Annotated in this window: 109 protein-coding genes, 1 tRNA gene, 1 other RNA gene and 1 pseudogene (2 of these 112 cut by a window edge); 64 read left to right on the top strand and 48 right to left on the bottom strand. The window is 72.1% G+C overall.

The annotated features are described in order from the left end of the window. Positions 1 to 149: the beginning of a flotillin family protein gene (locus FDO65_RS12555; RefSeq protein WP_137450060.1), read on the bottom strand. The gene continues 1444 nt to the left of window position 1, outside the view; 149 of the gene's 1593 nt are visible here — the first part of the coding sequence; it begins with the start codon at positions 147 to 149; its stop codon lies beyond the left edge, outside the window. 230 nt (positions 150 to 379) lie between these two features. Next, positions 380 to 907, bottom strand: coding sequence for a hypothetical protein (locus FDO65_RS12550; RefSeq protein ID WP_137450059.1), 528 nt, complete (start codon positions 905 to 907; stop codon positions 380 to 382). 178 nt (positions 908 to 1085) lie between these two features. Between FDO65_RS12550 and FDO65_RS12545 the strand changes: the two genes are divergently transcribed. The 6 genes from FDO65_RS12545 (at position 1086) to FDO65_RS12520 (ending at position 7711) form a co-directional block, all read left to right on the top strand. Then, the gene (locus FDO65_RS12545) at positions 1086 to 1325 is read left to right on the top strand and encodes an RNA-binding S4 domain-containing protein (protein WP_137450058.1); all 240 of its coding nucleotides are present in this window, start codon (positions 1086 to 1088) and stop codon (positions 1323 to 1325) included. Between the two features lie 43 nt (positions 1326 to 1368). Continuing rightward, positions 1369 to 3033: an ABC-F family ATP-binding cassette domain-containing protein gene (locus FDO65_RS12540; RefSeq protein WP_137450057.1), complete on the top strand. Its 1665-nt coding sequence runs from the start codon at positions 1369 to 1371 to the stop codon at positions 3031 to 3033. A 203-nt stretch (positions 3034 to 3236) separates the two neighbouring features. Then, positions 3237 to 5057 (top strand): 2-isopropylmalate synthase, encoded by a 1821-nt coding sequence (gene leuA, locus FDO65_RS12535; protein ID WP_137450056.1) that lies wholly within the window; start codon positions 3237 to 3239, stop codon positions 5055 to 5057. A 64-nt stretch (positions 5058 to 5121) separates the two neighbouring features. Beyond that, positions 5122 to 6285, top strand: coding sequence for a VanZ family protein (locus FDO65_RS22820; protein WP_240757584.1), 1164 nt, complete (start codon positions 5122 to 5124; stop codon positions 6283 to 6285). After that, complete coding sequence (locus FDO65_RS12525) at positions 6282 to 7196, top strand: alpha/beta hydrolase (RefSeq protein ID WP_240757583.1); 915 nt, start codon at positions 6282 to 6284, stop codon at positions 7194 to 7196. Before FDO65_RS22820 ends, FDO65_RS12525 begins: the two co-directional genes overlap by 4 nt. Beyond that, positions 7193 to 7711 (top strand): hypothetical protein, encoded by a 519-nt coding sequence (locus FDO65_RS12520; protein WP_137450053.1) that lies wholly within the window; start codon positions 7193 to 7195, stop codon positions 7709 to 7711. The genes FDO65_RS12525 and FDO65_RS12520 overlap by 4 nt, the downstream gene beginning before the upstream one ends. 63 nt (positions 7712 to 7774) lie before the next feature. On the opposite strand, the gene FDO65_RS12515 is transcribed toward FDO65_RS12520, so the two are convergent. Genes FDO65_RS12515 through FDO65_RS12510 form a run of 3 tightly spaced genes read right to left on the bottom strand, consistent with a single transcriptional unit; the run spans position 7775 to position 10081 of the window. Then, the gene (locus FDO65_RS12515) at positions 7775 to 8608 is read right to left on the bottom strand and encodes an oxygenase MpaB family protein (protein WP_137450052.1); all 834 of its coding nucleotides are present in this window, start codon (positions 8606 to 8608) and stop codon (positions 7775 to 7777) included. Between the two features lie 44 nt (positions 8609 to 8652). Then, entirely contained in the window at positions 8653 to 8805 is a 153-nt protein-coding gene (locus tag FDO65_RS22185) for a hypothetical protein (RefSeq protein ID WP_166442169.1), read from the bottom strand. A 19-nt stretch (positions 8806 to 8824) separates the two neighbouring features. Continuing rightward, entirely contained in the window at positions 8825 to 10081 is a 1257-nt protein-coding gene (locus tag FDO65_RS12510) for an MFS transporter (RefSeq protein WP_137450051.1), read from the bottom strand. Between the two features lie 95 nt (positions 10082 to 10176). On the opposite strand from FDO65_RS12510, the gene FDO65_RS23085 reads away from it, so the two are divergent. From FDO65_RS23085 to FDO65_RS12480, 6 genes are all read left to right on the top strand, one after another. Further along, entirely contained in the window at positions 10177 to 10716 is a 540-nt protein-coding gene (locus FDO65_RS23085) for a TetR/AcrR family transcriptional regulator (RefSeq protein ID WP_137450050.1), read from the top strand. Next, entirely contained in the window at positions 10713 to 12173 is a 1461-nt protein-coding gene (locus FDO65_RS12500; RefSeq protein WP_137450049.1) for a cobyric acid synthase, read from the top strand. The genes FDO65_RS23085 and FDO65_RS12500 overlap by 4 nt, the downstream gene beginning before the upstream one ends. Then, positions 12170 to 12958 carry a precorrin-6A synthase (deacetylating) gene (gene cobF, locus FDO65_RS12495; protein ID WP_137450048.1) on the top strand — a complete coding sequence of 263 codons (789 nt, stop codon included), beginning with the start codon at positions 12170 to 12172 and terminating at the stop codon, positions 12956 to 12958. The genes FDO65_RS12500 and cobF overlap by 4 nt, the downstream gene beginning before the upstream one ends. A 133-nt stretch (positions 12959 to 13091) precedes the next feature. Beyond that, on the top strand, positions 13092 to 13343 hold the full coding sequence (locus FDO65_RS12490; protein ID WP_137450047.1) for a hypothetical protein: 252 nt from the start codon (positions 13092 to 13094) through the stop codon (positions 13341 to 13343). Between the two features lie 7 nt (positions 13344 to 13350). Then, positions 13351 to 14373: an LLM class flavin-dependent oxidoreductase gene (locus FDO65_RS12485; protein WP_137450046.1), complete on the top strand. Its 1023-nt coding sequence runs from the start codon at positions 13351 to 13353 to the stop codon at positions 14371 to 14373. A gap of 71 nt (positions 14374 to 14444) precedes the next feature. Next, positions 14445 to 15209 carry a Type 1 glutamine amidotransferase-like domain-containing protein gene (locus tag FDO65_RS12480; RefSeq protein WP_137450045.1) on the top strand — a complete coding sequence of 255 codons (765 nt, stop codon included), beginning with the start codon at positions 14445 to 14447 and terminating at the stop codon, positions 15207 to 15209. A 20-nt stretch (positions 15210 to 15229) separates the two neighbouring features. On the opposite strand, the gene FDO65_RS12475 is transcribed toward FDO65_RS12480, so the two are convergent. Both FDO65_RS12475 and FDO65_RS12470 read right to left on the bottom strand, forming a co-directional pair. Continuing rightward, complete coding sequence (locus tag FDO65_RS12475; RefSeq protein WP_137450044.1) at positions 15230 to 15820, bottom strand: hypothetical protein; 591 nt, start codon at positions 15818 to 15820, stop codon at positions 15230 to 15232. A 271-nt stretch (positions 15821 to 16091) separates the two neighbouring features. Continuing rightward, the gene (locus FDO65_RS12470; RefSeq protein ID WP_137450043.1) at positions 16092 to 16283 is read right to left on the bottom strand and encodes a hypothetical protein; all 192 of its coding nucleotides are present in this window, start codon (positions 16281 to 16283) and stop codon (positions 16092 to 16094) included. Positions 16284 to 16344: 61 nt separating this feature from the next. Between FDO65_RS12470 and FDO65_RS12465 the strand changes: the two genes are divergently transcribed. Continuing rightward, on the top strand, positions 16345 to 16689 hold the full coding sequence (locus FDO65_RS12465) for a hypothetical protein (protein ID WP_137450042.1): 345 nt from the start codon (positions 16345 to 16347) through the stop codon (positions 16687 to 16689). Positions 16690 to 16756: 67 nt separating this feature from the next. Here the strand turns inward: FDO65_RS12465 and FDO65_RS12460 are convergent, their stop codons facing one another. The 3 genes from FDO65_RS12460 to cobN form a co-directional block, all read right to left on the bottom strand. Then, positions 16757 to 17272, bottom strand: a complete 516-nt coding sequence (locus tag FDO65_RS12460; protein ID WP_137450041.1) for a hypothetical protein — start codon at positions 17270 to 17272, stop codon at positions 16757 to 16759. Between the two features lie 34 nt (positions 17273 to 17306). After that, positions 17307 to 17558: a hypothetical protein gene (locus FDO65_RS12455; protein ID WP_137450040.1), complete on the bottom strand. Its 252-nt coding sequence runs from the start codon at positions 17556 to 17558 to the stop codon at positions 17307 to 17309. 364 nt (positions 17559 to 17922) lie between these two features. After that, positions 17923 to 21669 carry a cobaltochelatase subunit CobN gene (gene cobN / locus FDO65_RS12450; RefSeq protein WP_137450039.1) on the bottom strand — a complete coding sequence of 1249 codons (3747 nt, stop codon included), beginning with the start codon at positions 21667 to 21669 and terminating at the stop codon, positions 17923 to 17925. Between the two features lie 347 nt (positions 21670 to 22016). On the opposite strand from cobN, the gene FDO65_RS12445 reads away from it, so the two are divergent. The 5 genes from FDO65_RS12445 to FDO65_RS12425 all read left to right on the top strand — a co-directional run bounded on the left by FDO65_RS12445 (position 22017) and on the right by FDO65_RS12425 (position 26795). Continuing rightward, complete coding sequence (locus FDO65_RS12445; protein WP_205850008.1) at positions 22017 to 23213, top strand: precorrin-3B synthase; 1197 nt, start codon at positions 22017 to 22019, stop codon at positions 23211 to 23213. Further along, on the top strand, positions 23210 to 23899 hold the full coding sequence (locus tag FDO65_RS12440; protein WP_137450038.1) for a precorrin-8X methylmutase: 690 nt from the start codon (positions 23210 to 23212) through the stop codon (positions 23897 to 23899). Before FDO65_RS12445 ends, FDO65_RS12440 begins: the two co-directional genes overlap by 4 nt. Next, on the top strand, positions 23896 to 25440 hold the full coding sequence (locus FDO65_RS12435) for a precorrin-2 C(20)-methyltransferase (protein WP_137450037.1): 1545 nt from the start codon (positions 23896 to 23898) through the stop codon (positions 25438 to 25440). Before FDO65_RS12440 ends, FDO65_RS12435 begins: the two co-directional genes overlap by 4 nt. Positions 25441 to 25469: 29 nt before the next feature. After that, a complete protein-coding gene (locus FDO65_RS12430; RefSeq protein WP_137450036.1) occupies positions 25470 to 26321 on the top strand; it encodes an alpha/beta fold hydrolase in 852 nt (283 codons plus the stop codon). A 63-nt stretch (positions 26322 to 26384) separates the two neighbouring features. Then, complete coding sequence (locus tag FDO65_RS12425; protein ID WP_137450035.1) at positions 26385 to 26795, top strand: helix-turn-helix domain-containing protein; 411 nt, start codon at positions 26385 to 26387, stop codon at positions 26793 to 26795. Positions 26796 to 26821: 26 nt separating this feature from the next. Here the strand turns inward: FDO65_RS12425 and FDO65_RS12420 are convergent, their stop codons facing one another. Both FDO65_RS12420 and FDO65_RS12415 read right to left on the bottom strand, forming a co-directional pair. After that, complete coding sequence (locus FDO65_RS12420; protein ID WP_137450034.1) at positions 26822 to 27421, bottom strand: ClpP family protease; 600 nt, start codon at positions 27419 to 27421, stop codon at positions 26822 to 26824. Next, positions 27418 to 28047: a ClpP family protease gene (locus tag FDO65_RS12415; RefSeq protein ID WP_137450033.1), complete on the bottom strand. Its 630-nt coding sequence runs from the start codon at positions 28045 to 28047 to the stop codon at positions 27418 to 27420. The genes FDO65_RS12420 and FDO65_RS12415 overlap by 4 nt, the downstream gene beginning before the upstream one ends. 339 nt (positions 28048 to 28386) lie before the next feature. Between FDO65_RS12415 and FDO65_RS12410 the strand changes: the two genes are divergently transcribed. Beyond that, positions 28387 to 30366: a hypothetical protein gene (locus tag FDO65_RS12410; protein WP_137450032.1), complete on the top strand. Its 1980-nt coding sequence runs from the start codon at positions 28387 to 28389 to the stop codon at positions 30364 to 30366. A 247-nt stretch (positions 30367 to 30613) separates the two neighbouring features. Beyond that, on the top strand, positions 30614 to 31405 hold the full coding sequence (locus FDO65_RS12405) for a hypothetical protein (protein WP_166442168.1): 792 nt from the start codon (positions 30614 to 30616) through the stop codon (positions 31403 to 31405). A 43-nt stretch (positions 31406 to 31448) separates the two neighbouring features. Here FDO65_RS12405 and FDO65_RS12400 read toward each other — a convergent pair whose 3' ends face one another. The 4 genes from FDO65_RS12400 to cbiE all read right to left on the bottom strand — a co-directional run bounded on the left by FDO65_RS12400 (position 31449) and on the right by cbiE (position 36080). Continuing rightward, on the bottom strand, positions 31449 to 33002 hold the full coding sequence (locus FDO65_RS12400; RefSeq protein ID WP_137450030.1) for an Hsp70 family protein: 1554 nt from the start codon (positions 33000 to 33002) through the stop codon (positions 31449 to 31451). Beyond that, entirely contained in the window at positions 32999 to 33790 is a 792-nt protein-coding gene (gene grpE / locus FDO65_RS12395) for a nucleotide exchange factor GrpE (protein ID WP_166442167.1), read from the bottom strand. The genes FDO65_RS12400 and grpE overlap by 4 nt, the downstream gene beginning before the upstream one ends. A gap of 188 nt (positions 33791 to 33978) precedes the next feature. After that, positions 33979 to 34779 (bottom strand): precorrin-4 C(11)-methyltransferase, encoded by an 801-nt coding sequence (gene cobM, locus FDO65_RS12390; RefSeq protein ID WP_137450028.1) that lies wholly within the window; start codon positions 34777 to 34779, stop codon positions 33979 to 33981. Then, positions 34776 to 36080 carry a precorrin-6y C5,15-methyltransferase (decarboxylating) subunit CbiE gene (gene cbiE / locus FDO65_RS12385; RefSeq protein ID WP_240757582.1) on the bottom strand — a complete coding sequence of 435 codons (1305 nt, stop codon included), beginning with the start codon at positions 36078 to 36080 and terminating at the stop codon, positions 34776 to 34778. The genes cobM and cbiE overlap by 4 nt, the downstream gene beginning before the upstream one ends. A 51-nt stretch (positions 36081 to 36131) precedes the next feature. On the opposite strand from cbiE, the gene FDO65_RS12380 reads away from it, so the two are divergent. Then, a complete protein-coding gene (locus tag FDO65_RS12380; RefSeq protein WP_205850007.1) occupies positions 36132 to 36677 on the top strand; it encodes a GNAT family N-acetyltransferase in 546 nt (181 codons plus the stop codon). Here FDO65_RS12380 and FDO65_RS12375 read toward each other — a convergent pair. After that, positions 36664 to 36858 carry a hypothetical protein gene (locus FDO65_RS12375; protein ID WP_137450026.1) on the bottom strand — a complete coding sequence of 65 codons (195 nt, stop codon included), beginning with the start codon at positions 36856 to 36858 and terminating at the stop codon, positions 36664 to 36666. The two genes, FDO65_RS12380 and FDO65_RS12375, sit on opposite strands and share 14 nt — an antisense overlap. A 491-nt stretch (positions 36859 to 37349) precedes the next feature. Here FDO65_RS12375 and FDO65_RS12370 point away from each other — a divergent pair, with 491 nt between their 5' ends. Genes FDO65_RS12370 through FDO65_RS12360 form a run of 3 tightly spaced genes read left to right on the top strand, consistent with a single transcriptional unit; the run spans position 37350 to position 42565 of the window. Then, positions 37350 to 39389: a VWA domain-containing protein gene (locus tag FDO65_RS12370; protein WP_137450629.1), complete on the top strand. Its 2040-nt coding sequence runs from the start codon at positions 37350 to 37352 to the stop codon at positions 39387 to 39389. Beyond that, positions 39389 to 40003 carry a cob(I)yrinic acid a,c-diamide adenosyltransferase gene (cobO, locus tag FDO65_RS12365; protein WP_137450025.1) on the top strand — a complete coding sequence of 205 codons (615 nt, stop codon included), beginning with the start codon at positions 39389 to 39391 and terminating at the stop codon, positions 40001 to 40003. Before FDO65_RS12370 ends, cobO begins: the two co-directional genes overlap by 1 nt. 51 nt (positions 40004 to 40054) lie before the next feature. After that, on the top strand, positions 40055 to 42565 hold the full coding sequence (locus FDO65_RS12360) for a bifunctional hydrogenobyrinic acid a,c-diamide synthase/histidinol phosphate aminotransferase CobBC (protein ID WP_205850006.1): 2511 nt from the start codon (positions 40055 to 40057) through the stop codon (positions 42563 to 42565). On the opposite strand, the gene FDO65_RS12355 is transcribed toward FDO65_RS12360, so the two are convergent. Beyond that, on the bottom strand, positions 42549 to 43454 hold the full coding sequence (locus FDO65_RS12355; RefSeq protein ID WP_205850005.1) for an ABC transporter substrate-binding protein: 906 nt from the start codon (positions 43452 to 43454) through the stop codon (positions 42549 to 42551). The genes FDO65_RS12360 and FDO65_RS12355 overlap by 17 nt on opposite strands. Here FDO65_RS12355 and FDO65_RS22530 point away from each other — a divergent pair. Continuing rightward, a complete protein-coding gene (locus tag FDO65_RS22530; protein WP_205850004.1) occupies positions 43453 to 43686 on the top strand; it encodes a hypothetical protein in 234 nt (77 codons plus the stop codon). The two genes, FDO65_RS12355 and FDO65_RS22530, sit on opposite strands and share 2 nt — an antisense overlap. A 118-nt stretch (positions 43687 to 43804) precedes the next feature. Beyond that, the gene (locus FDO65_RS12350) at positions 43805 to 46177 is read left to right on the top strand and encodes a peptidase M16 family protein (protein WP_137450023.1); all 2373 of its coding nucleotides are present in this window, start codon (positions 43805 to 43807) and stop codon (positions 46175 to 46177) included. A gap of 27 nt (positions 46178 to 46204) precedes the next feature. Here FDO65_RS12350 and FDO65_RS12345 read toward each other — a convergent pair whose 3' ends face one another. Continuing rightward, positions 46205 to 47056: a hypothetical protein gene (locus FDO65_RS12345; protein ID WP_137450022.1), complete on the bottom strand. Its 852-nt coding sequence runs from the start codon at positions 47054 to 47056 to the stop codon at positions 46205 to 46207. Beyond that, positions 47049 to 47627: a histidine phosphatase family protein gene (locus FDO65_RS12340; protein WP_166442165.1), complete on the bottom strand. Its 579-nt coding sequence runs from the start codon at positions 47625 to 47627 to the stop codon at positions 47049 to 47051. Before FDO65_RS12340 ends, FDO65_RS12345 begins: the two co-directional genes overlap by 8 nt. Positions 47628 to 47851: 224 nt before the next feature. On the opposite strand from FDO65_RS12340, the gene FDO65_RS12335 reads away from it, so the two are divergent. The 4 genes from FDO65_RS12335 to FDO65_RS12320 are packed head-to-tail and all read left to right on the top strand — an operon-like array spanning position 47852 to position 50761. Then, positions 47852 to 48073 carry a CbtB domain-containing protein gene (locus FDO65_RS12335; protein ID WP_137450020.1) on the top strand — a complete coding sequence of 74 codons (222 nt, stop codon included), beginning with the start codon at positions 47852 to 47854 and terminating at the stop codon, positions 48071 to 48073. Between the two features lie 22 nt (positions 48074 to 48095). Then, positions 48096 to 48890 carry a CbtA family protein gene (locus FDO65_RS12330; protein ID WP_137450019.1) on the top strand — a complete coding sequence of 265 codons (795 nt, stop codon included), beginning with the start codon at positions 48096 to 48098 and terminating at the stop codon, positions 48888 to 48890. 32 nt (positions 48891 to 48922) lie between these two features. Then, positions 48923 to 49975 carry a nicotinate-nucleotide--dimethylbenzimidazole phosphoribosyltransferase gene (gene cobT, locus FDO65_RS12325; RefSeq protein ID WP_240757580.1) on the top strand — a complete coding sequence of 351 codons (1053 nt, stop codon included), beginning with the start codon at positions 48923 to 48925 and terminating at the stop codon, positions 49973 to 49975. 12 nt (positions 49976 to 49987) lie between these two features. Then, positions 49988 to 50761: an adenosylcobinamide-GDP ribazoletransferase gene (locus tag FDO65_RS12320; protein WP_240757579.1), complete on the top strand. Its 774-nt coding sequence runs from the start codon at positions 49988 to 49990 to the stop codon at positions 50759 to 50761. A gap of 29 nt (positions 50762 to 50790) precedes the next feature. Here the strand turns inward: FDO65_RS12320 and cobU are convergent, their stop codons facing one another. Next, a complete protein-coding gene (gene cobU, locus FDO65_RS12315; protein WP_137450017.1) occupies positions 50791 to 51345 on the bottom strand; it encodes a bifunctional adenosylcobinamide kinase/adenosylcobinamide-phosphate guanylyltransferase in 555 nt (184 codons plus the stop codon). A gap of 47 nt (positions 51346 to 51392) precedes the next feature. On the opposite strand from cobU, the gene FDO65_RS12310 reads away from it, so the two are divergent. The 5 genes from FDO65_RS12310 (at position 51393) to FDO65_RS12290 (ending at position 57683) form a co-directional block, all read left to right on the top strand. After that, positions 51393 to 52406: a cobalamin biosynthesis protein gene (locus tag FDO65_RS12310; protein ID WP_137450016.1), complete on the top strand. Its 1014-nt coding sequence runs from the start codon at positions 51393 to 51395 to the stop codon at positions 52404 to 52406. Continuing rightward, on the top strand, positions 52375 to 53397 hold the full coding sequence (locus FDO65_RS12305) for an NADPH:quinone reductase (protein WP_137450015.1): 1023 nt from the start codon (positions 52375 to 52377) through the stop codon (positions 53395 to 53397). Before FDO65_RS12310 ends, FDO65_RS12305 begins: the two co-directional genes overlap by 32 nt. A 107-nt stretch (positions 53398 to 53504) precedes the next feature. Further along, positions 53505 to 54218: a thermonuclease family protein gene (locus FDO65_RS12300; RefSeq protein WP_137450014.1), complete on the top strand. Its 714-nt coding sequence runs from the start codon at positions 53505 to 53507 to the stop codon at positions 54216 to 54218. A 184-nt stretch (positions 54219 to 54402) separates the two neighbouring features. Then, positions 54403 to 56043: a hypothetical protein gene (locus tag FDO65_RS12295; RefSeq protein ID WP_137450013.1), complete on the top strand. Its 1641-nt coding sequence runs from the start codon at positions 54403 to 54405 to the stop codon at positions 56041 to 56043. A gap of 299 nt (positions 56044 to 56342) precedes the next feature. After that, complete coding sequence (locus FDO65_RS12290; RefSeq protein ID WP_166442164.1) at positions 56343 to 57683, top strand: sunset domain-containing protein; 1341 nt, start codon at positions 56343 to 56345, stop codon at positions 57681 to 57683. A gap of 57 nt (positions 57684 to 57740) precedes the next feature. Here the strand turns inward: FDO65_RS12290 and FDO65_RS12285 are convergent, their stop codons facing one another. After that, complete coding sequence (locus FDO65_RS12285) at positions 57741 to 58484, bottom strand: GntR family transcriptional regulator (protein ID WP_137450011.1); 744 nt, start codon at positions 58482 to 58484, stop codon at positions 57741 to 57743. 241 nt (positions 58485 to 58725) lie between these two features. Here FDO65_RS12285 and FDO65_RS12280 point away from each other — a divergent pair. From FDO65_RS12280 to nagA, 4 genes and pseudogenes are all read left to right on the top strand, one after another. Continuing rightward, a pseudogene (locus tag FDO65_RS12280) lies at positions 58726 to 60270 on the top strand (PTS transporter subunit EIIC); the annotation flags it as partial. 84 nt (positions 60271 to 60354) lie between these two features. Continuing rightward, a complete protein-coding gene (locus tag FDO65_RS23320; RefSeq protein WP_420847540.1) occupies positions 60355 to 60807 on the top strand; it encodes a PTS sugar transporter subunit IIA in 453 nt (150 codons plus the stop codon). 86 nt (positions 60808 to 60893) lie between these two features. After that, positions 60894 to 61679: a glucosamine-6-phosphate deaminase gene (gene nagB / locus FDO65_RS12275; RefSeq protein ID WP_137450009.1), complete on the top strand. Its 786-nt coding sequence runs from the start codon at positions 60894 to 60896 to the stop codon at positions 61677 to 61679. A gap of 4 nt (positions 61680 to 61683) precedes the next feature. Further along, positions 61684 to 62898: an N-acetylglucosamine-6-phosphate deacetylase gene (gene nagA / locus FDO65_RS12270; protein ID WP_137450008.1), complete on the top strand. Its 1215-nt coding sequence runs from the start codon at positions 61684 to 61686 to the stop codon at positions 62896 to 62898. Here nagA and FDO65_RS12265 read toward each other — a convergent pair. Together FDO65_RS12265 and FDO65_RS12260 are read right to left on the bottom strand one after the other, a co-directional pair. Continuing rightward, entirely contained in the window at positions 62851 to 63630 is a 780-nt protein-coding gene (locus FDO65_RS12265; RefSeq protein WP_166442163.1) for a cobalt-precorrin-6A reductase, read from the bottom strand. The two genes, nagA and FDO65_RS12265, sit on opposite strands and share 48 nt — an antisense overlap. 251 nt (positions 63631 to 63881) lie before the next feature. Next, positions 63882 to 64511, bottom strand: a complete 630-nt coding sequence (locus FDO65_RS12260) for an eCIS core domain-containing protein (RefSeq protein ID WP_137450007.1) — start codon at positions 64509 to 64511, stop codon at positions 63882 to 63884. 190 nt (positions 64512 to 64701) lie between these two features. Between FDO65_RS12260 and FDO65_RS12255 the strand changes: the two genes are divergently transcribed. After that, positions 64702 to 66282: a hypothetical protein gene (locus FDO65_RS12255; RefSeq protein ID WP_137450006.1), complete on the top strand. Its 1581-nt coding sequence runs from the start codon at positions 64702 to 64704 to the stop codon at positions 66280 to 66282. Between the two features lie 30 nt (positions 66283 to 66312). On the opposite strand, the gene FDO65_RS12250 is transcribed toward FDO65_RS12255, so the two are convergent. Beyond that, the gene (locus tag FDO65_RS12250; protein ID WP_137450005.1) at positions 66313 to 66843 is read right to left on the bottom strand and encodes a mycothiol transferase; all 531 of its coding nucleotides are present in this window, start codon (positions 66841 to 66843) and stop codon (positions 66313 to 66315) included. A gap of 90 nt (positions 66844 to 66933) precedes the next feature. Further along, positions 66934 to 67536, bottom strand: a complete 603-nt coding sequence (locus FDO65_RS12245; protein ID WP_137450004.1) for a TetR/AcrR family transcriptional regulator — start codon at positions 67534 to 67536, stop codon at positions 66934 to 66936. Between the two features lie 118 nt (positions 67537 to 67654). Between FDO65_RS12245 and FDO65_RS12240 the strand changes: the two genes are divergently transcribed. Genes FDO65_RS12240 through FDO65_RS12230 form a run of 3 tightly spaced genes read left to right on the top strand, consistent with a single transcriptional unit; the run spans position 67655 to position 70307 of the window. Further along, positions 67655 to 68368: an SDR family oxidoreductase gene (locus FDO65_RS12240; protein WP_137450003.1), complete on the top strand. Its 714-nt coding sequence runs from the start codon at positions 67655 to 67657 to the stop codon at positions 68366 to 68368. 49 nt (positions 68369 to 68417) lie between these two features. Beyond that, the gene (locus tag FDO65_RS12235) at positions 68418 to 69413 is read left to right on the top strand and encodes an NADP-dependent oxidoreductase (protein ID WP_137450002.1); all 996 of its coding nucleotides are present in this window, start codon (positions 68418 to 68420) and stop codon (positions 69411 to 69413) included. A gap of 45 nt (positions 69414 to 69458) precedes the next feature. Then, positions 69459 to 70307, top strand: coding sequence for an alpha/beta fold hydrolase (locus tag FDO65_RS12230; protein ID WP_137450001.1), 849 nt, complete (start codon positions 69459 to 69461; stop codon positions 70305 to 70307). A gap of 24 nt (positions 70308 to 70331) precedes the next feature. Here FDO65_RS12230 and FDO65_RS12225 read toward each other — a convergent pair whose 3' ends face one another. Next, positions 70332 to 71072: a YoaK family protein gene (locus tag FDO65_RS12225; RefSeq protein ID WP_166442162.1), complete on the bottom strand. Its 741-nt coding sequence runs from the start codon at positions 71070 to 71072 to the stop codon at positions 70332 to 70334. A 67-nt stretch (positions 71073 to 71139) separates the two neighbouring features. Continuing rightward, positions 71140 to 71844: a FadR/GntR family transcriptional regulator gene (locus tag FDO65_RS12220; protein WP_137449999.1), complete on the bottom strand. Its 705-nt coding sequence runs from the start codon at positions 71842 to 71844 to the stop codon at positions 71140 to 71142. 357 nt (positions 71845 to 72201) lie between these two features. On the opposite strand from FDO65_RS12220, the gene FDO65_RS12215 reads away from it, so the two are divergent. From FDO65_RS12215 to FDO65_RS12200, 4 genes are all read left to right on the top strand, one after another. Beyond that, positions 72202 to 73167 (top strand): ABC transporter substrate-binding protein, encoded by a 966-nt coding sequence (locus tag FDO65_RS12215; protein ID WP_137449998.1) that lies wholly within the window; start codon positions 72202 to 72204, stop codon positions 73165 to 73167. Positions 73168 to 73247: 80 nt separating this feature from the next. Then, on the top strand, positions 73248 to 74864 hold the full coding sequence (locus tag FDO65_RS23080; protein WP_137449997.1) for an amino acid ABC transporter permease/ATP-binding protein: 1617 nt from the start codon (positions 73248 to 73250) through the stop codon (positions 74862 to 74864). Beyond that, positions 74861 to 75361 carry a RidA family protein gene (locus FDO65_RS12205; RefSeq protein WP_137449996.1) on the top strand — a complete coding sequence of 167 codons (501 nt, stop codon included), beginning with the start codon at positions 74861 to 74863 and terminating at the stop codon, positions 75359 to 75361. Before FDO65_RS23080 ends, FDO65_RS12205 begins: the two co-directional genes overlap by 4 nt. Then, a complete protein-coding gene (locus FDO65_RS12200) occupies positions 75358 to 76485 on the top strand; it encodes an acetamidase/formamidase family protein (protein ID WP_137449995.1) in 1128 nt (375 codons plus the stop codon). Before FDO65_RS12205 ends, FDO65_RS12200 begins: the two co-directional genes overlap by 4 nt. 76 nt (positions 76486 to 76561) lie before the next feature. Here FDO65_RS12200 and FDO65_RS12195 read toward each other — a convergent pair whose 3' ends face one another. Genes FDO65_RS12195 through FDO65_RS22525 form a run of 4 tightly spaced genes read right to left on the bottom strand, consistent with a single transcriptional unit; the run spans position 76562 to position 79649 of the window. Beyond that, positions 76562 to 77875 (bottom strand): threonine/serine exporter family protein, encoded by a 1314-nt coding sequence (locus FDO65_RS12195; protein ID WP_137449994.1) that lies wholly within the window; start codon positions 77873 to 77875, stop codon positions 76562 to 76564. 57 nt (positions 77876 to 77932) lie between these two features. Continuing rightward, on the bottom strand, positions 77933 to 78514 hold the full coding sequence (locus FDO65_RS12190) for a uridine kinase family protein (protein WP_205850003.1): 582 nt from the start codon (positions 78512 to 78514) through the stop codon (positions 77933 to 77935). After that, positions 78507 to 79109 carry a recombination mediator RecR gene (recR, locus tag FDO65_RS12185; protein WP_137449993.1) on the bottom strand — a complete coding sequence of 201 codons (603 nt, stop codon included), beginning with the start codon at positions 79107 to 79109 and terminating at the stop codon, positions 78507 to 78509. Before recR ends, FDO65_RS12190 begins: the two co-directional genes overlap by 8 nt. Before the next feature lie 3 nt (positions 79110 to 79112). Further along, positions 79113 to 79649 (bottom strand): YbaB/EbfC family nucleoid-associated protein, encoded by a 537-nt coding sequence (locus FDO65_RS22525; protein ID WP_240757577.1) that lies wholly within the window; start codon positions 79647 to 79649, stop codon positions 79113 to 79115. Between the two features lie 185 nt (positions 79650 to 79834). Between FDO65_RS22525 and FDO65_RS12170 the strand changes: the two genes are divergently transcribed. Beyond that, entirely contained in the window at positions 79835 to 80869 is a 1035-nt protein-coding gene (locus tag FDO65_RS12170) for an N-acetylmuramoyl-L-alanine amidase (RefSeq protein ID WP_137449991.1), read from the top strand. A gap of 149 nt (positions 80870 to 81018) precedes the next feature. After that, positions 81019 to 83454, top strand: a complete 2436-nt coding sequence (locus tag FDO65_RS12165) for a glycoside hydrolase family 31 protein (protein WP_240757576.1) — start codon at positions 81019 to 81021, stop codon at positions 83452 to 83454. A 6-nt stretch (positions 83455 to 83460) separates the two neighbouring features. On the opposite strand, the gene FDO65_RS12160 is transcribed toward FDO65_RS12165, so the two are convergent. After that, on the bottom strand, positions 83461 to 84126 hold the full coding sequence (locus tag FDO65_RS12160) for a biliverdin-producing heme oxygenase (RefSeq protein WP_137449990.1): 666 nt from the start codon (positions 84124 to 84126) through the stop codon (positions 83461 to 83463). A gap of 266 nt (positions 84127 to 84392) precedes the next feature. Here FDO65_RS12160 and FDO65_RS12155 point away from each other — a divergent pair, with 266 nt between their 5' ends. From FDO65_RS12155 to FDO65_RS12135, 5 genes are all read left to right on the top strand, one after another. Continuing rightward, positions 84393 to 85673: a RuBisCO large subunit C-terminal-like domain-containing protein gene (locus FDO65_RS12155; RefSeq protein WP_240757575.1), complete on the top strand. Its 1281-nt coding sequence runs from the start codon at positions 84393 to 84395 to the stop codon at positions 85671 to 85673. Positions 85674 to 85826: 153 nt separating this feature from the next. Further along, positions 85827 to 86312: a ribose-5-phosphate isomerase gene (locus FDO65_RS12150; protein WP_137449989.1), complete on the top strand. Its 486-nt coding sequence runs from the start codon at positions 85827 to 85829 to the stop codon at positions 86310 to 86312. Positions 86313 to 86350: 38 nt separating this feature from the next. Then, positions 86351 to 87160, top strand: coding sequence for a triose-phosphate isomerase family protein (locus FDO65_RS12145; protein ID WP_137449988.1), 810 nt, complete (start codon positions 86351 to 86353; stop codon positions 87158 to 87160). Between the two features lie 65 nt (positions 87161 to 87225). Then, positions 87226 to 88731 carry an FGGY-family carbohydrate kinase gene (locus tag FDO65_RS12140; protein ID WP_137449987.1) on the top strand — a complete coding sequence of 502 codons (1506 nt, stop codon included), beginning with the start codon at positions 87226 to 87228 and terminating at the stop codon, positions 88729 to 88731. Then, on the top strand, positions 88728 to 90374 hold the full coding sequence (locus FDO65_RS12135; protein ID WP_137449986.1) for a glycerol-3-phosphate dehydrogenase/oxidase: 1647 nt from the start codon (positions 88728 to 88730) through the stop codon (positions 90372 to 90374). Before FDO65_RS12140 ends, FDO65_RS12135 begins: the two co-directional genes overlap by 4 nt. Positions 90375 to 90448: 74 nt before the next feature. On the opposite strand, the gene FDO65_RS12130 is transcribed toward FDO65_RS12135, so the two are convergent. The 8 genes from FDO65_RS12130 to FDO65_RS12095 form a co-directional block, all read right to left on the bottom strand. Beyond that, the gene (locus tag FDO65_RS12130) at positions 90449 to 91318 is read right to left on the bottom strand and encodes an HAD hydrolase family protein (protein WP_137449985.1); all 870 of its coding nucleotides are present in this window, start codon (positions 91316 to 91318) and stop codon (positions 90449 to 90451) included. A gap of 74 nt (positions 91319 to 91392) precedes the next feature. Beyond that, positions 91393 to 92349, bottom strand: a complete 957-nt coding sequence (locus tag FDO65_RS12125; RefSeq protein WP_166442161.1) for an endonuclease domain-containing protein — start codon at positions 92347 to 92349, stop codon at positions 91393 to 91395. A gap of 143 nt (positions 92350 to 92492) precedes the next feature. Further along, positions 92493 to 93908: an MFS transporter gene (locus tag FDO65_RS12120; protein WP_205850001.1), complete on the bottom strand. Its 1416-nt coding sequence runs from the start codon at positions 93906 to 93908 to the stop codon at positions 92493 to 92495. Positions 93909 to 94058: 150 nt separating this feature from the next. Next, positions 94059 to 95105: an ABC transporter ATP-binding protein gene (locus tag FDO65_RS12115; protein WP_166442216.1), complete on the bottom strand. Its 1047-nt coding sequence runs from the start codon at positions 95103 to 95105 to the stop codon at positions 94059 to 94061. Positions 95106 to 95254: 149 nt separating this feature from the next. Beyond that, positions 95255 to 96277, bottom strand: a complete 1023-nt coding sequence (locus tag FDO65_RS12110; protein ID WP_137449983.1) for an ABC transporter ATP-binding protein — start codon at positions 96275 to 96277, stop codon at positions 95255 to 95257. A gap of 7 nt (positions 96278 to 96284) precedes the next feature. Further along, a complete protein-coding gene (locus FDO65_RS12105) occupies positions 96285 to 97220 on the bottom strand; it encodes an ABC transporter permease (protein WP_137449982.1) in 936 nt (311 codons plus the stop codon). Then, positions 97220 to 98230: an ABC transporter permease gene (locus FDO65_RS12100; RefSeq protein WP_137449981.1), complete on the bottom strand. Its 1011-nt coding sequence runs from the start codon at positions 98228 to 98230 to the stop codon at positions 97220 to 97222. The genes FDO65_RS12105 and FDO65_RS12100 overlap by 1 nt, the downstream gene beginning before the upstream one ends. Positions 98231 to 98321: 91 nt before the next feature. Further along, entirely contained in the window at positions 98322 to 100097 is a 1776-nt protein-coding gene (locus FDO65_RS12095) for an ABC transporter substrate-binding protein (RefSeq protein WP_240757574.1), read from the bottom strand. 333 nt (positions 100098 to 100430) lie between these two features. Here FDO65_RS12095 and glyA point away from each other — a divergent pair, with 333 nt between their 5' ends. After that, positions 100431 to 101777: a serine hydroxymethyltransferase gene (gene glyA / locus FDO65_RS12090; RefSeq protein ID WP_137449980.1), complete on the top strand. Its 1347-nt coding sequence runs from the start codon at positions 100431 to 100433 to the stop codon at positions 101775 to 101777. 87 nt (positions 101778 to 101864) lie between these two features. Then, positions 101865 to 102083 (top strand): heavy-metal-associated domain-containing protein, encoded by a 219-nt coding sequence (locus FDO65_RS12085; protein ID WP_137449979.1) that lies wholly within the window; start codon positions 101865 to 101867, stop codon positions 102081 to 102083. A 136-nt stretch (positions 102084 to 102219) separates the two neighbouring features. Here FDO65_RS12085 and FDO65_RS12080 read toward each other — a convergent pair whose 3' ends face one another. Continuing rightward, positions 102220 to 103812, bottom strand: coding sequence for a phytoene desaturase family protein (locus tag FDO65_RS12080; protein WP_137449978.1), 1593 nt, complete (start codon positions 103810 to 103812; stop codon positions 102220 to 102222). A 71-nt stretch (positions 103813 to 103883) separates the two neighbouring features. Between FDO65_RS12080 and FDO65_RS12075 the strand changes: the two genes are divergently transcribed. Continuing rightward, on the top strand, positions 103884 to 104351 hold the full coding sequence (locus FDO65_RS12075) for an SRPBCC family protein (RefSeq protein ID WP_137449977.1): 468 nt from the start codon (positions 103884 to 103886) through the stop codon (positions 104349 to 104351). A gap of 10 nt (positions 104352 to 104361) precedes the next feature. Then, on the top strand, positions 104362 to 105171 hold the full coding sequence (locus FDO65_RS12070; RefSeq protein WP_137449976.1) for an alpha/beta fold hydrolase: 810 nt from the start codon (positions 104362 to 104364) through the stop codon (positions 105169 to 105171). A gap of 76 nt (positions 105172 to 105247) precedes the next feature. On the opposite strand, the gene FDO65_RS12065 is transcribed toward FDO65_RS12070, so the two are convergent. The 4 genes from FDO65_RS12065 to FDO65_RS12050 all read right to left on the bottom strand — a co-directional run bounded on the left by FDO65_RS12065 (position 105248) and on the right by FDO65_RS12050 (position 110485). Continuing rightward, entirely contained in the window at positions 105248 to 105976 is a 729-nt protein-coding gene (locus FDO65_RS12065; RefSeq protein WP_137449975.1) for a TenA family protein, read from the bottom strand. A 183-nt stretch (positions 105977 to 106159) separates the two neighbouring features. Beyond that, a complete protein-coding gene (locus FDO65_RS12060; protein ID WP_137449974.1) occupies positions 106160 to 106564 on the bottom strand; it encodes a VOC family protein in 405 nt (134 codons plus the stop codon). A gap of 67 nt (positions 106565 to 106631) precedes the next feature. Beyond that, positions 106632 to 109019, bottom strand: coding sequence for a DNA polymerase III subunit gamma and tau (locus FDO65_RS12055; protein ID WP_137449973.1), 2388 nt, complete (start codon positions 109017 to 109019; stop codon positions 106632 to 106634). Between the two features lie 56 nt (positions 109020 to 109075). Further along, a complete protein-coding gene (locus FDO65_RS12050; protein WP_240757573.1) occupies positions 109076 to 110485 on the bottom strand; it encodes an aminotransferase-like domain-containing protein in 1410 nt (469 codons plus the stop codon). 75 nt (positions 110486 to 110560) lie between these two features. Between FDO65_RS12050 and FDO65_RS12045 the strand changes: the two genes are divergently transcribed. From FDO65_RS12045 to FDO65_RS12035, 3 genes are read left to right on the top strand one after another with little or no spacing between them, the layout of a single operon-like run. Next, positions 110561 to 111241 carry a pyridoxamine 5'-phosphate oxidase family protein gene (locus FDO65_RS12045; RefSeq protein WP_137449972.1) on the top strand — a complete coding sequence of 227 codons (681 nt, stop codon included), beginning with the start codon at positions 110561 to 110563 and terminating at the stop codon, positions 111239 to 111241. A 45-nt stretch (positions 111242 to 111286) separates the two neighbouring features. Continuing rightward, positions 111287 to 111517, top strand: a complete 231-nt coding sequence (locus FDO65_RS12040; protein WP_137449971.1) for a ribbon-helix-helix domain-containing protein — start codon at positions 111287 to 111289, stop codon at positions 111515 to 111517. Further along, positions 111504 to 111851 carry a type II toxin-antitoxin system PemK/MazF family toxin gene (locus tag FDO65_RS12035; protein WP_137449970.1) on the top strand — a complete coding sequence of 116 codons (348 nt, stop codon included), beginning with the start codon at positions 111504 to 111506 and terminating at the stop codon, positions 111849 to 111851. Before FDO65_RS12040 ends, FDO65_RS12035 begins: the two co-directional genes overlap by 14 nt. Before the next feature lie 25 nt (positions 111852 to 111876). Here the strand turns inward: FDO65_RS12035 and ffs are convergent. Continuing rightward, positions 111877 to 111969: signal recognition particle sRNA small type (gene ffs / locus FDO65_RS12030), an RNA gene on the bottom strand. Positions 111970 to 112125: 156 nt separating this feature from the next. Between ffs and FDO65_RS12025 the strand changes: the two genes are divergently transcribed. Both FDO65_RS12025 and FDO65_RS12020 read left to right on the top strand, forming a co-directional pair. Further along, a complete protein-coding gene (locus tag FDO65_RS12025; protein WP_240757571.1) occupies positions 112126 to 112650 on the top strand; it encodes a DedA family protein in 525 nt (174 codons plus the stop codon). 38 nt (positions 112651 to 112688) lie between these two features. Beyond that, positions 112689 to 112773 (top strand) — tRNA-Ser (locus tag FDO65_RS12020). A 77-nt stretch (positions 112774 to 112850) separates the two neighbouring features. Here the strand turns inward: FDO65_RS12020 and FDO65_RS12015 are convergent. After that, a complete protein-coding gene (locus FDO65_RS12015) occupies positions 112851 to 113318 on the bottom strand; it encodes a hypothetical protein (protein ID WP_137449969.1) in 468 nt (155 codons plus the stop codon). Positions 113319 to 113503: 185 nt separating this feature from the next. Between FDO65_RS12015 and FDO65_RS12010 the strand changes: the two genes are divergently transcribed. After that, positions 113504 to 113687, top strand: the beginning of a protein-coding gene (locus FDO65_RS12010) for a DMT family protein (RefSeq protein WP_137449968.1). Its footprint extends 764 nt past the window's final position; 184 of the gene's 948 nt are visible here — the first part of the coding sequence; the start codon lies at positions 113504 to 113506; its stop codon lies off the right edge, out of view.

Below are 113687 nucleotides of genomic sequence, written 5' to 3'. Positions count from 1 at the left end.
TCCCCGGTCGTGGACGTCACCGACCGGCCACGGCGACCGGTCACCAGGAACGCCTGGTTGGGGCCGGCGACCTTGATCCGGGACAGGATCAGCATCACCAGGAGCAGGACGAGGACGACCACTCCTCCGATGGCGATGAGTACTTCCATGACGGCACCTCCGAGGTGTCGTGGGGTCGGCGGGCCGCCCCGGACGGGCACTGCAGGCTCTACTGCGCGCGGTTCCCCGTCCCGTCGCCGGCACGCCAGGAGCGGGCCGCACGGACGGGTCGACTTCACGCGGGTCGGTCGTTGTCATGACACCCGTTGGTGAGCAACGGATGTCGCTATGTCGAGCAGGTCAAAGGGGACGATCGGACGGCCACCCGCCCGGGTGAGCGTCAACCCACCTCGGCGGTGGACACCACTTCGACCGCGGTGGCGCTCAGCGCTTCGGTGACGAAGATCGGGGTGCCGACCGGTATGGGTTCGGCACTGCGGGCGTAGTACTTCAGGGCCTGTCCGCCCACCGACACACTGACCTCGCCGAGCCCGCCGACGGGGATGGCGCTGATCACCCGGCCCAACCGGCCGACCACGTCCTGGTCGGTCAGCGTGCGGTCGGTCGGCATCCGGTTCAGCCCGGCGGTCAGCCGCACCGCCCCCCAGGCCAGCGGCAGCGCTCCGGCCAGGCCGACGGCCGCCGAGATCAGGACCCGCGACGTGGTGGCCAGATCACCCAGCAGGGTCGCCGGAATGGCGCCGATGAACCCGCCGCCACCCACCAGCGCCGCCAGCGCCGGGAACGAGAACGGGCCGTCCACGTCGTGGAACGCCAGATGCAGCAGATCGCCCACGACGAGGGAGATCAGGAGCAGGACGACCCCGAGCAGACCGACGCCCAGGAACACGAGCGTGATGGGATCCATGGGCCTCCTGTCCGGCGCTGTCAGCATGTGGTGCGCTGCTGTCGGGCTGGGGGTCGTCTGTCTGTTCCATCACAATACCGCAGGTCAGGAGGTATTTACCAGGGGTAAGGGACGGATTGTTCGAGAATGTCCGCCCTTGTGCGCCCGCCCGTCGACCGGTCACTGGGACACTGGACGGATGAGTCGCTCCGACCGTTCCGCTCCCTCCGACGTCACCGGCATCACCATCGGTACCGACATGATCCGGTTGGGCCAGTTCCTCAAGCTCGGCGGCGCGGTCGACTCGGGAGCCGACGTCAAGGAACTGCTCGCCGACGGCGACGTCACCGTCAACGGCGAGCCCGAAACCCGCCGCGGCCGGCAGTTGCACCGGGGTGACCTCGTCACCTTCCACGGGGTGACCGTCCGGGTCGACTGACCTCTCGGGTGGATCGACCTTTCCGACTGACAGGATCACGGGCGTGAGCGCAACCCTGGTGGCCGCCGGCCTGTCCGCCGGTTTCGGCGACGTCCCCCTGTTCGACGACCTCTCCCTGGTGATCGCCCCCGGGGACGTCATCGGCCTGGTCGGGGTGAACGGCGCGGGCAAGTCGACCCTGCTGCGCCTGTTGGCCGGGCAGGACGCCCCGATGTCCGGCCGGGTGTCGGTCAGCCCGCCGGAGGCGACCGTCGGTCATCTGCCGCAGGAGATCGAGCGTCGCCCGGACGAGTCGATCGTGGAACACCTGCACCGACGCACCGGGGTGGCCGATGCCCAGCGCGAGATGGACGCTGCCGCTGCCGATCTCGAGTCCCCCGACGCCGACCCGGACCGCTACGGCACCGCGCTGGAACGGTGGCTCGCCCTGGGCGGAGCCGATCTGGACGAACGCATCCCCCAGGTGCTGGCCAACCTGGGTCTGCACGTCGACCCGTCCACCGCGATGGTGGCGCTGTCCGGCGGGCAGGCGGCCCGGGTGAACCTGGCCGCCCTGCTGCTGGCCCGCTTCGACGTCCTGCTGCTGGACGAGCCGACCAACGATCTCGACCTCGATGGCCTCGACCGGTTGGAGGCGTTCGTCGTCGACGCCGCCCGCCGCGGCGTCGCCCTGGTGATCGTCTCGCACGACCGGGAGTTCCTGTCCCGCAGCGTCAATCGCGTCGTCGAGCTGGATCTCGCGCAACACCAGGTCGGCATCTTCGGCGGCGGCTACGAGTCCTACCTGGCCGAGCGGGAGGTCAAACGGCAGCACGCCCGCGACGCCTACGACGAATACGCGGACAAGAAGTCGTCGTTGCAGGAACGGGCCCGGACCCAGCGGGCCTGGGCCGACAAGGGCATCCGGGCAGCGAGGTCGAAGACCGGCAAGTCTGATAATGACAAGGTCTCACGGGGTTTCCGCATCGAGGCCACCGAGAAGCAGGCCGCCAAGGCCCGGCAGACCGACCGGCTCATCGAGCGCATGACCGAGGTGGCCGAGCCGCGCAAGGAATGGGTGCTGCAGTACTCCATCGCCACGGCGCCCGGCTCGTCCGCGGTGGTGCTGACCGCCCGCGGGGCCACGGCCCGGCGCGGTGACTTCGTCCTGGGGCCGGTCGACCTGCACGTGTCCGCCGGCGACCGGATCGCCGTCACCGGACCCAACGGCAGCGGCAAGACGACCCTGTTGTCGTTGCTGCTCGGCGACCTGCCGCCGCAGGACGGGACCGTCAGCCGGGGCGCGTCCGTGGCGATCGGCCGGGTCGACCAGGCCCGCAGCCTGCTGGACACGGCCGCCGGTGCGGGGGCCGGCACGGTGCTGGACGTCTTCGAGCGGGAACTGCCGGACCAGCCGCCGGCCGAGATCCGCACTCTGCTGGCCAAGTTCGGGCTCTACGCCGACCACGTGCGGCGGGCCGGACGCGACCTGTCCCCGGGCGAGCGCACCCGGGCCGCCCTGGCGCTGTTGCAGGCCCGGGGAGTGAATCTGCTGGTGCTCGACGAGCCGACCAACCATCTCGACCTGCCGGCGATCGTCCAGCTCGAACAGGCCCTGGCGAGCTACGCGGGCACGTTGCTGCTGGTCACGCACGATCGACGGATGCTCCAGGCGGTCCACGTCGACCGGCACTGGGAGGTCCGGGACGGTCGGGTGACCCAACGGTGATCCGCGGGTCCGGCTTTCGAGCGGCGGCCATCGGGGGTAGGGTCCCTGCCGTGGTGTGCCGCGCGTCCCTGCTTCTCGGTCGCCGCGACGGAGCCTGATCCCAGGCTGGCTCTCCGTCGCGGGTCGTTGTGCTGCCGGTCTGTTCCCCTCAGCTCACCGCCTCGGGGACACTCCCGAAGACCTCCCGAAGGACCTCCACCACCATGGGCACTCCCATCCCCTCCCGCGTCCGTCGCCCCGCCGGTGACATCCCCGCCGGCCAGCCCGCCTGGAACCGGCAGCGGCCCAGCGCGATGCCGGTCAACCGGTACACCCCGTTCACCCCGATCGACCTGCCCGACCGCACCTGGCCGAACAAGGTCATCACGACGGCTCCGCAGTGGTGCGCGGTCGACCTGCGGGACGGCAACCAGGCGCTGATCGACCCGATGACCCCGGCGCGCAAGCGCAAGATGTTCGACCTGCTGGTGCAGATGGGCTTCAAGGAGATCGAGGTCGGGTTCCCGGCGGCCAGCCAGACCGACTTCGACTTCGTCCGCGAGATCATCGAGCAGGACGCCATTCCCGAGGACGTCCGCATCCAGGTGCTGACCCAGGCCCGGCCCGAGCTGATCGCCCGGACGTTCGAGGCCCTGGAGGGCGCGCCGCAGGGACTGGTCCATCTGTACAACTCGACGTCGACCCTGCAGCGCCGGGTCGTCTTCGGCCAGGACCGCGCCGGCATCATGCGCATCGCCACGGACGGCGCCGAAGAGGTGGCCCGCTGGGCCGAGAAGTACCCGGACACCGACTGGCGCTTCGAGTACTCCCCCGAGTCCTACACCGGCACCGAGCTGGAGTACGCGGTCGAGGTCTGCAACGCGGTCTCCGCCATCTGGCAGCCGACCGAGCAGAACCCGATGGTCGTCAACCTGCCGGCCACCGTCGAGATGGCCACCCCCAACGTCTACGCCGACTCGATCGAGTGGATGCACCGGAACTTAGAACGACGCAGTGCGATCGCTCTTTCTTTGCACCCGCACAACGACCGCGGCACCGCGGTCGCCGCCGCCGAGCTGGGCTACCTGGCCGGGGCCGACCGCATCGAAGGCTGCCTGTTCGGCAACGGCGAGCGCACCGGCAACGTCTGCCTGGTCACCCTGGGCCTGAACCTGTTCAGCCAGGGCGTCGACCCGCAGATCGACTTCTCCGACATCGACGAGATCCGTCGCACCGTGGAGTACTGCAACCAGCTGGCCGTCCCCGAGCGGCACCCCTACGGCGGCGACCTGGTCTACACCGCCTTCTCCGGCTCCCACCAGGACGCCATCAAGAAGGGCTTCGACCACCTGAACCGGGACGCGGCCGCGGCCGGCGTACCGGTCGAGCAGTTCACCTGGCAGGTTCCGTACCTGCCGATCGACCCCAAGGACGTCGGCCGCAGCTACGAGGCCGTCATCCGGGTCAACTCGCAGTCCGGCAAGGGCGGCGTCGCCTACATCATGAAGACCGAGCACGGCCTGGACCTGCCGCGCCGGCTGCAGATCGAATTCTCCCGGGCCGTGCAGCAGCACACCGATGCCGAAGGCGGCGAAGTCGACGCCCCGACCATGTGGCGGTACTTCTCCGCGGAGTACCTGGAGGCGACGACGCCGTTGCAGCTGATCCGATCCCGGGTGGAGTCCCCGGAGGATTCGCTGCACAGCCCGGACGATCGCCCGGTCACCGACGAGGTCGCCGCCCGCGTCGTCTCGCGGGGCGAGGAGAGCGTCATCCGTGGGCGGGGCAACGGCCCGGTGGCGGCGTTCTGCTCGGCGCTGTCCGAGCAGCTGGGCTACGACGTCCGCGTGCTGGACTACGTCGAGCACGCCCTGTCCGCCGGTGGGGACGCCCGCGCCGCGGCCTACCTGGAATGCGCGATCGGCAACCAGGTCGTCTGGGGCGTCGGCATCGATTCGTCCATCACCACCGCTTCGCTCAAGGCCGTGGTCTGCGCCGTGAACCGGGCCGACCGCACCGCCCAGGAGCAGGTGGACAACAGCTGACCCTTTCGGGCGCACTCCGGCGTCACCGCCTCCGGGCGGCAGCGCCGGAGTGCACGATCCCGGCGTGGGCGGATGGACATGGCAGGCCGGGTTCGGCCTGCTGGGCGGGGCGCTGGTCTTCCTGGCCGTGCTGGTCCCGGCGGTCGTCGTGCAGTACCGCCGGTACGGACGGATCAGTGGCGCCCGGCTACTGGGTCTGCTCGCGGTCAGCGTCTATGTCGTCGCCCTGGTCGCCTACGTCTTCCTCCCGCTGCCTGATCCGGACACGGTGTGCAACCGTCGCGGCGGGCCCGGGCTGGCCGCGTTCCAGTGGTCACCGTTCTCGTTCGTCGACGACATCCGGTCGACGGCCGCGCGTCGTGGCTGGCGGGCCGCGCTGACCGGCTGGTCGCTCTGGCAGGTCCTCTTCAACGTCGCCCTCTTCATCCCCCTCGGTGTGGTGGTCCGCCGATACCTGGGCCGCGGGGTCGTGGCCGCGACGGGTATCGGGCTGGCGGTGTCGGCGGTCATCGAGCTCACGCAGTGGTCGGCGATCTACGGCCTCTACCCCTGCAGCTACCGCGTCGGCGACGTCGACGACCTGATCGCCAACACCACCGGCGCCTTGGTCGGGGCGGTGATCGCTCCGGCCCTGCTGTTCTGGATGCCGCAGGCCCGGGATCTCCGGATGACCCGGACCGAGCCCCGCCCGGTGACGGTCGGCCGGCGCTGGGTGGGGATGCTGCTCGACGGCGCGGCGTTCCTGCTGGTGGCGGTCGCCCTGGTGGCCGGGACCGTGGCGGTCCGGTCGGCCCTGGCCGGTCGGTTCCTCGACGCCCCGGTGTGGGCGTCCCCGGCCGCAGCCCTGATCGCCGGGCTGGGCGTCTTCTACCTGCCCGCGCTTCGCGGGTCGGGAGCGTCGATCGGTCAGGCCCTCGTCTGGCTGTCGCCGCGGTGGCCCGAGCCCTCGTCCGACCGACGGTTGCTGCGGGCGTCGGTCACCGGCGGCGTTTTCACGGTCGGCCAGGTGGCCGGGGCGGTGTCCGGGTCCGGGGCGGCCGGATGGGTGCAGGTCACCTGCTGGGCCTGGACCGTCCTCTGCCTGATCGCGGTGCCCTTCACCACAGCGGTTCGGGGTCGCCCGGGACTGTCCGGCCTGATCAGCGGGGCCGCCATGGTCGACGTCCGTGCTCCGGTGGTGGCCAGAGCCGACGACCGGCCGGACGACGCTGCCAGACTGGTCGGGTGACTGCTTCGGCCACCGTCTCCAGCAACGGCCTGTCCCTGGCCTACGAGTCGTTCGGCGACCCGGCCGACCCCACTGTGCTGCTGGTGATGGGTCTGGCGACGCAGATGCTGGCGTGGGAGGACGGGTTCTGCGCGGAACTCGTCGCGCGGGGGCATCACGTCGTCCGCTTCGACAACCGGGACGTCGGGTTGTCGACGCATCTGTCCGACCTGCCGGCCGGCCGGCCGGTGTCGGCGTTCCTCGGGCGGCAGCAGCCGCCCTACCTGACCGCGGACATGGCCGACGACACCGCCGGGCTCATCACCGGGTTGGGCCTGGGGCCCGTGCACGTGGTGGGGATCAGCATGGGCGGCTGCATCGCCCAGTCGCTGGCCATCCGTCATCCGGATCTGGTCGCCAGCCTGACGTCGATCGCGTCGAGCACCGGGTCCCGGCGAGTGGGTCATCCGAAGCTGGCCACCGCCTACCGCCTGCTGACCCGGCCGACCGTCACCTCCCGGGAGGAGGCGATCGCGTTGAAGCTCACCGTGTACCGGCAGCAGGCGTCCCCGGCCTACCCGCTGCGGCTGGACGCGATGCGGGAGATCGCCGGCGCGTCCTGGGACCGGGCCTACGACCCGGACGGCTCGGCCCGCCAGTTCGCGGCCATCCTCGGCTCCCCCGACCGCACCGCCGAACTACGCCGCCTCGACCTGCCCAGCCTCGTCGTCCATGGTCTGTCCGACCCGTTGATCAACGCCTCCGGCGGCCGCGCCACCGCCGCCGCCATCCCCGGCGCCAAGCTCGTCACCTACGCCGGGATGGGTCACGAGATCCCCCAACCGCTCTGGGAACCGATCGCCGACGGGATCGCCGAAGTGGCCCGGGCGGGACAGGAGCGACGGGCCGAGTGGCCTGGAGGCGGCGCATGACCCTGCGCATGTTCGACGACCCGGAGGAGGAGGCGCTCTACCATCTCCTCCAACCGTTGGCGACGACCATGAACGAGTGGGGAGCCCAGCACGATCCGCAGCACTTCGCCGTCCGTCGTGCGCACCACCACCGGCTGATCACCGTCCACCGGCGGCGGCAGAATGAACTCTTCGACGCAGACCTCGAACGCGGCTACCAAGCGCTGGTACCTGCGGACATCGAGGTGCGATTCGAGTTCACGCCGCTGACCCGAATTCAGAAGATCGCTGTTCAGAAGGTGCTCCGCGCCGCATTTCAGAGGTTCTGCGCGCTCGACGTCCATCTGCTCTGGTGGGGCGTGATGGAACCGTCCGATCCCTTCGAGATCCACGTCGACGAGACCGGACGCATCCCTGATCTGTCCGAAGTGAGGCGGGTCAGCGGCTTGAGCGAGGAACTCATCGCCGATGACCTCATTCGCATCAAGCCGTCTCGACGGGTGTCACTGGTCGGCATGATTCCGACGGCCGACTGATCGACAGGACGCCTGTGCCGCTCTGGAAGGCCTTCAGAGCGGCACAAGCGTCCTGTCGATGGCTCAGGCCGCGCCCTCGGCCGCAGCGATGAGCGCGCGGGCCCGCCGGGCCTCGGGTGGGCCGCTGATGCGGTCGGGCAGGGCGAGGGCGGCGACCCGCAGCGCCTTCAGTCCGGCGGTGGCGGCGAGGTCGGTGGTCGGCAGGCCGGGGAGCCGGTACATCTTGCGGGCCCACCGCGGCAGGGTGGCCAGGGCCGCCCCGGCGAGGACGGTCCAGGCCGGCCGGGCCGGGGTGAGCAGCTGCACCCACGCCTTCATCGGCGGGATGGTCAGCGTGCGGATGCCGTCCCGTGCGGTGTCGGTGAGCCGCAGCCGGGGTCGGACGTCGTGGAAGTAGGCGTCCAACTCGGCGACGCTGGCCGGTACCTGCGACGCCGGTAGACCGATCAGTTCGGCGCTGACGACCTGCTCGGCGACGTACCGATCGGCGTCGGCATCCGACAGCGGGTTGCCGGCCCGGCGCACGGTCGTCAGGAACGACTCGATCTCGCAGCAGTGCACCCAGAGCAGCAGATCGGGCCGGTCGAGCGGGAACTCGCGACCGGTGTCGGGGTCGACGGCGCTCAGCCGACGGTGGATCCCGCGGATCCGGGCGGCCAGCTTGCGGGCCTCGCCGGCCGGGCCGTAGGTCAGCGTCGAGACGTACAAGCCGGTGCGTTCCAGCCGCCCCCAGAAGTCGTCCCGGAACCCGGTGTGCTGGGCGACCCCGGCCACCGCCGTGGGGTGCAGGGCCTGCAGGATGAGCGCCCGCACCCCGGCGACCGGGAACACCGGGTCGGCGTGCACGCGCCAGCTGACCGATGACGGGCCGAACAACGTTCCGGAACCAGACTCCATGTCAGGAGTACTGCCGGCACGGCCCGGACGGTTGCTGTCCGGGGTCACCCGCCGTCCGCCTGCTCCTCGCGGGCTTCCTGCTCGCGGGTGGCCATCCCGCCGGACCCGCCCTCGTCCCGGGGCCCGGGCTGCAGATTGACGTCACCACCGTCGGGGCTGGCGGTGCCGTCCTGAGTGCGATCGTCGGGCTGCGTCATAGCTGACCAGTACCCGCTGTCAGGCCTTTTCCACCGTGAGCGACTGTGGTTGCCCGCCGGTCAGGACCTTTTCCGTGGGTTCGGCGCCCAGGTCGGCGCGGCGCAGGGACCGGTAGACCACCGCGGCGACGGCGAAGGCGAGCACCCCGCAGCCGGCGGTCACCCAGTACGCGACCGCCGCACCGTGCCGGTCGATGACCACCCCGGCCAGCGGCGACGCGACGGCGATGCCGACGGCCAGGCCGCTGGCGTTCCACGTCATGGCCTCGGTCAACCGGTTGGACGGCACGATGTGCTCGAGCAGCGCCGTGCCGGCGATCAGCACCGGTGAGCAGGCGATACCGGCGACGAACAGGCCGGCGGCGACCAGCCACAGCTGCCCGAGCAGGGGCAGGGGGAACGTCACGACGGCGAGCACGCCGGTCGCCGCCAGAAACTGCTTCGACAACGGGGCCCGCAGGGTGAGGGCTCCGTAGACGACGCCGGCGGCGAGCGACCCGACCGCGTACAGGGCCAGGATCAGACCGGCCACCGCCGGGGCGCCCTGCTCCTTGGCGAAGGCGACCGTGGCCACCTCGTACGAGCCGAAGATGCCGCCGAGCAGCACGAAGATCGCCGTGATCCCGGCGACGCCGGGCAGCAGGATGGCCGGGCGACCGGACGTCGCGTTGGACCGACCGGCGGCCGGCGGCTCGGTCGACCGCTGGGTGATCAGTAGGACGGTGCCGGTGACCAGCGCGATGGTCGCGATGATCAGCGCCGCGCTGGGCGTGATCTGCAGGGCCAGGATGGTCGCCAGCGGCGGGCCGACGATGAAGACGAATTCGTCGATCAGCGCCTCCCAGGCGAACGCGGTCCGCAGCTGGGGCGAGCCGCGCAACAGGTTGGACCAGCGGGCCCGGACCAGGGCGCCGACCGCGGGGGTCGACGAACCGGCGAACAGCGCCAGCACGAAGACCGGCCAGTTGAGATCGGTGAACACCGCGAACGACACCAACCCGGCGACGGCGGGCAGGTGGACGGCGAGCTGGAGGGGGACGATGCGGCGCTGGCCGAAGGAGTCGATGAGCCGGGAGACCTGCGGACCGACCAGGGCGGCCGAGACCGCGTACAGGGCGGCCACCGTGCCGGCGACGGCGTAGGAGCCGCGGCTGGCCGACAGCAGCATGACGGCGCCCAGCCCGGCCATCGACAGCTGCATGCGCGCGAGCAGGCCGGAGAGGGTGAACCGCAGGGCGCCGGGGAGGCGCAGGACTTCCAGGTACGTACCGAACATGAGCTTCGAACCCAACTGCCGGTCAGCGACCGGATCGTGCTGGTGGCCGGCGACCAGTCTCTCTCGCTTTACCGTCCGGCCGGTACAGTTTACCGGTGGCCTCCGATGCGCGCGAGCGGATTCTCGCCGCCCTCCGGCACCTGCTGAGCACGGGCGGTCTGCCGGCCGTCACCCTGGAGGCGGTGGCCGCGCAAGCCGGGGTCTCCAAAGGCGGCCTGCTGTATCACTTTCCGTCGAAGTCCCATCTGCTGCTCGGTCTGCTCGAGCAGGTGAAGGACAAAGTCATCGCCGACATGGACCAGCAGAGCGCGGCGGTGGGCGGCGCCCAGGCGTATCTGCAGTACTCGATCCCGACGGAGGACGAGGGGTTCTTCACCTCGCTCATCGCGGCCGTCCGCACCGGTACCGGCCCGGATGCCGGGGCGGATCCGGAGACCGAGGACCGGGCGGCCCGGCTGCTGGTCGAGATCTTCACCGCCTGGGAGGCCCCGATGCGGGCCGAGATCGACGACCCGGTGCAGGCCGAGTTGATCAAGCTGGTGGGCAACGGCATCTACCTGTCGGCGATCGCCGGGCTGCCGTTGCCCGATTCTGGTCTGCTGGCCGCGGTGTTCGACCGGGTGCTGGCCCGGTGACCGCCCGGGGTCTGCTGATCGCCGGGACCTCGTCGGACGCGGGCAAGTCGTCGGTGACCACGGGGCTGTGCCGCGTGCTGCATCGGCGAGGGATCCGGGTCGCGCCGTTCAAGGCGCAGAACATGTCGAACAACTCGATGGTCTGCCCGGACGGCACCGAGATCGGCCGGGCCCAGTACCTGCAGGCCCAGGCGGCCCGGGCCACGCCGGAGTCGGCGATGAACCCGGTGCTGCTCAAGCCCGGCTCGGACCGTCGCTCACACATCGTGGTCCGCGGTCGGCCGGCCGGCGAGCTGGCGTCCGGTGAGTTCGCGACCGGACGGCGCCATCTGGCCCAGGCGGCGTTCGCGGCCTACGAGGAACTGGCGGAGAAGTACGACGTCGTCGTCAGCGAGGGCGCCGGTTCCCCGGCCGAGATCAACCTGCGGTCCGGCGACTACGTCAACCTGGGCCTGGCCCGCCGCTTCGACCTGCCGGTGATGGTGGTCGGTGATATCGACCGCGGCGGCGTCCTCGCCTCGCTGTACGGCACGGTCGCCCTGCTGGACGACGCCGACCGGGCCCTGGTGAGGGCGTTCCTGATCAACAAGTTCCGCGGTGACGTCGACCTGCTGCGGCCCGGCCTGGATGAGATCACCCGGCGGACCGGGGTGCCGTTCCTCGGGGTCCTGCCCTGGTTGGACGGGGTGTGGCTGGACGGCGAGGACACCCTGGCCGTCGGCCGCTGGGCGTCCAGATCGGCGGTCGATGCTCCGGATCCAGTGCTGCGGGTGGCCGTGGTGCGGATGCCCCGGCTGTCGAACGCGACGGACGTGGACGCCCTGGCCGCCGAACCCGGGGTGGCGGTCAGCGTGGTCGACGACCCGGTGGCGCTGCGGTCGGCCGACGTCATCGTGCTCCCCGGGTCCCGGTCCACGGTCGGTGATCTGGCGTGGCTGCGGCGTACCGGACTGGCCGACGAGGTGCTCCGCGCCGTCGCCGCGGGGACCACGGTGGTCGGCATCTGCGGCGGTTATCAGATGCTCGGACGCACGATCCGCGACGGCGTCGAGTCGTCGGTCGCCGAGGTCGACGGGTTGGGTCTGCTGCCGACCGACGTGCGCTTCGCGGCCGAGAAATCCCTGGGCACCCCGAGCGGGTCGTGGCACGACGAAACCGTCGACGGCTACGAGATCCATCATGGTGTCGCCACTGTCGACGACGGGGCCGAACCCTTCCTGGACGGCTGCCGGGTCGGTCCGGTGTGGGGGACCATGTGGCACGGCATCTTCGAGAACGACGGGTTCCGCCGCCGCTGGCTGGCCCAGGTGGCTGCGGAACGGGGCCGGGCAACCCTCCCGGCCGCCGGGATCGGTTACCGCGCGCTGCGCGAGTCGATGATCGACGCCCTGGCCGACGCCGTGGAGGCACACGTCGATGTCGACGCCGTCATCGAGCTGATCGGAGCACGTGGGTGAGGCAGCTGCAGCTGATCGGAGTGGGCGCCGGGGATCCGGAACAGCTGACCTTGCAGGCGATCTCGGCGCTGCGATCGATCGACGTGGTGTTCGTGGTCGACAAGTCCGACCCCGGCGAGAGTGCGGACCACCTGGCGCGTTGGCGGGAGGAGCTGCTGCGGCGGCACCGCCCGGACGGCGACTGCCAGGTGGTGACGATCATCGACCCTCGCCGCAACCGGGCCCCGCACGGCCAGGCCGGGTACGAGCACGCCGTCCGCGACTGGCACGCCGCCCGCGCCGGCGCGTACGAGGACGCGTTCGCCGCCGTCGCGCCCGACGCGACCGGGGCTTTTCTGGTCTGGGGGGACCCGTCGCTCTACGACAGCACCATCCGGATCGTGCAGGACGTGCTGGCCCGCGGTCGGGTGTCGTTCGACTGGACGGTCATCCCCGGCGTCAGCAGCCTGCACGCCCTGACCGCCGCCCATCGGATCGTGCTGCACGGCATCGGCCGCCCGGTCGCCCTGACCACCGGCCGGCGGCTGGCCGATGACGGCTGGCCCGGTCGACCCGGCGAGTTCGACGACGTCGTCGTGCTGCTGAACTCCGACCTGTCCGCCCTGGAGCAACTGGACCCGGCCGGCCTGACGATCCACTGGGCCGCCAACCTCGGGACGCCCGGCCAGGCCCTGGCCGCCGGGCCTTTGAGCGAGACCCTTCCCCGGATCGAAGCCTTGCGCGAGCAGGTCAAGCGCGAGCAGGGTTGGGTGCTGGACCTCTACCTGCTCCGACGCCGCCCCTGACCCACCGCGGCACCCCACCCCCCCACCGCGACTTGGTAAAGAGGGCCGGGAAAAGACCGCGGAGACGGCGTGTCGCGCCCAGTCGCGGCAGGTACTGGATCGGAACCACTCCGAACGGGCTGAGGATGGTCGCATGCGCGTGATCGATCGGATCCGGCAGTGGGCAACAGCCCTGTATGCCCAGCTTGGAGTGGCGTACTTCCGGATCGTCGCGATGGGCGGTTCGGCGGCCATCGTGTTCCTGGCCATCTGGCCGGTGACCACGGTCGTCCTCGTCATCCTGGTGGCCACACTGGCTCCACTAGTCGCGCGGTGGCGGCGTCGCGGCTCGCCCCCGCCCCGAACCGAGGCCGCCCGGGAACAACCAGAAGTAGTTGAGAGTTGAAGGAAACATGAAGAAGATCGGGTTCCTGTCCTTCGGGCACTGGTCCAACGGCCCGTACTCGCAAGCGCGCAGCGCGTCGGACGTCCTGCTGCAGTCCATCGACCTGGCCGTGGCCGCCGAGGAACTCGGCGTCGACGGCGCGTACTACCGGGTGCACCACTTCGCCCGGCAGCTCGCCTCCCCGTTCCCGCTGCTGGCCGCGGTCGGCGCGCGGACCAGCCGCATCGAGATCGGCACCGGGGTCATCGACATGCGCTACGAGAACCCGCTGTACATGGCGGAGGATTCGGGCGCGGCCGACCTCATCTCCGGCGGCCGACTGCAGCTCGGTATCAGCCGGGGATCGCCCGAGCAGGTCATCGACGGCTACCGCTACTTCGGCTACGGCGCGCCGGAGGGCGAGACCATGGCCGACGTCGCCCGGCACAACACCGAGGTCTACCTCAAGGTGATCGACGGCGCCCGGTTCGCCGAGCCCAATCCGCGGCCGATGTTCCCGAACCCGCACCCGGGTCCGCTGCCGATCGAGCCGCAGTCCCCGGGCCTGCGTGACCGCATCTGGTGGGGGTCGGCGTCCAACGCGACCGGTGAGTGGGCCGCGAATCTCGGGATGAACCTGATGAGCTCGACCCTCAAGGAGGACGAGAGCGGCAAGCCGTTCCACGTCCAGCAGGCCGAGCAGATCGAGAAGTACCGCGCCGCCTGGGCAGCCGCCGGGCATGAGCGGCAGCCGCGGGTCTCGGTCAGCCGGTCGATCTTCGCGCTGGTCAACGACCAGGATCAGGCCTACTTCGGCCACGACGACGAGGGCAGCGACTCGGTCGGCCACATCGACAACATGCGCGCGGTCTTCGGCCGCTCCTACGCCGCCGAGCCGGACAAGCTGATCGAGCAGCTGTCGAAGGACGAGGGCATCGCGGCTGCCGACACCGTGCTGCTGACGGTGCCGAACCAGCTGGGTGCGGACTACAACGCCCACATCCTGGAGTCGATCATGACCCACGTGGCGCCCGGCCTCGGCTGGCGCTGACCCGCTGCTCAGCCTGACGACCCGCCGACCCCCGGTCGGCGGGTCGTCTGCTCTCCGGCCAGACTGTGGGCATGGATGCTGGGATCTTCCTCATCGGCGGCGGCTGGTCGGCCGAGCACCGGGACGCGGTGTGGGGGCCGTTCCTGCAGCGGGCGGCGGAACGGGCGGCCGGCGGACCGCCCAGTGTCGCCTGTGTGGTCGTCGACGAGGGTGACGGCCCGGATCAGGTGCAACGGTGGGCCGGGGTGCTCGGCCAGACCGCGGTGTGCACGCCGGTCCCGGTGCTCATCCCCGAGGGGGCGACGGCGACGGACGACCAGGTGGCGGCGTTGAGCGCGGCGCACGGGCTGCTCGTGTGCGGCGGCCTGACCCCGGCGTACGCGCAGTCCCTCGCCCCGGTCGCCGACCTCGTGCGCTCACGGGTCGCCGACGGGGTGCCCTACGCGGGTTTCTCGGCCGGGGCCGCGGTGGCCGCGACCCGGGCGGTGGTCGGCGGCTGGCGTGATCACGGGGTGCCCGTGTGCCCGGCGGACGCCGGCGAGGACCTCGAGGAGATCACCGTCGTCGACGGCCTTGGTCTTGTCCCGTTCGCCGTGGACGTGCACGCCGCCCAGTGGGGCACCTTGCCCCGCCTGGTCGCCGCGGTGGCCGGTGGCCTGGTCGTGAGCGGTCTCGCCGTCGACGAGGACACGGTCCTGCAGATCGACGCCGACGGGAACGTCACCGCCGCCGGCGCGGGCCGGGTTCATCTGGTCCGGCGCCCCGGGCACGGCGCCGACGGCGTGCGAGTGACGTCGTTCCCGGCCGGCGCGGCCGTGCCGACTGGCCCCGCCTGATCCGCCGGCCGGTCGTCGAGTCAGTGGGCGAAGATCTCCAGCACCAGGATCCCGGCGCCCAGCAGTGAACCGGTCAACGTCTCGCGCACGAGATCCCACCCCCGGGCGCCGCAACGCCGACCGAAGACGTAGCCCCCCACGGTGAGCACCACGCCGGTGATGAGGATGACCACCATCACGGCGGTGTCGGGACGGACCCCGGCGAGCACCGCGGCCCCCACCAGGGCCAACGCCGGCAGACCGCCCAGCACCAGCGGGAAGTCATGACCGGCGGTGTGGACCATGTGCGACATCAACGAGCCACTGGCGTTGTCGGGCCGGGTCCCCAGGACCTGCGTGTAGGCGTGGGCCAGCCAGAAGACGACCAGGGCCCCCGCGGTACCGGCCAGCAGTCCAGGGGTCGGCGAGACGTCCTCGTCGGCGACCGACAGCAGCCCCGCGGAGACGACGCTGCCGTAGAGCGCCGCGGTGGCGTTGCTCGTCCCGACCCGCGACCAGGTCGACCGCAGCCACTCGGATCGGGCGGAATCTGCCGGCCGGGCCGATCCGTCTGCGCGTCTGTCGGCACCACCGGTCACGTCGTCCCCCGGACCATCGATCATCTCCCCCACGACCGTGATGCTGCCAGACCAGCCGGCGCGACAGGTCGTCCCCCACGCATCGTCCACCGACCGGAATCGTCGCCGATGCCCTACGACAGCACCGCGTTCACATGCCGGCATTCTGCCGTTCCGACACCCTGTGCTGCGCAGGTGATCTCACAGACTGCGGCCGCGCGACACGGTCGGGCGGCACCCCCGGCGCACAGGCGCTTCCAGCGCCCCGCGCCCTCTAGGGTCCGGATCGGACGTTGTCGTCACGCTGAGGGAGAACCATGCGTCGTCATGTGCTCGTGATCGCTGTACCCGCTGCCCTGTTCCTGTCCGCCTGTGGCGGCTCGGAGACCGGGTCGGTGGCGTCGTCGTCGACGGCGTCCACCCCGGCCGCGACCTCGGGCCCGAGCTCCTCGGCGGCGAGCTCGCCGTCGACGGCCCGTTCGACCGCAGCGAGCTCCCCCGTCGCGTCGTCGACCATCTCTTCGAGTGCGGCCTCGTCTCCGGCGGGTGCGGCCGGGGCCGCCTCGCCCGGTTCCGCGGTGATCACCGCCGGAGCGGCCACAGCCCTGCCGGCGACGGTCGGCGCCTGGGCCGGACCGAGCAGCAGCACCGGTCCCGGCACGATCTACACGCAGGGCAACAGCACCGTCATCGTCAGTTTCCTCGCGGGCTCATCGTTCAACGGGGTGGCCGCCAATGTCAGCGAGCAGCAGACGTCGACGGCCGCCGGCATCTGTGGTTCCACCTCGGTGGCCAGCAACCTGACCTGTTACCTGCGGACCGCCGACGGCGTGCTGAACCTGTCCGCGGATGCGGGAGACACCCCGTTGCCCCAGCTCGTCAACTTCGCGGACGAGCTGACGTCCACGCTGGGCACCACCTGACGACGCCGGCCCGGGGATCCGAACCGGCCCGTCGGTGACCGACGCGCGTCGATGCGCCGCCGTCGGGTCAGGCCTCCGGCGAACCGCCGTCACCGTCGCCGGCGGGGTCGATCTGGCCCCACCGCTTGGTCAGGGCAGCCGGTCGGCGAATCTGCTCGTCCGCGCGCAACTGAGCGCGGTACGGAGCGATGTCCTCGGGTGAGCTCCGCCGGGCCTCGGCGGCCCGCTCGTCCGGCACCCCGAGATCCGAGAGCGATTGCAGCAGGCCCAGTTCGAGACGGTCGACCTCGATGCGGACCTCCTGCAGCAGCCGGAGGGCGTCGACCAGATCGTCCGCGGTGAATTCCGGAGCCAGCTCCATCACCGGTTCGTCGACGGTGCTGCTGCCGGTGGCGTGGACGCACACGTGCATGATCAGTTCGAGCTTGTCGCCCAGCGCCGGGACGAGGAATTCGCGTCCCTTGATCATCACCGTCGGGATCTCGTACTCGTCCGGGTAGTGCCGGCCGAGCCGGTGGGGACCGAGGATCTCGGTCTGCTCCTCCAGACTGACCTGCTGACGCCGACGGTCGATTCCGGTCATGACCCACCTCCTGGACGAGGACGACGCCGCGAGCCTAAACCTCCGGTGCCGACTTCCTGGGCACCCGAAAGCGTTGCTGGGCTCCCTGCTTGCTCAATCCGTACAGCGCGCCGATCTCTCCCCACGTCCGGCCGGCAGCGCGCGCATCGAGCACCGCGGAGGCCTCCAGATCGTGCAGAACGGCGAGGCATTCGCGAACGGCATCCAATCGGCGCAACGGATCGGGCTCGTTCTGCAGGGCCTGCACCACCCGCGCCACTCGCTTGCCGTACGTCGGGTCCGCCACGGTCAAAAGCCTAACCGACCCCAACACACGTCAACGATGCGTTGACTCCTCCGTCAACGGATGATTGACTCTCCCGCACATCGACCGGACGACGGAAAGGGGGTGGACGACATGGCGAAGAAGAAGAAGGACAAGAAGAAGGGCAAGAAGAAGAAGTAGCCCTCAGAAGTTCGCTCGCTCCACCGGCAACTCCAGGTGGATGACGCGGTCGGCCGGCACCACGGCGGTCGGGTTCGGGGAACCGGTGGACCCGCAGCGATCCGGTGACGTACGGCCGACCGCGTCCGAGCACCACCAGCGGGCGTCGGCCCGCCAGGCCCCGACATCCGCGCCCCCCGGGGTACACCCATGACCCCACCGCGGGTCAGCGGTCCTCAAGGTCCCCCTCGACATCCAGATACACCTGGGCCAGATCGGCCATCAGCTGCGGGTCCGGTTCGGCCCACAGTCCACGGTCGGCGGCCTCGGTGAGCCGTTCGATCATCCCGCGCAGCGCCCACGGGTTGGCGTGGTCGAGGAACGCGCGGTTCTGCGGGTCGAGAGCGTAGGTCCGGGCGACGGTTTCGTACATCCAGTCGGTGACCACCCCGGCGGTGGCGTCGTAGCCGAAGAGGTAGTCGACGGTGGCGGCCATCTCGAAGGCGCCCTTGTAGCCGTGCCGGCGCATCGCGGCGATCCACCGGGGGTTGACCACCCGGGCCCGGAAGACGCGCGCCGTCTCCTCGGTCAGCGAGCGGGTGCGGACCGCGTCCGGGGTGGTGGAGTCGCCGATGTAGGCCGCGGGGGCGGTGCCGGTCAGCGCCCGCACGGTCGCGACCATGCCGCCGTGGTACTGGAAGTAGTCGTCGCTGTCGATGATGTCGTGCTCGCGGGTGTCGGTGTTCTTGGCCGCGACCACGATCCGCCGGTAGTTGGCTTCCATGTCGGCGCGGGCCGGGACGCCGTCCAGGTCACGTCCATAGGCGAACCCGCCCCAGGCGGTGTAGACCTCGGCAAGATCGCTGTCGTCCCGCCAGTTCCCGGACTCGATCAGCGGCAGCAGACCGGCCCCGTAGGAGCCGGGCATGGAGCCGAAGATGCGGGTCGTGGCCCGCCGTTCGTCGCCATGCTCGGCCCGGTCCGCCTGCGCGTGGGCGCGGACGTAGTTGAGCTCCTCCGGCTCGTCGAGTTCGACGACCAGTCGGACCGCGTCGTCGAGCATCATGATCACGTGCGGGAAGGCGTCCCGGAAGAACCCGGAGATGCGCACGGTGACGTCGATCCGGGGGCGGCCCAATTCGTCCAGATCCACCGCCGTCAGCCCGGACACCCGGCGGGACGCCTCGTCCCACACCGGGCGCACACCCAGCAGCGCCAGCACCTCGGCGATGTCGTCTCCGGACGTGCGCATGGCCGACGTCCCCCACACCGACAGCCCCACGGACCGCGGGTACTCCCCGTTGTCGGCGCGATACCGGTCGACCAGTGACTCGGCCATCGCCTGGCCGGTCTCCCAGGCCAGCCGGGACGGCACGGCCTTGGGGTCGACGGAGTAGAAGTTGCGCCCGGTGGGCAGCACGTTGATCAGGCCCCGCAGCGGCGACCCGGACGGCCCGGCCGCGACGAACCCGCCGTCCAGGGCGTGCATCGTGTTGGTCAGCTCGTCGGTGGTGCGCGCCAGCCGCGGCACCACCTCGGTGGCCGCGAACTCCAGGATCTGCACCACCGCCGGCTCGGCCTGGCTCGGTCGTCCCGAGCTTGCGAGGGCGCGATCAGACGCTGAGAGCGTGTCTCGCCGCTGTTGCGAGACACGCTCGAACTCGGCCGTCACCACACCGGCCATCGCCGACGGCACCCAGCCGGCGTCGTCGGCGGCCTGGACCAGCGCGCGGGCCCGGGTCTCGGTCGCGTCGACGGCAGCCAGATCGGCCCCGTCCTTCAGACCCAGCGCGGCCCGCAGACCGGGGAGGGCGGCGGTCTGACCGCCCCAGACCTGCGTGGCCCGCAGCATGGCCAGCACCAGGTTGACCCGCGCCTCGCCGGTCGGCGGTTGACCGAGAACATGCAGGCCGTCACGGATCTGCGCGTCCTTGATCTCGCAGAGCCAGCCGTCGACGTGCAGCAGGAAGTCGTCGAACTCGGTGTCGTCAGGTCGGCCGTCCTGGCCGGCCAGCCCGAGATCGTGGTCCATCTTGGCCGCGCGGATCAGCGTCCAGATCTGCGCCCGGATGGCCGGCAGCTTGGCCGGGTCCATGGCGGCGACATTCGCGTGCTCATCCAGGAGTTGTTCCAGACGCGCGATGTCGCCGTAGGTCTCGGCCCGGGCCATCGGCGGCACCAGGTGGTCGACGATCGTGGCGTGGGCCCGGCGCTTGGCCTGGGTGCCCTCGCCCGGGTCGTTGACCAGGAACGGGTAGATCAGCGGCAGGTTGCCCAGGGCGGCGTCGGTTCCGCAGCCGGCGGACATGCCCACGTTCTTGCCGGGCAGCCACTCGAGATTGCCGTGCTTGCCCAGGTGGACGACGGCGTGCGCGCCGAACCCGCGCTCCAACCACCGGTAGGCGGCCAGGTAGTGGTGCGACGGGGCGAGGTCGGGGTCGTGGTAGATCGCGACCGGGTTCTCGCCGAACCCGCGGGGCGGCTGCACGATGATCACGACGTTGCCGGCCTGTAGGGCGGCCAGCACGATCTCACCGTCCGGGTCGTGCGACCGGTCCACGAACAGCGACCCGGGCGCCTCGCCCCAGGCTTCCGTGACGGCGGCGGCCAGCTCCGGATCCAGCTCGGCCAGCCAGCGGCGGTAGTCGGAGGCCGGGATCCGCACCGGCTGACCGGCCAGATCTCCCTCGGTGAGCCATTCCTCGTCCTGGCCCCCGGCGGCGATGAGGGTGTGGATGAGCGCGTTACCGGCGGTGGTGTCCGGGTCCTCGCCCTCGACCGGCGGAAGTGGGGCCAGCCCGGGCAGCGCGTCGGGACCCTCACTCGGACCGACGTCGTAACCGGCGTCCCGCATCGCCCGCAGGAGCCGAACGGCCGAGACCGGGGTGTCCAGGCCGACGGCGTTGCCGATCCGCGAGTGCTTGGTCGGATACGCCGAGAGCAGCAGCGCGATCTTCCGCTCGGCCGGCGGGGTGCGGCGCAACCGGGCATGACCGAGCGCGATACCCGCGACGCGGGCGCACCGTTCGGGGTCGGCCTCGTAGTAGGGCAGCCCGGCCTCGTCGGTCTCCTTAAACGAGAACGGCACCGTGATGATCCGGCCGTCGAACTCGGGGACGGCGACCTGGGTGGCGACGTCGAGCGGGGTCAGCCCGTCGTCGGAGTCCGCCCAGTCGGCCCGTGACCAGGTCAGACACAGCCCCTGCAGGATCGGGATGTCGAGCGCGGCCAGCGCCTTGACGTCCCAGGACTCGTCGTCCTGCCCGGCCGACGCGGTCGCCGGCTTCGTCCCCCCGGCCGCCAGCACGGTGACGATCAACGCGTCGCAGCGGCCCAGTTCGGCCAGCAGTTCCTCGGGAGCGTTGCGCAGGCTGCTGCAGAAGACCGGCACGCCGATCCCGCCACCGGCGTCGATGGCGTCGGCCAGGGCGTGCACGAACGCGGTGTTCCCGGACGCCTGGTGGGCCCGGTAGAACAGCACCCCGACCCGAGGCCCGGTGTGGTGACTGCCGGGGGCACCGGCGTCGGGGCGCGGCAGCACCCCCCACTCCGGCTGCACCTCGGGGTCGGTGAACTCGTCACCGGTCAGCAGCACGGTGTCGGCCAGGAAGGCGTGCAGCTGGGCGAGGTTGCCCGGCCCACCCTCGGCCAGGTAGCGGTGGGCCTGCGCCGCGGTGCCGATCGGGACGGTCGACAGGCGCATGAGCTCCGCGTCCGGGGTGCGCTCCCCACCCAGCACGACCAGCGGTTTCCCGCACGAGCGGACCACGGCCATCCCGTCCGGCCAGCTCCGGGCCGTGCCCAGGATGCGCAGGACCACGAGGTCGGCCTCGGCCAGCACCGCGGGCAGATCACCCGGGCCGTCGCCGCGCAGATCGAGGCGGGTGGGGTTGGCCAGCCGGTAGTTCGCGCCACTCGCCCGGCCGGACAGCAGGTCGGTGTCCGAGGTCGACAGCAGGGCGATGCGCGTCACGAGCCACTCCTTCGACCGGGCCTGGGACCGGTGCGCGGTGAAGCGTCATGGGGCCGGGTCTGACTCCCGCAGGCTCCCGCCGAGGCGGGTGCGGTCACAGTGGCTCAGGCCGTTCCGGCTTCTCACCGGGTTCCGGGCACCCCGACGCGGGGTACCGCCACTCTCCCCGCCCGATCACCCGCCGGTCAAGCGGCGCGGCGTTCCGTGACCAGCCGCCGACTTGTCATACCCGCACCTTCGGAGGGCGGAGGAGGGTGCGGGTATGACAAGTCGATGGCACCGGGGGGCAGACTCAGCCGACGGTCGATGCGTGTGGAGCCCCGCGCGGCTCGTGCCACCATGGCCCGGTGACCAGCCCATCCGCCGCCACCGGCACCGGCACGGCGTCCCCGGCGGACACCGATCGCTGCCCGGGGATGCTGCGACCGCACCAGGCGGCCGACGGCGCGGTGGTCCGCATCCGGCTCATCGGTGGCCGCATCCGGACGGCTGCCCTGGCCGCGGTCGGTGCCGCGGCCGAGCAGTACGGCGACGGCACCGTCACCCTGACCTCGCGCGGCAACCTGCAACTGCGCGGCCTGTCGGTCGACGCGCATGGCGACGCCGACCCCGGCCTGGTGGCCGCGATCAGTGCCGCCGGGTTGTTGCCCTCCCGCAGCCACGAGCGGGTCCGCAATGTCCTGGTGTCACCGCTCAGTGGCATCGCCGGCGGCCAGCTCGATCTGCACCCGATGGCAGCCCGTCTCGACGAGATGATCTGCCAGCACGCGGATCTGGCGGGGCTTTCCGGTCGTTTCCTCTTCGGCCTCGACGACGGGCGAGGTGACATCTCAGCTCGGACAGTGGATCTCGGTGTCACCGCCGTCGATGAGTCGACCGTCCGGCTCCGCGTCGGGTCGTGGTGGGGGTCGGAACTGCCCGCCGCCGACATCGTCGACACCCTGGTCGACAGAGCTCGGCATTTCCGCTCGCTGGCCGGGAGGGCATGGCGGGTCGGTGATCTCCCCGCGACCGGCCGGGAGCTGTTGCCGGACGGCGGCTCGGCGACCCCGGTCCGGCCCGCCGCGCCTTCCCGACCGCTCGGCACCCTCCGTCGCGACGACGGCGGCCGGGCCGCCCTCGTCGGCGTTCCCCTCGGTCGGCTCCAGCAGCCCCAGATCGCGGCGTTGGCGGCGATCGCCGAGTCGGCCACGGCGCAGGACGCGGAGGTCGTCGTCACCACCGACCGCGGTGTGGTCATCCCCCGGGTCGACGCCGATGCCCTCGACAAGCTCGCCTCAGCCGGACTTCTCACCGATGCCACCGACCCTCGTCGAGCGGTCAGCGCCTGTACCGGCGCGCCCGGCTGTCACCGCGCGGAGGCGGCCACCGGACCGGTGGCCGACGACCTCGGTGTCCGCGAGGCCGCCGCCACCGGGCTGCCCGTCCACGTGATCGCCTGCGAGCGGCGCTGCGGCGCGCCGTCCGGCCGGCACCTCGAACTGCACGTCACCCGCGCCGGCCTGCACCGGCACCTGCGACCCACCGGAGCCCACACCCGATGACCGTTCGTCTCTCCTCCCCCACGGCCCCCGCCACCGGCGTGCACCCACCGACCCGCCGCTACGACTACGTGACCGACGGGGACGAGATCTACCGGCGATCGTTCGCGACCATCCGGTCCGAGACCGACCGGTCACACCTGCCGGTGAGCGCCGAGACGGTCGCGGTGCGCATGGTGCACGCGTGCGGGCAGACGGACCTCATCCAACATCTCGTCGTCACTCCGGATTTCGTCCCGGCGGCCCGGGCGGCCCTGGCGGCCGGGGCACCGATCCTCACGGACGCGCACATGGTGGTGAGCGGGGTGACCCGCCGGCGGTTGCCCGCCGACAACGACGTCGTCTGTCACCTCCGCGACCCACGGGTGCCCGCGCTGGCCCGCGACTGGGGCACCACCCGGTCCGCGGCAGCCGTCTCCCTGTGGGCCGACCAGCTCGACGGTGCGGTGGTGGCCATCGGCAACGCCCCGACTGCCCTGTTCCATCTGCTGGAGATGATCGACGACGGCGCCCCCTTGCCCGCCGCGATCGTCGGCGTGCCGGTCGGCTTCATCGGTGCCGCGGAGTCCAAGGATGCGCTGCTGCAGCATGTCTCGGCCGTTCCGCTCTTGACGGTGCGTGGGCGGCGGGGCGGTTCGGCGATGGCCGCGTCGGCGATCAACGCGGTGGCCCAGGCGGACGAGCTGTGAGCGGCCGGCTGTTCGGGGTCGGCCTCGGGCCGGGGGATCCGGAACTCATCACCCGCAAGGCGGCCCGGCTGATCGACCAGGCCGATGTCGTCGCCTACCACTCGGGCACGCACGGCCGGTCGATCGCGCGATCGATCGCCGCCGAACTGCTGCCGACGGGCGTGATCGAGGAGGCGCTGGTCTACCCGGTGACCACCGGCCGCACCGACCACGCCGGCGGCTACGACGGTGCGATCACCGCGTTCTACGACGAGTCGGCCGAGCGCCTCGCCGTGCACCTGGCCGCCGGGCGGACCGTCGTCGTGCTGTGCGAGGGCGACCCGCTCTTCTACGGCTCCTACATGTACCTGCACGACCGGCTGGCCCCGCGGTTCCCGGCCGAGGTGGTGCCCGGGGTGACCTCGGTGTCGGCCGCGTCGGCGGCGGCCGCCCAGCCGCTGGCCCGGCACGAGGACGTCCTGACGATCCTGCCCGGCACGCTGCCCCGTCCGGAGCTGGCCCGGCGACTGGCCGACACGCAGGCCGCCGCGATCTTGAAGCTGGGCCGCACGTTCCCCGAGGTCCGGGCCGCGCTGGCCGAGGCCGGTCGGCTCGACGACGCGGTCTACGTCGAGCGGGCCAGCAGCGAGCTGCAGCGGGTGCAACCGGCGGCCAGCGTCGATCCGGCTGCGGTGCCGTATTTCTCGATCGTCATCGTGCCCGGTCATGATCGCCGGCTGCGAACCGACCCGTCCGCGCCCCGGACGGCCGCGCCCCAGGTGGTCACGGCGCAGCGCGCCGGCCGACTACTGGTGGTCGGGCTCGGTCCCGGGCCGGACCGGTGGCTGACAACCGAGGTGTCGGACGCCCTTGCACGGGTGCAGCACGTCGTCGGCTACGCGCCCTACGTGGACCGGGTGCCGCAGCGGGAGGGCCTGCAGCGGCACGCGTCCGGGAACACCGTCGAGCTCGACCGGGCCCGGTTCGCCCTCGACCTGGCCGCGGGCGGTGCGGACGTCGCGGTGGTCTCGGGCGGTGACGCCGGCGTCTTCGGGATGGCCGCGGCGGTCTTCGAGGCGGTCTCCGCCGACGAGTCGTCCGGCGAACCACGTTATGCGGCAGTGGATGTGGAGGTGCTGCCCGGGCTGACCGCGGCCCAGGCGGTGGCTGCCCGGGCCGGCGCACCGTTGGGTGCGGACTACGCCGTGGTCTCGCTGTCGGACCGGCTGAAACCGTGGCCGGTCATCGAACAACGCCTGGCCGCCATCGGTCAGGCCGACCTGGCCCTCGCCGTCTACAACCCGGCGTCCCGGACCCGCGTCGACCAGCTGGCCCGGGCCCGCAAGATCCTGCTGGAGTACCGCGACCCGCAGACGCCGGTGGTCGTCGGCCGCGAGGTCGGTCGCCCGGGTGAAGAGCTGACCGTCACCACCCTGGCCGACTGGGACCCGGGCACGGTCGACATGCGCTGCCTGGTCATCGTCGGCTGCTCGTCCACCACCGTGACCGCCGGAGGGCGGGTGTGGAGCGCGCGCTCGGTCGAACGGTCGATGGGCCGATGAGTTCGGGCGGCCCGGCCGGTCCACCCCCCATGACCACCCTCACCTGGACCAGCCACCAGCTCGCCGCCCCGGGCGCCACCCTGCACTACGAGACGGCCGGGTCCGGCCCGGTGCTCGCCCTCGTCGGCCACCCGATGGGCGCGGCCGACTTCCGCGACCTGGCCGAGCACTTCGCCACCGACCACACCGTCGTGCTGACCGACCCACGCGGGTTCGGGGCCAGCCCGCTGGAGAACGACCAGGACGATGCCGATCCGGAACGGCTGGCCGACGACCTGGCCGCCGTGCTGGGCGCGGTCACGAGCGAGCCGGCCGACGTCTTTGGCAGCAGCGGCGGTGCGGTGACGGCACTGGCCTTCGCCGCCCGCCACCCGCATCAGGCCCGCACCGTCGTGGCGCACGAACCGCCGCTGGTCGAGGCGCTCCCGGACGCGGCCGACCTGCGCACCGGCATCGACGACATCGTCCGCACGCTGCACGAACACGGCCCGGAGGCGGCGTTCGGTGCATTCATGGCCCTGGCCGGCTTCGAGGCGCCCGAACCCGACCCCACCGCCGACCGGCCGATGCACGAGCCGTCGGCGGAGGACATGCGGGCCGGATACCGCATGCTGGCCCACGGTCTCGTGCCCATCTGCACCTATCACCCGGACCTCACGGCCCTGGCGGCATCGACGGCACCGCGTCTGGTGGTGGGGGCCGGTGAGGAGTCGGGCACCATGCTCGCTCGCCGCTGCGCCGAGGCGCTGGCCGCCCAGTTGGTGATCCCGACGACACTGTTCCCGGGCGACCACGCCCCGTGGGTGACCTCGATGGGCGGCGACCCGGCCCCGTTCGCGGCCCGGCTGCGTGAGGTGCTGGACGAGCCCGCCACCGCATGACGACCGGTCTCTGCCGTCCGTGAAAGCGGGTGCGCCGCCGGCCGCGGATTCCTACGGTGAACCATGGCTCGATCCCGCGCGCACCTGCGTCTCGTCCCCGACCCGCCGGTCACCGCGCCGCCCACCCGGCCCGCGGCGCCGGCGAGCAGTCCCCCGCCCCGGTCGCCCGGTCCGGAGCCGCTGTGGCGGGAGCTGCTCGGTGCCCAGTTCCGGGCTCGCCGTCTGCACCGGGGTGAGCGGTTGGCTGACGTCGCCGGGCGGGCCGGGGTGTCACCGCAGTACCTGTCGGAGGTCGAACGCGGGCGCAAGGAACCGTCCAGCGAGATGATCGGGGCGATCGGCCGCGCCCTGGGCACCGACCTGGCCGGCCTGGCCCAGGGCGTCGGCCGGGACCTGCAGCGCCGCACCGGCACCCCGGCGGGCACCCCATCGACGACGCCGTCCGGTCCGACGGCCCTGCTCAGGGTGGCCTGAGACCCGTACCCGGCCCGGTGGCCGGGTCATGCGGTCACCGGCCGTTCGGTGATGACATGGTCGATCAGCCCGTACTCGGCCGCGGCCGTCGCGGTGAACACCCGGTCGAGATCGGTGTCGGCGCGCAGGGTCTCGACCGGTCGACCAGTGTGCCGGGACAGGATCTGTTCGATGTCGCTGCGGACCCGGACGACCTCGTCGGCCTGCAGGATGAGGTCGGGGATGGTTCCCCGGCCCTGGGCGGCCGGCTGGTGCAGGACGACCCGCGCGTGCGGCAGGGCCGCCCGCCGGCCGGGGGCACCGGCGGCCACCAGCACCGCCCCGGCCGCGACGGCCTGGCCGATGCAGGTGGTCGCGACCGGCGCCCGGACGTAGCGGATGGTGTCGTAGACGGCGAGCATGGCGCTCGGGTCGCCGCCTTCGCAGTTGATGTACAGCTGGATGGCCTGGTCGGGGTTGTCGGACTCCAGGTGCAGCAGCTGGGCGACCAAAGCGTTGGCCACGCCCGCGTCCAACGCCGTGCCCAGGTAGACGACCCGTTCGGTGAGCAGGTGCGAGTAGACGTCCATGATCCGTTCGCCGCGGGGGTGGGCGGCGATGACGCTGGGGATCGTGTAGCTGCTCATCGGGTACTCCCCCCGACCCGGACCGCGAAGCCGGCGCTGGGCCGTCGCGGCGGCACGATGGTGGTGAAGTCGTCGACCACCGCGTCGATGAACCCGTAGTCCAGGGCCTCGGCCGCGGTGAACCACCGGTCGTGCAGCGAGTCGGCGAACACCCGGTCCAGCGGTTGGCCGGTGTCGTGGGCGATCAGCCCGAGCACGGTGTCCCGGGTGTGGCGCAGATCGCCGGCCTGCAGCTCTACATCGACGGCGCTACCGCCGATCCCGGCCGATCCCTGGTGCATCAGCACCCGGCTGTGGGGCAGCGCCCGACGCTTGCCCGGGGTCCCGGACGACAGCAGGAACTGGCCGGCGCTGTAGGCGATGCCGAGCACCAGCGTCGACACGTCGCAGGGGATCAGCCGCATCAGATCCCGGAGGGCGAGCATCGCCGGTACCGAACCGCCCGGCGAGTGGATCCACAGGGCGATGTCGGTGCTCGGATCGGCGGCGGCCAACGAGACCAGCTGGGTGGCCAGCAGGGTGCCGTTGTCGTCGGTCAACGGACCGTCCAGCACCAGGACGCGTTGCTCGGCCAGTTCGAGGCGGGCCCGCTCGGAGAACAGGGGCGCAGTGGGGTTGTCGGTCATGGGCCGATCGTGCGTCGGCCGGCGACCGGAAGGCCCTTGGATCCGCCCACGGCCGCGCTGCCGTCAGCAGCGCGGCGTCCCACCGCCATTTTCGCTACCGATCGTGACTAGTCGTCCGCTTTCTGCTATGACGTCCCGATGATCACTCCTGGGTCGGGCTCCTCGGCGAGCCGTGCGGGTGGCCTAGTAGTAGAACGCCGGTCATTCCTTGCCGGGGCAGGCGCACTGACCGCCTGGAGCCTGCTGGCTGCCTGCACCGGCGACGACGCTCTGCCGCCGCCCACGGGCGGCGTCACACCCACCCCCACGGAGGACCCCCTGCTCCTGCTCCGCGATGCGGTGCGCGCCAGCTCCGATCACCTGAGCGCCCGCGCGGCGGAAGCGGTCGCCACCGGGGACGCCGAGGCCATCGTCACCCTCGTCCGCGACGGTGTCAGCGTGCTGCCGCACCGCATTCCGGGGGCAGCCGAGACTGACCGGCGATGGGGCCCCGCTGCGGTGCTGCGATGCGGAGCAGGGACCCCGCGTGACCGAATGGAACTGCTGGCCACCCTGTTGACGGCCGCCGGCGCCGAGGCCACCGTGGTCGGTGCGCGGCGCCCGGAGGGGCTGACCGCCGAGGTACTGCGCCGATGTCGAAGGCCGCCGTTCTCACCCGACACCACGTTGCTCCAACGAGCCGGAGCGGCGGCCGGCACGGTGTCCGTTGCCCCGACGAGCGAGCCGGACTCCCCCGCGGTCGACACGGTCGACGCCGAGGTCGACCGGCTCACCGAACACCTGCTCGCCGCTCTCCCACCCGATGCGGCCGCCGCCCTCGACCTGCCTCCGGACCCGCTGCCGGATCGGCTGCCGTTGGTCCGCTACGTCACGCCCGCGGCGACCCACTTCGCTTTCGCAGTCGGCGATCTGGAGCCGACCACCGCATCGCCCGTGGACCTGGCGGAGCTCGACCGGATCGAACCCGGCGATCGGGTCACCGTCACGGTGCACGCTCGGAGCAACCCACCGCCCGGCAGCCGCACGCCGACGACCGAACTCGTCGAGCTGGTCAGCGGTAGCTGGCCTCTGGAACAACTGCTGGGCCGCCCCCTGAGCCTGAGCTTCGATGCGATGGCCGACCCGGACACCGTCCTGTCTGCCGGACTAGGCGCGATACCGGTACGGATGCCGGTGCTGCGCCCGCAGGCCGGGATGCCCGATGCGCCGAGCGGTTCGCTGCCCGCCGTCCCGGCCGGTGCACCGGCGTTCGGTACGCCGATCACGCTGTGGGGCGACCTGGCCGAGCCGGCCGCGGCGACCGGGGGCGATCCTCGGGTAGTCGGCCCGGCCGGAACGGTCAGCGGGCTCGCCCCGGATGCCCTCGCTGCGGCCCGGGCCCGCGTCGCCGCCGCGACCCTTCGGGTTGACGCATCCGCATTCCCGCGACTTGATCTGGAACTACAGGTCACCGATGCTGCCGGGGGATCCGTGGACGGGCTGGACGCGGCATCGTTCACGGTCACCGAGGACGGACGCGATCTCCCCATCACTCTGCTGGCCAACGGGCCCGACGTCCGTCGGCCCCGCGTCCTGCTCCTCGTGGACGGCAGCGTCAGCGTCGGCAGCAACTTTGCGAGCCCCGAAGCGCAGGGCGCTTTCGGCCGCACCCTCTCCGAGGCGCTCGTCGCCGCGGCCGTCCGGACCCCATTCGACCTGCAGGTGGTGAGCCTCGGTGGTGAGCCGAGCACTGCGGGGTGGGCGCCGCCGGACCCCGCCGCCATCGAGCCGGCTCTCACCACGCCCTCCACGTCCGCCATCTGGTCATCGCTCGCCACGGCCGGCGAAGCCGGTGGCGCGAGCGCCGTCGTGCTGCTCAGCGACAACCTCTCCGACGAGGACGAGGCCACCGTCGCCGCCGCCCAACGGCGGATGACCGCGCGCCCGTCGCCGGTGATCAGCGTCGCGCTTGGATCGGAGGGCGCCGACGCCACGGCCCGGATCGTTCAGCTCACCGGCGGTCTGGCGCTCGACCCGGGTACAGCCGATTTCAGTGGTCGACTTGCCGACGCGATCGACACCAGGGCTGATGACCGTCCGGACCACCACGACCTATCGCCTGGCGACCACGGCGGCTGCAGTGGGCCCGTCGGACCGCACGATCACTGCGACTATCGGGGATTTGGCCGGCACGGTGACCGCGGCCTATACGGTGCCGACCGAGAGCGACCGGATCGCACCACCCGGCTTCGTCGGGTTGTCGATGACCGTCGAGGTCGCCGGAACGACGGATACCCGCCGCCTCGCCGGTGCTCCGGACCCCGCGACCGGGCAGCCTGATCCGGCCGACTCCGCCGACACCCTCAGCTGTTTCACCGGTCTCACGACGCTGCTGGTGGAGCCGGTCACACCGACCCCTGCCGCCGCGATGGACGATGCCATCACCGCGCATCTGACCTGGGCGCCCCTGCGTGGGATCGTGACCGAACCCACGGCCGCGGCGCTGAGCGGTGTAGCCGCCGACGTCCGCCGCTTTCCGGTCCCCCTCGTGACCCTTCTTGCGCCGTCGGCAGGACAGGGCGGGAACGTGGCAACGACGCCGCCCGCGGCGATGCGCGCGACGACCACCGTGCTGCTCACCCAACGACCCGACCCCTCCACGGCTCCCGGCATCGAGCGGTTGCTGGCCACCGTCGATGTGAGCCCAGCCCTGAACCAGGTCACCGCACTCGTTACGGATCCGACATCCGCGCTCCGCGCGGCTGTACGGGAATCGCTGCTGTTGTCGGCCGGTGAGGGCCTGCTGTCGGCGGCCAGCGCCCATGCCCGGTTGCGGGACCGGGACATCGTGCTGCTCGCACCCGGCGTATCACTGCCGGACGACCGGCTGGCCGGGCTGGACGCAGCCGCCGCGGCCCAGCTGCAGGCTGCCCTCCAGACCTACGGGTCGCAGTATCGGCTGGTGCCCAGTTCAGGCCCGCCGGAGGCGTTCTGGGTCATCGACCCGGCGTCCGGCACCACAATTGCCGTCCTTCCCGACGGCCGCGGCGGCGCGGCCTTCGACCTCGCCGCCCTGTATCAGGCGTTGAACCTGGCGCTGGTGGTGCTCGGTCTCGGCTGCACGTTGGGCGGGGTCGACGCCAGCAAAGGCGCCTTCTACTACTACTCGTGTCTGGGCCTGACCGTCGCCTCCGTCGTCTGGGGTGCCGTCGGCGTCTTCCCGCCCTTCGGTGGCGTCGGGCCCGGGACACCGTTCGGCGCCTTCGCCACCGTGTTCGGCGCGCTCGTGGTCGGCACCAAGGCTCCGCCCATCGCTGGTCGGATCGGCATCTCGCTCGTCGTGCTCATCCTCTACCTGATCTCGGTCGAGCAGTTCTGACCAGAACGTCGTGGAGGCAGCCCCGCTGGTCAGGCATGCCTACTCAGTGCAGCAGCTCGACCTGCGCCACGGCCTGCTCGAGCTCGGCCAGCTGGTCCTGCTGGAGCACCCCGAGCTGCACCTGGGTCTGCAGCCGCTGACCGGTGGTGTCCTCGTAGGCCTCGACGTGGGCCAAACCGTCCTCGTCCACGTTGACGACGATCGTCATCGGCGAGCCCTGCGGGAGGCTCGGAAGTCCGGTGAAGACGAAGCCGTCGTCCGGGGTGATTTCGCGATTGAGCGCGACGACTGGTGAGGGCACGTCGGCGTTCTGCTCGAAGAGATGGAAGGCCTGCTCGCTGACGTCGGCGATCTTGGTGTAGGTGACGAGCCGGCGGTCGGTGATCGGCAGCGGATCGTTGGCGTGCGCGATGTACTCGATGTAGAGATCCTCACGGCGCGATGAGGTCTCGCGATCCAGCCGGACGCCGAACGATCGCGGCAGGACCTTGCGAACGGTCGGCAGCGACAGCACCGGCTCGCCCCCCTGCGCGGTGCGCAGCGACGCCGCGTACAGCGCGGCTCCCTTCACGACGGCCAGGTGTGGGTCGACACGCTTGCCTTCCCAGCCGAACTCCGCGCGCAGCCGACGGGTCACCGCCGGCATCAACGTGGCCCCACCGACCAGCAGCACGTCGGCGACATCGGCCTGGTCGATGCCCTTGCCCGCCGCGGTGCCCAGGGTGCGCCGGACGATCGCGATGGTCCGGTCGAGCAGATCGCGGGTCAGCTCCTCGTACTTCTCGCGGGTCAGCTCGATCGCGGCGGCGTGCGCCCCGAAGCGGATCGGCACGCGGGTCGTCGACACCTGCGAGAGCTGCACCTTCGCGGCCTCGGTCTGCTGCAGCAGCTGCTGGCGGAACCCGGCGTCGAGATCGGTCTCGTCACAGCCGGTCCGGGCGCAGAACTCGTCGATCAGCCAATCCGCGATGCGCCGGTCCCAGTCGGCCCCACCCAACCGTCGGTCGCCGTCGATGACGACCGTGTCGATGGCATCCGCCCCGATGCGCAGGATCGACGTGTCGAACGTCCCCCCGCCGAGATCGAAGACCAGCAGGGTTCCCTCGCCCGATCCAGGGGTGCGGCCGTAGTGCAGGGCGGCGGCGATCGGTTCGGGGATGGTGGCCAGCACGTTGAGTCCGGCCAGCGTCCCGGCCTCGACGGTGGCCTGGGTCTCGCGCATGCCGAAGTAGGCGGGAACCGTGATCACCACGCCGTTGTCGTCCCGGCCGAGGGTGGAGCGCGCGTCCTCGTACAGGTGCCGCAGGATCAGCGCGGAGATCGACTCCGGGGTGTGTTCGATGCCGTGGATCGGGTACGAGACCGCCTCGCCCATCGAACGTTTCACCAGGCTGATGACGTTCTCCGGCTCGGCGACCGCCGCGTTGCGGGCGATGTCACCGACCGCCACGTCGGTCTGCTCCTGGAAGTAGACGATCGACGGGGTCGTCGGGTGTCCGGTGACCGTGTTGGGGACGACCTCGACCCGGCCGTCCGCGTCGAGCGCGGCGACCGCCGAGTTGGTGGTGCCGAGGTCGATGCCGAGGTAGTGGCTCATGACGGCGTGCCTTCCTGGCCGGGGGCGGCCGGATCGGTGGTCGGGGTGGTCCGGTGGACCTCGACATCGGCGAACAGCAGCACCCGGTCGGTGGCCGGGGTGCGGTAGCCGTCACGGAGGACCCGGGCGACGGTGCGATCGGCGGCCGGGTCGTCGGTGGCGACACGGCGGACGGCACGATGCCGGCGCGGATCGAACGGGTCCCCGGCCGCGACGCCCAGCGCCTCGTGACCCAGCTGCTGCAGGAGCAGATCGACGTCCACGGCGAAGGTCTCGAACAGCGTCCGGGCGGACTCGGCGGTGAGTTCGGTCGGCACGGAGCGGGCCGCGTCGGCCAGCGACTGGGCCAGACCGGCCAGCGTCACCGACGCCTGGTGCAGACGCTGCTGGCCGTCGACGAGGGCGGCGGTGGTGTGCTGCTCGACCGCGCGGGCGATGTCGGTGGCGGTGCGTCGGCCCGCCTCCTGGAGCGTCGTGACGTCCTGGTGCAGGGCGGCGACGGCCGACCGCTGGGCTGCCGCACCGTCGACGGCTTCGGCGAGCCGGGCGGTGAGCCGTTCGATCTCCTCGTCGGCGTCGGCCAGGCGCCGCTCGACGGTGGTGCTGCGGACGTCCGCCTCGGCGATGCGGGCTTCCAGGGCGGCGACCCGTTCGGTCGTCGCGACCGTCTCCGACCGGGCGAGGTCGGCCTGGGTCTCGGCCGCCGCGGCCCGGTCGCCGGCCCGTTCGACCTGAGTCGCCAGAGCGTCGCGGTCCGGCCCGTCGGGCGTCGTATCCGGTTTCGACAAAGCTTCCGAGACGGGTTCGACGGGCGCCGGCTCGACGGCGCTCGGGGGCGGTGGGGTGGGAGTGTCGGGAACCGACGACGGCGGGTCGGCCTGCTCCGGAATCGGTCGATCCTGCTCTACCGCGGTCACCACTGGTCATCCTCTCGCACCGGTCACGGCCGCCCACCGGGGCGCGACTTGCGGGTGGGTCAGGCGGTCGGACGGTGTGATGCTAGGTCGGAACCGGACGAATCTCCGTCAGTTGCGGGCGATGTCGGCTGTCGCGAGGAATACAGATGCGAATCGACGAAACCCTGGGCGGTGAGCGCCGGTCCGACGATAATGACGGCCGCCTGTCGCAGGCCGGCCTGTTCCACGGCATCGGCGATCCCGGCCAGGTCACCGCGCAGCACCACCTCTTCCGGCTGGCTGGCGCGGTGGACGACGGCCACCGGGCAGTCGGCGCCGTAGCGGGGGACGAGCCGTTCGGTGAGCTCCCGGATCCGGGTGATGGCCAGGTGCAGCACCACCGTGCCGCCGATCGCGGCGACCGCCTCGAGGTTCTCGGACTGCGGCATGCGGGTCGACCGGGCCTGCGTCCTGGTCAGGACGACGGTCTGGGCCACCTCGGGAACGGTCAGTTCCCGGCCGAGCCGGGCTGCCGCCGCCGCATAGGCCGGCACCCCGGGAGTGACGTCCCACGGCACACCCTCCTCGTCCAACCGGCGGGTCTGCTCGGCCAGCGCCGAGTACACCGACGGGTCGCCGGAACACAACCGGGCCACGTCGTGCCCCTGCCGATGGGCCCGGACCATCACGGCCACCAGCTCGTCGAGGTTGAGGTGCTGGCTGTCGACGAATTCGACGTCCGGTGGACAGTGGCCGAGCACCTCGGCGTCCAGGTAGGTCCCGGCGTAGAGGCACACCGGGCTCGCGGCCAGCAGGCGGGTGGCCCGCACGGTGAGCAGGTCGGCGGCGCCAGGCCCGGCGCCGATGAAGTGGACGGTCACCGGGAGATCTCCTGTGCGGTGGTGGTTGTCGATACGGCAGGGTGCGGCTTGACCGCCGCGTACTGCACCACGGCCCGCGCCGGGGTCCACCCGGTGAAACCGCCCAGAGGCGCGGCGTGCTCGACGGCCACCCGGATCAGTTCCCCGCCGTACTCGGAGCACCGCTCGATCAGCACCCGCTCGCTCTCCAGCGTCACCGCGTGGGCGACCAGCCGCCCCCCGGCCGGCAGCGCCGCCCAGCAGCGGTCCAGGACCCCGGGCACACTGACCGCGCCGCCGACGAAGACGGCGTGCGGCGGACCGGGCAATGCGGCGTCCAACACGGCCGGGGCGGCTCCGATCACCACCTGCAGGGTGGGGACGCCCAGCGCGCGGGCGTTGCGCGCGATCCGGTCGGCCCGGATCGGGTCGCGTTCCAACGCCACCGCCCGGCAGGTCGGATGGGCCCGCGACCACTCGATGCCGATCGACCCGGCTCCGGCGCCGACGTCCCACAGCAGTTCCCCGGGGCGAGGCGCAAGTCGGGCCAGCGCGGCGGCCCGCAGGTCGCGTTTGGTCAGCTGACCGTCGTGCTCGAACGCGTCGTCGGGCAGGCCGGTGGCCCAGCTGGCCGGCGGCGGCACGACCCCCGGTCCGGGCTCGGCCCCACCGGTTGCCGGCTCGACCACGACGGCCAGTACGTGCAGGGCGGGGAGCTGGGGGCGGTCCCCCAGCAGCTCGCCCGCGGTGACGTCCAGGCGGCTCTCCCCCGGCCCGCCCAGCTCGCCGAGGATCGTCAGCCGGCTGGCGCCGTGGCCCCGGTCGACCAGCAACGCGGCCACCGCGGCGGGGGTGGTCGCATCGGCGGAGAGCAGCAGGATGCGACGCCCGGGGCTCAGTTCCCGCAGCAGCGCGGACGGATCCCGGCCGACGGCCGACACGACGGCGGTCGTCTCCGCCGGCCACACCATCCGGGCCCGGGCCAGCGCCACCGAGGAGAGCGCGGGGAGCACACGCACGTCCGCGTCGATCCCGAGCACGTCGACGATCGTCGTCGCGATGCCGCTGACCAGCGGATCTCCGGACGCCAGCACCACCACGGGCCCGGCGCCCGCCGCCAGCAGGGCGGCGAGGGCCGGACGCAGCGGCGACGGCCAGACGATGCGCTCGGCGCACGTGTCGGCGGCCGGGACGAGGTCGAGCTGCCGTCGCCCGCCGAACAGGCGGTGGGCGGTCGCGATGGCCGACCGCGCAGCGGGCCCCAGACCGGACCATCCGTCGGCACCGATACCGACGACGGTGATCGACGGCGGACTCGGCACCGGTGCACCGTACGCGAGCGACGACCGCCGGCCGGCTCCTACCATCGCCGGATGGACCAGGGCCTGCAGATCCGGGCGCGACCGTACGACCATCCCGACGCCATCCCGTTGCGGGCCGCCGCCCAGCGGTACATGGCCGAGATCTACGGCGAACCCGATCAGACTCCGCTGGAGCGCGACCATTTCGCGGGCGACCGGGGCGGCTTCGTCATCGGCTACCTCGGCGACCGACCGGTGGCCACCGCCGGGTGGCGGTTCAGCCCCTACCCCGTCGCCGGGGCAGCCCGGCCGGCCGAACTCAAGCGGGTCTACGTCGCCGACGACGCCCGCCGGGGCGGGGTGGCGCGGGCCCTGGTGGCCCACGTCGAGGACGAGGCCCGACGGCGCGGGGCCGACTGGCTCGTCCTGGAGACCGGCGCCCCCCAGGTCGCGGCCATCGCGCTGTACCGGCGGATCGGATACGTCGACATCCCCGATTTCGGCCACTACGCCGGCGCGCCCGGAGTCGTCAGCCTGGGCCGATCGCTCACTCCGACGACGGCGCTGCCCCGGCAGCCCGACCCGGCGGACCGCGCGGCCGGCGTCAGGAGCCGGTGACGACCTCGAGCAGGTCGGACGGCTGGTAGCTGACCCGGGTGCCCTGGTCGGCGAAGGCGATCGACACCACCCCGCCGCCGGCGCCCTGCCAGCGGGTCGAGGTCACCACGCACACGCCGGTGGCGAGGACGACCTGGTGGCCGATACGGAGGCTGGCGGCGGGCAGTGAGTGCGTGGTCATGGCTCCAGGTCTACCCGCGCCCTCCGACAGCGGGTTCCACGCCACACGGGCGTCGTGGCCGAGCCCACTCGATGGGGAGCCGCCGTCACCGGCCCGCCACACGGCCACTGCGGTCCGTGAGGACGGGCATGCGGGACGAGGGCGGCGGGCGGGACGTTGCCGGGCGAACGACGAGGTGCCGGCCGTCACCGGCGGTGTGCCATCATCGGCCCCGACGGTCGCGGAGGAATCCCGGTGAGAATCCGGAGCGGTCCCGCCACTGTGATCCGTCGTCCCGGGCCGGGACGACGGCAGCCAGGCCATCGGCGATCGTCCCGTGACACCCCGGGTGTCACGGCACTGCCGACGATGCGGGCGTGGACACCCGCAGTGAGCGAGGGATCCCACCCGTGCCGACTCCGCCCGCCCCCGCCGCCGCGACGACCACCGTCGACGAGCGGGCCGGTCAGGCCCCCGGTTACCCGTTCAGCGCCGTGGTCGGCGCGGACGACATGCGCCTGGCCCTGCTGCTGTGCGCGGTGTCGCCGGCGGTCGGCGGGGTGCTGGTCCGCGGCGAGAAGGGCACGGCCAAGTCCACCACCGTGCGGGCCCTGGCGGCCCTGCTCCCGGGCGTCGCGGTCGTCCGCGGATGCCGGTTCTCCTGCGATCCGTCCGCCCCGGACCCGCACTGCCCCGACCGCGCGCGTCACGCGGACGGCCCGGACGCCAGCACGGTCCGGTCCGCGCGGCTGGTCGAGCTGCCGGTCGGGGCGACCGAGGATCGGGTCATCGGGTCACTGCACCTGGAGAAGGCGCTGACCGCCGGCGTCACTGAGTACGAGCCCGGCCTGCTGGCCGCCGCCCACCGTGGGTTGCTGTACGTCGACGAGGTCAACCTGCTGCACGACCACCTGGTCGACCTGCTGCTCGACGCGGCCGCGATGGGCCGCAGCACCGTGGAACGCGAAGGCGTCTCGATCGCCCACGCCGCATCGTTCGTCCTGGTCGGGACCATGAACCCGGAGGAGGGCGAACTCCGTCCGCAGCTGCTGGACCGGTTCGGTCTGACGGTGGAGATCCGGGCCCCCCGGGAGCCGGTGCAGCGCGCCGAGGTGGTCCGGCGGCGCCTGGCCTTCGACGCCGACCCCGCGGGGTTCAGCGGCCGGTTCGCCGACGCCGAGACCGATCTGGCCGCCGGCATTCTCGCCGCGCGGGAACGACTACCCGCGGTCGTCCTGGACGACTGGGCGCTGACCACCATCGCCACGGTCTGCGCCGGCTTCGAGGTGGACGGCCTGCGGGCGGACATCGTCACCGCCCGGGCCGCCGTCGCGCACGCCGCCTGGGCCGGGCGCACCGGCGTCGGCCGGGAGGACATCCGCGCGGCCGCCCGCCTGGCTCTGCCCCATCGCCGCCGGCGCAACCCGTTCGACGCCCCCGGGCTCGACGAGGACCTGCTCGACCGGCTGCTGGACGACTGCGGCCCCGAACCCGAGCCGGATCCGGACCCCAGCGATGGCGGCGGGCCGGACGGTGCCGGCGATCAGCCGGACGCGTCCTCGCAGTCGTCCGCCGACGACCAGCCGGACTCCGGGTCCCGGCCGTCACAGCACCCCGGGGCCGGCGAGGGCCCATCCGATCAGGTCGACTCATCCGGCGATGCGCCGGTCGACCACACCGCCGAGACCACCGCTGCGGCAACGGCTTCTGCTCCGGCCGGTGCGGACCCGGCGGCCACCGCGGCGCCGGTGGCGGCCGGAACGCCCTACCGGCCAAAGCTCTTCACCGTCGCCGGGTTGGGCGCCGGCGCGGCCGGTCGCCGGTCCCGGGCCCTGACCTCGCTGGGCCGGACGGTCGGGGTCTCCCCCGAACCCACCGGTCCGCTGCACCTGACGGCGACCATCCGGGCCGCTGCTCCCCATCAGCGGTTCCGGGGTCGGCAGGGCGCGGGACTGCTGGTCCGCTCCGCGGACGTCCGCCGCGCGGCCCGGGAGGGGCGCGAGTCCAATCTGATCCTGTTCTGCGTCGACGCCTCCGGGTCGATGGCCGCACGCCGGCGCATGGAACAGGTGAAGACGGCGGTGCTGTCGCTGCTGCTGGACGCCTACCAGCGCCGGGACAAGGTCGGCCTCATCACCTTCCGCGGCGCGGACGCTGATCTGGCCCTGCCGGCGACGACATCGGTGGACGTGGCCGCGCGGCGGCTGGCCGACCTGCCGACCGGCGGCCGCACCCCGTTGGCCGAGGGTCTGGTGCTGGCCGCCGACACCCTGCGACGGGAGGCGATCCGGGATTCCCGGCGCCGCCCGCTCCTGGTGCTGGTGTCCGACGGCCGGGCCACGTCCGGCCCGGACGCGGTGGCCCGCTCACAGCGCGCGGCGACCGGTCTGGCCGGGACGGGCGTCACCGCCCTCGTCATCGACTGCGAGACCGGACGGTTCCGGCTGGGTCTCGCGGCGCGGTTGGCCGGACTCCTGGACGCACAACATGTCCCGCTCGACGAGGTGGCCGCCGAGGCGCTGACCACCGCGGTCCGGGCGCAGGTGGCCTGATGCCGCAGGCACAGCCGACCGCCGTCCCGTCCGACGGGCTCACCACCCGCCAGCGTCGCAACCGACCGCTGCTGATGGTGCATACCGGTGACGGAAAGGGAAAGTCCACTGCCGCCTTCGGTCTCGCGCTGCGGGGCTGGAACCAGGGCTGGTCCGTCGGGGTGTTCCAGTTCGTCAAGTCGGCCAAGTGGCGGATCGGCGAGCAGACCGCCCTGGAGGCCCTCGACGGCCTGCACACGCAGGACGGCACCGGCGGACCCATCGAGTGGCACAAGATGGGCTCGGGGTGGTCGTGGTCGCGTCGGACCGGTTCCGAGGAGGACCACGCCGCGCAGGCCGCCGAAGGCTGGGCGGAGATCAAGCGGCGGCTGAACGAGCAGCGCCACCGGCTCTATGTGCTCGACGAGTTCACCTATCCGATCAATTGGGGATGGGTCGACATCGACGACGTGGTGGCCACCTTGCGCGACCGCCCCGGCGATCAGCACGTGGTGGTGACCGGTCGGCGCGCCCATCCGGATCTGCTGGCGGTGGCCGACCTTGTGACCGAGATGACCAAGGTCAAGCACCCGATGGACGCCGGCCAGAAGGGCCAGCGGGGCATCGAATGGTAGCCGCGGGGTGACCGTCACGAACGCGGCGAGCGCGACCGAAGGGGGCGCGCGATGCTGACCCTCCCCCGGGTGGTGATCGCGGCCCCGTCCTCGGGCTCCGGGAAGACCACGGTGGCCACCGGTCTGATGGCCGCCCTGCGCCGCCGGGGCCTGGAGGTCAGCGGCCACAAGGTCGGTCCCGACTACATCGACCCCGGCTACCACGCGCTGGCGACGGGTCGTCCGGGGCGCAACCTCGACGCGCACCTGGTCGGGGTGGACCGGCTCCCCGGGCTACTCGCGCACGGCGCCCTGGTCCCGCGTCCGGCGGACGTCGCCGTCATCGAGGGCGTGATGGGCCTCTACGACGGGGCTCTGGGCCAGCAGGGTTTCGCCTCCACCGCCCACGTCGCGGCGGTGGTCGCGGCCCCGGTCCTGCTGGTCGTCGACGCCTCGGGCGCGGCCCGCACCCATGCGGCCGTCGTGCACGGTCTCGCCTCGTTCGACCGGTCGGTGCGGATCGGCGGGGTGATCCTCAACCGGGTGGGCTCGGAGCGCCACGGGCGGGAGATCACCGACGCCCTGGAGGACACCGGCCTGCCGGTCCTGGGGAGTCTGCCCCGGGACCCCGACATCGCCGCCCCGTCACGGCATCTGGGTCTGGTCCCGGTGGCCGAGCGGCCCGAGGCCGTCGCGGCGCTGGACCGACTGGCCGACCACATCGCGGCCACGGTCGACCTGGACGGAGTGCTCGCACTGGCCCGCACCGCGCCGCCATTGCTGGACGGAGCCTGGGACGCGGCGGCGGAGATCGGTTACCGCAGCCCGCAGCGCCGGGTGGTCGCGGTAGCGGGGGGACGGGCGTTCACCTTCCGCTACGCGGAGACCGACGAGCTGCTCCGGGCGGCCGGACTGGATCCGGTGGTCTTCGACCCGCTGGCCGACCACCGGTTGCCGGAGGGCACGGCCGGGCTGTATCTCGGCGGCGGGTTTCCCGAGGTGCACGCGGGCGAGCTGGCGGCCAACGACGACCTGCGCCGGGACATCCGCGCCCACCTCGCGGCGGGCCTGCCCACGGTCGCGGAATGCGCTGGTCTGCTGTACCTCTCGCGCACCCTCGACGGGTTGCCCGGGCTCGGTGTGGTCGCCGCCGACGCGGCCATGACCCCGCGGCTGACCCTGGGCTACCGGAGCGCGGTCGCGCCGGTGGACTCGGTCTACGGGCCGGCGGGCACCCGGGTGACCGGCCACGAGTTCCACCGGACGGCGACCGATCCGGGCTGGTCGGATCCGCCGGCCTGGCTGGTCGGGGGAAGGCCGGAGGGTTTCGTGCTCGATCCGTCCGGCACTGGCCGCCCCACGGTGCACGCGTCGTATCTGCACGTGCACTGGGCCGGCCATCCCGAAGTGGCCGCCGGTTTCGCCCGGGCGGTCGCCGGCTGGCAGCCGGCGGAGGGCGCACTTCTCACCCCGGTCGCCGACAGCGCCGCCCCGGTGGCCGAGGCGGTCGTGGCGTCGTCCGAATCCGAACCCGACCTGCACCATCACGGCGACCGCGACATCGCCGATGGGTTGGTCGATCTCGCGGTCAACGTGCGCCTCCCCCGCCCGCCGGACTGGTTGGCTGACGAGATCCGCCGCGCGGTGGACGATCTGGCCCGTTACCCGGACGCCACTCCCGCCCGCGCGGCGCTGGCCGCGCGGCACGCCCGCGACGAGGCCGAGGTACTGCCCACCGCGGGGGGCGCCGAGGCGTTCACCCTGCTGGCCCGGGCCGTGCGGCCGCGGCGTGCCGTCGTCGTCCATCCGCAGTTCACCGAGCCGGAGGCGGCCCTGCGCGCCGCCGGCCATTCCGTCGACCGTCTGCTGTTGCGGGCCGAGGACGACTTCGCTCTGGATCCTGCGCAGGTCCCGGCGGACGCCGACCTGGTGATGCTCGGCAATCCGACGAACCCGACCGGCCGACTGCACCCGGCCGCGACGATCCGCGCGCTGCTCCGCCCAGGACGGCTCGTGGTCGTCGACGAGGCCTTCATGGACGCGGTCCCGGCCGAGCAGCAGCTGCGCGAGAGCCTCGTCGGCGAGGGGATTCCCGGACTGTTGATCCTCCGGTCGATGACCAAGACGTGGGGTCTGGCCGGTCTGCGGGCCGGGTACGCCGTGGGCGAGACGCACGTGATCGCCGAACTGGCGGCGCAGCAACCGCCGTGGTCGATGTCGTCGCTGGCCGTCGCGGCGACCGTGGCCTGCTGTTCGGAGCGGGCCGACGAAGAGGCGGCCACGGCCGCGGAGACCTTCGTCCAATGGCGGCGACCACTCATCGAGGGCCTCACCGACCTGGGCCTGGCCCCGGTACCGGGGTCGGTCGCCCCGTTCGTCCTTGTCGACACCGCGACCGCCGTCCCCCCGGACGGCGCCCCGGGCGCCCTCCGGCTCGCGCTGCGGGAGCGCGGTTTCGCCGTCCGGCGGGGGGACACGTTTCCCGGCCTCGGGCCGGGGTGGATCCGCCTGGCGGTGCGGCCACCGGACGTCACCGCGGCGTTGCTGGTCGCGCTGCAGGACGTCCTCAGGACGTGGCGCTGATCATCTCCCGCAGCACGGTGGCGGCCGCGGTGGGACCGGCGTTGAGGTACCACATGTCGTCGTCGACCGGGACGACATGGTCGGCGGCGACCGCGGTCAGCGTCTTCCACGTCGGGTTCTCCACGACGCTCTGGTCCTCGGAGCCGGACTGCACCCCGTAGAAGATCCAGTCGGCGTCGGCCCGGTCGAGCTGCTCGGCGCTGATGTCCTCCGAGGTCTTCTCGAACTGCTGGCTGTCCGGGCGGGGGAAGCCGGCGTCCTGCGCGATGCTGCCGGGGAACGAGGCCACCCCGAAGATGCGGGTCCGGTCGGACGTGGTGCGGACCAGCGACACCGACGGCACCTGACCCGCGGCGTGGGCCGCCGCGGTGGCGTGGAAGGCGTCCAGGATGCCCTGCGCCTGCTGCGTGCGGCCGAGAGCATCGGCCAGTAACAGGAAGTCCTGCTTCCAGTTGACCCCGGTGCCCTCGGTGAGCACCGTCGGCGCGATGGCGGCCAGCTGGTCGGCGTAGTCGGCGGCGCCGGCCTTGTTGACCAGGATGAGGTCCGGCTTGACCGCCGCGACAGCCTCCAGGTTGGGTTCCTGCCGGGTGCCCAGGTCGGCCAGCTGGCCGAGCTGATCGGCGCGGTCCGGGAACGCCGCCGTCAGATAGGCGGGGACGAGTCCGGCGCCGGTGCCGCGGGTACTGCCCACCGGCACGACCCCCAGCGTGAGCAGCCCGTCGAGCTGCCCGGTGCTGATGACCACGACCCGCTGCGGTGCGGCCGGAATGGTCGTGGCGCCCCCGAAATGCGTGACGGTGCGGGGGAACACGCCGTCGGCCTGACCGGATCCCATCCCACTGGGGACGGTTCGGGGAGCGGCGAAGGAGGTCTGTGCGTCAGCCATGGACGAGACGGCCGCCGTCGACGGAGCGGCAGCCGTCGACGATGACGCCGCAGCGGACGTCGAGGCGGCCGACGCGGCCGACGTGGCCGACGTGGCCGGCGTGGCCGGCGTGGCCGGCGACGACACCGGAGCCGACGAACAACCGACGAGCAGCGCGGTGAATCCGATGGCGACCGCCGTCCCGGACAGTCGGTACAAAGGGGGACGCGAGGCCATGCCGAGGGGCTCCTGACGGTAGTAGGGAAGGCTCACCTTAGCTGGAGATCCGGATGGTCCGCCTGCCGTCCCCGTAAGGTCACAGCTGGGGAGTCGATCGGTATGCCGCCGATCGGGAGGGCGGGGAGCTGATCATGGCGGGGAACGAAGCACACTCGGAGCGGCTGGACGCGCTGCTCTCCGAACGGCTGGGACCGGCCGCCCGGGTCATCCCCCGGCGGGACCGGGACCTCGCGGTGGGCATGCTGGCGGAGGACGAACAGATCCGGTCGGTCGCGATGGGGCGCATCCGGGAGCGATCCCTGGTCACCGGTCAGCTGTTCGTCGCCACCGACGCCCGCCTGATCATCGCCGAAGCGCACCGCTGGAAGTCCTCGTGGTCACGCGTGCTCGCTTGGACCGACATCGAACGGCTGGGCCTGCTCGACGGCGATCTGGTCATCGATCTCGGTAACGAGCAGCTCACCGTCAGGACCCTGCTCCCTGTTGCCGCCGCTGACCAGTTCGCCGAGCTGCACACCCGTGCTCAGCCCAGCCCTGGATCGGACGACGCGGTCACTACCGACCGCACCCTGGCATCCGACCGACTTGCCGCCACGCTGCAGGAACGACTATCGGTGTTCCCCGGCTTCTTCAACGACGCCACGGTCCACCGACTCACCCATGAGTTGCTCGACGGCGAGAGTGTCGAGGCCGCTGCGCGCTTCGGCGCCATGAGGACTGGGTCGGTGGTGCTGACCGACCGCCGCGTCGGCCGCGTTCCCGACAGGCTCACCGACGCATCGGCCTGGTTCCTGCGGGACGACGTCACCACCATCAGCCTCGACGACGACGCCGGTCTGCTCCTGCGGACACCCGACGGCGATGTCGAATGGACGGGCCTCATCCCGGCCGAAGACATCCCGACGATCGTCGATCCACTGCTGGCCGACAACCGACGTCGCGCGCGGGTCGAAGCCGCAGCCCCCGATGACGGGACGGCGAGCACCGCCCCACTGGGACTTCCGGACGGGGTGCGTCACAGCGAGATCGACGGCGTGCCGGTCTTCTGGGTTGACCGGCCCGCGTCGGCGCGCCTGTCCGCGCAACTCGTCTTCCGCGTCGGCCAGGCGGACGAACCGTTCCTCGACGGGCAGATCACCCACCTCCTCGTACATGTCGTGATGCGGCGCTTCGCCGACGCCACCTACGAGAACAACGCCGGAGTGGGGCTGGGCGTCACCACGTTCGACGTCCAGAGCCGCCCGGAGACCGTGGTCGGTCACCTTCGTCAGGTGTGCGAGACGATCGGGGCTGCCGCCAGCGGTGGTCTCGACGCCACCACCGTCGAAGCGGAGCGGGCCGTCCTGCGAGCCGAGGCGGCACAGGGGGCGGGGATGGGGCTGGCCGTGACGCTGCCGGCCGCAGCGTGGTTCGGCCGCAGCGGTATCGGACTGGCCGGGGAATCGACCCTGGGCCTGTCCCGAGCAGAAGCATCCGAGCTGACCGAATGGTGCCGTCGCTGGTTCGTCCGCGGCAACGCCGCGCTCGTCCTCGACGGGCCGCCCCCGGCGGGGCTGTCCCTGCCGCTGCCCGACGGCAGCCGTCCCCCCAGGCCCACAGCGAACCCACGGGCGCTCGACACCCCCGCGTGGATAGCGGGCCCGCCGGGTTTCCAGGTCAGTTTCCGGGCGCGGCGCAGTCTCGAGGTCGAGGTCCTCGTCGAGGCCCTCCAGGTGCGGTGGACCCGACTGCTGCGACACGACGGCGGGCTGGTCTACGACATCGCCGCGATCGTCATCGGTCTGGCCGGGTCGGAGGTCATCGTCTCGATCGCCGCCGACGCGGCGCCGGACTGCAGCGATCGCATCGCCTCTGCGCTCGGCGTCGACCTGGCCGTCCTGCAGTCGTCCGGATTCACCGACGAGGAGATCGCCGCAGCGAAGGACCGGCTGTCCGAACGGGCCGAGGATCCTGACTGGCCGGCGCATCTGGCGTTCGATCACGCCCTGCAGCACCTGGGCGGACCGGCCGCCACCCCGATCGTCGATCCACAGTCGCCCCAGGGCGTTGCGCGGTCAGAGGTCGATGCCGCCTGGCGGACCGCACTTTCCAGTCTGATCGTCGCGGTCGCCGACGACCTTCCCGACTTCACCGCGTTCATCAGCGATCCCACTCCGCCGGTGGACGGTCGCCGATGGACGCCGGCCCGACGCGGGTCATTCGTCATCGACGGGTCAGCGATGATCAGTGGACCCGACGCAGTGTCCCTGCGCTGGGGGCCGGCCGAGGACGGCGACTGGCGCACCGTTCGTTTCGACGAGGTCGTCGCCCTGGGGATCGATCGGCTGGCCCCCCAGGACGCGGTGCTGGTGCTCTACGCCTCGTCCGGGACGCTGATCGGTGTACGAGCGCGGGACTGGCGGGACGGTGAGCACCTGGTCCGCGAGATCCTGCTGGCCGTCCCGCCCCACCTGCACGTCCACCTGCCCGACGACATGCGGCCCTTCGACCTCGAAGAGAACTGATCGTCCGGGTGGGCCGGTCGTATCACGTCAACCGCGGGACGGCGGGCCGAACGCCGGAACGGGGTCGGGACCTCCGCCCAGCCACCAGGTGTCGTCGGCGGGACGGCGGACCAGGAAGGGGCCACGACCGTTCGGTCGGGACGTCCAGACCTGAAGACGGTCACCGACCTCCGGTAAGCGACCGTCGTCGCGACCGTCCACGGCGAACGATCCACCTGGCGCGCCCGACTGCTCTGGACGGTAGCCCAAGGAGTACTGCCGGGGCCCGAACTGCAGCTTCCACTTGGTCGTGAGCTCTGATCGCCCCGTCGTCACGACGGGGACGGCGCGCGGAGGGTCCAACTTCCCGCGCCGCATCAGAGACCTCGCCGCCGACATCCAGAACGCCACCGCGCCGGCGACGAAGAGAACGACCATCGCGATGACGGTCAACAGCAGGACCCACGACCCCTGGTCGGTCTCGAAGGACACCTGTCCCTCCCTCGTGATGGCGATCGGCAGAACCTCCCCCACCGCCGGGGGGTCGTCTCTGCGCACGAGGCGTTCGACCCTGGTCTTCGTCTCACCCGCCGGGTCGATCCATCGCAAACCCACTTCCCAGGCGGTGTTGCGGTGGCGTCGGGGCTGATCGTCGTGGAGACGCACACTCGTCACCGTGGCCGAGGCCGCGGTGGTCATCCCCAGGGGCTGCTCGTACACGCGAGGAGCGGCCAGCGCGACGACCAGCGGCAGGAAGATCGCCATGACCGCCAGAACTGCGGCACCCCACCGGCGACCGGTGGCCCATCGCGCGATCTGTCGGCGCAGCGACGCATCGATCTCGACAGCGGTGCCACCAGAAGTTCCGGGGGAATCCGAGGGCGGGTCCGCCTCACTCATCCGCGGTGCCGCCGTCCGACAGGCTGCGACCGGCCCGCAGCCGCCACCGCCCCGGCGTCCCGCGGACCTGGAAGACGTCCAGCGGTGCCACGTCGATGCCGTGCCCGTCGACGGCCGGCCAGCCGACGAGGGCCAGGATCATCGACCGCACCACCATCGGCGCGACCACCAGCGCCACCCGGCCGTGGGGCCAACCCGCCCCACCCGCGTCGCCGGCCCAGCCGCCGGCCCGCAGGACGAGATGGGCGAACGACTCACCGCCCGGGGCCCGGAAGACCGGATCACGCAGCCAGGTCACGAACGCCTCGGGCTCGGACTCCAGGAGGTCGGCCGATGTCCGGCCGATCCACCGGCCGGCGTCGATGTCGCGCAACGGCTCCGCCGGAACGGCCGACCAGCCCAGCGCCGCCGCCGTCTGGACGCAGCGCAGTTCGGGCCCGCACCAGGCGGCCGCCAGCCGGGTCGGGAGGGCCGCGGGCGCCGCGAGGAGTGGCTCGTCGGGCCGGGGCAGAGCGGACTGGCGGGTGGATGCCGTCGCCCCCGCCGCGACCAGCGTCACCGTCGTCGCCATCCGTGACCCCCGCACGCGCTCGCCACCCGGCCGGCCGCGTTGACCGGCGTGATCACGGCAGGCTACGTTCCGTCGGTCCAACAGCGACATCGGGAAGCCGGTGAGATACCGGCGCGGTCGCGCCACTGTGTGTTCGTTCGGGAGATCCCGCACGGACGAGTCAGACCCCGATTCGCGGTAGAGCTCCACTGTTGGGGGCGCACCATCCCCCGAGGAGGTTCCTGATGTCGACCGCTGCCTACGGCACGCCTGCCGTTCCCACCGTCAGCCTGCCCACCGTGCCGCTGCGCCAGGCCCTGCCCTGGCTGCTGTTCGCCGGCCTGGTGCTGCTCATCGCCGTGTACTTCGTCTCGTCGGAACAAGGTGCCGTGGCCGTCTTCTCGGGCACCGACGTGCACGAGTGGGTCCACGACGCCCGCCACCTGCTCGGTTTCCCCTGCCACTGACCTGGCCGGGGCCGACACACAGATGAATACCGCAACCTTCCTGCTCCGCGGCCTGCTCGCGGGGCTCATCGCCGGTGTGCTGACCTTCGGGGTCGCCTACGTCGTGGGTGAGGGTCCGGTCGACGCCGCCATCGCCCTCGAGGAGGGCGGCGCGAGCACCACCGACCACCACGCCGCCGCCCCGGCCGAGAACACGGACGGGCACGACCACTCCCACGGCGACGAGGCCGGCATCTCCCGGGCGACCCAGTCGACCTGGGGCCTGGCCACCGGGACCGTCGTCTTCGGCGCCGCCCTCGGCGGGATCCTCGGCCTGGTCAGCGCGGTCGCCCTCGGCCGGCTCGGTCGCCTCGGCGTGCAGGCCACCGTCCTGTCCCTCGGCGCGATCGGCTTCGTCGCGGCGTATCTGGTGCCGTTCGCCAAGTACCCGCCGAACCCGCCGGCCGTCGGTCAGGCCGGCACCATCGGCAGCCGCACCGCCGAATACTTCGCCCTGCTGGCCATCTCGATCGCCGCTGCGGTCGCCGCCGTCGTCGTTGCGCGTCGGCTCGCCGCGCGATTCGGCGGGTTCACCGCCGGTCTGATCGGTGCCGCCGGCTTCGCCGTCGTCGTCGGGGCCGTCGCCCTGCTGCTGCCCGGCTACAACGAGGTGCCGAACGACTTCCCGGCCACCGTGCTCTGGCAGTTCCGCACCGCCTCGCTGGTCGTCCAGGCCGTTCTGTGGGGCTCGGTATCGCTCGTCCTCGGCGCGTTGCTCGCCCCGGTCGTCCGGCGCGCACTCGCCGGCCGTACCGCGACCCCCGTTCCGGCGGCATGACCGCCGGCCCCTCGCCAGACCCGACGCGCCCGGTGGCCCACCCACCGGGCGCGTTCGTGTCCGGGCCGATCGACCCGCCGTCGGCCGACGCCCGGCAGCAGGCCACCGAACGCCTGGCCGCCCTGGCCATCCCGACCGGTGCGTGGGGTCGGCTGGGGGACCTGGCCGTCTGGTGGTCGGCCTGCCAGGGCCAGTGCCCGCCCACTCCCCCGGCCGACGTCCGGGCCGTCCTCTTCGCCGGTGACCACGGTGTCGCCAGCGCCGGCGTCTCCGCCTACCCCAGCGCGGTGACCCCGGCCATGCTGAGCACGATCCAGACCGGCGGAGCCGGCATCTCGGTGCTCGCCCGGCAGCACGAGGTACGGCTGCGAGTCCTCGACATCGCCGTCGCCGCCGACGTTCCGGGCCTGCCCGCCGACGTCACCGCCCACAAGATCCGACGCGGCAGCGGATCCATCGATCGGGAGGACGCCTGCCCGGCCGACGAGATCGACCGGGCACTCGCCGTCGGCGCCCAGGTCGCCAAGGAAGCGATGGACGGCGGGGCCGAACTCCTGGTGGTCGGTGATCTCGGGATCGGCAACACCACCCCGGCGGCCGTCCTCATCGGCGCCCTCCTGCACTTGGACGCGAACACCGTGACCGGGCGGGGCACCGGCGTGGACGACGACGGGCTGTCCCGTAAGCGCGCCGTGGTGGCCGCCGCCCTCGACCGGGCGGCCACGCGGACCACCGACCCCCGGGACCTGCTGGCCGCTGCCGGAAGTGCCGACATCGCCGCGGCTGTCGGGTTCCTCGTCACCGCGGCCCACCGAGGGGTGCCGGTCCTGCTGGACGGCCTCATCGCGGTGGCCGAGGCACTGGTCGCCGAACGACTGGCTCCTGGCGCTGCCGCCTGGTTCGCCGCGGGGCACCGGTCGACGGAACCGGCCCAGTCGGCCGCCCTGGACGCGCTGGGCCTGCCGCCTCTGCTCGATCTCGGCATGCGGCTGGGCGAGGGGACCGGCGCGGTGGCCGCCGTGCCTCTGGTGCGGTCGGCGGCCCTGGTCCTCGGCGAGATGGCCCTGCTGGCCGATGTGCTCTGAGGCGCCGGCGCGGTGACCGAACGCCGCTCGCTGACTGACGGTCTGCTCCTCGCGGTCGGCACGCTGACCGCCGTGCGGGTGCCGGCGCCGAGTCGGGTCGACCGGCCGGTGGCCCGGGTGGCGATGATCGCCGCTCCGCTCGCGGTGCTGCCGTTGGCCGCGCTGGCCGCGGCGATCGGCGCGCTGAGCGCCGCGCTGCCCGCGGGGGTGGTCGCTGCCCTGCTGGTCGGGGGCCTCGCGCTCGCCACCCGCGGTCTGCACCTGGACGGTCTGGCCGACACGGCCGACGGTCTGGCCGCGTCCTACGACCGCGACCGGGCACTGACGATCATGCGCAAGGGCGACACCGGCCCGGCCGGGATGGCTGCGACCGTGCTCGTCCTCGCCGTCCAGATCACCGCATCCGCCGGGGTCCTCGCGGTCGACGGCGGCTGGTTCCTGGTGGCCGCCGCGGTGTTCTCATCGCGGCTCGCGCTGTGGGCGGCGTGTTCGGCGTGGTTGCCGTCCGCTCGTCCGGCGGGTCTCGGCGCCACGGTCGCCGGCACGGTACCCCGGGCGCTGGCCGTGGCCGCCCCCGTCCTCGGCGGTGCGCTCCTGACCGGGGCGGCCCTGCTGACCGGTCGTCCGTGGTGGCTCGGCCCACTCGCCGCCGGGGTGGCCGGGCTGGCCCTGGCGGCCCTGTTGGTGCGGTGCCGGACGCGCCTGGGCGGGGTGACCGGCGACGTGCTCGGGGCCGCGGTGGAGACCACCTTCGCCGGGCTGCTGGTCGGCTTGGCGATCACGTGACCTCCATCGACAGACGGTGCGGCCGCGGTTCACAGCCGCAGGACGCGACCCGCCACCACCAGCACGACATCCCCGCTGACGGTGGCGATCTGCTGGTTGACCGTTCCCAGCAGGTCGCGGAACAGCCGTCCCGAGGCATGGGCGGGGACCACGCCCCAACCGACCTCGTTGGTCACGGCGACCACCGGCCCGGGGGCCGTCACCCAGGCCACCACGAGGGCCCGCAGCCGGTCGTCGAAGTCGGCCCGCCAGGGGCCGCGCGGGTCGTCCCAGCCGCGCAGTTCGTCGACGACGGCGGTCACCCAGGTCCCCAGGCAGTCGACCAGTACGGCGCCGGGCGCCTGCTCGACCGCGGCGGTGACGTCAGAGGTCTCCACGGTCGTCCAGTGGGCCGGCCGGCGCTCCCGGTGACCGGCGATCCGATCCGCCCACTCTGGGTCGGTGGCCGGGTCCGGCACCGGCCCGGGCGCCACGTAGGTGACGGCGGCCTCGGCCGCGAGCAGGCTCTCGGCGTAGCGGGACTTGCCGGAGCGGACACCTCCGGTGACCAGGGTGGCGCGGGCGAGGGACGACGAGCGGGCCATGCCCGCATCCTGCCGGAACGACCACCGGCACCCGGCAGCCGCACACCATGTCGAGGGAGCCGCACGTGCCCGTGCCCGTGAGGCCGGTCGCTGCCGGTCTGCTGCTCGGCCATGCCGCCGACCTGTGCTTCGGTGATCCCCGGCGCGGCCACCCGGTCGCCGGTTTCGGTCAGGCCGCGGCGGCACTCGAGCGGCTGTCCTACCGCGACGACCGCGCGTCCGGCGCCCTGCACGTGCTCGTTCTCGTCGGGGTGGTCACGGCCGCGGGCCGACTGGTGGAAAGGGCGGTCCGGGACCACCCGGTGGCCCGGACCGCCGTGGTCGCCCTGGCCACCTGGACGGTGCTGGGCGGTCGTTCCCTGAGCCGGGAGGCCGACGCCGTCGCCGCCCATCTCGAGCGGGACGACCTGCCTGCCGCCCGCGAGCGGGTGACGCACCTGGTCGGGCGGGACCCCCGTCAGCTCGACGCTGCCCAGATCGCCCGGGCCACCGTGGAATCCGTGGCCGAGAACACGTCCGACGCCGTGGTGGCCCCGCTGTTATGGGGCGCCGTCGCCGGCGTGCCGGGCCTGCTCGGCTACCGGGCCGTCAACACCCTGGACGCGATGATCGGCCACCGTTCCCCGCGTTACTCCCGGTTCGGATGGGCCGCCGCCCGGCTCGACGACGTCGTCAACGTCGTCCCCGCCCGGCTCGCCGCAGCGCTCACCGCCGCCGCGGCGCCGGTCGTGCGGGGACGGCCGACGCGGGCGCTGCGGGCGGTCCGCCGCGACGCCCACCGGCACCCGTCGCCGAACGCCGGCCCGGTCGAGGCGGCGTTCGCCGGGGCGCTGGGCGTCCAGCTCGGCGGCGTCAACGTCTACCACGGGGTCGTCGAGGACCGCGGGACCCTGGGCGACGGTCCGGCGCCCACGGTCGACGACATCGGGCGGGCGCGTCGGCTGGCTCGCTGGGTGGGCATCGCCAGCGCGGCCGCCGCGGCCGGGCTTGCGGGTGTGAGACCGCCGGGCGGCGGTTACCTTTCGGGACATGCGCGCCGTCGAGTACTCCCGCCCCGGTGACCCAGGTGTCCTGACCCTCGTCGATCGGCCCGACCCGGAACCCGGCCCCGGCGAGGTGCTCGTCCGGGTCCGGCGCTCCGGGGTGAACCCCACCGACTGGAAATCACGACGGTCCGGGCCGGCCGACGACCAGGGACGTATCGACCCGCCCCAGGTACCGGGCCAGGACGGGGCCGGCGAGATCGTCGCGGTCGGGGAGGGCGTCAATCCGACCCGGGTCGGTCATCGGGTGTGGATCTGGGAGGCCGCCTGGCAGCGCAAGGACGGCACCGCCCAGGAACTGTGCCGGGTGCCGGTGGCCCAGGCGGTCGGCCTGCCCGAAGACGTCTCCTTCGATGCGGGTGCCGCGCTGGGGATCCCGTTCCTGACCGCGCATCGCTGCCTCACGGTCACCGAGGGCGGCCCCGACGAACTGGGGCCCGGCGCCCTGGCCGGGCGGACGGTACTGGTGTCGGGCGGGGCCGGAGCTGTCGGCAACGCCGCGATCCAGCTGGCCCGGTGGAGCGATGCCACCGTCATCAGCACGGTCAGCAGCCCGGCCAAGGCCCAGCTCGCCGTGGCCGCCGGGGCCGATCACGTCATCAACTACCGGGATCAGGACGCGGCCGCGGAGATCCGCAAGCTCGCTCCCCGGGGTGTCGACACGGTGGTCGAGGTGGCGGCCGCCGTCAACGCCGATCTCGATGTCGCGGTCATCGCCCCGCACGCCACCGTCGCCGTCTACGCCGACGACGGGACTCCGCTGACGGTGCCGGTGCGGCCGTTGATGACGCCGAACGCCCGCTGGCAGTTCGTCCTCGTCTACACCGCGCCGGCCGCGGCGAAGGCGCGGGCCGTGTCGGCGGTGAGCGTCGCGCTGGCCGAGGGCGCGATCCGGGTCGGCGAGGCCGCGGGCCTGCCGCTGCACCACTTCCCGCTCGACCAGGCGGCCGCGGCTCATCAGGCCGTGGAGGATGGCATCGTGGGGAAGGTGCTGATCGACCTCGACTGAAGCCGGGTCTGGTCGCAGCCGAGGGCGACAGTCCCTGTGGGAATGGGGCTGTCGTTCCTGGCAGCTCAGCGGGGAAATGAACGGGGGATGCGGTGAGGCGAGGCTGGATGCTGCCCGTCGGGCTGCTCCTCGCGGGCGCCCTGGTCGGCTGTACCGATGCGGAGACCCCCGCCCCGTCCTCCCCCGCTCCAGGCACTGCGGTGGTCACCCGGGTCGTCGACGGCGACACCTTCGAGGTCACCACCGACGGCGGATCGGAAAAGGTGCGGGTACTGGGCATCGACACCCCGGAGCGGCAGGACTGTGGCTACGCGGCAGCCTCGGACGCGGCTGCCGCCCTGCTGCGGGGAGCCACGGTGGCGCTGACCCCGGACCCCACCCAGGACGACCGCGACCGCTACGGCCGGGTGCTGCGGTACGTCACCCTCCCGGACGGCACCGACCTCGGAAAGCGCGTGATTGGTGACGGGTTCGCGCGCGAGTACACCTTCGATCGGGCCTACGCACGGCAGGGCGAGTACCGGGCCGCGCAGCAGGACGCGGCGGGAGCCGGCCGGGGACTGTGGAATGCGGCGACGTGCGGCGGCGTGGTCGGGGCGACATCGGCGGCCCCGCCCACGACCGTCCCGACGGCGACGCAGACACCGCCGTCGGCCGACTGCGCGATCAAGGGGAACATCAGCGGGAACGGCCGGATCTACCACCTGCCGGAAAGCCGGGACTACGAGCGGACGAGCATCGACGAGGCCCGCGGCGAGCGATGGTTCTGCTCGATCGAAGAGGCCGAGTCGGCCGGTTGGCGGGCGCCGGCCGACGGCTGACCCGAGCGGATCCCACCGTCAGTGATCAATGCTCGCGCATTCGTTCAGCCTCACTCTGCGGCAGCACTCTTAGCAAGCCTTGGTATTCGCACCGGCCTCTGAGTTCACCCGCTGGGGTCAGTTGATCACTGTTAGCGTCGCGCCACCGGGCGAACGGGCTCCGGGAGACCCTCAGGAAGACCGGGTGATCGCGTTGTTCGCAGTACCTGACCATGTCCTCCCACGGCCCGGCAGGCCGATCCTGGCGGCCGTTCTGGCGATCGCTCTGGCGGTCGGCCTGCTGACGGTCGCTCCCCCGGCCGCTCGGGCCGCCGACGACGACGACACGCTGTCGGCCGGCGAGGTACTGACCGTCGGCCAGTCCTTGTTCTCGACGAACGGGGCGTTCCGCGCCGTCGTCCAGACCGACGGGAACTTCGTCGTCTACGGCTCGCAGGGAGCGCGCTGGTCGACCGGAACCTCGGGTGGCGGAGCGGGTCTCGCCATGCAGAACGACGGCAACGTCGTGCTGTACGCCGGTGGCGGCGCCCGCTGGTGGACCGGAACGTCCGGCAGCGGCGGCCGCCTCGTGATGCAGGGCGACGGCAACCTCGTACTCTACTTCGGCAGCACGCCCGCCTGGTCGATCACCACCGGGATCATCCCGGTGCGGCCCACCGGACCATCCGAACTCACCGTCGGGCAATCACTCTCGCCCGGTCAGCAACTCGTGTCCACGGACGGCCGTTTCGTGGCCGCCCTGCAGACGGACGGGAACTTCGTCCTCTACGGACCGGGCAATCGCGCGCTGTTCTCCTCCGGTACAGGAGGCACGGCGAACGCGCGACTGGTCATGCAGACCGACGGCAACCTGGTGCTCTACGGCAACGGCGGCGCGCGCTGGCAGACGGCCACATCCGGCGACAACGGCGTCCTGGCTGCCCAGTCCGACGGCAACCTCGTCGTCTACGTCGGCGGACGCGCCGGGTGGTCCCGCCTGACCGGGCCCATCCCGCTGCCCACGCCGACCCGGTCGGTCCTGAACACGGGTGAGACCTTGACCGCCGGCCAGCGGTTGACCAACGGCTCCTTCGAGGCGGTCGTCCAGACCGACGGCAATTTCGTCGTCTACGACAACGGTCGGGCCGTCTTCTCGACGGGCACCGGCGGCAACGCCAACGCCGTGTTGGCCATGCAGTCCGACGGCAACCTCGTCCTCTACGGCAACGGCGGCCCCCGCTGGCAGACCGGAACCCGCGGCGGCCAAGCCCAACTGGCTCTGCAGGGGGACGGCAACCTCGTCCTGTACGCCGGTGGACGAGCGACCTGGTCGGTCCGCACCGGTCCCATTCCGGTGCCGACCTTCCCGGGTGGTGGCCTCTTCGCGGTCGGGCGGGACATCGCGCCCGGCACCTACCGGACTCGCACAGCCGCGCCGCAGTGCAACTGGGCGCGGCTGCTGACCGACTCCGAGAACGTCACCGCGGCTGACGTCCTCTCGTTCGAGTTCACCGATCTTCCGGCGGTGGTCACCATCAAGCCGACCGACCCGTTTTTCGGAACCGACCAATGTGCGGAGTGGACGGCCGACCTGTCGCCGTTGACGTCCTCGCCGACCGCCCCCTTCGGCGACGGCACGTGGATCGTCGGCAGTGACATCTCCACCGGGGTCTGGTCACCATCGAGCCAGAACGGCTGCACCTGGGCCCGACTGTCCACCTTCGCCAGCGACGCCGACTCGCTGATCGAATTCCGAGAGGACTGGCAACAGGGCGCCGTCTCGATCAAGTCCTCTGACGCCGGCTTCTATGCCTCCGGTTGCGGCCTCTGGACCAAGGTCGGCTGATTCCGCAGAAGGTTGTCGGCCGGTTCGCCCAGCGGACCGGCCGACAACCCTTCGTGCAGGAGGTATCGAACGTCGGGCCCACCTTGCTGAGCCCGTCATCCCCGGAACGGATGACCAGCACTAACCGGACAGCTGAATTCACGCTGCGCTCATCGAATCACCCGTTCGAGATCAGGCCTCCCTGTTACGTTGTCGCGACCGCGCAATGCCGCTCGGTCACTTCTTCGCCCTGGGGGGCCTCCTTGCCGACGACGACCGTCCGCATCCAACACAGATCTCCACGGCTGGTCACCGCCACCTTGCTGGCTCTGACCCTGGCCTTCGCCCTGCTCACCGGCGCTGCCCCCAGCGCCTTCGCCGCCGCAGGCGAGGACACCCTGCGGGCCGGGCAGAGCCTTTTCGCCGGCGAAACCTTGGTCTCGGCGAACGGCCAGTTCCGGACCGCCGTCCAAGGCGACGGGAACGTCGTCGTCTATGGTCCCGGCGGCCCACGGTGGCAGACCGGCAGCCGAGGCGTAGGTGCCGAACTGGCCGTTCAGGGCGACGGGAACGTCGTGGTGTACGGATCGGGCCGTCCGCAGTGGTGGACCGGGACGTCCGGATCCGATGCCCGCCTGGTCATGCAGAGCGACGGGAACCTGGTCCTCTACCTGAACAACCGGGCCGCCTGGTCGATCACCACCGGCATCATCCCCGTCCGTCCCGCCGCGCCGGCGGAACTGGCGGCCGGGCAGACGTTGTCGGCCGGGCAACAGCTCATCTCCGCCGACGGCCGCTTCACCGCCGCCCTGCAGACCGACGGCAACTTCGTCACCTATGGTCCGGGCAACCGGGTCCTGTTCGCGACCGGCACCGGTGGGACTGCCGGCGCCCGGCTGGCCATGCAGACCGACGGCAACCTCGTCATCTACGGCAACAGCGGGGCCCGCTGGCAGACCAGGACCTCCGGCTCCGGCGGCGTTCTCGCGCTGCAGAACGACGGCAACCTGGTGGTGTACGCCGGCGGGCGGGCGGCGTGGGCCCGGACCACCGGCCTGATCGGCGTCGCTCCGCCGCCGGTGGCTACCCGGTCCACCCTGAACACCGGCGAGACCCTCGCCGCCGGGCAGCAACTCACCTACGGTCCGTACGTCGCCGCCCTGCAGACCGACGGCAATTTCGTGGTGTACGACAACGGACGAGCCGTCTTCGCCACGAACACCGGGGGCACCGCGAACGCCCGCCTGGCCATCCAGGCCGACGGCAACCTGGTGCTCTACGGCCCCAGCGGTCCGCGCTGGCAGCTCGGAACGTCGGGTGGAGCAGGCGTTCTCGCCCTGCAGCCCGACGGCAATCTGGTGGTGTACGCCGGAGGTCGGGCCGTCTGGTCCATCCGCACCGGCTACATCGGCGATCCGAGTGCGCCGCCGAGCAACTCGGGCAACCCGGGGACGCCGCCCGCCGGCCCCCGTCCCGGAAGCCCCACCCACATTCCGGGCTGCGACGTCAAGGGCAACGTGGCCGATGACGGCGAGCGCATCTACCACGTGCCTGGGGGCCAGTTCTACGACGTCACCGTGATCGGTAACCGCCCCGGCGAATACTGGTTCTGCTCCCCCTCTGACGCACAGGCCGCCGGGTGGCGGGCATCGAAGCGCTGACGACACCTACCGGCCACTGATCGCCGGACGGCACCGACAGGGCGGTTCGCCCCATCTTCACGAGGTGGGCGGGCCGCCCTGCGGCGTCTGCTGGTCAGCCGGGCCCCGTTCATTGCGCGCGACGAACCGGAAGCGGTCCCCGCGGAACACACAACGGGTCCATTCGCGGACGCGCCCGTCGGCGTCCCAGCCGGTGCGGTGGATGAGCAGCATGGGCAGGCCGGTGTCGACGCCGAGGAGCGACGCCTGCAGGGGGTCGGCCAGCGCGGTCTCGATGACGTCCTCGACGGCGGCCAGTTCCAGGCCGTAGGCCTCCCGGAACGTCTTGTACAGCGAGCCGCGGGGGGCCAGCTCGGCCGGCAAGTCGGGGAACGGCCCGGCCAGGTGGGCGATCTCGTGGGCGATGGGCTCGTCCGCGGTCAGGCGGACCCGCTCGAGGCGCCAGTAGGGCGATCCGACCGGGATGCGGAGGTGCTCGGCCACCTCCCGGTCGGCCTCCCGTTCACTCAGGTCGCGCACGACGCTGCCCGGGTGCCGCCCCTCGTCCTGCAGGTCCTGGGAGAACGAGGTCAACTGCCGTACCTGCATGAGTTTCGGCTGGGCGACGAAGGTTCCCCGGCCCTGGGTGCGCTCCAACCGCCCGTCGACGACCAGTTCCGCTATGGCCTGTCGCACCGTCGTTCTCGACGTCGCGAAGCGTTCGGCCAGCTCACGTTCGGTCGGTACGCCGGCGCCCGGCTGCAGGCCGGCGATCAGATCGAGGATGTCCTGCTTGACCTGGAAGTACTTCGGCACCTTCACCGATCGTCTTCCTCTCGCCGGGGGACTGTGTCGCCGCGTGGTCGGCGAACGCCCATCTCACCACATTGGCATAGACCAATGCGCGGGCAGGCTGCGCCGCTTGGGTGAACCCCTGCTCGTCCTCGCGAGACCTCTTGACGGCCCAATTGGTCTATGCCAATCTTCCCATCAGATTCAGATGGTCTAGACCAATAGACCCGCCTCTCCCGGCCGCACCCGATCACCCCGGAGGTCCCCGACGATGAGTACGACCCGCGAAGCGCCGAAGAAGAAGTCGGGGCTGCACATCCCCGGCTTCGCGCAGCTACAGCGGCTCGGCAAGAGCCTGATGCTGCCGATCGCCCTGCTGCCCGCGGCCGGCATCCTGCTGCGGCTGGGGCAGCCTGATCTGCTGGGCGGCATGACCACTCCGGTCATCGGGCCGTTCTTCGACTCCATGAGCGCGGCCGGCAACGCGATCTTCGCGAACCTACCGCTGCTGTTCGCGATCGGTGTCGCCATCGGGTTCGCCAAGAAGGCCGACGGCTCCACCGCCCTGGCCGCCGCGGCCGGCTACCTCGTCATCGCCGAGGTCTTCAAGACCATGTCGCCGTTCGTGCTGGAAGGCGTCACCGACCAGACCGGCGCCCAGGCGACGATCAACTACAGCGTCTTCGCCGGCATCCTGGTCGGCATCGTCACGGCGCTGCTGTTCGACAAGTTCCACACCATCCAGCTGCCGGCCTACATCGGCTTCTTCGGCGGTCGACGGTTCGTGCCGATCATCGTCTCGCTGACCTGTCTGGTGCTCGGCTTCGCTCTGAGCTACGTCTACCCGCTGTTCAACGCCGGGCTCACCTCGGTCGGCCAGTTCATCGGCGCCACCGGCGCTTTCGGTGCCTTCACCTACGGCTTCGCCAACCGCATGCTGATTCCGCTCGGCCTGCACCACATCCTGAACAGCTACGTGTGGTTCCTGTACGGCTCGTACACGCCGCCGAACGGCGGGACCCCCGTCACCGGTGAGCTCACCCGCTTCGCCGCCGGCGACCCCACCGCCGGTCTGCTGACCTCCGGCTTCTACCCCGTCCTGATGTTCGGTCTGCCCGCGGCCGCACTGGCGATGATCCACATGGCCAACAAGAAGCAGCGCAAGGTCGCCTTCGGCATCCTCGGTGCCGCCGGCCTGACCGCCTTCCTCACCGGTGTCACCGAGCCGCTCGAGTTCGCGTTCATGTTCGTGGCGTTCCCGCTGTACGTCGTGCACGCCGTGCTGACCGGCCTGTCGCTGGCCATCGCCTACCTGCTCGACATCCACCTCGGCTTCTCGTTCTCCGCCGGTCTGATCGACCTGCTGCTCTACGGCACCGCCCCGGCGGCCAAGAACATCCCGCTGCTCATCGTCATGGGCCTGGTCTTCTTCGTCGTCTACTACCTGCTGTTCCGGTTGGCCATCAAGTGGTGGAACCTGCGCACCCCGGGCCGCGAGCCCGAGGACGAGTTCGAGGCCGAGCAGGAAGCCAACCTGACCGACGACGAAATCGCGACCGGTGCGGCTGGTTCCGGGCTGTCGCCGGTCAACGCCAAGGCCGAGAAGCTGATCGCCGCCTTCGGTGGCCGTGACAACCTCGTCAACGTCGACGCCTGCATCACCCGGCTCCGCATGGAGGTCGCCGACAAGGCGCTGGTCGACAAGCGCGCGCTGAAGTCGCTGGGCGCCGCCGGCGTCATCGAGGTGGGCAACAACGTGCAGGCCATCTTCGGTACGCAGGCCGAGGCCTTGAAGAACGACATCAAGGACACCCTGGCCGGCACCCCGGTCGCCCCGACCCGCTCCGCTGCCAGTCCTGCCCCGGCCCCGACCGGTGGGGGGGTCGCCACCGCCACCCGGGTGCTCGCCCCGGTCCGCGGACGGGCGGTCGCCCTGTCCGAGGTCCCCGACCCGACCTTCGCCGAAGGGATCGTCGGTTCCGGCGCGGCGGTGGACCCCGTGCACGAGGTACTCGACGCGGTCGCCCCGATCAGCGGCAAGATCTTCAAGCTGATGCCGCACGCCTACATCATCCTGGGCGCCGACAACACCGGTGTACTGGTGCATCTCGGCCTGGACACCGTGCAGCTCGGCGGGCAGGGCTTCACCACCCACGTCGCCGAGGGCGACCACGTCGAGGCCGGTCAGACGATCACCACCTACGACGTGCCCGCGATCATCGCCGCCGGTAAGAACCCGATCGTGCCTGTCGTGGTCATGGACACCCCGGCGGACGCCGTCCGGCCGGACTCCGCGGTGACCTCCGGCGCCGAACTGGCCGCCCGCGACGCCCTGTTCACCGTCGAGCGCTGACCGCAGGGCCGGTGCCCGGACTCCTTCGATGAGTCCGGGCACCGGACCGCGGCCCGCCCCGTTCGCACCGAAAGGTCCACTCCGCCATGGAAATCGTCATCACCGACGGCGCCGACACCAGCGGCCGGCTGGCTGCCGACGCCATCGTCGCCCTGCTGCAGCGCAAGCCCGCCGCCGTCCTCGGCCTGGCCACCGGCTCGTCCCCACTCCCGATCTACGACGCGCTCGCTGCCCGTCACAGCGCCGGCGAGGTGTCCTTCGCCCAGGCCCGCGGCTTCACCCTCGACGAGTACGTCGGGCTGCCCGCCGACCACCCGGAGCGCTACCGCACCGTCATCGACACCGAGTTCGTCTCCCGTGTCGACTTCGCGCCCGACGCGGTCCAGGGACCGGACGGTCTGGCCGACGACATCGCAGCCGCTTGCGCCTCCTACGAGGCGGCCATCGCCGCGGCCGGCGGGGTCGACCTGCAGATCCTGGGTATCGGCACCGACGGGCACATCGGCTTCAACGAGCCGGGGTCGTCGTTGGCCTCCCGCACCCGGATCAAGACGCTCACCAAGCAGACCCGCATCGACAACGCCCGGTTCTTCGGCGACCAGGTCGATGCCGTCCCCACCCACTGCCTGACCCAGGGCCTGGCCACGATCATGTCGGCGCGGCACATCGTGCTGGTGGCCAGTGGCACGGGTAAGGCCGAGGCGGTGCACCACATGGCCGAGGGCGCGGTCAGCGCGATGTGGCCGGCCACCGTCCTGCAGCACCACCCGCACGTGACCGTGCTGGTCGACCAGGCTGCGGCGAGCCGGTTGCAGCTGGCCGACTACTACCGGCAGACCTGGGAGGCCAAGCCGGCCTGGCAGGGTCTGTGACGTCATGCTGATCACCGCCGACACCGTCGTCACCGGGGAGCAGATCCTGCGCCCCGGGTGGATCGACGTCGACCCCCGCTCCGGACGAGTCCGCGCGGTCGGGTCCGACCGGCCGTCGCGGCCGGTCGACCCGGACGCCGGCGACCTGGCGCTCGGCGCCGTGACCCTGGTGCCCGGTTTCGTCGACATGCATGTGCACGGCGGCGGTTCCGGCACCTTCGGGGAGACGAGCGCCGAGGCGACGCGCACCGCGGTGGAGCTGCACCGCCGGCACGGCACCACGACGATGGTGGCCTCGTTGGTCACCGCCCAACCGGACGAGCTGCTCGACCAGGTGGCGTTCATGGCCGAACAGGTGCAGGACGGCCTGATCACCGGCCTGCACCTGGAAGGCCCGTGGCTGTCGTCCCGCCGCTGCGGCGCGCACGATCCCGGGGCGCTGCGGGATCCCGACACCCGCGAGCTGGGCGCGGTTCTGCGGGCCGGACGGGGCACCATCCGGATGGTCACCCTCGCGCCGGAACGCATCGGTGGGCTCACCGCCGTCCGGCAGCTGGTGGCCGAGAGTGTCGTCGCCGCCGTCGGTCACACCGACGCGACCTACGAGCAGGCCCGGGCGGCCATCGACGCGGGTGCGACCGTCGGCACCCATCTGTTCAACGCGATGCGCCCGGTCCACCACCGGGAACCGGGGCCGGTGATCGCGCTGCTGGAGGACCCCCGGGTCACCGTGGAGATGATCACCGACGGGGTGCACCTGCACCCGGCGCTCTACCGGGACGTCACCCACACCGTCGGCAGCGACCGGGTCGCCCTGGTCACCGACGCGATGGCCGCGGCCGGGATGGCCGACGGGGCCTACCGTCTCGGTGCCCTCGACGTCGACGTCGTCGACGGGGTGGCCCGGGTCGCCGGCACCGACACCATCGCCGGCAGTACCGCGACCATGGACCACGTCTTCCGCTTCGCGGTCCGCAGCAGCGGCGCCGACCCGGACACGGCCGTGCTGACCGCGGTCCGGCAGTCCTCGGTCAACCCGGCCCGGGCGCTGGGCCTGCCCGACCCGACGCTGGCCACCGACGCTGCGGCGGACATCGTGGTGCTGGACGACGGTCTCGCCGTCACCGGCGTGCTGCGGCGCGGCCGGTGGGTGGTCGAGCCGGCACTCCCGTCACTGGTGGGGCAGCCGCCCGAGCCGGCCGAGGGCCTCGTCCACTGAGGCAACCAGCTCCACCCCGCTGGGCGGCGGTGGGCGCCGGACCACCACCACCGGCACCGCCAGGGCCCGCGCGGCATCGAGTTTCGCGCTGGTGTACCGGCCGCCCGAGTCCTTCGTGACCAGCAGGTCGACGCGATGGTCGCGCAGCAGGGCGATCTCCCCGTCGACCCGGTACGGCCCGCGGTCGCGGATGACGGTCCACCGCGGCGGTAGCGGGACCTCCGGTGGCTCGACGACCCGCACGAGGGTGTCGTGATCGGTCAGGGCGGTGTAGTGCCCGAGGGGTTGGCGACCGGTGGTGAGGAACGGGCGGGTTCCGCGCTCGGCCGCGACCGCGGCGGCGGACGGGTGGTCGTCGACCCAGATCCATCCGGACGCGTCGCGCCGGTCACCCCAGCCCGGGCGGGCCAAGCGAAGCAGCGGGACGCCGACCTGGCCGGTCGCCGCCACCGCGTGGGCCGTCATCGTGGCCGCGTACGGGTGGGTCGCGTCCACCACCGCGTCCGGACTCTGGCGCTCCAGGTAGCCGATCAGGCCGCTGACGCCGCCGAAGCCCCCGATGCGCACCTCACCGACCGGCAGGGCGGGATCGCTGACCCGTCCGGCCAGGGTGGAGGTCACCTGGTCGCCCTGCTCGACGAGATGCTCGGCCAGGGAACGGGCCTCGGACGTGCCACCCAGGATCAGGATGCGCCGGGCCGGCGCTCTCGCCGAGTCGGGTCGCAGGTCCACAGGATCAGCCTTGCACTCCCGTGGGCGGGGGCGCGCATCCGTCCCCGGGAGGTCGAGTTGATCACCCTTTGGCCACCTGCTGACGGAGGGGGAGATCAACTCCACCTCGGATGGGTCGCGCCTCGGCGTGTCGCGTCGAGATGATCACCCTTTCCTGCCGGAGCTGTCGAAAGGGAGATCAACTCCACCCCGGGAGGCCTCAGCGGGTGATCAAGTCCACCTCAGCCCGAAAAGGGTGACCAACTCGACCGTCACCCCTCGGCCTGTTCCTCCTCCTCGCCTTCGGCGTGCCGCTGCACCGCCGGCTGCGCCATGACCCGCTCCGCGTTGGCCGACGCCTCCCGCTCGAAGCGGTCCGACGGGTCGCTGACCCGGATCCCGCCGCCCGCGTCCGCGCCGTCCACCGGACCCGACCGCTGCTGGACCACGTGGGTCAGCTCGTGGGCGAGCATCGTCTTGCCGGCGGTGGACGACGGGTCGAAGCGGTCCCGCTGGAACACGACGTCGTGTCCGACGGTGTAGGCGTGGGCGTTGACGGCCCGGGCCGACTCGTGGGCCGCGGAATCGGTGTGGATGCGGACGTCGGAGAAGTCGTGCCCGAGGCGGTCCTGCATCTCCTCCCGCAGCTCGCCGGTCAGCGGTTGACCGCCACCCGAACCGACGACGTCGTGCACCGGCGATCGCTCCTCGGCGTCGGCGTCCAGGAGGGACGCGACCGCGGCGTTGCCTGCCGCCCGCTGCAGGCCCAGAACCGCAGAGGCATCGAGCAGGTCGGGTCGGCCGGACAGCGTGGCATCGCGGTGCCAGGCCGTGGGCTCCATCGCCACCCGGGCTCCGGGCGGGCGCTGGACATCGTCCGCTTCATGATCGTGGGCGCGCATGGGGCTCTCCCTCGTTCGACGAGCCGCTGTCAGTGGCGTCTGCGATGCTGCCACCGCCGCGCCGCGGTGACCGGAGCGTCACGGCCTGTCCATCGGGCACCTGACGTTGCCCGACCGGGCACCTCCGGGTCGGCGCGCAGCCGTGTCGTCCCGCCGGGCGGCCGGACCCAGGCAGCACGAGGAGCAGGGCATGACCGCCGGAACCGATCAGTCGCTGGCCGGCGATCTGCCGGACGACACCCCACCCGAGGTCCGCGAGCGGGCCACCCGGCCCGGCCGGGTCCCGGAGACCGATCCCACGCTCGGGATCCCCGTCGCCAAGACCAGCCATCGGGAAACGCCGTCGGAACGCCTGGTGGTCCTGGGCGACTCGCTGACCCAGGGCATGCGCAGCGCCGCCGTCCACGACGACGAGCTGTCCTTCGCCGCGATCCTGGCCCGGCAGATCGGGTTCGACGGCTTCCGGGCCCCGGCCTATCCCGGGTTCGGCGGGTTGCCGGCCAACATCGAGTACCTGCTGCGCACACTGGAGGACGAGTTCGGTCCCACCTTCAGTGCCTGGGAGGTACCCCCGGCGGCCGTCCGGTTGCACTCGCTGCTCGCGGAGATCCAACGATTCTGGGAACGCGGGCCGGGGATCGTCCCGCCCCCGCCAGGCCCGCCACCGCACACCCTGGCCGTACTGGGATGGGACCTGCGCGACATCCTGGCCCGCACCTTCGACATCAACCTCGCCCAGGCGCGCGCCTCGCGGCATCAGCTGCTGGCGCCGATCGTCGAGAACGCCGGCCCCATCGCGGCCCTGCGGATCTACCCGCACGGCGACGCGGAGGAGCGGAGCCGCGCGCTGCCGACCGTCGCCCAGGACTCCGGCGAGATCGAGACCCTGGTCGTCATGCTCGGGTCCAACAACGCCCTGGGCGCGATGATCGACCTGCGGGTCACCTGGTCCGCCGACGCCGACTTCCAGGACCTGGTGCGCAAGAACGCGGCCACGGTGTGGCGTCCCGAGCACTTCCGGGCCGAGTACGACCTGCTGGTCGAACAGGTGCGGCGGGTCCGGGCCCGGCACGTCGTGCTGGCCACCGTGCCGCACGTGACGATCCCGCCGATCGCCCGCGGCGTCGGCGGCAAGCGGGCACCCGGATCCGCGTACTTCCGGTACTACACGCGACCCTGGATCGATGACGAGCGCTTCGAGGTCGATCGCGACCCCCACGTCACCGGCGCCCAGGCCCAGGCGGTCGACACCGCGATCGACCTCTACAACGAGCACCTCACCGAGGTCGTCCGGGCCGCGCGGGACCGGGGCGAGGACTGGTACCTGTTCGACCTCTGCGGCCTGCTGGACCGGCTGGCCTGGCGCCGGTACATCGACGACCCCGACTCCCGGCCGGACTGGTGGACCGAGTACCCGCTGCCCGCACCGGTGGCCGCCCTGGATCCCAAGCCGGACACCCGGTTCCTGCACGGTGATCGCCGCGGCGGCCGCGCCCAGGGCGGCATCTTCTCCCTCGACGGCATCCACCCCACCGTCGTCAGCTACGGGATCATTGCCCAGGAACTGGGCCACGTGCTGCAGCGGGCCGGGGTCGAGTTCCGCTCACCCGACGTCGATTTCGATGACCTCATCGCCCGGGACAGCCTGATCCGGACGCCGCCGCAAAGCATCACCAGCGCGCTGGACGTCATCGGCTGGCTGGACGAGGCTGCGGACCTGCTGGTCGGGCTGTGGCCGTTTCGTTCCCTCGACCGACCCCCGGGTCGGTGACGGCTGCCGCCGGCGGCGTAGCGGCAGCCCTCACCGACCGCTGGGGGCGGACCGCTCGACGACGCCCCGCACGTACGCGGCCTGGCCGGCGTGCTGCAGGCAGTCGGACAGCACGCTGACCAGCCGGACGGCCAGCGTGACCGGCGGGTCCCAGTTCCGGTCGACGATGCGGTCCAGGTCGTGGTCGGTCAGCCCGCCCAGGTACTCGACGGACCGCTCGTGGACCGCGCGGTGGTAGGCCGACAGGTCCGCCGCGGCCACCCGGACCTGGGCGACGTCTCCGGCGTCCTGGCCGTAGCCGATCTCCGCGTCGTCGAACGGCAGGGCGAACCGCTCCGCGAAACCCCCGGCCGTCCAGACCTGCTCGCTGTCGGCCACCCCGGCCAGGTGGTCGTCCTGCACCCGGGCCAGGTGCCAGATCAGCCAGGCCACGGTGTTGGCCTCGGGATCGACGCGGTGGGTCAGCACCGGATCGTCGGACCCGCCCAGCCCGTCCAGGACGGACTCGACCTCCTGCGCGATCCGGCCGTAGCCCTCGATGAGCAGTTCGGCGGTGTTCATCCCGCCGACGCTACGCGGGCCTGCGACGCCGACATCGGATCCGGGCGAAACGGTGGCGGACCCGGAAGCCCCTCGCTCGCACGTCGGTTGTCACGCCGTCACGAGGACCGCGATCTGGGTGCGAATGTCGGCGAGGAGGTCGTCGACGGTGGCGGCGGCGTTCGGCCCCGCTCCCATCGCGAGAAGCATGATGGCCGAGACGATGTGGGCGCGGACGGCGGCGTCGACCGGGGGAATCCGATCATCGCGCGTCAGGAGGTGGGCAATGGCCTCCTCGGTGCGCGCGGCGATGACCAGCGCCTCCCCGCGGTGCTGCTCGTGCGGGTCCCCGAAGACCATCTCGCGCAGATAGGTACGCCCGTTGTCGATCTGGACGCGGTTGCACTCCACGATGGGCCGCAGGAGCGCCATCACGGCGTCCAGGTCGTCCGGGATCGTCGCGGCCGCCGCTCGGCCTCGTTCCAGGGCGGCCCGGTAGTGGGCGTTCTGCACGAGCAGCAGCAGCTCACCCTTGGACCTGGCGTACAGGAACAGGGTTCCGGTGCCGATGTCCGCCCGATCCGCGATCTCCTGGGTGGTGACCTCGTCGACCCCGCGCTCGGCGAAGAGGACCCCCGCCGCCGCGATGATTCGATCGAGCTTGTCCTGTTTGTTCCGCTCGCGCCGGCCGACGGACGGCGTCCTGCCGCTCATGGTTTCCTCCCGGAATAGAATCTGACTATGCTCAGTTACGAGCATAGTCAGTCGGGCCGCCCAGGCCCGGACCGTGTCATCGCACCGCCCTGTCGGCGGAACCGAGAGGAACCCTGCCATGCCTGAACTGACCGGAGCTGTCGTCCTGGTGACCGGCGCCAACGGTGGGATCGGCCGTACCTTCGTCCAGAGTGCCCTCGCGCGGGGCGCCGCCAAGGTCTACGCGACGGCGCGACGTCCGCAGAGCTGGGACGATCCGCGCGTCGTCCCGCTGGCCCTCGACGTCACCGACGCGGACTCGATCGCCGCGGCCGCAGCGGTGGCCGGTGATGTCACCGTGCTGGTCAACAACGCCGGCATCTCACCGCCGACCCCGGAGATCCTCGGCCACACCGATGCCGAGATCCGGGCCAACGTCGAGACCAACTTCCTCGGTCCGCTGTTCCTGGCCCGGGCGTTCGCCCCGGTGCTGGCCGGCAGACCCGGAGCCGCTCTGATCGACATCCATTCCGCGCTGAGCTGGTACGCCGTGGGCGGCATCTACAGCGCCACCAAGGCCGCCCTCTGGTCGGCCACGAACTCACTGCGTCTGGAGCTGGCCCCCCAGGGGGTGCACGTCATGGGTGTGCACGTCGGGTACGTCGACACCCCGATGGCTGCCCACTCCACCGACCCCAAGCTCGACCCGGCCGAACTGGTCCGGGCCGTCCTCGACGGTCTGCACGCGGGCGCGTACGAGGTGCTGGCCGACAGCACCTCGGTCCAGCTCAAGGCCGGCCTCAGCGCACCCATCGACACCCTGTACCCGCAGCTGCGAACCGCCGGCGTCTGACCGTCCGGCCCCCGCCCCTCCGTCCACTCGGACCCCCGAAGGAACCGCCATGAAGGCATTCATCGTCACGAAGTACAAGGCGCCGGTGCAGGAGGCCGACGTCCCCGAACCCACCGTCGGCGTCCGCGACGTCCTGATCGATGTCGAGGCGGCCGGGGTCAACCAGCTCGACGAGAAGATCCGGGCGGGCGAGTTCAAGCAGATCCTGCCCTACCGGCTGCCCCTGACCCTGGGCCACGACGTCGCCGGCACGGTCCTCCGCGTCGGCGCCGAGGTCCGCGGGTTCGCGGTCGGTGACCAGGTCTACGCCCGCGCCGGCAAGGACCAGATCGGATCCTTCGCCGAACGGATCGCCGTCGATCAGAAGGACGTCGCGCCGGCACCCACATCGGTCACCCCGGTCGAGGCCGGTTCGCTGCCGCTGGTCGCGCTCACCGCCTGGCAGGCGCTCGCCGAGCGCGGCAACGTCCAGCCCGGACAGAAGGTCCTCATCCACGCCGGAGCGGGCGGCGTCGGATCGATCGCCATCCAGTTGGCCAAGCACCTCGGCGCGACGGTGGCCACCACCGCCAGCGCCGGGAACGCGGACTTCGTGCGCGAGCTCGGCGCCGACACCGTCATCGACTACCGGACCCAGGACTTCGAGCACCTCCTGAGCGGCTACGACCTGGTCCTGGACAGCCTGGGTGGGGACAACCTGGAGAAGTCGCTCCGTGTGCTGCGACCCGGCGGCATGGCCATCGGTATCGCCGGCCCTCCCGACCCCGCCTTCGCCAAGACCGCCGGACTGAATCCGGTCCTGCGAGTAGCCATCGCCACCCTGAGCGCGAAGGTCCGACGCCAGGCCCGCAAGCTCGGCGTCACCTACCAGTTCCTGTTCATGCACCCCGACGGGGACCAGCTCCGGACCATCGCCCGCCTCGTCGACGACGGCACCCTGCGGCCGGTGGTCGGCCGGGCCGTCCCCTTCGCCGACACCGCCCGAGCTCTGAGCGACATGGACAAGGGCGGCGTCCGGGGCAAGACCGTCATCACCCATCCCTGAACCACTCTCTCCTCGTCCATCCCTTCCCGCCCCCAGGAACCCGTCATGAGCGCTCAGCCCCCTTCCGCCCGGTACGCCGACACCCCGACCCGCACCGTCGACGCCGGCGGGATCAGCTACGCCTACCGCGCTCTCGGACCGACCGGCGAAGTCCCCGTCGTCTTCCTCGTGCACCTCGCCGCGAACCTGGACAACTGGGATCCGGCCGTGATCGACGCGGTCGCCAGGAAGCGCCACGTCATCACCGTCGACACCCGAGGCGTCGGCGCGACCACCGGTCGGGTACCCGGCACCGTCGAGGAGATGGCCGACGACGCCGCCACTTTCATCCGGGCCCTGGGCCACGACGAGGTCGACGTGGTCGGGCTGTCCCTGGGTGGCATGGTCGCCCAGGCACTCGCCCTCACCCATCCGACGGTGATCCGTCGTCTGGTGCTGGCCGGGACCGGGCCCCGTGGCGGAGCCGGGATCGACAAGGTCGCGCGGGTCACCTTTCTCGACATGCTGCGGGCCGCAGTGACCCGATCGGACCCGAAGGAGTTCCTCTTCTTCCACCGCGACCCCGCCGGCCGACAGGCGGCCCGGGCATTCCTCGGACGGCTCGGCCAGCGCACCGAGAACCGTGACCGCGCCGTCTCGGTCGCGGCGTTCCTCACCCAGCTCGCCGCGGTCCGCCGGTGGGGCCGTGGCACGTCCGTCGACCTGACCCGGCTGCGCCAGCCGACGATGATCGTCAACGGCGACGACGACCGGATGGTCCCCACCGCGCTGTCCCACGATCTGCACCGGCGGATCCCCGGCTCCGCGCTGTTGATCTATCCCCATTCCGGCCACACCGCGATGTTCCAGTTCCCGCAACGGTTCGCCGCGGATCTCGAGGAATTCCTGGGGTGACGCCTGAAGGGCCGGCAGCGGTGATCAGCCGGCCGACGCCGTGCGCGCCTGGTCCGTCGACACCGGGGCGGCGGCGCGACGGCGGCTGACGGCCAGCACCACCGCGGCCGACGTCATCGCCAGCGCGCCCAACAGCAGGCCGAGCCACCCGCCGTGGGTGCCGCCCAGCCTGATGGTCAGCGCCCCCAGACCGGCGGCCACGCCCATCACGACGACCGCGGAGAGCCGGTGCCGCCAACCCTTGTTGGCGCCCTTGGGGGCGCCGGCCAGCCGACTGTCGCGAGCCAGGTTGCCCAGGGTGCTGGTGACTACGACGGTGGTGATGTCGGCGTTGCCGATCGGTTTGACCGCCGCCACCTGGCTACCCATGGCCATCGCGAGAAGCCCGGTGACGGTGAACATCTCGACGTGGTCGGTCAGTCCGCTGACCGCCCAGTAGAGGGTGAGCAGCAGGGCGACCGTGGCGTTGACCGTCAGCGTCCATACCGTCCGCAGCGGCACCTTGTCGGCGTGCCCGCGACCGACGACGCGACCGCCGATGACCGCGCCGACGAGGAAACCGGCCAGGGCCACCGCGTTGTTGAGCAGCGGGATCCCGCCGGTGCCGGCAGCCGCGAACCCCAGGAACAGCACGTTGCCGGTCATGTTGCCGGTGAAGACCTTGTCCAGGCTCAGGTAGCTGACCGCGTCGATGACCCCCGTTCCTGCGGTGAGCAGCAACAGGGCCACGGTGTGGGCCCGGCTGTGACGGGCGAGGGCGTTCATCGGGATCTCTCCGGGGTTCGGGGGCCGGACGCGGCCGTTCGGTGGTCGACAGGAATGGGGTCGGGCATCACTCCGCGCCCTGATTCCGCTGCGCGATGAGGCCACGGACGTCGTCCAGATGGCGTGCCATCGCGGCCCGGGCCGCCTCGGCGTCATGCGACTCGATGGCGTCCAGGATGGCGCGGTGCCCGTCCCGGGACTGCCGACGGGCCCGCTCGGTGGCATGCGAGTGCCGGCGGACCTCCATCGTCCATTCGGTCGTCATGGTGTGCAGGGTGGTGATCAGCGGGTTGCGGGCGGCCTGGGCCACCAGCAGGTGGAACTCGATGTCCAACTCGAGCGACCGCTGCGGCTTGAGCCCGGGCTGGGTCTGGTCGAGGACCTCGCGCAGTTGGATGAGGTTGGCCGCCGTGGCCCGGGTGGCGGCCAGACCGGCCACCGACGGCTCCACCAGATACCGCAGCTCGGCGGCGTTGTCGGCCTCGGTAGTGCCGTCGGACAGTGCCAGCAGCTCCAGTTCCGCCGACGACCGCGGGGTCACGATGGTGCCCCGCCCGGGACGCCGTTCGATGAGCTGCTTGTTCTCCAGCTCGTGCATCGCCTCCCGCAGCGACGCCCGGGAGATCGACATCGACGCCGCGAGGTCGCGTTCGGCCGGCAGGCGCGCCCCGGGGGCGAGTTCACCGGTGGCGATGAGCTTCTCGAAATGGGCGGCCACCGCCGCCGACACCGAGCGGTTGCGGTGCACGAACGGCGGCAGGTCGGTGGTCATCGGGCTCCAGGGGGCGGGCGGGCCGGGGTCGCCGGACGGGCCGACGGACAGTGGTGTCGCCACCATAGTGGCTGGATGGTCTGACGAATGGACCACGCCCGGGAGACGCCGACCACACCGGCAGCCCGGATCGCGGGCCTGGTGTAACGACCTCGTTAAAGGCGTGTGATCAGGGCCGGAAGCGCCCCGCCCGGCCCCTACAGTTCACCGAAGTTGGTCAGACCATCCGGCCGGAGTCGGACCAACACCGCGATCGGCGCAGATCGTCCACGCCATCGACGGCGCCCTCCGCCCCGCCCCCTCCCGCTTCTCGCCCCGGACGGCCGCTCCGCGACCACCGCCCGGAAAGGACCCTCCATGTTGCGCACCACTGGACGCCTGCTGACCGCCGGCCTGCTGGCCGGATCCGTCGCCCTGCTCGGCGCCTGCTCCTCCGGTTCGACCACGGGGTCGGCCGGGTCCTCCGCCGCCGGCTCGGGCAGCGGTTCTCCCGCGGCCGCCTCCGGCGAGTACGCCGCCGTCGCCGATTCGGCCGCCTGCAAGGACCTCCGCGCCCAGCACCCCGACCTCGTCGGCACCACCCAGATCAATGCCCTCAACCCCTACACCCCGGGTTACGAGACGGTCGACCCCGAGAACCCCGACCAGTACCAGGGTTTCGACATCGACCTGGGTAACGCCATCGGCGCGTGCCTGGGCTTCACGGTCGGGTACGTGCCCGTCGGGTTCTCCGAGCTGATCCCGACCGTGGCCAGCGGCCGGGCCAACTGGATTCTGTCCAACCTGTATGCCACCAAGGAACGCGCCGCCGGCGGGGTCGACTTCGTCTACTACTCCAAGGTCTACGACGGCATCCTGGTCGCCAAGGACAACCCCAAGGGCATCACCGGCATCGACACCTCGCTGTGCGGGCTGACTGTCGCTCTGAACAAGGGCTACGTCGAGGTGCCGCTGGTCGAGGCCGTCGGCCCCGACTGCGAGGCTGCGGGTAAGCCCGCCCCCACCGTCAGCCTGTTCGACTCCAGCTCCGACTCGGTGCAGGCCATCCTGGCCGGCCGGGCCGACGCCTACATGAACGACATCAACACCGTCGACCGCTTCATCGCCGAACACCCGGACGACCTGTCCTCGGCCCAGACGGTGATGCTCGACTACAAGATCGGCATCGGCGTCCCCACCGGCAAGACCGCCTTCCGCGACGCGGTCGTCGGCGCCGTGAAGCAGATCCAGGACAGCGGTCTGCAGGCCGAGCTGGCCACCAAGTGGCAGCTGAACGCCAACGCCGTCGCCGCCCCCGAGGTCCTCACCGCCAGCGGTAGCTGACCCGCCGAGCGGGGCGGTCCGGCCCCGGCCGCGCACCGCCCCGCTCCCGGCTCGCCCCCACTTCCCTCCCCGGAGTCCAGATGTCGGAATTCCTGCACTACCTGACCGCGCCGTATCTCTGGCAGGGCCTGCTCATCACCCTGCAGCTCACCGCGATCGGCTTCGTCGGCGGGCTGCTCGGCGGCGTCCTGCTGGCCGCGATGCTGCTGTCGCGGTTCCGTCCGCTGGCCATCGTCGCCCGCATCTGGACCACGCTTTACCGGGGGACGCCGCTGATCCTGCAGCTGGTCTTCGTCTTCACGGTGCTCCCGCACGCCGGGGTTGTGCTGAGCCCGCTGCTGGCCGGCGGCGTCGCCCTCGCCCTCAACGAGGCCAGCTTCTTCGCCGAGATCATCCGCTCCGCCGTCCGCGAGGTGGACCCGGGGCAGAAGGCCGCCGGCCGCGCCCTGGGCCTGACCCCAGCGGCTCTGATGCGGCGGATCATCGCGCCGCAGGCCCTGCGGGCCAGCATCCCCGCCCTGGGCAACGAGGCCGTGGCGACCATGAAGAATTCCGCCCTGGCGTCGATCATCGCCGTCCCCGAGCTGACGCTGCGCACCCAGCAGCTGGCCTCGGCCACCTTCGACTACTTCTCGATCTACTTCGCCACCGCCGTCATGTACCTGGTGCTGACCGGGGCCCTGACCGGCGTCCAGATGCTCATCGAGCGGTGGGCCACTCCGGGCGAACCGGGCAAGGCCTCCTTCTGGTCCCGGCCGTGGCGAAAGCCGTTGCCGCTGGCCGGTTCCGAACCCGTCGCCACCCAGGACGACGACGCCGAGGACCCCGTCCCGACCCCTGCGGCCGCGAAGGCCGGCGGGCCGACCAGCGCCACCGGCGCCCCACTGTCCCGCACGCAGGCCGACCCACCGCCCCGCCGCTTCGGTGACGCCGTCATCGAGGCCCGCGACCTGCACAAGTCCTACGGCACCACCCCGGTGCTGCGCGGGGTTGACCTGGACGTGCGGCAGGGCGAGGTCGTGGCCCTGCTCGGTCCGAGCGGCTCGGGGAAGAGCACCCTGCTGCGGACCCTCAACCACCTCGAGGGGCTGAACGGCGGCTCGGTCCTCATCGACGGCGAGCCCATCGGCTACGACCTGCGCGGTGCCGAACTGTCCGAGCGGACCATCGCTCGCCAGCGGGTCAGCTCCGGGGTCGGCATGGTGTTCCAGCAGTTCAACCTGTTCACCCACCTCACCGTCCGGGAGAACGTCGCCGGCCCGCTGCGCTGGGTGCACGGCGTCGGCAAGGCCGAGGCCGACACCCGGGCCGACGAGCTGCTGGCCATGGTCGGCCTGTCCGACCGGGCCGACGCCCGTCCCCGGCAACTGTCCGGCGGTCAGCAGCAACGGGTCGGCATCGCCCGCGCCCTGGCCGGCAACCCGCGGGTCCTGCTGCTCGACGAACCCACCAGCGCCCTGGACCCGGAACGGGTCGCCGAGGTGTTGGCCGTCATCCGGCGGCTGGCCACCGAATCCGGTCTGACCATGGTGATCGCCACCCACCAGCTGCGGTTCGCCCGCGAGGTCGCCGACCGGGTCGCGTTCCTCCGCGACGGCGTCATCGTCGAACAGGGGCCCGCCGCCCAGATCTTCGACGCCCCCGAACAACCGGCCACCCGACGGTTCATGCGCAGCATGGCGGTGGCCGAGGTATGAGCACCCACCTCGAGGAGACCGCCGTGTCCACCGCTGTCGAACGCCTGACCTTCACCGGACGCCCGGGTGTGCCGACCCAGGTCGGCCCGTTCTGCCACGCCACCCGCTGGGGCGGCCTGCTGATGCTCACCGGGCAGATGCCGACCGACCCCGACACCGGCGCACTGGTGCCCGGGGGGCTCATCCCCGAGACCCGCCAGGTGCTGCGCAACCTGCAGGCCGTCGTCCGCGAAGCCGGCGCCCGGTGGGACGACATCCTCATGGTCCGCGTCTATCTCACCGACTTCGACGATTTCGACGCCTTCAACGCCGAGTACCGCCAGTGGTTCCCCGCCGGGCTGCCCGCCCGGACCTGCGTCGGCGTCACCGGTCTCGCCGTCGGCGCCTGCGTCGAGATCGACCTGGTGGTCGCCGACACCGCCGGCAGTGCGCCCGCGAGCACCACCTTGTCCACCCCCGCCCCCGCTGCCGCCCCGTCCGATGGAGCAACCCGATGACCAGCCTGCCGATCCTGCAACCCCACGAAGGCCCCATCGCCGGGCAGCACTACCTGCCGTCCCGGGCCGAGGAGGTCCGCTGGGGGTGGCTGCCGAACCGTGGCGCCGCACCCGTTCTCGCCGTGGGTGACGGACAGACGGTCACCATCGACACCGTCAGCCACGAGGGGCTGCTCGACGACCAGGGCCGCGACCCCAAGGCCTACCTGGCCCAGTTCGGGGTGGGCGAGGTGCTCCGCGATGCGGTCGACATCGCCGCCGGCGACATCCCCAACACCGAGGCCGACGGTCCGCACGTCGTCACTGGGCCGATCGCCGTGCAGGGCGCGCGTCCCGGCGACCTGCTGGCCGTCGACATCCTCGACCTGGCCTACCGGGTCCCCTACGGCTTCATCTCCAACCGGCACGGCTTCGGCGCACTGGCCGGGGAGTTCCCCGAGGACCCGCACTCGACCGCGACGCGGAGCCAGGACACCATCGTCACCGGCGGCACGGTCAGCCACTTCGCCACCGTGCACCCCGGTGCCGGACCGGCCGGCCGGGACATCGCCACCATCGACGCCGGCGGAGGGCGCCCCGCGCGCTTCCCGCTCGCCCCGTTCCTCGGATTGATGGGCGTCGCCGCCGACACCGACGATTCCGTCCACTCCGTCCCGCCGGGCCTGTTCGGCGGCAACATCGACGTCAAGCACGCCGTCGCCGGCACCACCCTGTACCTGCCCGTCCAGGTCGATGGTGGGCTGTTCTACACCGGCGACCCGCACTTCGCCCAGGGCAACGGCGAGGTCGCGCTGACCGCCCTCGAGGCCAGCCTGCGGGCCACCGTCCGGCTGCGGGTCATCCCCGCCGCCGCCATCCCGGCCACGGTCGGTGGCGCGATCGGCCCCGTCGTCGAGACCGACACCCACTGGATCCCCACCGGTCTGGACGTCGACCTCGACGAGGCCATGCGGCGGGCCGTCCGGCACGCCGTCGCGTTCCTGCACGAGAAGTTCGAGGTGCCCCGCTCGGTCGCCCTGGCTTACCTGTCCGCCGCCGGCGACTTCGAGGTCAGTCAGGTCGTGGACGCCGTCAAGGGCGTGCACTGCATGATCGCCAAGGCCGACTGGGTCGCCTGGGCCTGACCGCCTCCAACCCGCGAGCCGCAAGCCCGCACGCGATACGGCATGTTGCCTGCAGTCGATCCTCAGACCTGGACGGTCAGCCCGGCCGTTGGAAGGTCCGGCTGACCGCCAGCACATCCCGGGTCAGCGACGTCCCGACCAGCACCCCCAGGGCCACGGCGATGATCGACAACCCGGTGGTCAGCAGACCGTCGGCACCCAGCCCGACCGCCGCCTGGGAGAAGCTGCGCAGACCGAGGGCACCCGGGACGAGCAGCCAGAACGCCGGGAGCAGCATGACCGTGCTGGACGGGGCCTTCGGGAACCAGGCCAGCAACCGGGTCAGCGGAGCGATCACCAGCCCGCCGGCGAAGCCGGAGAACTGGGCGGTGAGCACGAACGCCCCGACGGTCTGGGCCGCGTACGCCGCGGTCAGCGCCGCCAGGATGAACACCAGGGACCCCGGCGGCGCGCTGGAGAACAGCAGGTAGCCGACCCCCACCACCAGCACTCCCACCCACGGGGCCCACGCCCCGAGCTGGGAGACGTCGGGGCCGGCCGGGCGGTAGTCGGCGACGCTCAACCCGGCCAGCACCCCGAAAACCAGCAGCAGCAGCTGGGACAACCCCCACACCAGCCGGCTGGCCCCGGAGACGATCTGGTTGTTTGCCAGCTCGATGGTCGCGATCGTCAGGGTCGCGCCGGGCAGGAAGGCGACCAGCGGTGGCGCCAGCAGCCGGATCGCGTCGTCCCCGGTGATCGGCACCACGACGAGGACGGTGAGGGCCGAGACGACGAACGCAGCGAGCACCGGCAGCGCCACCGACAGGGTCGCCCACCGGTTGGCCAGCATCCGCAGACCGCCAACCAGGCCCCCCAGCGCCAGGTACCAGGGCAGGGCCTTGATGTCCGGGTTGATCAGCAGACCGAACCCGAGCGACAGCAGCAGGGACCCGCCGAACGTCGTCGGGCCGTGGAAACGGGGTGGCCGGGACAGGATGTCACCCAGCCGGCGGAGCCCCTCCGCCGGGCTCACTCCGGCCCGGGTCAGCACCGTCACCAGGTTGTCGACTTCGGCGACCTGGTCCAGCCGCAGCGGTCGCGGCGACACCGTCACCAGGTCGACCTCGGAACTGCCGATCCGGAAGATGACCCCCGTCGGCATGACGAGGGCGGAGACGTCCGCGTCGTAGGCGGCGGCGACGTCCCGCAGCCGGTCGGTGGTCTGGTCGGCCGATTCGGCGCTGTTGGCCAGGGCCGTCGCCAACGCCCGCAGCAGCTCCACCAGCACCGGGTCGACCGGCGGCGGCTCGGGGGCCAACCGGGGCAGGGGCTGCGTGTCGTCCGGCTCGAGGGCCCGCACGGTGGAGCGCAGCTGCTCACCCCACCGTTGCACCCAGCCCGTCGACACCCGACCAGCATGCCCGGCCGACGCCGGGACGACCCCTGCGGGGTGGACGGCGACCCGTCAGCCTCCGGGGCACAGGACGACGGCGGCCCGCTCCCTGGTCCGGTCCGCGGCGAAGAACGCGTCCTCGGCCTGCTGCCACCGACGGAAGTCGGGCCGGGTGTGCTCACCGTCGCGCGCCACCGCACGGTCCAGCCGCTCGGCGCGGTCGGGCACCTCGACCCACACCAGGACCGGGTCGAACCGCGCCACTGCCCGGCGGCCGGTCGACACCCCTTCCAGGATCAGCACCGACGGCACGGGCACCGTGCGCCACGGCCCGGGGTGGGGCGTCCCGCCGGTCCAGTCCATGACCTGGACCCGACCGGGTTCACCTCGGGAGAGCGGGTCGAGCACCCGGGCCGCGAAGGCCGGCCACCAGTCGAACGGGTCGTCCCACGTCGCCAGCAGGTCGGAACCGAAGACCTCCACCGTCCCGGCGCCCCGACCGCGCAGCTCCCGGGCCCAGGCGGCGGCGAAGGTCGTCTTCCCCGAACCGGACGGGCCGTCGACCACACCCAGCCGCACCGGCCCCAGGCCGGGCGGCCGGGACAGCAGCAGGTCGCAGGCGCGGCGGCGGGCGGCCGGGCTCAGATCAGGCATCCACCGAACGACGCCCGGAGAACGCCCGCCCCAGGGTGACCTCGTCGGCGTACTCCAGGTCGCCGCCGACCGGAAGACCACTGGCCAGCCGGGTCACCGACAGATCGGGGAAGCTCCGCAGGAGCCGGGTCAGATAGGTCGCCGTCGCCTCGCCTTCGAGGTTGGGGTCGGTGGCCAGGATGACCTCCCGGACGCCCGGTTCGGCGATCCGGGTCAGCAGCGGAGCGATGCGCAACTGGTCGGGGCCGATGCCGTCGATCGGCGAGATCGCCCCGCCGAGCACGTGGTAGCGCCCCCGGAACTCCCGGGTGCGTTCGATGGCGGCGACGTCCTTGGACTCCTCGACGACACAGATCACCGCCTCCTCGCGCCGCGGGTCGGCACAGATGCGGCAGCGGGTGTCCGCGGCGACGTTCCCGCACACCTCGCAGAACCGCACGTCGTCCTTCACCCGCTGCAGGGCGTTCTGCAGCCGGGTGATGTCGTCAGCCTCCGTCACGAGGATGTGAAAGGCGATGCGCTGAGCGGACTTCGGCCCGATGCCGGGCAACCGGCCGAGCTCGTCGATCAGGTCCTGGACCGGGCCCTCGTACACCGGTCAGGCACCCGTCCGGCCATCGGTCCGACCGTCGGCCGGGCCGTCGGTGTCCGAGGAGGGCACGACCTCGTCCTCGTCCAGCTCGTCCTCGTCCAGCTCGTCGTCTTCGAGTTCATCGCCGTACTCGTCGTCGTAGTCGTCGTCGGAGTACTCGTCACCGGGGCCGCCCAACGGCGCGGGCGGCCCGAAGCCGGGCATCCCGCCGAGGCCGGGCAGACCCAGCGACGACAGGTCCAACGAACCGGCCAGCCCGCCGGCGACCGAGTTCATCGTCGAGCTGGCCAGTTCCTCCGCCTGCCGACGGGCATCGGCCACCGCGGCGAGGATGAGGTCCTCGAGCATGGTCACGTCCGACGGGTCGACGACGGACGGATCGATCCGGAGCGACTTCAGGTCACCCGCCCCGGCCACCACGGCCGTGACCAGACCACCCCCCGCGGTGCCGGTGACCTCGGCGTCGGCCAGCGACTCCTGGGCCCGCTGCATCTCGTTCTGCATCTGCTGGGCCTGCAGGATGATGTTCTGCAGATTGGGCATACCGGGCATTCCGGGTTGCATGTCGACTCTTCCGATCTCCGGCGGGCCGGCTGCTGGGGAGGCGTGGGGTGCGTCGAGGCGAAGCGCAGGGCCCCGCTGACGCCAGGGTAATGGCAGACCCCGACAGCCTTCCGGGGTGCGCGTCGAGCTGTCCTGGTGCCGGTGGGCAATGAGACAGTGACGCCATGCGTTCGACCCTGCGCGCCCGTGTCCGCCTGGCCGGGGCCGGCCTGGCCCTGGCGGTCCTCGCCGCGTGCGCCGCACCCACCGCCCAGACGGCCCCACCGCCCTCAGGGTCGGCCGCACCGATCTCGAGCAGCAGCACCGCCCCGACCGGTCCCACCGTGACGGTCCCGCAGCTGTCGGACACCCCGGCGTCGAGCCCGGCCCCCAGCTCACCGGAATCGTCGACCTCCGCTCCGGCGACGACCGAGCCGGCGCCCGCGACCAGCGAACCGGTCGACGCCACCGACAACCCCGCCGACGACGCCACCCCGACCGCTCCGGCCCCGTCCACTGCGGCCCCGGCCCCTGCTCCCGCGGGGCAGACCACCGCCCGGCCGGCCCCGTCCGGCGGGAAGACCGTCGTCATCGACCCGGGCCACAACGGGGCGAACGGGGCGAACCCGGACATCATCAACCAGCAGGTCGATGCCGGGTTCGGGCAGACGAAGAACTGCAACACCACCGGCACCTCGACCAACGACGGTTATACCGAGCACGCGTTCAACTGGGGTGTCGCGCAGGCCCTGCGCGACGAGCTCGAGGCCGCCGGGGTCACCGTGGTCATGACCCGGGACAGCGACACCGGGGTCGGGCCGTGCGTCAACCAACGGGCCAACATCGGCAACCAGGCCGGTGCCGACGCGGTGATCTCGCTGCACGGCGACGGGGCCGACGCCTCCGGACGGGGCTTCTACGTGCTGACTGCCGAACGGGCCCCGGGCAGCGCCGAGACGGCCGGCCGATCGGCGACCCTGGCCGCCGACGTCCGCGACGGGCTGGTCTCGGCGGGCCTGTCGACGTCGAACTACCTGGGCAGCGACGGACTCTGGCAGCGCAGCGACCTGGCCGGCCTGAACCTGTCCCTGCAGCCGACCGTTCTCATCGAGTTCGGCAACATGCGCAACAGCGCCGACGCCGCACTGATGTCGTCGGCCGCCGGGCAGCAGCAGTACGCCTCCGGTGTCGCGAAGGGCGTCCTGGCCTTCCTGGGCTGACGCCCGCCCCGAGCCCGTTCCCGCCTCCCACCCGACGCGGCCAGGGCGCGCCGACTTGTCATACCCGCATCCTCGTGCAGCTGGGGAACGTGCGGGTATGACAAGTCGACCGCGACGGACGAGTGACGAGCGCGTGATGCAATGCCGGGGTGATCGGCTCCAGCAGCACATCAGCGACCGGCGTCACCCGACACCACCTCCCCACCGATCCGGTGGCCGACCCGGCCGCGGTGGTGCAGGGGCCGCACTACCGGATCACCGTGCTGACGGACGGGCTGCTACGGCTGGAGTACTCGCCGGACGACGAGTTCACCGATCTGGCCTCGACCTTCGCGCTCCGTCGTCGGCTGCCCGTCCCGGACTTCCGGGTCATCGAGGGCGACACCCACCTGGAGGTCGTCACCGACCGGCTGCACCTGATCTACGACCTCGGGCCGTTCAGCACCAGCGGACTGTCCGTGCAGGTCAGGGGCAATGTCAGCTCCTACCACAGCGTCTGGCGGTACGGGCAGTCCGGGACGAACCTCGGCGGGACGGCCCGGACGCTGGACAACGCCGACGGCCGGATCCCGCTGGAGGAGGGCGTGCTGTCCCGGGACGGGTTCGCCGTCCTGGACGATTCGGCCTCCCTGCTGTTCACCGAGGACGGCTGGGTGCGGCCCCGCCGCCCGGACCAGGACGGCCGCCTGGACCTCTACGTCTTCGGTTACGGCCGCGACTATCCCGGCGCCATCACCGCCTTCTACGAGGTCTCCGGGTACCCGCCGGTCCTGCCCCGGTACGCCCTCGGCAACTGGTGGAGCCGCTACCACCGGTACAGCGCCGACGAGTACCGCGCGCTGCTGGACCGGTTCGCGGCGGCCGACGTGCCGTTCTCCGTCGCCGTCATCGACATGGACTGGCACCAGGTCGACATCGACCCCATCCTCGGCAGCGGCTGGACCGGCTACACGTGGAACCGTGACCTGTTTCCCGACCCCGAGGCGTTCCTGGCCGAACTGCACCGGCGCGGCCTGCGGGTGACCCTCAACGTCCACCCGGCCGACGGCATCCGGGCCCACGAGGACGTGTACGCACGGATGGCCCGGGCGCTCGGTCTCGACCCGGAGTCCGGGCGGGCGCTGGCCTTCGACGTCACCGATCCGGCGTTCCTACGGGCCTATTTCGATGTCGCCCACCGCACCCGCGAGGACGAGGGCGTCGACTTCTGGTGGCTGGACTGGCAGTCCGGCCCGTACTCGCGGGTCGCCGGCATCGACCCGCTGTGGATGCTCAACCACTTCCACTTCCTGGACAGCCGGCGGCGGCGGGACGGTGAACCCGCCGAACGCCGCCCGCTGACGTTCTCCCGGTACGCCGGACCGGGGAGTCACCGGTACCCGGTGGGGTTCTCGGGCGACACCCTGGTCAGCTGGGCGTCGCTGGCCTTCCAGCCGGAGTTCACTGCCACCGCGTCCAACATCGGGTACGGCTGGTGGAGCCACGACATCGGCGGGCACATGATGGGCGTCAAGGACGACGAGCTGACCGCGAGATGGGTGCAGCTGGGGGCCTTCTCGCCGATCCTGCGCCTGCACTCCGGGGCGAACCCGTTCGCCACCAAGGAACCGTGGGCGTTCGGTCCGCAGACCGCCGCCGTGATGACCGACGCGCTGCGCCTGCGCCACCGACTGCTGCCATACCTGCACACGATGAACCACCTGGCGGCAGAGGGCCGGCCCCTGGTCCGACCGGTCTACTGGGACCACCCGGAGAACCGGGCGGCCTATGCGGTGCCGCAACAGTTTTCGTTCGGCACCGCCCTGTTGGTCGCCCCGGTCACCACCACCCGCCACCGGGAGCTGGGCCTGGCCGCGACCCCGGCCTGGTTGCCCCCCGGGGACTGGACCGACCTGACCACCGGGCTGCGGTACCACTCGCCCGGGCCGGACGGCCGGCGGATCGTCCTGCATCGCGGACTGGACGAGTACCCGGTGCTCGCCCCGGCCGGGGCGATCCTGCCGCTGGACGGCGCCGCCGAGCCGGCCAACACCCCGGCCAATCCGGAGCACCTGCACCTCGTGCTCGTCCCCGGCGCCGACGGGGCTTTCGATCTCATCGAGGACGACGACACCGCCGACGCCGAGCCGGTTCTCACCCCGATCCGGTGGGAGCAGGCCACCGGTCGACTGACGATCGGACCGGCCGCCGCGATCCCGACACGGCGTCGTTGGTCGGTCAGCGCGGTCGGTCTCGACGGGCTCGGCCACGCCACGGTCCGGGTGGACGGCGCCCCGGTCGCCACAGCCGCCGCGACCGCGCCCGGACTCGGCCGCGCACTGCCGGCGCTGGTCATCGACGAGGTGCCGGCGACCGCGACCGTGACCGTCGACCTCGGTGCGGACCCGCGACCCGCCCCGACGGACGTCGCCGCCCGACTCTTCGCGCTCCTCGAGCGCGCGGAGATCGAGTACGAGCTCAAGCGGGATCTGCACGCACTGTTGACGGCTTCGACCCCGCTGGCGGCGCGGATCAGCGGACTGCAGGCCCTGGCCGTCGACCGGGAGCTGGAGTCGGCGCTCAGCGAGGTGCTCCTGGCCGGCTGACCCCGGTCAGCCGACCTCGGCCACCGCCGGCTGCAGCGGTATCGCGCCGTCCCGTCCGCGGCTGCGCAGCACCAGCGCGAGGTAGTCGTACGTCCGGACGGCCCCGTTCAGGACATCGTCGCCGAGCCCACCCTGTTCACCGAACCGGTCCAGCGCCGCGCGGACGATCCCCCACGTACGACGGATGGGCCGGTCGGTGCCGGACAGGTAGCGCACCGGCAGGCCGGGCCAGCTGGTGCGGAAGGAGCGGGCCAGGGCCGGGCCGTCCAGGGTCGGGCCGTCGAGGACGAACAGCGCACCCAGCGCGTCGGCGAAGGTCGTGATGCGCGGCAGCGGCGCATCGCCCAGCACCATGCGCACCCCCAGATCGGTCAGATCGGCGTCGAGCAGCGGGGCGCGCCGGTGCAGGACCGGATCGACCCCCAGCCGGGCCCACTGCCCGGTCCACTCGCGTGGCGACAGCATCGGCTCGAGGTGGTGGTGGGCGTGGTGGAAAGCGCCGAGCAGGTCGAGGTAGTCGGACCGGCTGCGCACGGCGGATGGCAGGTCCACCACGCGGGAGAAGGTCAGCCGCAGCCCGGCGGTGTCGGACAGCAGCCGGGCGGCCAGTCCGTCGACCGGCGCATCGCTGCGGATGATGGATCGCACCTCGGCCATGCGTGCTGTCGTCATGTCATGCCCCCCGTCAGCGATGCCCCCCGGATCGCTACACAGGGTCAGGATAGCGGCACAAGCCGTCACCACCAGTGGTTTCGCCCTCTCGGTCGGGGCGATTCGTCGCCCGCCATCGTCGTGCCCCGGTCCGATACCGTCGCGATGAGCTGGACAGGACCAGACAAGTACAGACAAGCTGAGGGTCGACGCGCCAGCCCGGCCCCGACGGGGAACACTGGACGTCCGGCCCACCCGCCCGATCCGACCACCCCAGGAGACCGCCCGTGCCCGCCGACATGTCCGCGATGTTCAGCCTCAGCGAAACCATCCGCGGGGAGGACTACCTCCTCGCGACCTTCTACCTCCAGATGCCGGCGGACGCCGACGTGCTGGCCAAGGCGACGGGGTATGCGGTCGGGCAGACCATCGGCACCTGGATCGAGGTGCCGGGCGTCACCGACGAGATGCGGCAGCGGCACCGCGGCCGCGTCGTCAAGGTGCTGGAGGCCCCGCCGGTCGACCTGGCCACCCAGACGGCCGAGACCACCGGCTACTTCATCCAGATCGCGCTGCCGACCGTCAACTTCGGGCCCTCCATCCCGATGATGCTGGCCACGTCCATCGGCAACGACGTGTCGACGTCGGTGCAGGCCAAGCTGGTCGATCTGGAACTCCCGGACTCGCTGGCCCAGGGCTTCGTCGGCCCGCGGTTCGGCATCCAGGGCGTCCGCGACCTGGTCGGCGTGCAGGACCGCCCGCTCGTGCTGAACATGATCAAGCCGTGCACCGGCCTGACTCCGGAGCAGGGCGCCAAGATCTTCTACGAGACCGCTCTCGGCGGCGTCGATCTCATCAAGGACGACGAGCTGCTCGGCAACCCGACCTTCTCCCCGGTCGTGGACCGGGTCAAGGCGTACCTGGCCGCGGCCGAGCGGGCCAAGCAGGAGACCGGACGGGACGTCGTCTACATCCCCAACGTCACCGACCGCCCCGACAAGCTCCTGGACACCGCCCGCCGCGCCGTCGACGCCGGCGCCCGGGCCGTGATGATCGCCTACGCCTCGGCCGGCTACGGCACCCTGCAGGCCCTCGCCGAGACGATCGACGTCCCGATCCTGGCCCACTACGCCGGAGCCACCCCCTATTTCGAGGGCGCCGGTACCGGCATGTCCGCGCCGCTGGCCCTGGGGCTGCTGCCGCGCCTCGGCGGGGCCGACATGGCCCTGACCATCACCCCGTACGGCGGCTACCCGCTGCGCCGGCTGCCCTACCTCAAGACCGTGCAGGAGCTGCAGCTGCCCCGCCCGCACATCAAGCCGGTGTTCCCGGTCGTTGGTGGCGGCGTGCACCCCGGCACCGTCGAGACCTACATGAAGGAGCTGGGACCGGACATCGTCCTGGGCGCCGGCGGCGCGATCCAGGGTCACCCGGACGGCGCGGCCGCGGGAGCCGACGCGATGCGCCAGGCGATCGACGCGGTGATGGCCGGTCGATCGGTGGTCGACGCCGGGGCGGAGCACCCCGCACTGGGCCGCGCCCTGGAACGGTTCGGCTCCTCCGTCTGAGCGGTCGACCGGGGCCGGGCGGACTTCGCGGTCCGTCCGGCACCGGGCAGGTCACCGGCCCCGGCGGTACGGTGGAAAGTCGCCGGTGGGCGCGTGTTGGACCCGCCGCAGGGAGCGCCGCATGATCATCGCTGATCAGACCAGGAGGCTCGAATGCCCGACACCTTGCGCATCGTCGTCGGTAGCGACGACGCCGGACTGACCTACAAGGACGCCCTCGCCGACGACCTGCGCCAGGACGACCGGGTCTCGGAGGTCATCGATGTCGGCCGCGACGACGATGTCGACGTGGACGAGGACGCCGCCTACCCGCACATCGCGGTGGCCGCGGCCCGGCTGATCACCGAGGGCAAGGCCGACCGGGCGCTGCTGATCTGCGGCACCGGACTGGGCGTCGCGATCAGCGCCAACAAAGTGCCCGGCATCCGCGCAGTCACCGCGCACGACAGCTTCTCGGTCGAGCGGGCCGTGCTGTCCAACAACGCCCAGGTGCTCTGCATGGGCGAGCGGGTCGTCGGTCTGGAACTCGCCCGCCGGCTGGCTAGCGAATGGCTGGACTACCGCTTCGACCCGAACTCCGCGTCGGCCGAGAAGGTCGCCGCCATCGACGAGTACGACCAGCACCCCGAGAGTTCCTGAGAACGTCGAACCCCGTTCCCCCCGACCCGAAGGACGAGATGCCCCGCTTCACCATCGGTTCCAGCCTGAAGATGTACTTCGGCCACACCCGCACGCTGCAGTGGACCCGGGCGGTCGCCGACATCTGTGCCGACCATCCGATGACCCGGGACGGGACCGTCCAGTTCTTCGTCATCCCGACGTTCCCCAGCATCCCGGCGGTGTTCGCGGCAGCCGACCCGGCCGGCATCGCCGTCGGTGGGCAGGACCTGCACTGGGACGACGAGGGCCCGTGGACCGGGGAGGTCAGTGGCGCCGAACTGGCCGAGATCGGTTGCAGCATCGTCGAGGTCGGGCATGCCGAACGCCGCGCCCACTTCGGCGAGACCGACGAGATCGTCGCCCGCAAGACGCACGCCGCCCTGCGGAACTCGCTCGCCCCGGTGCTGTGCATCGGCGAGCCCGACCGCGGGTCGCCGGACAGTGCCGTTCAGTTCTGCCTCGACCAGCTCGAATCCGCCCTGACCCCGGCCCGGGACGCGGGGACCGCCGGCCGCCTCATCGTCGCCTACGAACCCATCTGGGCCATCGGGGCGCCGCAGCCGGCATCCCCCGACCACGTCCGCGCCGTCTGCTCCGCCCTGCGCAGCCACTTGTCCGGGGACGACCTCCTCGACGCCGGCGTCATCTACGGCGGCAGCGCCGGCCCCGGCCTGCTCCCGCAGATCGCCGACGACGTCGACGGGATGTTCCTCGGCCGCTTCGCCCACGACCCGGCTGCGGTCGGCCGGATCCTTGACGAGGTTGCCGACATCACCGGCGCCGGGAACGCGCCGGCCGACGACGCGGGTGTCACCGTCACGAGTTGAACCGCAGCACCGCCGCGACCCCCCGCCGCGGCACCCCCGACCACGACACAAGGAAGTGACTTCGGATGGCGGAACGTGCATTCCTGGGTATCGACGCCGGCACCTCGGTGGTCAAGGCCGCGATCTTCGACGCCAGCGGCGACGCGCTGGCCGTCGAAGGCACCTCTATCCCGCTGATCCACGACGGCGGCGGCGTGTCCGGCGCGGTGGAACAGGACTTCGAACTGATCTTGTCCACGCTCGGCGACGTCGTGCGCAAGGCGGTGGCCAAGGCCGGTGTCACCCCGGAGTCGGTGGCGATCACCGGCCAGGGCGACGGCTGCTGGCTGGCCGACGAGGAGTTCCGCGCGGTCCGTCCGGCCCTGTCGTGGCTCGACGGCCGCGCCGCCTCGCTGGTCGACCAGTGGAAGTCCGACGGTGTGCTGCACGACGTGTTCCGCAACAGTGGCGGGACGATGTTCCCGGGCGCCCCGGCCGCCTGTCTGAAGTGGCTGGACCTGAACGAACCGGAGACCCTGGACCGGGCGACCACCGCCGGGTACGCCAAGGACCTGATCTTCGGTCGGCTCACCGGGATCCGGGCCACCGATCCGTCGGATGCCTCCATGCCGTTCGGTGACGGCACCGGGTTCGGCTACAGCGACGACACCCTGGACAAGACGGGCCTGTCGCACCGCAAGAACCTGCTGGCCCCGATCGTCGCGCCCGTCCCGATCGGCGAGCTGAACGACGCCGGCGCCGAGCTGCTCGGCCTGACCGCCGGCACCCCCGTCACCTCGGGCCCGTTCGACTTCCCGGCCTGCGGCTACGGCGCCGGGGTCGCCTGGCCCGGCACCGAGGGCGACGCCCTCCTGATCGTCGGCACGACGCTGGGCTGCATGGTCCACCAGAACACGCTGGTCACCGCGGGCGAACCCGCGGGGTTCAGCGTGTCCACCGGCCAACCGGACCACTGGCTGCGGGCCATGCCCGCGATGGTCGGCACCGCGTCGCTGGACTGGCTGCTCAAGATGCTCGGGGTCGGGGTCAAGGAGGTCCAGGAGGCGCTGGTCGCCTCGCCCCCCGGCGCGCGCGGCGTGAACATGCTGCCGTACCTGGCGACCTCGGGGGAACGGGCGCCGTTCGTCGACCCGCTGGCCGCCGGGCAGATCACCGGGCTGCGGCTGACCACCGAGCGCAGCGATCTCATCCGCGCCGTGTGTGAGGGCCTCGCGTACACCGCCCGGCACTGCTTCGACAAGGCCGGCCGCACCGGACGCATCGTCGTCGCCGGCGGCGGCACCGGATCGTCGGCGTGGATGCAGGTCTTCGCCGACGTGCTCGAGGTCCCGCTGGAACTGGCCCGCAACCCCGAGGTCGGCGCCCGCGGGGCCGTCCTGGCCGGGGCGGCCGCGCGCGGTGTCGAACTCGACGTCAAGCAGTGGACCGACCCGGAAGGTGTGATCGAACCCGATCCGCGCAACCGGGTGCTTTACGACCGTGGGTACCGTCACCAGATGGAACTGCTGCACTCCGCCCGGCCCCTCTGGAACACCCGGGCCGCGCTCGCCGCACTGGGAGAAAATCGATGAGCCTGTCCACCCTGTCCCCCGACGCCCGCCGCGAGGCACTGGCCGCCGCTAGTTCCGGCACCCACGACATGGTCGTGGTGGGCGGCGGTGTCACCGGCGCGGGGGTCGCCCTGGACGCGGCCGCCCGCGGCCTGTCGGTCATCCTGCTGGAGGCCGGCGACCTCGCCGTGGGCACCTCGTCGCGCTCCGGCAAGATCATGCACGGCGGTCTGCGCTACCTGGAGCAGTTCAACTTCAAGCTCGTCTTCGGCGCGCTGCGCGAACGTGACCGCACCATCAAGACGCTGTCCCCGCACCTGGTCAAACACGAGCCGTTCCTGTACCCGCTGACCAAGCAGTGGGAAAAGCCCTACGTGGGCGCCGGTGTCGGGCTGTACGACGCGATGGCCACGATGAGCAAGGCGACCGGCGGTGCCCCGCACGCCAAGTACCTGGGCCGCAAGGCGATCGCCCGCGAGTCACCCGCGTTGGACCCGGACGTCGTCATCGCCGGTCTGCAGTACCCCGACGGCCGGATGGACGACGCCCGGCACACGCTGGCCGTCGCCCGCACCGCCGCCGAGTACGGCGCCCAGGTCATCCCGTACGCCAAGGTCACCGCGGTGCACACCGCCTCCGACGGCCGGGTGACCGGGGTCAGGGCCGAGGACCGGGAGACGGGGACGAGTTTCGACGTCTCGGCCAAGGTCGTGGTCAACGCGGCCGGGGTCTGGGCGTCGGAGATCCAGAAGATGGCCGGCGCGCACACCTTCTCGATCGCCCCGGCCAAGGGCGCGCACCTGATCGTCCGCGGCGACGCCTTCGATTCGCAGACCGGCATCCTGGCCCGGGCCGAGGACTCGGTGATCATCATCCGCAAGTGGTTCGGGCACTGGCTGCTCGGCACCACCGACACCCCGTACGACGGCGACATCAACAACCCCGTCGCCACCCGGGACGACATCGACTACCTGATGCGGAACATCAACCGCATCCTGCGCCGCAAGATCACCGAGGACGACCTGCTGGGCACGTACGCCGGTCTGCGTCCGCTGCTGGCCCCGGCCGGCAACCACGCCGCCACCACGTCGGCCCTGTCCCGTGACCACGCGACCATCACCGAACCCAAGGGCATGGTGACGATCGTCGGCGGCAAGTACACGACGTACCGGCCGATGGCCGAGGACGCGGTCGACGCGGCCGCCCCGCTGCTGGGCGGTTCGCTGCCCGACAGCCCCACGGCCACGCTGCCGCTGGTCGGGGCGACCGGCTGGGACGCCGTCGGCAACCGGATCCCGGTGCTGGCCGAGCAGTACGGGGTCCCGGCGGCGACGCTGCAGCGGATGCTCTACCGCTACGGCGCCGAGCTGCCCGACGTGCTGGCCCCGGCCGGTGAGGACGCCTCGCTGGTCAAACCGGTCGACGGGGCGGCCGGGTACCTGCCGGTCGAGTTCCTGTGGGCCGTCACCCACGAGGGCGCGGTGACGTTGGACGACGTGCTCAGCCGACGGACCCACGTCGCCATCGAGACTCCCGACGCCGGCGTGCCCGCCGCGTCCCGGGTCGCGGAGCTGGTCGCGCCGGTCCTCGGCTGGGACCAGGCCCGGCAGAAGTCCGAGGTCGAGAAGTACGAGACTGCGCCGCGACTGCAGACCATCCTGTAGACCGGCCCCGGTCTCCAGGCCCCGGCCTAGGTCGGTAAAGAATGCCGCTACCGCCCAAGCGGTAGCGGCATTCTTTACGGACCGGTCTGCGCTGCGGGGGCCAGCAGGCCGAGCTCGGTGAAGACCACGGTCAGGCCGTCGTCCCGCGGGCCGGGCATGACGTGATCGGCCACCGCGAGCAGGTCCGGGTTGCTGCCCGCGACCGCGATGGCCACCCCGGCGTACTCCAGCATCTCCTGGTCGTTGCGACCGTCGCCGGCGGCGATGACCTCGTCCACCGTCGCTCCGAGATGGTCGACGACGACGCCCATCCCGACCGCCTTGTGCACCGCGGTCAACTGCAGCTCGCCGGACGCCTCGCCCAGATCGGGCACGGACGTGGGCAGCAGCAGCACCTCGGGCCCGAGATGCTCGCACAGCTCGGCCATCGACCGCTGCGAGTCGAAGCAGGTGATCTTGCCGAACGACACCCCGCTCAGGTCGTCCTGCATCCGCAGGACGGACAGGATGTCGTCCGAGGTGTCCTGGTGGCGCTCGTCCCGTGGTTGACCCGGGCGCGTCATGATCTCGACGACCCGACGGTCGATCCCGGGCGGGCCGTACAACGCGTCGGGCGCCTCCAGCAGGTACGCCGAGTCGTGCCGGTCGAGCCACGCCAACGCCTTGGCGGCCAGGTCGTCCGGGTAGCGCAGGTCGAGCAGCACCTGCCCGTCGATGACGACGTACCCACCGGCCGCGGCGACGATCCCGTCGAACTGGGCACGCACGTCGGGCGTGACCATCGACCACGGCCGACCGGTGCACAGGAAGATCCGATGGCCGGCCGCGCGAGCGGCCCGCACCGTCTCGCGGTGGCCGGGCGGGATGACGCCGTGCTCGGCGAGGGTGCCGTCGAAGTCCAGGAAGATCAGGCGTCGGTCGGTGGTCGAAGGCGCGGACGGCATGGGCCCGACCGTACCGGCCCCACTCGGTGCGTCGGTAAAGGATGCCGCTTCCTCTCGGCGGGTAGCGGCGGTCTTTACCGACCCAGGGAGGGGCGCCAACCCGCGGCGAGCAGAGCCGACCGGACCCGCTCGACAGCCGCCGTCCGCTGGCCGAAGAACATGCCGGCGGTGATGCGCAGGACGCGCCAGCCGGCGGCCATCAGCCTGTCGATCCGTTCGAGATCGTCGTTGTAGGTGGTGGTGTCGCTGCGGTGGTGGTCGCCGTCGTACTCGACGACGAGCCGGTACTGCTCGTACACCATGTCGCCGCGTCCGAGGAAGCGCCCGTCGTCGTCGTGGATGGCCAGATTCAGCCGGGGCTCCGGCAGGCCCCCGGCCACGATGGCCAACCGGAGTAACGACTCCGGACGGGATTCGGCGCCCGTCCGGGCGCGGGTGATCGCCCAGGCGGCCGCAGGACGGCCCGGCCCCCGGTAGGTCGACAGCCGTTCCCGCAGATCGTCGGGGGTGAGGAAGGGGCGACCGTCCTGCGGGAAGACGGGGACATGGAGGAGGGCGTCGATGGCGGCTACCAGATCGTCCGTTGGCAGCGCGAGCGCCAGATGGCACGCCAGGGTCGCCGGGTCGATCACCGGCAGTCCGTCACGTTCGACCAGGAACGCGTTCCGGTCCTTCAGTTGACGCGATCTGATACCCGGCCGCTTCGTCGGCCAGGAACCGGGCAGAGCAACGACGTGGAGCTCGTCGTCCGTCAGGGCCAACGGCAAGGGCACCGACCACAGCCGCGCCGCGGTCAACGACCCGAAGCCGACACCCTTCGGCAGCACCGCTGCGGTGACCCGGCAGCGTCGGTGGAACGCCTCCTCCGCCGCGAGTCCGCGCCAGTCGTCCGGCCCATCGGCCGCGATCCGCACCCCATGCAGCGGCGCCCACAGATCCCGGCGACGTAGACGCCCGGCGGCGACGAGATGGTCACCCACCACGATGACATCGGGGAGCTCAGCGGGTAGCGGCGCGGGCGGTCGAGGCATCCCGGCAGCCTGCGGCAGACCGGTCCGGTCGCAGCCTGTGCGGGCGGGATCCATCCACAATCGTCCGGCCGCAGCGCCGGTCGTCCCCAGGGGTTGACAACCACCGACGGCCGAGAGCCACGAGGGCTCGGTCAAGAATGCCGCTACCGGGTGACCGGTAGCGGCGTTCTTGACCGACCCGGGCGGGGAGTGCGCCGACCATGGCAAATGGCCGCGACGCCGAGGAGCACCGCCCCGCACGATGCGACCAGCAGCCAACCGGGCAGGCTGGCCGCGGCCACCTGGACGGCCTGTGTCCCGGCAAGGATCGCCCCGATGGCGGCGATGCCCAGGGCCGAGCCGAACTGGCGAGCGGTGGACGTGATGGCGCCGGCCACCCCGGCCCGTTCGACCGGAAGCGAGCTGATGGCCGTGTTCGTCAGCGGCGCGTTGCCCAACCCCAGCCCGGCCCCGATCACGGCATAGGCAGCGAGCACCACCGACAGGGAGCCGTCGACGCCGGCGATGCCGGCGGCCACGGCACCGACCACGACCGTGACTCCGGCCAGAGTCAGGGCCAGAGGGGCCCGACCCCGGGCGACCAGCAGGCCCGACACCGGGGCGAACACGACGATGGCCAGCGCCATGGGGCCCATGGCCAGACCGGACTGCAGCGGGGTCCAGCCTCGCCCGTGCTGCGTGCTCACGGTGATCAGCAGCAGCGCCGCGCTCAGCGCGACGAAAGCGGCGACCGCGCCCACCACGGCCGCCGTGAAGACGGGCCGGTGGAACAGGCCGAGCTCCATCAGGGGCTCGGACGTCCGCCGTTCGACGGCGACGAACGTCGGCAGCGCCAGGGCGAGCACCCCCACCCCGACGAGCGTGCCCGGAGCGGTCCAGCCCCACCGGGGTGCCTCGATGAGCAGCCCCACGGCGAGGAACAGCACCACGGCCAGCAGGACCTGACCGAACAGGTCGACCCGTCGGCTGCGCGAGCCCCACGACTCCGGGATCACCACCGCGACGAGGAGCAGGGCCACGGCGATGACGGGCACGTTGATCCAGAACAGCGACCGCCAGCCGAACGAGGCGATGAGCACCCCGCCGACCAGCGGACCGGCCGCCATGCTGATACCGAAGAGCGCCCCCCAGAAACCGAGCGCCCGGGCCCGTTCCCGCGGGTCGGTCATGGTGTGGGCGACGATCGCCAGGGCGACCGGGTTGAGCATGGAGGCGCCGACGCCCTGCACGACCCGGGCGGCGATGAGTGCCTCCACCGTCGGGGCCAGCGCACAGGCCACCGAGGCCAGGCCGAAGACGGTCAGACCGACACGGAACATCCGCCGCCGGCCGAAGCGGTCGGCCAACGCCCCCGAGGTGATGAGCAGGCTGGCCAGCGTCACCGTGTAGGCGTCGATCACCCAGGCCAGCTCGTTGGTCGGTACGCCGAGCCCCTCGCCGATCGAGGGCAACCCGACGTTGACGATCGTGGTGTCCAGACCGACCAGCACCATGCTCAGCCCGCAGACGGCGAAGATCGTCCACCGATGGCGGCTGTCCGGCGGGGTGGTCACGGTCATGCCGTGATCATCCGCGCCGCCCGCCGCCTCGCCGGTGTCGGCGTGCGCATCGGCAACCCGGGCCACCCGAACAGGACGCCACAGACGTCCGCGTCGGTCAAGAACGCCGCTACCACTCGAGTCGTAGCGGCATTCTTTACCGACCCTGACCTATGGGATTGCGTCGGTCTCCACCGCATGCGGCTGCAGTGTCCCGGCGGCGATCTCGGCCGCGTAATGACAGGCCACGCGGTGACCGGGGGCCAGTTCGGCGAGCACCGGGCGTTCGTCGTCGCAGCGGGTGGGCTGCCGCCAGGGGCAGCGGGTGTGGAACCGGCAGCCGGACGGCGGGTTGGCCGGTGACGGCAGGTCGCCCTTGAGCAGGATCCGCTCGCGGCTGTCCTCGACCAGCGGGTCGGGCACCGGAACGGCCGACAGCAGCGCCCGGGTGTAGGGGTGCGACGGCTCGGCGTACAGGTCGGCCGAGGTCGCCTCCTCGACCAACGCCCCCAGGTACATGACTCCCACCCGGTCGGAGATGTGCCGGACGACGGCGAGGTCGTGGGCGATGACGACGTAGGTCAGGCCGAGGTCGGTCTGCAGGTCGGACAGCACGTTGATCACCTGGGCCTGGACGGAGACGTCCAGCGCCGATACCGGCTCGTCGGCGACGATCAGGTCGGGCTCCACGGCCAGCGCCCGGGCGATCCCGATGCGCTGCCGCTGGCCGCCGGAGAACTCGTGCGGGAACTTCCGCAGGGCCGAGGTCGGCAGGCCGACGGCGGACAGCAGCTCCTTGAGCCGCGCGGTGCCGGCGCCGCCGGCGGTGGCGATGCCGTGGGCCCGCATCCCCTCCTCGAGGATGGACTGCACCGACTGCCGGGGGTCCAGCGAGGACAGCGGGTCCTGGAAGACCATCTGCATCCTCTGCCGCATCTGCCGCAGCGGTTCGGCCTTCAGCGCCGAGACGTCCTCCCCATCGAAGTGCACGGTCCCACCGGTGGGCTCGACCAGTCGCAGGATGGCCCGGCCCAGAGTGGTCTTGCCGCAACCGGACTCGCCGACCAGCCCGTACGTCTCGCCGCGACGGACGGCCAGCGAGACCCCGTCGACGGCGTAGACGTGCCCGACCACCCGGTCGAACAGCACCCCGCGACGGATCGGGAAGTGCACCTTGAGGTCGTCGACGGCCAGCAGCACGTCGGCGTCCCGGGTGATGGCCGACTGCTCGGCCGCCGGGGCGTCCGGCAACGGCTCGGACTCGTGCGCGCCCTTCTCCACCCGGTCGGTCGCGGCGTCGGCCGCCGCCCGGGCGGTCGCCTCGTCGGGGTCGACGACGATGGGGTCCTCCCACGCCGGTCCGGTGGTCACGAGAGCTCCTTCCGCAGGTGCTCGGCCGGGTGCGCGGCCACCGGTTCGACGGGGTTGTGGCAGCGACCGAGATGTCCGGCCGCGGCGATCCTCTCGAGCTTCGGGGTGACCTGACGGCAGAGGTCGATCTCCCGGGAGCATCGCGGCGCGAACGCACACCCGTCGGTCCACGGGATGTTGTCGGACACCGAGCCGACGATCGGTGTCAACCGCTCCCCGGGGTCGCCGTCCAGCCGCGGGATCGACTCCAGCAGGCCGTGCGTGTACGGGTGCCGTGGATCGGCGAACAGCTCGTGCCGGTCGGCCCGCTCCACCACGCGTCCGGCGTACAGGACGTTCACCTCGTCGCACAGTCCGGCGACCACGCCCAGATCGTGCGTGATCATGATCAGCGCGGTGCCGTGCTCGGTGACCAGAGTGCGCAGCAGGGTGAGGATCTGGGCCTGGATGGTGACGTCCAGCGCGGTGGTCGGTTCGTCGGCGATGAGCAGCCGGGGCCGGCAGGCCAGCGCCATGGCGATGAGCGCCCGCTGCCGCATGCCACCGGACAGCTGGTGCGGGTACTCCTTGAGCCGGCGGGACGGATCGGGGATGCCGACGGAGTCGAGCAGTTCGCGGGCCTCGCGCATCGCCGGTCCGCGCTTCATCCCCCGATGCCGCTCCAGTACCTCGGTGACCTGCACGCCGATCGGCACGACCGGGTTCAACGACGACAGCGGATCCTGGAAGATCATCGCCAGGTCCCGGCCGCGACGGTCGCGCATGGCCCGCAACGGAAGGCTGAGCAGGTCGGTGCCCTCGAAGTCGACGGTCCCGGACACCGAGTTCCCCCGCCGCGCCAGCAGCCGCATGATCGCCAGCGACGTGACCGACTTTCCGCAGCCGGATTCGCCCACCAGCCCGACGGTCTGACCGGGACTGACCGCGAAGCTGACGCCGTCGACCGCGGTCATCGGGGCGACGCCCCGGCGGTGGAACCGGACGGTGAGGTCCTCCACCCGCAGCAGTGCCTCCGTCATGACCGCATCACCGCCGGCTCTTGGGATCGATGGCCTCGCGCAGGGATTCGCCGAGCAGCGTGAACCCGAGCGCGACGACGATGATGCAGATGGCCGGCCAGAAGGCCAGGCCCGGGTGCGAGTCGATCCGGTCCTGCGCCTCACCGAGCATCTGCCCCCACTCCGGGGAGTCGACGTCCTGCGACCCGAGACCGAGGAAGGACAGCGCGGCCGCGTCGATGATCGAAGTGGCGATCACCAGGGTCGACTGCACGATCACCGGGGAGAGCGAGTTCGGCACCATGTGCCGGAAGACGATCGCTCCCGGCTTGACCCCGAGAGCGCGGGCGGCGAGGACGTGATCGGACCCGCGTTGGGCCAGCATCTGCCCGCGCAGCAACCGGGCGAACACCGGGATCTGGGTGACCGCGACCGCGATGATCACGCTGGTCAGATTGGGGTTGGTGAACAGCACGGCGATCGAGATGGCCAGCAGCAGACTGGGAATCGAGAGCATCACGTCGACGATGCGCATCACCACGGTGTCGACCCAGCCGCCGAAGGCGCCGGCCAGGATGCCCAGGATCAGCCCACCGGTCAGCCCGAGCAGGGTGGCCAGCACGCCGACCAGCAGGGTCTGCCGGCTCCCGACGAGCAGGCGGGAGAACAGATCGCGCCCCTGGGTGTCGCCGCCGAGCAGGAAACCGGGCTGGGCGGGAGCGATCTCGTTGCGGGAGCGCGACGTCTGCCCGATGAGCAGCTGGTCACCCGGGCTGTGCGGGGCCAGGAACGGCCCGATGATCGCCAGCAGCACGAACGCGGTGATGATCACCGCGCCGATCCAGAACAGCGGCGAGTACTTCAGCCGCTCCCAGGCCGAGGCCCACAGCGACGTGCCCTTGTCCTCGTCGTTGACCAAGGAGTCGATGCGCTGTTCCCGGGCTCGCCGGTACGTGGTGACCATCAGCGGGTCCGGATGCGCGGGTCGACCACCGCGTAGAGGAGGTCGACGACGGTGTTGATGATGACGAAGGCGGCGGCCGATGCGATGACGACGACCTGGATCACGGGATAGTCCTTCTTGGTGAAGCCGACGGCCAGCGCCTCCCCGATCCCGGGGTAGGCGAAGACGGTCTCGGTCAGGACGGCGCCGACCAGCAGGGCGCCGGTCTGCAGACCGGTCACCGTGATGACCGGCAGCATGGCGTTGCGCAGGATGTGCCGGCTGCGGATGGTCGACGTGGTCAGGCCCTTCGCCTCGGCGGTGCGCACGAAGTCCTCACCCTGCACCTCCAGGACGGAGGCCCGGGTGATCCGGAAGATGACGGCGAACGGGATCGTGGCCAGTGCGATCCACGGCAGGATCAGATGTTTGACGGCGTCCCAGGACGCGTCCCACTCGCGGGTCAGCAGACCGTCGAGGACGAACAGGCCGGTGACCCGGGTGGCGTCGATGTTGGGGGTCTGCCGTCCGGACGGCGGCAGCAAGCCCATCCGGACCGCAAACACGTACTTGAGCAGGAAGGCGAGAAAGAACACCGGGACGGCGATACCGACGAGAGAGACGACGATCAGGCCGCTGTCCAGGACGCCCCCCTTGCGCCGGGCCGCCCAGTAGCCGAGCGGGATGCCCAGCAGCAGGGCCAGCACGATCGCGCCGAAGGCCAGCTCGACGGTCGCGCCGAACCGGGTGAGGAAGACCTGGAGCGCGTCGGTCCCCGGGGCGACACCGGTCGACTGACCGAAGTCGCCCGTCAGGGCCCGGCCCAGGAACTTGAAGTACTGGACGAAGATCGGCTGATCGAGCCCGAGCACCGACTCCAGTTCGGCCCGCTTCTCCGGGGTGGCCCGGTCACCCAGGATCGCGGTGACGGTGCCGCCGGGCAGGTTGCGCAGCCAGACGAACAGCAGGATCGAGAGCACGAAAAGCACGAGCACCAGTTGCAGCAGACGCCGAACGGTGTAGCGGAGCACGCGGTCGGACCTTTCTGGAGCCGAGGAACCCCGGGGACGGCGGTGGCACGGCGGTGGTTCCGGCCGGAGCCGGAACCACCGCCGTCACCCCTCAGCCCGTCTTGGAGACCGAGGCGAACCGCTCGTCGGTGAGCGGGCTGGCCACCAGGCCCTGCACGTTGCCGGCCACCACGATCGCCGGCGGCGAGTTGGAGATCGGGATCGCCGGGATGTAGTCGGCGGCGATCTTCTTGTTGATCTCGACGTACGCCGCGTCCCGCTGGTCCTTGTCCGGAATGGCGTCGGCCGCCTTCAGCTGGTCCGACAGCTCGGCGCCCCACGGCTGGGTGCCGGTGTTGAAGCGGTTGTCGGTGCGGGTGAAGAACGTGCCGATGAAGTTGTCCGGCGTGTTGTAGTCACCCGTCCAACCGAGCAGGAAGACGTCGGCCTGGTGCGCCTCGACGCCGTCCAGGTAGCCGCCGTTCCACGGCTTGGAGGTCTCGTTGACGGTGATGCCCGCGGCCTCCAGGTCGGCCTTGAACGCGGTGAAGACGCTCTTGGGGTCCGGCATGTACGGCCGGCTGACCTCGGTCGGCCACCAGAAGTTCAGGGTCAGGTTCGACTGCCCGGCCTCGGCCAGCAGCGACTTCGCCTTGTCGACGTCGTAGTCGTACTTGGTGACGTCGTCGGTGTAGCCGTCGACGGTGTCCGGGTAGAAGATGTCGGCCACCTTCGCGCCCTCGGGGAGCTGCGAGGTGACGAACTGCTGGCGGTTCAGGGCGTGGGCGATGGCCTGCCGCACCTTGAGATCGGCCAGGGCGGGGTTGTTGCCCTGGGTCAGGCCGACGTACAGCACGTTGAACGCGGGCCGCACCTCGACCTGGAAGCCGGCGTCCTTCAGCCCGGACCAGTCCGCCGGGTTCGGCAGGTCGTACCCGTCGATGGTGCCGGCCTGCAGCTCCTGCTTACGGGCGGTCTCCGACGGGATGATCTTGAAGATCAGCGTCGCCGTCTTGGCCTTGTCGCCGTAGTAGTCGTCGTTGCGGACGAGGGTGACGGTGTTGTTGGCCTGGTCGTACGACTGGAACTTGTAGGGGCCGGCGCCGGTCGGGTGCTCGGTCGCGTAGGACGGGTAGGCGAACGAGTCGCCCTGGGCCTGCACGTTGTTCGCGTCGTACTGCTGCAGTGCGGTCGGCGACTGGATCGAGTAGGAGGGCAGGCCGAGCACACCGGGGAACTTCGAGGTCGACGAGTTCAGGGTGATGACGGCCTTGTTGCCGTCGGCCTGGCAGCCCGCATACAGCGAGGGCACCGGCTGGCCGGCATCGTCCTTCTGGTCCTTGAAGCCGCCCATGACGTCCGACCAGTACTGCGCCTGAGTCGCCCCGGCCCCGGTCTGGTTGTACATGCGATCGAGGTTGAAGCAGGCCGCAGCAGCATCGACGGTGGTGCCGTCGTGGAACTTCACCCCGTCCCGCATGGTGAACGTCCACGTCTTGCCGTCGGCCGACGACTCCCACGACGTGGCCAGTGCCGGCTCCGGGTCGGCGGTGCCCGGGGTGAACTTGATGAGGCCCTCGTTGATCTGCCGGGCCACCCGGAAGGTCTCGCCGTCGGTCGCGTACAGCGGATCGAACATGCTGGGGGCGCCGGCGGCGCCGAAGATGAAGGTGTCGGCGGCGGCGCCACCGCCGCTGCCCGCCGAACCGGACGTCCCCCCGGAACCACTCGCGCTCGATCCGGGCGCACCGCTCCCGGGGGCGGTGGACGAGGCATCGCTGCCCCGGTCGGAGCTGGCGCAGGAGGCCAGGCCGACGGCCAGGGTCGCGGCCGCCGCGGCGGCGAGGCCGCGGGTCAGGCCCCGGCCGTTCCAGTGGGGACGTCTCACGTTCAGTACCTCCAGGTCATGGCGGTCGGAATCCGTGGACGGTAAACCGCCGTTCAACCTTCGGCGCGGCGGTTCATCGCATCGTTACGAATCGCCGCAAACTGTCACTCCGGTGCCACAGTGCTCACCACGGAACGAACCCGATTGCGGCCGACATTTCACTCGGAGTGACGAGTGTGGAACCGGCCACCGGGCGTCCGTCACAGCCTCGACGGTTCGGGGCCACCACCGCGTCCGACTACGGTGGGAGGTGACGCCCGCGGGTCCGATCGGGCCCGGCCGGCACCATCGTCGGGGCGCCTGATGAGGCGCTGATCGAGGGAGAAGTACCAGATGTCGACCGATCTGACGGGTTCCGTCGAGTCCTCCACCACCTGGCCCGGACTGGACGCCTCACTCGCCCAGGCCGACCCGGAGGTCGCCGAGTACGTCGACCGCGAACTCCGCCGCCAGCAGGAGACGCTGGAGATGATCGCGTCGGAGAACTTCGCCTCCGTCGCGGCCATGCAGGCGCAGGGCAGCGTGCTCACCAACAAGTACGCCGAGGGCTACCCGGGTCGCCGCTACTACGGCGGTTGCGAGAACGTCGACGTCATCGAGCAGCTGGCCATCGATCGCATCAAGGGCCTGTTCGGCGCCGAGTTCGCCAACGTCCAGCCGCACTCCGGCGCGCAGGCCAACGCCGCCGCCATGCAGGCCCTCATCAAGCCGGGCGACACCATCCTCGGCCTATCCCTGGCCCACGGCGGACACCTGACCCACGGCATGCGGATCAACTACTCCGGCCTGCTGTACGACGTCGCTGCGTACGAGGTGTCCAAGGAGGACTACCGCATCGACATGGACGAGGTCAGCCGAATGGCCCGCCAGCACCAGCCGAAGCTGATCATCGCCGGCTGGTCGGCCTACCCGCGGCACCTGGACTTCGCCCGCTTCCGCGAGATCGCCGACGAGGTCGGCGCCTACCTGATGGTCGACATGGCCCACTTCGCCGGCCTCGTCGCCACCGGTCTGCACCCGTCGCCCGTGCCGCACGCGCACGTCGTCACCTCGACCACCCACAAGACCCTGGGCGGCCCCCGCGGCGGCATCATCCTGTCCAACGACGCGGCCATCGCCAAGAAGATCAACTCCGCGGTCTTCCCCGGCCAGCAGGGCGGCCCGCTGGAGCACGTCATCGCGGCCAAGGCCGTGGCGTTCAAGATGGCCGGCGACCCGGCGTTCGTCGACCGCGCCGAGCGCACGCTGCTCGGCGCCCGCCTGCTGGCCGAGCGGTGGGTCCAGGCCGACGTCGCCGACGCCGGCATCAAGGTCCTCACCGGTGGCACCGACGTGCACCTCGTGCTGGTCGACCTGCGGGACTCCGAGCTCGACGGCAAGGCCGCCGAGGACCGGCTGCACTCCGTCGGGATCACCGTCAACCGCAATGCGGTGCCCTTCGACCCGCGCCCGCCGATGGTGACGTCCGGTCTGCGGATCGGCACCCCGGCCCTGGCCACCCGCGGCTTCGACGCCCGCGACTTCGTCGAGGTCGCGGACATCATCGCCGAGGCACTCAAGGCACCGGTCGGCGAGCTGGACCCGGCGTTGGCCGCCTCGCTGCGGGATCGGGTCGCGGCGCTGGCCGCCCGCAACCCGCTGTACCCGCACCTGGTGTCGGGCGCCGTCGACGCGGTCTGATCGCACCGACGCTCTGCCGAGCAACGAGAGAACCCATTCCCCGGCCGCCGGGGGATGGGTTTTCCCGTCTGCGGTGTTGACTGCGGCATGAGCACCCGAGCGACTTACCGCCTCACCGGTCTGACGTGCGACGCCTGCGTCGTCGCGGTCACCGAGGAATTCCACCGTCTCGACGGCGTGCAGTCCGTCGTCGTCGAACTGCACCCGGAGGACGTCTCCGTGGTCACCGTGATCAGCGACGCCCCGCTGCTCGGGGCGGCCGTGCGCGACGCCGTCGACGAAGCGGGCTACGCCCTGGCCTCCTGACGCGGTTCCCTGGCCGAGGCTGATCATCTCGTCGTTCCGGCGGCCGTTTGCGCCTGCTGAACGCCGAGATGATCAGCGCCGGCCACCTTCGTCGGCGTCGACCGTCAGGCCGGGGTCGACGCCGGGCCGCCGCCGGTCAGCGCCGCCAGGGCCGTAAACGGGCGTGCACCAGGGCGGCCCGCGCCGCGTTGTCGCCGGCCGCGCCGTGCACCCCGCCGCCCGGGTGGGCCGACGACGACCCGAGATACAGCCCCTTGATGGGGGTCTCGGCCCGACCGAGTCCGGGGATGGGCCGGAAGACCAGCTGCTGGGACACGTCCGAGGTCCCCCCGCCCAACGCCCCGCCGACCAGGTTCGCGTCCCGCGACTCCAGGTCCCGGGGCGACAGCACCCGGCGGGCGATCACCCGATCGCCGAAACCGGGGGCGTTCTTCTCGATCCGGGCCTGCATGCGGTCGGCCATGCGTTCGGCGTCCGACGCCGTCCACCGGCTGCTGATCGCCTCGCTCTGGTTGCGCGCCCCGGCGTCCCCGCGGATCTGCCGCGGGACGTGGGTGTAGGACCAGACCGACTCCGTCCCCTGCGGCGAGCGGGACGGGTCCGTCGTGGTCATGGCCCCGACCAGCAGATAGGGCAGCCGCGGCAGGATGCCGTCCTGAATCCGGGAGTGCCCGGTGGACAGCTCGGCCAGTGAATCGGCCAGGTGGACGTATCCCGGCGCCACGGCCGGCTCCCCGGCCCACGGGATCGGACCGGACAGCGCCCAGTCGACCTTCACGGTGCCCGGATCCCACCGGAATCGCCGCATCCCCTTGAGCACCCGGTCCGGCAGATCGGACCACGGCACCAGCCCGCCGTAGAGCTGGGGGGCGGTCACGTCCGCGATGACCGCCCGACGGACCTCCACCCGGTCCCCGTCGGCGGTGCGGACGGCGACCACCCGGCCGTCGGCCACCTCGATCCGGTTGACCGCGGCATCGCAGCGCAGCCGACCGCCGGCGGCCTCGAAGCGGCGCACCATCGCCGCGATCAGCTCACCCGCTCCCCCGGTGGGCGCCGGGAACCCGACCTGCTGGCCGAGCATGGCCAGCAGCAGCCCGAACAGCCCGGAACCCATGCCCTGCGGATGCAGGTCGGCGTGGGCCGCGTTGCCGGCGATGAGCATGCGGGCGCCCATCCCCGTGAACCGGCTGGTCAGCGCGTCGGAGGACTCGACCAGCGTGCGGATCAGGTCCATCCCCCCGGCCCGCGGGACGGCCGCAGCCAGCCGGACGGCTCCCCGGACCGGCGGGAACGGACTGAGCAGCGACTGGATCAGTCCCGGGCTGATCCGCTGCCACTGCTCGAACAGGTCGAGCCAGACCGCACCGTCCCCCGGGTTCAACGCGTCGAGCGACGCCGCCGTCCGGCCCGGTTCACGATGCAGCAGCGCCCACCCCCCGGACGGATCGGGGTTGCCCACCACCGCCGGGGCGTGGCTCCACTGCAGGCCCCAGTCCGACAGCCGCAACCGGGCCAGCGGCGGCGACACCGCCGACAGCGGATAGAACGCCGAGAAGGTGTCGTGCACGAAATCGGGGTGCACGTCCCGGTCGCTGCGGACCGCACCACCGGGGGTGGGCTGCTGTTCCAGGACCAGGACGTCCCAGCCGGCGTCGGCGAGTCGGTTGGCGGCGACGAGGCCGTTCTGTCCGGCACCGATCACCACGGCGTCCACGGCGGAAGTCATGTGCCCATGATGCCCAGACCCCCGTTCAGCGAAGCAGTTTCGTTCCGCGGCTGTCGGGCACTGAGACTCGCATGGCTCGTGACACCCGCATCGTGAACGCGCGCCCACCGGACGTGTGGGCGGTTCTGGCGAACGGCTGGCTGTACCCGTCCTGGGTGGTCGGCGCGTCGCGGATGCGCAAGGTCGCAGCGGACTGGCCCGATGTCGGTGCGGAACTGCACCACTCCGTCGGTACCTGGCCATTGCTCATCGACGACACCACCACCGTGTTGATCAGCCGGCCACCGCACCTGCTGCGGCTACGGGTCCGGGCCTGGCCGGGCGGCGAGGCCGAGGTCGAACTGCAGCTGCACCCGGTGTCCGGTCGGCCCGACCAGACCGAGATCGTGATGTTCGAGTACCCGAAACAGGGTCCCGGTCATTGGATCCCGAAGCCGCTGGTCGACCTGGCCCTGCATCCGCGGAATCGCGAGACCCTGCAGCGCCTGGCCTATCTGGCCGAGGGCCGCCCCGACCCCGGCGAACAGGCGGCCTCGTAGGCTGCGCGCCATGCAACGGTTCACGCGTGCGGGTCTGACGTTCCCGGTCGTCGACGACGGCCCGTCCGACGGCCCGCCCGTCGTCCTCCTGCACGGCTTCCCGCAGTCGCCCGCCGCCTTCGACCTCGTCACCCCGCGGCTGCACGACGCGGGTCTGCGGACCCTCGCGCCCACCCAGCGCGGGTACGCGGCCAGCGCCCGGCCGAGGCGCCGGCGGGACTACGCGGTCGGTGAGACCGCGGCGGATGTCCTCGCCCTGCTCGACGCGGCCGGCCTGGAACGGGTCCACCTGGTCGGGCACGACTGGGGTGCGGCGCCGGTGTGGCAGCTGGCCGCCACCGCCCCCGACCGGGTGCTGACGGCGACGGTGCTGTCCACCCCGCATCCCCGCGCGATGAGCGCGGCGCTGCTGCACGGCCAGGCGCGTCGATCCTGGTACATGGCGTTCTTCCAGCTGCCCGTCCTCCCCGAGCGGCGGGCGCGACGCTCACTGGGCGGTGCCCTGGCCGGCAGCGGCCTGCCGGAACGGTTCGTCGGGGAGTACACCGCCGCCCTGGCCGCTCCCGGCGCGGCGACCGGCGCCCTGAACTGGTACCGGGGCCTGCCGTTCTCCCGGCCCGCCGCCGGACCCGCCCGGGTGCCCACCACCTACGTGTGGGGTCGGCACGACTTCGCGCTCGGCCGGTGGGCGGCCGAGCGCACCGCCGACCACATCGCGCCCGGTGTGGCCTACCGCTTCCTGGAGGTGGACGCCGGCCACTGGTTGCCGGAAACGGCCCCGGAAGCGATCGCGGACGCCATCATCGACCGCACCGGCTGACGACCGGCGCACCGACGGGCGCCGGCGCGGCCCACCCAAGCCTTGGGCGCGGCGCCAGCGTCCCGTCGACGACGCGTCAGCCGCGGGGCGGGGTCCAGTCCTCCCGGGTCCAGGCCATCTGCCAGAACCGCACCTCGTGGTGCAGGCCGAGCCGGAACGCCTCGGCCATCCGGGACCGCTCCGCCGGGCCGGCCTGGTCCGCGAGAAGGTCCACCCGGAAACGGAAGTCGGCGAGGATGGCCTGGCACTCGTCGGTCGCGTAGAACTCCCACCAGCCGCGGAACGGGTTGTCGACCGCCGGCGGCTCGGCAGCGGCCAAGGCCCGGGTCGCCGCCTCCATGTACGTCCACACGCAGGGCAGCAGCGCCGACAGCAGCACCCCCAGGCTGTCCCGCGCGCACAACGCCATGTGATCGACGTAGGCCTGGGCCGACGGCGCCAGATCGGCGTGCACGACGGCGGCGTGATCGAGCCCCACCGCCTCGCACAGCACCCGGTGGGGGTGCTGCTCGTCGTTCAGGACGAAGGCGATCTGCTCGTTGAACCAGCGCATCCAGTCGCGGTCGGGCGACATCGAGACGCCCAGGCCGTAGCAGCGGACGAAGGAACTGAGGTACTGGTGGTCCTGCTCGACGTAGTGCTGCACGCACTCCCGGGGCAGGGTGCCGTCGTACAGGCCACGCAGGAACGGGTGGTTCCAGAACGCCTCGAACAGGTCGTCGTACTCGGCCCGCAGATCGGCGGTGAACGACCCGGCGGCCGGCGGCGCGGAGGGGGCGGGAACGTCGGACAGGGTGCTGGACATCAGGTCTCCAGGGATGGGCCAGGCTCCCGGTCGTCGGGACGACGTCGGAGACGGGAGCGCATCGGACTCCGGGCGGTGCTGCGGTGACGTCCCTCCGCCGGTCCGAACCGGGTCAGGTTCTGCGGTCGGCGCGTTGCGCCCTCTCAGCCCGCGAGGCGGGCTCCCGTGTCACCGCTGCCGACGCTAGCAGCCCGGGCCCGACTCCCCCAGGGGGGCCAGCTGCCGACGCAACAGACAGAACTCGTTGCCCTCGGGATCGGCCAGCACATGCCAGGTCTCATCGCCGGTCTGCCCGACGTCGGCGTGGACGGCGCCCAGGGCCAACAGCCGCTGCAGCTCGGCGGCCTGGTCCTGCCCGACCGGGTTGACATCGATGTGCAGCCGGAGCGGTCCGGGCCGCGGATCCGGCGATCGGGAGAAGACGATCGTCGGCGCGGCCCCGCCGAAACCGGAGGTCGGGCCGATCTCGATGCCGTCGTCGGGGGTCTCCCGCCCCAGCTCGACGTAGTCGAGGACGGCGCACCAGAAGACGGCCAGCCGCTCGGGGTCTCGGCAGTTCAGGACCAGCTCACTCAACCGGGCAGCCATCGCGCGACCGTACTGCGGGCCTCGCGGCCCGGCCCACCGAATTGCCTCGAACGGCGCCCGGGGCGACTCAGCCGGAAGCGGGCGGTGCGTCCAACGGCCGCGCGCCGAGCTGGGTGGTCAGCAGCTCGATGGCCGCGGCCTCCGGGTCGTGCGTGCGGGCCGCCGTCTGCTGGGCCGGGTCGGGCGGCTCGTTGTAGTCGTCGGGGATGTCGCTGTCGAAGTCGGGGCCAGGGTCCGACGGCCCGTCGGGCAACGGGATGTCGTCGACCGGGCCGCCGGGCGTGGGTGCGCCGCCGGCCGGACGGTTCGGACCCGGGCCGCCGGTGCGCGCGGGTCGACCGCCGCCGGTCGGTCCCCCGGCGTCGCAGCGGATGCTCCAGTTCACGCCGAGGACCTCGCGGAGCGCAGCCCGCAGCTGATCGGAGTTGGCGGACTCGAGGACCCGGCGGGCCATCCCGGGGGACGGCATCGACAGCACCAGTGCCCCACCCTCGACGCCGATGATGGTGGCGCTCTCCAGCAGGATCTGGGTGGTCCGCCGGCGGGACTGCACGCGGCGCAGGACCTCTGGCCAGACCCTTCGCACATCGGTGACGTCCGGTTCGCCCACCGCACCGGATGGACCGCCGGCCGGGGCAGCGCCGGACGACGCCCCCGGTGCGGCCGAGCGACTCGGCGACGACGGGGTCGCCCCGTCTGCGGCGGCCGCCGGGCGGGACGGCGCCGCGGCGCCCGACGGGCGATCCGGCTGCCGGTCCGGGACGGCCCGGGAGCCGTCGCCGGGAGCCGGCCGTTCGCCCCGCTGGTCCGCCGCCGGTACCCGCTCGGTCCGGCGGTCAGGACCGCCGCGCGCGCCGTCGGTTGCGACGGCCGGCGGGGTGGTGTCGGGGCCGGCGCCGTCCCGTCGTGGAGCGCCCGGGGCGGTGTCCCGATCCGTGGTGGGCCGGTCGGCGGCGGGAGGCGTCGGTGGCCGCGTACCCCGGGCCGAGCTGAGGGTCGGCCGGGTGGGCAGCCCCAGGCCACCGCCGGACGCGCGGGCCGGCGAGGCCGGTGCCGCCGCAACCGGCGGGCTGGTGGGCGCTGACGGTGCCGCCGCGGCCGGCGCCGCGGGTGCCCGGGTCTCGCTCGGCGGTGTCGCGGGCGGCGCTTCCCCGACCTCCGGTCGGCTCGCGGCGGCCGGACCGCCCACCGGCCGGCCGTCGGCTGACGGGGCCACGGCGCTGGGCGCCTCGTCCGCCGAGCGGCGGCGCGGGGGGATCGCCGGGGGAACTGCCGCGACCGGCTCGCCGTGGTCGGCGGCGATCGCCATCCGGCGTTCCATCCGCTCCAGCCGTTGCAGCACGCTGTCGTCGCCGGCCGCGGGCAGCAGCATCCGCGCGCACATCAGCTCCAGCACCAGCCGGGGCGAGGTGGTGCCGCGCATCTCGACCAGGCCGGTGTGCAGGATCTCGGCGAACCGGGTCAACGACGCCTGGCCCAGCCGTTCGGCCTGGCCGGTCATCGCGGCCACCGTGTCCTCGGGTTCGTCGATGAGGCCCTTGGCTGCGGCGTCCGGCACGGCGGCCAGCACGACCAGGTCGCGCAGCCGCTGCAACAGGTCGGTGGCGAACCGGCGCGGATCATGCCCGGCCTCGACGACCCGGTCGACCGCGGCGAACACCGAGGCGCCGTCACCGGCCGCCAGGGCGTCGACCGTCTCGTCGAGCAGGGCGGCGTCGGTGACCCCCAGCAGGGCGACCGCATGCCGATAGGTGACACCGTCGGGACCGGCCCCGGCCAGCAGCTGGTCGAGCACCGAGAGGGTGTCGCGCGCGGAGCCGCCGCCGGCCCGCAGCAACAGCGGGAACACCGCCGGCTCGACGGTCACGCCCTCCTCCGCGCACAACCGCTCCAGCAGACCGCGCATCGTCGTCGGCGGGATCAGGCGGAACGGGTAGTGGTGCGTGCGGGACCGGATGGTGGTCAGCACCTTGTCCGGTTCCGTCGTCGCGAAGACGAAGACCAGGTGCTCCGGGGGCTCCTCGACGATCTTGAGCAGGGCGTTGAAGCCCTGCGTCGTGACCATGTGAGCCTCGTCGATGATGAAGACGCGGTAGCGCGACTCGGCCGGCATGTAGAAGGCGCGATCGCGCAGCTCACGGGTGTCGTCGACACCGCCGTGGCTGGCCGCGTCGAGTTCGACGACGTCCAGCGAACCGGGCCCCTCGGGGGCCAGGGCGATGCACGACCCACACACCCCGCAGGGATCCGCGGTGGGGCCCTGCTCGCAGTTCAGCGAGCGGGCGAGGATGCGGGCGGATGACGTCTTGCCGCAGCCACGGGGGCCGGAGAACAGGTAGGCGTGATTGATCCGGCCGGCCGCCAGAGCGGTGCGCAGCGGATCGGTGACGTGCTCCTGCCCGATGACCTCGGCGAAGGACGCCGGGCGGTATTTGCGGTACAGAGCCAGGGCCACGCGCCGACCTTACGGGAGGCCGCCGACACCGGGTTCCGCCCGGGGAGCGGCCCTGGTCACCCCCGGGCCTGCGCCAGCACCCGCGTCATCACGGCCAGGGCGCGGTCGAGGTCGGCGCGGGTCGGACCGGCGTATCCGAGGACGAGACCGGCCCGGCCGCCGGCCCGACGATGATGGCGAGCCAGACCGTCCACCTCGACCCCCAGCGCCTGGGCCGCGACGACGATCAGCTGCTCGTCCGCACCGCTCCCGCCGACGAGATCGACGACGACATGGGCCCCGGCCGGGTCGCCGAGAACCGGCCACCCGGCCCGCTGGACGGCCTGGACGACCGTGGCCCGGCGGCCGGCCAGCTCCCGCCGCAAGCGCCGCAGATGCCGACCGAGGTCACCGGCCCTGGCCAGCGCCACGACGACATGCTGACCGGCCGTCGGGGGACGGGTCCCGGTGGCCGCCCGCGCGGCCAGCACGGCCGCGGTCACCTCCGGCGGCGCCACCAGCCAGCCGCACCCCAGCACGGGGGTCAGCATCTTCGAGGCCGTGCCGAGGTGGGCGACGACGTCCGGTCCGAGGGCGGCGAGCAGCGGGAGCGGGGCGACGTCGTAACGGAGTTCGCCGTCGTAGTCGTCCTCGATGACCAGGAACCCGTCCCGCCGGGCCCGCTCGACCAGCGCGACCCGACGACGGGCCGACATCCGGGCACCCATCGGGTACTGGTGGGCCGGGGTCACGCAGACCGCCGCCACTCCGGCCGGGACGGCGTCCACGATCAGTCCCTCGTCGTCGACCGGCACGCCGACGAGCGGATGACCGGCGGAGGCCAGGGCCGCCGCCCCGGACACGTACCCGGGGTCCTCGACGGCGATGGGCAAGCCGGCCGGCAGACACCGCCCCAGCTCGGCGAGGGCGGCCGTGCTCCCGGTGGTGGCGATGATCGCCGACGGTCCGACGGGCAGGCCGCGGTGGCGCAGCAGGTGCTCGCCGACGACGGCGCGGAACTCGGGCAGCCCGGCCGCGTCCAACCGGGACTCGACCCGCACGTCCCCGACGATCCGCCAGGCCCGCCGCCAGGCCGCCCCGTCCAGCACCTCGACGCAGGGCACACCGGCCCGCAGCGAGATCAGGTCGCGCGGCGCCGACCCGGGCGCTCCCGCCGGAGCCGGCCGGGGGGCGTCCGCCGCTGAACGGCCCGGCGTGCCGACCACGGTCGTCCCGCTGCCCCGGCGGGCCGCGATCCACCCCTCGGCCAGCAGCTGGTCGTAGGCGGCGGCGGTGACGGTCCGGCTCACCGCCAGTTCCTGGGCCAATGTCCGGGTCGACGGCAGGCGATCGCCCGGGCGGAGCGCGCCGCCCGCGGCCGCCGTTCGCAGCGCGTCAGCCACCTGGACGGCGAGCGAACGGCCTGCCGACCGGTCGAGGACCACCGGGGGCAGCACGACACCCGACACGAACTGCTCACTGGTCACAGCACATCTCCCGGCGGCCAGTGGCCTGCTGTTCTTGGTCAGAATTGGCCCTGTCAGGATGCCACTTCCCGCCGGATGCTCATCGACGTGACTGCCGTTCCGCCCGCATCCCTCGTCCCGCTCTCCCCGACTGCCCGCAGTACCGTGCGCCGCGGTGCCAACCGGGCCCGCACCGACCGAACCGACCTGTACGCCGTTCTCGACGCCGGCACGGTCTGCCACCTCGGCGTCGTGCTGGAGGGCGCCCCGGTCGTCCTGCCCACCGCCTACGGCCGCGTCGAAGACACGCTCTACCTGCACGGATCGACCGGCTCGGCGTCCCTGCGGGCCGCGATGACCGGGTCACCGGTGAGCGTCACTGTCACCCTGGTCGACGGAGTCGTGCACGCCCGATCCGTCTTCCACTTCTCGATGAACTACCGCAGCGCCGTCGTCCACGGCACCGCCCGGACGGTGACCGACCCGGACGAGCGGCTGGCGGGTCTGCGGGCGTTGACCGAGCAGGTCGCCCCCGGCGCCTGGTCGTACGCGCGGCAGCCGAACCGGAAGGAGCTGGCCGCCACCGCCGTGCTCGCCCTGGACCTGACTGAAGCCAGCGTGAAGGTGCGGACCGGGCCGCCGGTGGACGACGAGACCGACGTCCGGGACCGTCCGGAGGTCTGGGCCGGGGTGCGGCCGCTGCGGGTGGTGGCGGACGCTCCGTTGCCGTGCCCGACCGTGCCGGACGGGGTTCCCGTCCCGGCCCACCTACGCTGATCCATCGGTGGCGACACCCGTTGCTACCCGGGTAGCATTTCGGGTATGAAACTCAGTGTGAGCCTGTCCGAGCAGGATGTACAGGTTCTCGACGACTACGCCCGGGACCAGGGACTGCCGTCACGGTCGGCCGCTCTACAGCGAGCCATCGCTCTCCTCCGACACCCCCAACTCGAGCGCGAGTACGCGCAGGCATGGGAGGACTGGCAAGGCTCATCCGACGAGGAAGCCTGGGACGACACGGTGGGCGACGGTCTGCGCGATGCGACGCGGTGACATCTGTCTGGTCGACCTGGATCCGGCCCGGGGCAACGAGGCGAACAAGAGGCGACCTGCGGTCATCGTGAGCAACGACCGCGCCAATACCACCGCGGAACGCCTGGGCCGCGGGGTCGTCACCGTCGTCCCCGTCACCAGCAACACCGACCGCGTTCTGGCCTTCCAGACGTTCCTACCGGCGGTCGAATGCGGACTGCCTCGCGACAGCAAAGCTCAAGCGGAGCAGGTGAGGTCCGTGGCCGTGGAACGAATCGGACCGACGATCGGACGGGTCACCGGCGAACTCATGGGCCACCTCGACGACGCCCTGCGACTGCACCTGCAACTCTGACGCGGCCGGGCGACCGCCCGGAGACAAAAGGGGACCCCCGCACCCGTCAGAGCTCACGGACCCTTGCTGCCTTCCGGCCCTGGGGGGGTTGATGAGATGGACGCCGCGGGGGTCCGGCGACCACTCTACCGGGCGCCGGGCCCTCCCCGCGCCGATCCGGGCGGCCCGGGCCCTTCGCCCCTTCGGGTCGGGGGACCTGCGCGGTACCGTGACCGGAAGGTAAGGGTGCCCTACCCCCGGATGGTCCGCGGTGGGGCGGGCGACGGACCCGGAGGTGAGCGTGCCGAGCTGGTTGGAGGGCACGCCGTTCGCGGTGACGGTCGGGGTGCTGTTCGCGATCGTGCTGCTCCGCGCCCAGGGCACCTACTGGTTGGGGCGCCTGGCCGCGGCGGGGGCGCTCCGTTCGCGGTGGGCCGACCGCGTCACCGGTCCCCGGACCACCGCCACGATCGTCCGTCTGCACCGATGGGGTTGGCCGCTGATCACCCTGTCGTTCCTGACGGTCGGCATGCAGACCGTCGTCAACGCGGCCGCCGGGCTGACCCGGATGCCCTGGCTGCGGTACACGGCGGCCATGGTCCCCGGCTGCCTCGCCTGGGCGGTGGTCTACGCGACGGTCGGCTTCGCCGCCCTGGAGGCGGCCCTGGCCCTCGCGGCCCGGTCACCCTGGGCCCTGGTCGCGGTGTTGCTGCTGGTCGCCGGGGGTGCCGCCGTGCTGATCCGGCGGCGGCAGCGAACTGCGACCACCCCGCCGGGCGCCACCGCCGAACGGGCGGCGGACCCCATCCAGAGTCCGTGATTTGGGCGTCCTGGCCTGTCCCCCGTAGACTCTCCGGCGGAGGATTCGCCTAGTGGCCTATGGCGCACGCTTGGAAAGCGTGTTGGGGTAACTCCCTCAGGGGTTCAAATCCCCTATCCTCCGCCGGGAACGAACGCCGGCCGTCCTCCGGGACGGCCGGCGTTCGACGTTCGGGGGTTCGTCACCGGCCCCGGGCCCGGTCAGGGAGACGATGGCACCCCGGATCGACCCTCCGCCTCGCTGTCGATGCCCGGGAGCATCCACCGGACGGCGGCGCGGGCCGACAGCAGGACGACGACCAGCAGCGTCACCGAGAAAAAGCCGCCGAGGCTGACCCGGTCACCGAAGACCAGATTCACCAGCTCCAGGACCACGAATTTGCTGCTGAAGGCGACGCCCCAGAGCAGTAGCGCGGCCACCGCCTTCGCCCGCGGCCCGTCCGCCTGCCGGAACCGGGTCAGCACCGACGTCTTGGCCAGCCGGACGAGTTCGAGCACCGCCTTCAGCAGCACGGCCGTCAGCAGCGACAGGGTGAAGCTCTCGCTGATGACGTGGGGGAAGTACTCGGCGAACAGGTTGAGGACGACGACGTAGACCAGCAGGTCGACCACCCCGGCGACGACCGGGGCCGGGACCGCGGAGGTGCGGATCGCACCGTCTTGTGGCATCTGTCCTCGCCGGAATGATCGCCGCCGACGGCTGATGGCCCAGCCGTGGTGCGCCGACCGTAGCTCGAGAGCGGTGTGACCGGCAGGGTCCTTCGGCCCTGTGGCGCGCGGCCGGCAGGAGTCCTTCGGTCCGACGCGCCCATCGGTCGTCGACCCCCGACAACCGCCCCGCGGCGGATCCGTCCGTGACACTGACCGTCATGCTCACCGGTCTGCTGATCGCCGCCCTGGCCTGTCTGGGCTCCGGCCTCGGCTCGGCCATGGAGGCGTTCGGCGTGCACCGGGCCGCGGCGCGGACCGGCGGTTCGGCCGACCTCGCGCCGCTCCTGCGGACCCCGCAGTACGTCGCCGGCCTGGGCGTCGACGTTC

Source organism: Nakamurella flava, assembly GCF_005298075.1.
Lineage (GTDB): Bacteria > Actinomycetota > Actinomycetes > Mycobacteriales > Nakamurellaceae > Nakamurella > Nakamurella flava.
Note: the sequence above shows the minus strand (reverse complement) of the source record. Positions and strands in the feature narration are given on the sequence as shown.

Bases quoted from the DNA above. Each gene is read 5' to 3' on its own strand.
- FDO65_RS12065 (WP_137449975.1), bottom strand. From the start codon at position 105,976: ATGTCCAGCACCCTGTCCGACGTTCCCGCCCCCTCCGCGCCGCCGGCC.
- FDO65_RS12145 (WP_137449988.1), top strand. From the start codon at position 86,351: ATGCCCCGCTTCACCATCGGTTCCAGCCTGAAGATGTACTTCGGCCAC.
- FDO65_RS12355 (WP_205850005.1), bottom strand. From the start codon at position 43,454: ATGGCTGACGCACAGACCTCCTTCGCCGCTCCCCGAACCGTCCCCAGT.
- FDO65_RS12415 (WP_137450033.1), bottom strand. From the start codon at position 28,047: ATGACCGACAACCCCACTGCGCCCCTGTTCTCCGAGCGGGCCCGCCTC.
- FDO65_RS22185 (WP_166442169.1), bottom strand. From the start codon at position 8,805: ATGACGCAGCCCGACGATCGCACTCAGGACGGCACCGCCAGCCCCGAC.
- FDO65_RS12330 (WP_137450019.1), top strand. From the start codon at position 48,096: ATGAATACCGCAACCTTCCTGCTCCGCGGCCTGCTCGCGGGGCTCATC.
- FDO65_RS12545 (WP_137450058.1), top strand. From the start codon at position 1,086: ATGAGTCGCTCCGACCGTTCCGCTCCCTCCGACGTCACCGGCATCACC.
- glyA (WP_137449980.1), top strand. From the start codon at position 100,431: ATGTCGACCGATCTGACGGGTTCCGTCGAGTCCTCCACCACCTGGCCC.
- FDO65_RS12035 (WP_137449970.1), top strand. From the start codon at position 111,504: ATGCGACGCGGTGACATCTGTCTGGTCGACCTGGATCCGGCCCGGGGC.
- FDO65_RS12110 (WP_137449983.1), bottom strand. From the start codon at position 96,277: ATGACGGAGGCACTGCTGCGGGTGGAGGACCTCACCGTCCGGTTCCAC.
- FDO65_RS12440 (WP_137450038.1), top strand. From the start codon at position 23,210: ATGACCGTTCGTCTCTCCTCCCCCACGGCCCCCGCCACCGGCGTGCAC.
- FDO65_RS12060 (WP_137449974.1), bottom strand. From the start codon at position 106,564: ATGGCTGCCCGGTTGAGTGAGCTGGTCCTGAACTGCCGAGACCCCGAG.
- FDO65_RS12215 (WP_137449998.1), top strand. From the start codon at position 72,202: ATGTTGCGCACCACTGGACGCCTGCTGACCGCCGGCCTGCTGGCCGGA.
- FDO65_RS12105 (WP_137449982.1), bottom strand. From the start codon at position 97,220: ATGGTCACCACGTACCGGCGAGCCCGGGAACAGCGCATCGACTCCTTG.
- FDO65_RS12015 (WP_137449969.1), bottom strand. From the start codon at position 113,318: ATGCCACAAGACGGTGCGATCCGCACCTCCGCGGTCCCGGCCCCGGTC.
- FDO65_RS12300 (WP_137450014.1), top strand. From the start codon at position 53,505: ATGCTGCCCGTCGGGCTGCTCCTCGCGGGCGCCCTGGTCGGCTGTACC.
- FDO65_RS12420 (WP_137450034.1), bottom strand. From the start codon at position 27,421: ATGAGCAGCTACACGATCCCCAGCGTCATCGCCGCCCACCCCCGCGGC.
- FDO65_RS12480 (WP_137450045.1), top strand. From the start codon at position 14,445: ATGGATGCTGGGATCTTCCTCATCGGCGGCGGCTGGTCGGCCGAGCAC.
- FDO65_RS12230 (WP_137450001.1), top strand. From the start codon at position 69,459: ATGAGCGCTCAGCCCCCTTCCGCCCGGTACGCCGACACCCCGACCCGC.
- FDO65_RS12260 (WP_137450007.1), bottom strand. From the start codon at position 64,511: ATGCGCGCCCACGATCATGAAGCGGACGATGTCCAGCGCCCGCCCGGA.
- FDO65_RS12470 (WP_137450043.1), bottom strand. From the start codon at position 16,283: ATGGTCGACGACGCGACGGGGGAGCTCGCTGCGGTCGAACGGGCCGTC.
- FDO65_RS23080 (WP_137449997.1), top strand. From the start codon at position 73,248: ATGTCGGAATTCCTGCACTACCTGACCGCGCCGTATCTCTGGCAGGGC.
- FDO65_RS12080 (WP_137449978.1), bottom strand. From the start codon at position 103,812: ATGACTTCCGCCGTGGACGCCGTGGTGATCGGTGCCGGACAGAACGGC.
- FDO65_RS12485 (WP_137450046.1), top strand. From the start codon at position 13,351: ATGAAGAAGATCGGGTTCCTGTCCTTCGGGCACTGGTCCAACGGCCCG.
- FDO65_RS12160 (WP_137449990.1), bottom strand. From the start codon at position 84,126: ATGACGACAGCACGCATGGCCGAGGTGCGATCCATCATCCGCAGCGAT.
- FDO65_RS12400 (WP_137450030.1), bottom strand. From the start codon at position 33,002: ATGAGCCACTACCTCGGCATCGACCTCGGCACCACCAACTCGGCGGTC.
- FDO65_RS12425 (WP_137450035.1), top strand. From the start codon at position 26,385: ATGGCTCGATCCCGCGCGCACCTGCGTCTCGTCCCCGACCCGCCGGTC.
- FDO65_RS12075 (WP_137449977.1), top strand. From the start codon at position 103,884: ATGGCTCGTGACACCCGCATCGTGAACGCGCGCCCACCGGACGTGTGG.
- FDO65_RS12235 (WP_137450002.1), top strand. From the start codon at position 68,418: ATGAAGGCATTCATCGTCACGAAGTACAAGGCGCCGGTGCAGGAGGCC.
- FDO65_RS12190 (WP_205850003.1), bottom strand. From the start codon at position 78,514: ATGCCTGATCTGAGCCCGGCCGCCCGCCGCCGCGCCTGCGACCTGCTG.
- FDO65_RS12335 (WP_137450020.1), top strand. From the start codon at position 47,852: ATGTCGACCGCTGCCTACGGCACGCCTGCCGTTCCCACCGTCAGCCTG.
- FDO65_RS12240 (WP_137450003.1), top strand. From the start codon at position 67,655: ATGCCTGAACTGACCGGAGCTGTCGTCCTGGTGACCGGCGCCAACGGT.
- cobO (WP_137450025.1), top strand. From the start codon at position 39,389: ATGCCGCAGGCACAGCCGACCGCCGTCCCGTCCGACGGGCTCACCACC.
- FDO65_RS12220 (WP_137449999.1), bottom strand. From the start codon at position 71,844: ATGACCACCGACCTGCCGCCGTTCGTGCACCGCAACCGCTCGGTGTCG.
- FDO65_RS12205 (WP_137449996.1), top strand. From the start codon at position 74,861: ATGAGCACCCACCTCGAGGAGACCGCCGTGTCCACCGCTGTCGAACGC.
- FDO65_RS12135 (WP_137449986.1), top strand. From the start codon at position 88,728: ATGAGCCTGTCCACCCTGTCCCCCGACGCCCGCCGCGAGGCACTGGCC.
- FDO65_RS12045 (WP_137449972.1), top strand. From the start codon at position 110,561: ATGCTCATCGACGTGACTGCCGTTCCGCCCGCATCCCTCGTCCCGCTC.
- FDO65_RS12520 (WP_137450053.1), top strand. From the start codon at position 7,193: ATGACCCTGCGCATGTTCGACGACCCGGAGGAGGAGGCGCTCTACCAT.
- FDO65_RS12200 (WP_137449995.1), top strand. From the start codon at position 75,358: ATGACCAGCCTGCCGATCCTGCAACCCCACGAAGGCCCCATCGCCGGG.
- FDO65_RS12130 (WP_137449985.1), bottom strand. From the start codon at position 91,318: ATGCCGTCCGCGCCTTCGACCACCGACCGACGCCTGATCTTCCTGGAC.
- FDO65_RS12380 (WP_205850007.1), top strand. From the start codon at position 36,132: ATGGACCAGGGCCTGCAGATCCGGGCGCGACCGTACGACCATCCCGAC.
- FDO65_RS12515 (WP_137450052.1), bottom strand. From the start codon at position 8,608: ATGGAGTCTGGTTCCGGAACGTTGTTCGGCCCGTCATCGGTCAGCTGG.
- leuA (WP_137450056.1), top strand. From the start codon at position 3,237: ATGGGCACTCCCATCCCCTCCCGCGTCCGTCGCCCCGCCGGTGACATC.
- FDO65_RS12070 (WP_137449976.1), top strand. From the start codon at position 104,362: ATGCAACGGTTCACGCGTGCGGGTCTGACGTTCCCGGTCGTCGACGAC.
- FDO65_RS12370 (WP_137450629.1), top strand. From the start codon at position 37,350: ATGCGCCTGGCCCTGCTGCTGTGCGCGGTGTCGCCGGCGGTCGGCGGG.
- FDO65_RS12150 (WP_137449989.1), top strand. From the start codon at position 85,827: ATGCCCGACACCTTGCGCATCGTCGTCGGTAGCGACGACGCCGGACTG.
- FDO65_RS12430 (WP_137450036.1), top strand. From the start codon at position 25,470: ATGACCACCCTCACCTGGACCAGCCACCAGCTCGCCGCCCCGGGCGCC.
- FDO65_RS12250 (WP_137450005.1), bottom strand. From the start codon at position 66,843: ATGAACACCGCCGAACTGCTCATCGAGGGCTACGGCCGGATCGCGCAG.
- FDO65_RS22525 (WP_240757577.1), bottom strand. From the start codon at position 79,649: ATGCCCAATCTGCAGAACATCATCCTGCAGGCCCAGCAGATGCAGAAC.
- FDO65_RS12375 (WP_137450026.1), bottom strand. From the start codon at position 36,858: ATGACCACGCACTCACTGCCCGCCGCCAGCCTCCGTATCGGCCACCAG.
- nagB (WP_137450009.1), top strand. From the start codon at position 60,894: ATGGAAATCGTCATCACCGACGGCGCCGACACCAGCGGCCGGCTGGCT.
- FDO65_RS12170 (WP_137449991.1), top strand. From the start codon at position 79,835: ATGCGTTCGACCCTGCGCGCCCGTGTCCGCCTGGCCGGGGCCGGCCTG.
- FDO65_RS12245 (WP_137450004.1), bottom strand. From the start codon at position 67,536: ATGAGCGGCAGGACGCCGTCCGTCGGCCGGCGCGAGCGGAACAAACAG.
- FDO65_RS12225 (WP_166442162.1), bottom strand. From the start codon at position 71,072: ATGAACGCCCTCGCCCGTCACAGCCGGGCCCACACCGTGGCCCTGTTG.
- FDO65_RS12140 (WP_137449987.1), top strand. From the start codon at position 87,226: ATGGCGGAACGTGCATTCCTGGGTATCGACGCCGGCACCTCGGTGGTC.
- FDO65_RS12040 (WP_137449971.1), top strand. From the start codon at position 111,287: ATGAAACTCAGTGTGAGCCTGTCCGAGCAGGATGTACAGGTTCTCGAC.
- FDO65_RS12510 (WP_137450051.1), bottom strand. From the start codon at position 10,081: ATGTTCGGTACGTACCTGGAAGTCCTGCGCCTCCCCGGCGCCCTGCGG.
- FDO65_RS12305 (WP_137450015.1), top strand. From the start codon at position 52,375: ATGCGCGCCGTCGAGTACTCCCGCCCCGGTGACCCAGGTGTCCTGACC.
- FDO65_RS12460 (WP_137450041.1), bottom strand. From the start codon at position 17,272: ATGACCGGAATCGACCGTCGGCGTCAGCAGGTCAGTCTGGAGGAGCAG.
- cobU (WP_137450017.1), bottom strand. From the start codon at position 51,345: ATGGCCCGCTCGTCGTCCCTCGCCCGCGCCACCCTGGTCACCGGAGGT.
- FDO65_RS12085 (WP_137449979.1), top strand. From the start codon at position 101,865: ATGAGCACCCGAGCGACTTACCGCCTCACCGGTCTGACGTGCGACGCC.
- FDO65_RS12360 (WP_205850006.1), top strand. From the start codon at position 40,055: ATGCTGACCCTCCCCCGGGTGGTGATCGCGGCCCCGTCCTCGGGCTCC.
- FDO65_RS12350 (WP_137450023.1), top strand. From the start codon at position 43,805: ATGGCGGGGAACGAAGCACACTCGGAGCGGCTGGACGCGCTGCTCTCC.
- FDO65_RS22530 (WP_205850004.1), top strand. From the start codon at position 43,453: ATGGACGAGACGGCCGCCGTCGACGGAGCGGCAGCCGTCGACGATGAC.
- FDO65_RS12340 (WP_166442165.1), bottom strand. From the start codon at position 47,627: ATGGCGACGACGGTGACGCTGGTCGCGGCGGGGGCGACGGCATCCACC.
- FDO65_RS12120 (WP_205850001.1), bottom strand. From the start codon at position 93,908: ATGACCGTGACCACCCCGCCGGACAGCCGCCATCGGTGGACGATCTTC.
- FDO65_RS12490 (WP_137450047.1), top strand. From the start codon at position 13,092: ATGCGCGTGATCGATCGGATCCGGCAGTGGGCAACAGCCCTGTATGCC.
- nagA (WP_137450008.1), top strand. From the start codon at position 61,684: ATGCTGATCACCGCCGACACCGTCGTCACCGGGGAGCAGATCCTGCGC.
- FDO65_RS12125 (WP_166442161.1), bottom strand. From the start codon at position 92,349: ATGCCTCGACCGCCCGCGCCGCTACCCGCTGAGCTCCCCGATGTCATC.
- FDO65_RS12255 (WP_137450006.1), top strand. From the start codon at position 64,702: ATGACCGCCGGAACCGATCAGTCGCTGGCCGGCGATCTGCCGGACGAC.
- FDO65_RS12550 (WP_137450059.1), bottom strand. From the start codon at position 907: ATGGATCCCATCACGCTCGTGTTCCTGGGCGTCGGTCTGCTCGGGGTC.
- FDO65_RS12345 (WP_137450022.1), bottom strand. From the start codon at position 47,056: ATGAGTGAGGCGGACCCGCCCTCGGATTCCCCCGGAACTTCTGGTGGC.
- FDO65_RS12310 (WP_137450016.1), top strand. From the start codon at position 51,393: ATGTCGAGGGAGCCGCACGTGCCCGTGCCCGTGAGGCCGGTCGCTGCC.